Annotated in this window: 109 protein-coding genes, 1 tRNA gene and 1 pseudogene (1 of these 111 cut by a window edge); 58 read left to right on the forward strand and 53 right to left on the reverse strand. The window is 69.4% G+C overall.

Going from position 1 to position 111,664, the window contains the following annotated elements; genetic code table 11:
- From H5398_RS04775 to H5398_RS04825, 11 genes are all read left to right on the forward strand, one after another.
- Nucleotides 1-264 carry the end of an ATP-binding cassette domain-containing protein gene (locus H5398_RS04775; RefSeq protein WP_073186968.1) on the forward strand. The gene continues 408 nt to the left of window position 1, outside the view, so only the last 264 of its 672 coding nucleotides appear in the window; its start codon lies beyond the left edge, outside the window; it ends in the stop codon at nt 262-264.
- Nucleotides 261-1,805, forward strand: a complete 1,545-nt coding sequence (locus tag H5398_RS04780) for an ABC transporter permease (RefSeq protein ID WP_073186936.1) — start codon at nt 261-263, stop codon at nt 1,803-1,805. Before H5398_RS04775 ends, H5398_RS04780 begins: the two co-directional genes overlap by 4 nt.
- 86 nt (nt 1,806-1,891) lie before the next feature.
- Nucleotides 1,892-2,167 carry a heavy-metal-associated domain-containing protein gene (locus H5398_RS04785; protein WP_073186937.1) on the forward strand — a complete coding sequence of 92 codons (276 nt, stop codon included), beginning with the start codon at nt 1,892-1,894 and terminating at the stop codon, nt 2,165-2,167.
- 312 nt (nt 2,168-2,479) lie between these two features.
- Complete coding sequence (locus tag H5398_RS04790) at nt 2,480-3,535, forward strand: type II glyceraldehyde-3-phosphate dehydrogenase (protein ID WP_182799185.1); 1,056 nt, start codon at nt 2,480-2,482, stop codon at nt 3,533-3,535.
- An 81-nt stretch (nt 3,536-3,616) separates the two neighbouring features.
- Nucleotides 3,617-6,022 carry a cation-translocating P-type ATPase gene (locus H5398_RS04795; protein WP_182799186.1) on the forward strand — a complete coding sequence of 802 codons (2,406 nt, stop codon included), beginning with the start codon at nt 3,617-3,619 and terminating at the stop codon, nt 6,020-6,022.
- Nucleotides 6,023-6,113: 91 nt separating this feature from the next.
- Nucleotides 6,114-6,980 (forward strand): DMT family transporter, encoded by an 867-nt coding sequence (locus H5398_RS04800; RefSeq protein WP_182782052.1) that lies wholly within the window; start codon nt 6,114-6,116, stop codon nt 6,978-6,980.
- Nucleotides 6,981-7,157: 177 nt separating this feature from the next.
- Nucleotides 7,158-7,472 (forward strand): heavy-metal-associated domain-containing protein, encoded by a 315-nt coding sequence (locus H5398_RS04805; protein ID WP_182799187.1) that lies wholly within the window; start codon nt 7,158-7,160, stop codon nt 7,470-7,472.
- Nucleotides 7,473-7,567: 95 nt separating this feature from the next.
- Complete coding sequence (locus H5398_RS04810; RefSeq protein ID WP_182799286.1) at nt 7,568-10,366, forward strand: heavy metal translocating P-type ATPase; 2,799 nt, start codon at nt 7,568-7,570, stop codon at nt 10,364-10,366.
- Between the two features lie 28 nt (nt 10,367-10,394).
- The gene (locus H5398_RS04815; RefSeq protein ID WP_182799188.1) at nt 10,395-10,676 is read left to right on the forward strand and encodes a metal-sensitive transcriptional regulator; all 282 of its coding nucleotides are present in this window, start codon (nt 10,395-10,397) and stop codon (nt 10,674-10,676) included.
- Nucleotides 10,677-10,769: 93 nt separating this feature from the next.
- Nucleotides 10,770-11,024: a hypothetical protein gene (locus tag H5398_RS04820; protein ID WP_182799189.1), complete on the forward strand. Its 255-nt coding sequence runs from the start codon at nt 10,770-10,772 to the stop codon at nt 11,022-11,024.
- A gap of 285 nt (nt 11,025-11,309) precedes the next feature.
- On the forward strand, nt 11,310-11,627 hold the full coding sequence (locus tag H5398_RS04825) for a hypothetical protein (RefSeq protein ID WP_182799190.1): 318 nt from the start codon (nt 11,310-11,312) through the stop codon (nt 11,625-11,627).
- Here the strand turns inward: H5398_RS04825 and H5398_RS04830 are convergent.
- From H5398_RS04830 to H5398_RS04860, 8 genes are all read right to left on the reverse strand, one after another.
- Entirely contained in the window at nt 11,581-12,372 is a 792-nt protein-coding gene (locus tag H5398_RS04830) for an ABC transporter ATP-binding protein (protein ID WP_182799191.1), read from the reverse strand. The two genes, H5398_RS04825 and H5398_RS04830, sit on opposite strands and share 47 nt — an antisense overlap.
- Complete coding sequence (locus H5398_RS04835) at nt 12,369-13,169, reverse strand: ABC transporter ATP-binding protein (protein ID WP_182799192.1); 801 nt, start codon at nt 13,167-13,169, stop codon at nt 12,369-12,371. The genes H5398_RS04830 and H5398_RS04835 overlap by 4 nt, the downstream gene beginning before the upstream one ends.
- Nucleotides 13,166-14,044: an ABC transporter permease gene (locus H5398_RS04840; RefSeq protein WP_217652162.1), complete on the reverse strand. Its 879-nt coding sequence runs from the start codon at nt 14,042-14,044 to the stop codon at nt 13,166-13,168. The genes H5398_RS04835 and H5398_RS04840 overlap by 4 nt, the downstream gene beginning before the upstream one ends.
- Nucleotides 14,041-15,006 carry an ABC transporter permease gene (locus H5398_RS04845; RefSeq protein WP_182799193.1) on the reverse strand — a complete coding sequence of 322 codons (966 nt, stop codon included), beginning with the start codon at nt 15,004-15,006 and terminating at the stop codon, nt 14,041-14,043. Before H5398_RS04845 ends, H5398_RS04840 begins: the two co-directional genes overlap by 4 nt.
- 43 nt (nt 15,007-15,049) lie before the next feature.
- Nucleotides 15,050-16,594 (reverse strand): ABC transporter substrate-binding protein, encoded by a 1,545-nt coding sequence (locus tag H5398_RS04850; protein WP_220489130.1) that lies wholly within the window; start codon nt 16,592-16,594, stop codon nt 15,050-15,052.
- A 117-nt stretch (nt 16,595-16,711) separates the two neighbouring features.
- Nucleotides 16,712-17,146: an OsmC family protein gene (locus H5398_RS04855; protein WP_182799194.1), complete on the reverse strand. Its 435-nt coding sequence runs from the start codon at nt 17,144-17,146 to the stop codon at nt 16,712-16,714.
- Between the two features lie 216 nt (nt 17,147-17,362).
- Nucleotides 17,363-17,488, reverse strand: coding sequence for a hypothetical protein (locus H5398_RS17185; RefSeq protein ID WP_255443536.1), 126 nt, complete (start codon nt 17,486-17,488; stop codon nt 17,363-17,365).
- 25 nt (nt 17,489-17,513) lie between these two features.
- Entirely contained in the window at nt 17,514-18,143 is a 630-nt protein-coding gene (locus tag H5398_RS04860) for a 4a-hydroxytetrahydrobiopterin dehydratase (RefSeq protein WP_182799195.1), read from the reverse strand.
- A gap of 111 nt (nt 18,144-18,254) precedes the next feature.
- Here H5398_RS04860 and H5398_RS04865 point away from each other — a divergent pair, with 111 nt between their 5' ends.
- Complete coding sequence (locus tag H5398_RS04865; protein WP_370586058.1) at nt 18,255-18,581, forward strand: metalloregulator ArsR/SmtB family transcription factor; 327 nt, start codon at nt 18,255-18,257, stop codon at nt 18,579-18,581.
- A gap of 1 nt (nt 18,582) precedes the next feature.
- Nucleotides 18,583-19,524 (forward strand): three-helix bundle dimerization domain-containing protein, encoded by a 942-nt coding sequence (locus tag H5398_RS04870; RefSeq protein WP_182799197.1) that lies wholly within the window; start codon nt 18,583-18,585, stop codon nt 19,522-19,524.
- An 11-nt stretch (nt 19,525-19,535) separates the two neighbouring features.
- Here the strand turns inward: H5398_RS04870 and H5398_RS17700 are convergent, their stop codons facing one another.
- From H5398_RS17700 to H5398_RS04895, 5 genes are all read right to left on the reverse strand, one after another.
- Nucleotides 19,536-20,207 carry a winged helix-turn-helix domain-containing protein gene (locus H5398_RS17700; RefSeq protein ID WP_182799198.1) on the reverse strand — a complete coding sequence of 224 codons (672 nt, stop codon included), beginning with the start codon at nt 20,205-20,207 and terminating at the stop codon, nt 19,536-19,538.
- Between the two features lie 67 nt (nt 20,208-20,274).
- The gene (gene pstB, locus H5398_RS04880; RefSeq protein ID WP_220489167.1) at nt 20,275-21,084 is read right to left on the reverse strand and encodes a phosphate ABC transporter ATP-binding protein PstB; all 810 of its coding nucleotides are present in this window, start codon (nt 21,082-21,084) and stop codon (nt 20,275-20,277) included.
- A gap of 34 nt (nt 21,085-21,118) precedes the next feature.
- Nucleotides 21,119-22,075, reverse strand: a complete 957-nt coding sequence (pstA, locus tag H5398_RS04885) for a phosphate ABC transporter permease PstA (protein WP_182799200.1) — start codon at nt 22,073-22,075, stop codon at nt 21,119-21,121.
- On the reverse strand, nt 22,075-23,019 hold the full coding sequence (gene pstC, locus H5398_RS04890) for a phosphate ABC transporter permease subunit PstC (protein WP_182799201.1): 945 nt from the start codon (nt 23,017-23,019) through the stop codon (nt 22,075-22,077). Before pstC ends, pstA begins: the two co-directional genes overlap by 1 nt.
- Nucleotides 23,020-23,042: 23 nt before the next feature.
- The gene (locus H5398_RS04895) at nt 23,043-24,038 is read right to left on the reverse strand and encodes a PstS family phosphate ABC transporter substrate-binding protein (protein ID WP_182799202.1); all 996 of its coding nucleotides are present in this window, start codon (nt 24,036-24,038) and stop codon (nt 23,043-23,045) included.
- 325 nt (nt 24,039-24,363) lie between these two features.
- On the opposite strand from H5398_RS04895, the gene H5398_RS04900 reads away from it, so the two are divergent.
- Nucleotides 24,364-24,627 (forward strand): hypothetical protein, encoded by a 264-nt coding sequence (locus tag H5398_RS04900; RefSeq protein WP_182799203.1) that lies wholly within the window; start codon nt 24,364-24,366, stop codon nt 24,625-24,627.
- A gap of 167 nt (nt 24,628-24,794) precedes the next feature.
- A complete protein-coding gene (locus tag H5398_RS04905) occupies nt 24,795-25,679 on the forward strand; it encodes a serine/threonine-protein kinase (RefSeq protein ID WP_182799204.1) in 885 nt (294 codons plus the stop codon).
- Between the two features lie 69 nt (nt 25,680-25,748).
- Here H5398_RS04905 and H5398_RS04910 read toward each other — a convergent pair whose 3' ends face one another.
- Nucleotides 25,749-26,462: a TetR/AcrR family transcriptional regulator C-terminal domain-containing protein gene (locus H5398_RS04910; RefSeq protein ID WP_220489131.1), complete on the reverse strand. Its 714-nt coding sequence runs from the start codon at nt 26,460-26,462 to the stop codon at nt 25,749-25,751.
- A gap of 77 nt (nt 26,463-26,539) precedes the next feature.
- On the opposite strand from H5398_RS04910, the gene H5398_RS04915 reads away from it, so the two are divergent.
- Both H5398_RS04915 and H5398_RS04920 read left to right on the forward strand, forming a co-directional pair.
- A complete protein-coding gene (locus tag H5398_RS04915; RefSeq protein ID WP_220489132.1) occupies nt 26,540-27,256 on the forward strand; it encodes a DUF4386 domain-containing protein in 717 nt (238 codons plus the stop codon).
- A gap of 171 nt (nt 27,257-27,427) precedes the next feature.
- Nucleotides 27,428-28,120, forward strand: coding sequence for a 2'-5' RNA ligase family protein (locus tag H5398_RS04920; RefSeq protein WP_182799205.1), 693 nt, complete (start codon nt 27,428-27,430; stop codon nt 28,118-28,120).
- 4 nt (nt 28,121-28,124) lie between these two features.
- Here the strand turns inward: H5398_RS04920 and cobS are convergent, their stop codons facing one another.
- The 3 genes from cobS to cobA are packed head-to-tail and all read right to left on the reverse strand — an operon-like array spanning nt 28,125 to nt 30,278.
- Entirely contained in the window at nt 28,125-28,904 is a 780-nt protein-coding gene (cobS, locus tag H5398_RS04925; protein ID WP_220489133.1) for an adenosylcobinamide-GDP ribazoletransferase, read from the reverse strand.
- Nucleotides 28,901-29,530 carry a bifunctional adenosylcobinamide kinase/adenosylcobinamide-phosphate guanylyltransferase gene (gene cobU, locus H5398_RS04930; RefSeq protein ID WP_370586053.1) on the reverse strand — a complete coding sequence of 210 codons (630 nt, stop codon included), beginning with the start codon at nt 29,528-29,530 and terminating at the stop codon, nt 28,901-28,903. Before cobU ends, cobS begins: the two co-directional genes overlap by 4 nt.
- Nucleotide 29,531: 1 nt before the next feature.
- Nucleotides 29,532-30,278, reverse strand: a complete 747-nt coding sequence (gene cobA, locus H5398_RS04935; protein ID WP_182799206.1) for a uroporphyrinogen-III C-methyltransferase — start codon at nt 30,276-30,278, stop codon at nt 29,532-29,534.
- A gap of 85 nt (nt 30,279-30,363) precedes the next feature.
- Here cobA and H5398_RS04940 point away from each other — a divergent pair, with 85 nt between their 5' ends.
- From H5398_RS04940 to serB, 3 genes are all read left to right on the forward strand, one after another.
- On the forward strand, nt 30,364-31,356 hold the full coding sequence (locus H5398_RS04940; RefSeq protein ID WP_182782032.1) for a class I SAM-dependent methyltransferase: 993 nt from the start codon (nt 30,364-30,366) through the stop codon (nt 31,354-31,356).
- Nucleotides 31,357-31,461: 105 nt separating this feature from the next.
- Nucleotides 31,462-32,877 (forward strand): S1C family serine protease, encoded by a 1,416-nt coding sequence (locus H5398_RS04945; protein ID WP_182799207.1) that lies wholly within the window; start codon nt 31,462-31,464, stop codon nt 32,875-32,877.
- Between the two features lie 77 nt (nt 32,878-32,954).
- Nucleotides 32,955-33,830, forward strand: a complete 876-nt coding sequence (gene serB, locus H5398_RS04950; RefSeq protein WP_255443537.1) for a phosphoserine phosphatase SerB — start codon at nt 32,955-32,957, stop codon at nt 33,828-33,830.
- Between the two features lie 172 nt (nt 33,831-34,002).
- Here the strand turns inward: serB and H5398_RS04955 are convergent, their stop codons facing one another.
- Nucleotides 34,003-34,599: a histidine phosphatase family protein gene (locus tag H5398_RS04955; RefSeq protein WP_182799208.1), complete on the reverse strand. Its 597-nt coding sequence runs from the start codon at nt 34,597-34,599 to the stop codon at nt 34,003-34,005.
- Nucleotides 34,600-34,839: 240 nt separating this feature from the next.
- On the opposite strand from H5398_RS04955, the gene H5398_RS04960 reads away from it, so the two are divergent.
- From H5398_RS04960 to H5398_RS04975, 4 genes are all read left to right on the forward strand, one after another.
- Nucleotides 34,840-36,354, forward strand: coding sequence for an acetyl-CoA hydrolase/transferase family protein (locus H5398_RS04960; protein WP_182782028.1), 1,515 nt, complete (start codon nt 34,840-34,842; stop codon nt 36,352-36,354).
- Nucleotides 36,355-36,432: 78 nt separating this feature from the next.
- Complete coding sequence (locus H5398_RS04965; protein WP_182799209.1) at nt 36,433-37,026, forward strand: MarC family protein; 594 nt, start codon at nt 36,433-36,435, stop codon at nt 37,024-37,026.
- 12 nt (nt 37,027-37,038) lie between these two features.
- On the forward strand, nt 37,039-38,211 hold the full coding sequence (locus tag H5398_RS04970; protein ID WP_182799210.1) for a M20 family metallopeptidase: 1,173 nt from the start codon (nt 37,039-37,041) through the stop codon (nt 38,209-38,211).
- Nucleotides 38,212-38,343: 132 nt separating this feature from the next.
- Nucleotides 38,344-39,318, forward strand: a complete 975-nt coding sequence (locus H5398_RS04975) for a DNA ligase (protein WP_182799211.1) — start codon at nt 38,344-38,346, stop codon at nt 39,316-39,318.
- Between the two features lie 42 nt (nt 39,319-39,360).
- Here H5398_RS04975 and H5398_RS04980 read toward each other — a convergent pair whose 3' ends face one another.
- Complete coding sequence (locus H5398_RS04980) at nt 39,361-39,960, reverse strand: bifunctional 2-polyprenyl-6-hydroxyphenol methylase/3-demethylubiquinol 3-O-methyltransferase UbiG (RefSeq protein ID WP_182799212.1); 600 nt, start codon at nt 39,958-39,960, stop codon at nt 39,361-39,363.
- A 64-nt stretch (nt 39,961-40,024) separates the two neighbouring features.
- Between H5398_RS04980 and H5398_RS04985 the strand changes: the two genes are divergently transcribed.
- From H5398_RS04985 to H5398_RS05015, 7 genes are all read left to right on the forward strand, one after another.
- A complete protein-coding gene (locus H5398_RS04985) occupies nt 40,025-40,600 on the forward strand; it encodes a hypothetical protein (RefSeq protein ID WP_182782023.1) in 576 nt (191 codons plus the stop codon).
- A gap of 19 nt (nt 40,601-40,619) precedes the next feature.
- Nucleotides 40,620-41,177 (forward strand): type II toxin-antitoxin system PemK/MazF family toxin, encoded by a 558-nt coding sequence (locus H5398_RS04990; protein ID WP_182799213.1) that lies wholly within the window; start codon nt 40,620-40,622, stop codon nt 41,175-41,177.
- Nucleotides 41,178-41,293: 116 nt separating this feature from the next.
- On the forward strand, nt 41,294-42,307 hold the full coding sequence (locus H5398_RS04995; protein ID WP_182782021.1) for a methionine ABC transporter ATP-binding protein: 1,014 nt from the start codon (nt 41,294-41,296) through the stop codon (nt 42,305-42,307).
- Nucleotides 42,304-42,984 carry a methionine ABC transporter permease gene (locus tag H5398_RS05000; protein WP_182782020.1) on the forward strand — a complete coding sequence of 227 codons (681 nt, stop codon included), beginning with the start codon at nt 42,304-42,306 and terminating at the stop codon, nt 42,982-42,984. Before H5398_RS04995 ends, H5398_RS05000 begins: the two co-directional genes overlap by 4 nt.
- Nucleotides 42,985-43,077: 93 nt before the next feature.
- A complete protein-coding gene (locus H5398_RS05005) occupies nt 43,078-43,926 on the forward strand; it encodes a MetQ/NlpA family ABC transporter substrate-binding protein (RefSeq protein ID WP_182782019.1) in 849 nt (282 codons plus the stop codon).
- A 97-nt stretch (nt 43,927-44,023) separates the two neighbouring features.
- Nucleotides 44,024-44,683, forward strand: coding sequence for an HAD family hydrolase (locus H5398_RS05010; RefSeq protein WP_182799214.1), 660 nt, complete (start codon nt 44,024-44,026; stop codon nt 44,681-44,683).
- A gap of 11 nt (nt 44,684-44,694) precedes the next feature.
- Nucleotides 44,695-45,249 (forward strand): dihydrofolate reductase family protein, encoded by a 555-nt coding sequence (locus H5398_RS05015; RefSeq protein WP_182799215.1) that lies wholly within the window; start codon nt 44,695-44,697, stop codon nt 45,247-45,249.
- A 14-nt stretch (nt 45,250-45,263) separates the two neighbouring features.
- On the opposite strand, the gene H5398_RS05020 is transcribed toward H5398_RS05015, so the two are convergent.
- Nucleotides 45,264-46,340, reverse strand: a complete 1,077-nt coding sequence (locus H5398_RS05020) for a GNAT family N-acetyltransferase (RefSeq protein ID WP_182799216.1) — start codon at nt 46,338-46,340, stop codon at nt 45,264-45,266.
- Between the two features lie 226 nt (nt 46,341-46,566).
- Between H5398_RS05020 and H5398_RS05025 the strand changes: the two genes are divergently transcribed.
- Nucleotides 46,567-47,508, forward strand: a complete 942-nt coding sequence (locus tag H5398_RS05025) for a DUF368 domain-containing protein (RefSeq protein WP_182799217.1) — start codon at nt 46,567-46,569, stop codon at nt 47,506-47,508.
- Between the two features lie 16 nt (nt 47,509-47,524).
- Here H5398_RS05025 and H5398_RS05030 read toward each other — a convergent pair.
- Nucleotides 47,525-47,598 (reverse strand) — tRNA-Gly (locus tag H5398_RS05030).
- An 85-nt stretch (nt 47,599-47,683) separates the two neighbouring features.
- Here H5398_RS05030 and H5398_RS05035 point away from each other — a divergent pair.
- On the forward strand, nt 47,684-50,431 hold the full coding sequence (locus tag H5398_RS05035) for an FAD-binding and (Fe-S)-binding domain-containing protein (protein WP_220489135.1): 2,748 nt from the start codon (nt 47,684-47,686) through the stop codon (nt 50,429-50,431).
- Nucleotides 50,432-50,540: 109 nt separating this feature from the next.
- Here the strand turns inward: H5398_RS05035 and H5398_RS05040 are convergent, their stop codons facing one another.
- Nucleotides 50,541-51,668 (reverse strand): 6-phosphofructokinase, encoded by a 1,128-nt coding sequence (locus H5398_RS05040; protein ID WP_182799218.1) that lies wholly within the window; start codon nt 51,666-51,668, stop codon nt 50,541-50,543.
- 541 nt (nt 51,669-52,209) lie between these two features.
- Here H5398_RS05040 and H5398_RS05045 point away from each other — a divergent pair.
- From H5398_RS05045 to ppgK, 4 genes are read left to right on the forward strand one after another with little or no spacing between them, the layout of a single operon-like run.
- A complete protein-coding gene (locus H5398_RS05045; RefSeq protein WP_182799219.1) occupies nt 52,210-52,878 on the forward strand; it encodes a DUF1707 domain-containing protein in 669 nt (222 codons plus the stop codon).
- Nucleotides 52,875-53,366 carry a PH domain-containing protein gene (locus H5398_RS05050; RefSeq protein ID WP_182781947.1) on the forward strand — a complete coding sequence of 164 codons (492 nt, stop codon included), beginning with the start codon at nt 52,875-52,877 and terminating at the stop codon, nt 53,364-53,366. The genes H5398_RS05045 and H5398_RS05050 overlap by 4 nt, the downstream gene beginning before the upstream one ends.
- Nucleotides 53,366-54,751 carry a PH domain-containing protein gene (locus H5398_RS05055; protein WP_182799220.1) on the forward strand — a complete coding sequence of 462 codons (1,386 nt, stop codon included), beginning with the start codon at nt 53,366-53,368 and terminating at the stop codon, nt 54,749-54,751. The genes H5398_RS05050 and H5398_RS05055 overlap by 1 nt, the downstream gene beginning before the upstream one ends.
- A 49-nt stretch (nt 54,752-54,800) precedes the next feature.
- A complete protein-coding gene (gene ppgK / locus H5398_RS05060; RefSeq protein WP_182799221.1) occupies nt 54,801-55,625 on the forward strand; it encodes a polyphosphate--glucose phosphotransferase in 825 nt (274 codons plus the stop codon).
- Nucleotides 55,626-55,689: 64 nt separating this feature from the next.
- On the opposite strand, the gene argS is transcribed toward ppgK, so the two are convergent.
- A complete protein-coding gene (argS, locus tag H5398_RS05065) occupies nt 55,690-57,324 on the reverse strand; it encodes an arginine--tRNA ligase (protein ID WP_182799222.1) in 1,635 nt (544 codons plus the stop codon).
- A gap of 170 nt (nt 57,325-57,494) precedes the next feature.
- Nucleotides 57,495-59,090 carry an FGGY-family carbohydrate kinase gene (locus H5398_RS05070; RefSeq protein WP_182799223.1) on the reverse strand — a complete coding sequence of 532 codons (1,596 nt, stop codon included), beginning with the start codon at nt 59,088-59,090 and terminating at the stop codon, nt 57,495-57,497.
- Nucleotides 59,091-59,247: 157 nt separating this feature from the next.
- On the opposite strand from H5398_RS05070, the gene H5398_RS05075 reads away from it, so the two are divergent.
- Nucleotides 59,248-60,591 (forward strand): UDP-glucose/GDP-mannose dehydrogenase family protein, encoded by a 1,344-nt coding sequence (locus H5398_RS05075; protein WP_182799224.1) that lies wholly within the window; start codon nt 59,248-59,250, stop codon nt 60,589-60,591.
- 57 nt (nt 60,592-60,648) lie between these two features.
- Here H5398_RS05075 and H5398_RS05080 read toward each other — a convergent pair whose 3' ends face one another.
- From H5398_RS05080 to H5398_RS05095, 4 genes are all read right to left on the reverse strand, one after another.
- Nucleotides 60,649-61,359, reverse strand: coding sequence for an L-ribulose-5-phosphate 4-epimerase (locus tag H5398_RS05080; protein ID WP_255443571.1), 711 nt, complete (start codon nt 61,357-61,359; stop codon nt 60,649-60,651).
- A gap of 100 nt (nt 61,360-61,459) precedes the next feature.
- Nucleotides 61,460-62,092 carry a vancomycin high temperature exclusion protein gene (locus H5398_RS05085; protein ID WP_182799225.1) on the reverse strand — a complete coding sequence of 211 codons (633 nt, stop codon included), beginning with the start codon at nt 62,090-62,092 and terminating at the stop codon, nt 61,460-61,462.
- A 40-nt stretch (nt 62,093-62,132) separates the two neighbouring features.
- Nucleotides 62,133-63,806 carry a glucose-6-phosphate isomerase gene (pgi, locus tag H5398_RS05090; RefSeq protein ID WP_182783354.1) on the reverse strand — a complete coding sequence of 558 codons (1,674 nt, stop codon included), beginning with the start codon at nt 63,804-63,806 and terminating at the stop codon, nt 62,133-62,135.
- Between the two features lie 152 nt (nt 63,807-63,958).
- Nucleotides 63,959-65,041, reverse strand: a complete 1,083-nt coding sequence (locus H5398_RS05095; RefSeq protein ID WP_182799226.1) for an SH3 domain-containing protein — start codon at nt 65,039-65,041, stop codon at nt 63,959-63,961.
- A 168-nt stretch (nt 65,042-65,209) separates the two neighbouring features.
- Here H5398_RS05095 and H5398_RS05100 point away from each other — a divergent pair, with 168 nt between their 5' ends.
- Nucleotides 65,210-66,421, forward strand: a complete 1,212-nt coding sequence (locus H5398_RS05100) for a carboxypeptidase-like regulatory domain-containing protein (RefSeq protein WP_182799227.1) — start codon at nt 65,210-65,212, stop codon at nt 66,419-66,421.
- On the opposite strand, the gene H5398_RS05105 is transcribed toward H5398_RS05100, so the two are convergent.
- Complete coding sequence (locus H5398_RS05105) at nt 66,418-67,029, reverse strand: hypothetical protein (protein WP_182799228.1); 612 nt, start codon at nt 67,027-67,029, stop codon at nt 66,418-66,420. The two genes, H5398_RS05100 and H5398_RS05105, sit on opposite strands and share 4 nt — an antisense overlap.
- A gap of 87 nt (nt 67,030-67,116) precedes the next feature.
- On the opposite strand from H5398_RS05105, the gene H5398_RS05110 reads away from it, so the two are divergent.
- On the forward strand, nt 67,117-68,481 hold the full coding sequence (locus tag H5398_RS05110) for an MFS transporter (protein ID WP_182799229.1): 1,365 nt from the start codon (nt 67,117-67,119) through the stop codon (nt 68,479-68,481).
- 45 nt (nt 68,482-68,526) lie between these two features.
- Here H5398_RS05110 and H5398_RS17705 read toward each other — a convergent pair.
- Together H5398_RS17705 and H5398_RS05115 are read right to left on the reverse strand one after the other, a co-directional pair.
- Nucleotides 68,527-68,889, reverse strand: a pseudogene (locus tag H5398_RS17705) (VanZ family protein); the annotation flags it as partial.
- The gene (locus H5398_RS05115) at nt 68,886-69,974 is read right to left on the reverse strand and encodes an LCP family protein (RefSeq protein ID WP_182799230.1); all 1,089 of its coding nucleotides are present in this window, start codon (nt 69,972-69,974) and stop codon (nt 68,886-68,888) included. The pseudogene H5398_RS17705 and the gene H5398_RS05115, both read right to left, overlap by 4 nt.
- Before the next feature lie 109 nt (nt 69,975-70,083).
- Between H5398_RS05115 and H5398_RS05120 the strand changes: the two genes are divergently transcribed.
- Nucleotides 70,084-70,938: a cytochrome b5-like heme/steroid binding domain-containing protein gene (locus tag H5398_RS05120; RefSeq protein ID WP_182783348.1), complete on the forward strand. Its 855-nt coding sequence runs from the start codon at nt 70,084-70,086 to the stop codon at nt 70,936-70,938.
- A gap of 7 nt (nt 70,939-70,945) precedes the next feature.
- Here H5398_RS05120 and H5398_RS05125 read toward each other — a convergent pair whose 3' ends face one another.
- From H5398_RS05125 to H5398_RS05145, 5 genes are all read right to left on the reverse strand, one after another.
- Nucleotides 70,946-71,338 (reverse strand): DUF302 domain-containing protein, encoded by a 393-nt coding sequence (locus H5398_RS05125; RefSeq protein ID WP_182783347.1) that lies wholly within the window; start codon nt 71,336-71,338, stop codon nt 70,946-70,948.
- A 73-nt stretch (nt 71,339-71,411) separates the two neighbouring features.
- A complete protein-coding gene (trxA, locus tag H5398_RS05130; protein ID WP_182783346.1) occupies nt 71,412-71,807 on the reverse strand; it encodes a thioredoxin in 396 nt (131 codons plus the stop codon).
- Nucleotides 71,808-71,831: 24 nt separating this feature from the next.
- Entirely contained in the window at nt 71,832-72,287 is a 456-nt protein-coding gene (locus H5398_RS05135; protein WP_182783345.1) for a hypothetical protein, read from the reverse strand.
- A 162-nt stretch (nt 72,288-72,449) separates the two neighbouring features.
- On the reverse strand, nt 72,450-73,163 hold the full coding sequence (locus H5398_RS05140; RefSeq protein WP_182799231.1) for a response regulator transcription factor: 714 nt from the start codon (nt 73,161-73,163) through the stop codon (nt 72,450-72,452).
- Nucleotides 73,163-74,407: a sensor histidine kinase gene (locus tag H5398_RS05145; protein ID WP_182799232.1), complete on the reverse strand. Its 1,245-nt coding sequence runs from the start codon at nt 74,405-74,407 to the stop codon at nt 73,163-73,165. Before H5398_RS05145 ends, H5398_RS05140 begins: the two co-directional genes overlap by 1 nt.
- Nucleotides 74,408-74,682: 275 nt before the next feature.
- On the opposite strand from H5398_RS05145, the gene H5398_RS05150 reads away from it, so the two are divergent.
- Nucleotides 74,683-75,603 carry an ABC transporter ATP-binding protein gene (locus H5398_RS05150; protein WP_182799233.1) on the forward strand — a complete coding sequence of 307 codons (921 nt, stop codon included), beginning with the start codon at nt 74,683-74,685 and terminating at the stop codon, nt 75,601-75,603.
- Nucleotides 75,600-76,433 (forward strand): ABC transporter permease, encoded by an 834-nt coding sequence (locus H5398_RS05155; RefSeq protein WP_182799234.1) that lies wholly within the window; start codon nt 75,600-75,602, stop codon nt 76,431-76,433. The genes H5398_RS05150 and H5398_RS05155 overlap by 4 nt, the downstream gene beginning before the upstream one ends.
- A 15-nt stretch (nt 76,434-76,448) precedes the next feature.
- On the opposite strand, the gene H5398_RS05160 is transcribed toward H5398_RS05155, so the two are convergent.
- Nucleotides 76,449-78,323, reverse strand: coding sequence for an ABC transporter ATP-binding protein (locus tag H5398_RS05160; protein WP_182783340.1), 1,875 nt, complete (start codon nt 78,321-78,323; stop codon nt 76,449-76,451).
- Nucleotides 78,324-78,425: 102 nt separating this feature from the next.
- Between H5398_RS05160 and H5398_RS05165 the strand changes: the two genes are divergently transcribed.
- The 8 genes from H5398_RS05165 to H5398_RS05200 all read left to right on the forward strand — a co-directional run bounded on the left by H5398_RS05165 (nt 78,426) and on the right by H5398_RS05200 (nt 86,212).
- Complete coding sequence (locus H5398_RS05165; protein WP_182783339.1) at nt 78,426-78,881, forward strand: MarR family winged helix-turn-helix transcriptional regulator; 456 nt, start codon at nt 78,426-78,428, stop codon at nt 78,879-78,881.
- Nucleotides 78,859-79,689, forward strand: coding sequence for an alpha/beta hydrolase (locus H5398_RS05170; RefSeq protein ID WP_182799235.1), 831 nt, complete (start codon nt 78,859-78,861; stop codon nt 79,687-79,689). The genes H5398_RS05165 and H5398_RS05170 overlap by 23 nt, the downstream gene beginning before the upstream one ends.
- The gene (locus tag H5398_RS05175) at nt 79,647-79,958 is read left to right on the forward strand and encodes an alpha/beta hydrolase (protein ID WP_370586054.1); all 312 of its coding nucleotides are present in this window, start codon (nt 79,647-79,649) and stop codon (nt 79,956-79,958) included. The genes H5398_RS05170 and H5398_RS05175 overlap by 43 nt, the downstream gene beginning before the upstream one ends.
- A 303-nt stretch (nt 79,959-80,261) precedes the next feature.
- Nucleotides 80,262-81,287 carry a LacI family DNA-binding transcriptional regulator gene (locus H5398_RS05180; protein ID WP_182783337.1) on the forward strand — a complete coding sequence of 342 codons (1,026 nt, stop codon included), beginning with the start codon at nt 80,262-80,264 and terminating at the stop codon, nt 81,285-81,287.
- On the forward strand, nt 81,284-82,261 hold the full coding sequence (locus H5398_RS05185) for a sugar ABC transporter permease (RefSeq protein ID WP_182783336.1): 978 nt from the start codon (nt 81,284-81,286) through the stop codon (nt 82,259-82,261). The genes H5398_RS05180 and H5398_RS05185 overlap by 4 nt, the downstream gene beginning before the upstream one ends.
- A 5-nt stretch (nt 82,262-82,266) precedes the next feature.
- Complete coding sequence (locus tag H5398_RS05190) at nt 82,267-83,208, forward strand: carbohydrate ABC transporter permease (protein ID WP_182783335.1); 942 nt, start codon at nt 82,267-82,269, stop codon at nt 83,206-83,208.
- Between the two features lie 26 nt (nt 83,209-83,234).
- Nucleotides 83,235-84,824 carry an extracellular solute-binding protein gene (locus H5398_RS05195; RefSeq protein ID WP_220489137.1) on the forward strand — a complete coding sequence of 530 codons (1,590 nt, stop codon included), beginning with the start codon at nt 83,235-83,237 and terminating at the stop codon, nt 84,822-84,824.
- Between the two features lie 35 nt (nt 84,825-84,859).
- On the forward strand, nt 84,860-86,212 hold the full coding sequence (locus tag H5398_RS05200; RefSeq protein WP_182783334.1) for a glycoside hydrolase family 32 protein: 1,353 nt from the start codon (nt 84,860-84,862) through the stop codon (nt 86,210-86,212).
- Between the two features lie 108 nt (nt 86,213-86,320).
- Here the strand turns inward: H5398_RS05200 and H5398_RS05205 are convergent, their stop codons facing one another.
- The 4 genes from H5398_RS05205 to H5398_RS05220 all read right to left on the reverse strand — a co-directional run bounded on the left by H5398_RS05205 (nt 86,321) and on the right by H5398_RS05220 (nt 92,304).
- Nucleotides 86,321-88,321, reverse strand: coding sequence for a glycosyl hydrolase (locus H5398_RS05205; protein WP_182799237.1), 2,001 nt, complete (start codon nt 88,319-88,321; stop codon nt 86,321-86,323).
- The gene (locus tag H5398_RS05210) at nt 88,321-89,055 is read right to left on the reverse strand and encodes an HlyD family efflux transporter periplasmic adaptor subunit (protein ID WP_182799238.1); all 735 of its coding nucleotides are present in this window, start codon (nt 89,053-89,055) and stop codon (nt 88,321-88,323) included. The genes H5398_RS05205 and H5398_RS05210 overlap by 1 nt, the downstream gene beginning before the upstream one ends.
- Entirely contained in the window at nt 89,052-90,833 is a 1,782-nt protein-coding gene (locus H5398_RS05215) for a glycosyltransferase (RefSeq protein ID WP_182799239.1), read from the reverse strand. Before H5398_RS05215 ends, H5398_RS05210 begins: the two co-directional genes overlap by 4 nt.
- 379 nt (nt 90,834-91,212) lie before the next feature.
- Nucleotides 91,213-92,304 (reverse strand): hypothetical protein, encoded by a 1,092-nt coding sequence (locus tag H5398_RS05220; protein ID WP_182799240.1) that lies wholly within the window; start codon nt 92,302-92,304, stop codon nt 91,213-91,215.
- A 211-nt stretch (nt 92,305-92,515) separates the two neighbouring features.
- On the opposite strand from H5398_RS05220, the gene H5398_RS05225 reads away from it, so the two are divergent.
- Both H5398_RS05225 and H5398_RS05230 read left to right on the forward strand, forming a co-directional pair.
- Nucleotides 92,516-92,965 carry an HIT family protein gene (locus H5398_RS05225; RefSeq protein ID WP_182783329.1) on the forward strand — a complete coding sequence of 150 codons (450 nt, stop codon included), beginning with the start codon at nt 92,516-92,518 and terminating at the stop codon, nt 92,963-92,965.
- Nucleotides 92,966-92,975: 10 nt separating this feature from the next.
- On the forward strand, nt 92,976-93,836 hold the full coding sequence (locus tag H5398_RS05230) for an exodeoxyribonuclease III (RefSeq protein ID WP_182799241.1): 861 nt from the start codon (nt 92,976-92,978) through the stop codon (nt 93,834-93,836).
- 25 nt (nt 93,837-93,861) lie between these two features.
- On the opposite strand, the gene H5398_RS05235 is transcribed toward H5398_RS05230, so the two are convergent.
- From H5398_RS05235 to H5398_RS05255, 5 genes are all read right to left on the reverse strand, one after another.
- On the reverse strand, nt 93,862-94,464 hold the full coding sequence (locus H5398_RS05235) for a TetR/AcrR family transcriptional regulator (protein WP_182799242.1): 603 nt from the start codon (nt 94,462-94,464) through the stop codon (nt 93,862-93,864).
- Nucleotides 94,465-94,468: 4 nt separating this feature from the next.
- Nucleotides 94,469-97,147, reverse strand: a complete 2,679-nt coding sequence (locus H5398_RS05240) for an MMPL family transporter (RefSeq protein WP_182799243.1) — start codon at nt 97,145-97,147, stop codon at nt 94,469-94,471.
- Between the two features lie 118 nt (nt 97,148-97,265).
- Nucleotides 97,266-97,661 carry a PIN domain-containing protein gene (locus H5398_RS05245; protein ID WP_182799244.1) on the reverse strand — a complete coding sequence of 132 codons (396 nt, stop codon included), beginning with the start codon at nt 97,659-97,661 and terminating at the stop codon, nt 97,266-97,268.
- Nucleotides 97,658-97,918 carry a type II toxin-antitoxin system Phd/YefM family antitoxin gene (locus H5398_RS05250; RefSeq protein ID WP_182799245.1) on the reverse strand — a complete coding sequence of 87 codons (261 nt, stop codon included), beginning with the start codon at nt 97,916-97,918 and terminating at the stop codon, nt 97,658-97,660. The genes H5398_RS05245 and H5398_RS05250 overlap by 4 nt, the downstream gene beginning before the upstream one ends.
- A gap of 111 nt (nt 97,919-98,029) precedes the next feature.
- Nucleotides 98,030-99,841, reverse strand: a complete 1,812-nt coding sequence (locus H5398_RS05255; RefSeq protein WP_182799246.1) for a phosphoenolpyruvate carboxykinase (GTP) — start codon at nt 99,839-99,841, stop codon at nt 98,030-98,032.
- A gap of 132 nt (nt 99,842-99,973) precedes the next feature.
- On the opposite strand from H5398_RS05255, the gene H5398_RS05260 reads away from it, so the two are divergent.
- The gene (locus H5398_RS05260) at nt 99,974-101,404 is read left to right on the forward strand and encodes an XRE family transcriptional regulator (RefSeq protein ID WP_182799247.1); all 1,431 of its coding nucleotides are present in this window, start codon (nt 99,974-99,976) and stop codon (nt 101,402-101,404) included.
- A gap of 28 nt (nt 101,405-101,432) precedes the next feature.
- On the opposite strand, the gene H5398_RS05265 is transcribed toward H5398_RS05260, so the two are convergent.
- The 3 genes from H5398_RS05265 to H5398_RS05275 are packed head-to-tail and all read right to left on the reverse strand — an operon-like array spanning nt 101,433 to nt 103,452.
- The gene (locus H5398_RS05265; RefSeq protein WP_182799248.1) at nt 101,433-101,861 is read right to left on the reverse strand and encodes a type II toxin-antitoxin system VapC family toxin; all 429 of its coding nucleotides are present in this window, start codon (nt 101,859-101,861) and stop codon (nt 101,433-101,435) included.
- Nucleotides 101,858-102,145, reverse strand: a complete 288-nt coding sequence (locus H5398_RS05270) for a type II toxin-antitoxin system Phd/YefM family antitoxin (RefSeq protein WP_226965871.1) — start codon at nt 102,143-102,145, stop codon at nt 101,858-101,860. Before H5398_RS05270 ends, H5398_RS05265 begins: the two co-directional genes overlap by 4 nt.
- A gap of 56 nt (nt 102,146-102,201) precedes the next feature.
- Nucleotides 102,202-103,452, reverse strand: coding sequence for a DUF4143 domain-containing protein (locus H5398_RS05275; RefSeq protein WP_182799250.1), 1,251 nt, complete (start codon nt 103,450-103,452; stop codon nt 102,202-102,204).
- Nucleotides 103,453-103,582: 130 nt separating this feature from the next.
- Here H5398_RS05275 and H5398_RS05280 point away from each other — a divergent pair, with 130 nt between their 5' ends.
- Genes H5398_RS05280 through H5398_RS17710 form a run of 3 tightly spaced genes read left to right on the forward strand, consistent with a single transcriptional unit; the run spans nt 103,583 to nt 105,660 of the window.
- Nucleotides 103,583-104,074 (forward strand): DUF456 domain-containing protein, encoded by a 492-nt coding sequence (locus H5398_RS05280; protein WP_220489138.1) that lies wholly within the window; start codon nt 103,583-103,585, stop codon nt 104,072-104,074.
- A 22-nt stretch (nt 104,075-104,096) separates the two neighbouring features.
- Nucleotides 104,097-104,714, forward strand: a complete 618-nt coding sequence (locus tag H5398_RS05285) for a phosphatase PAP2-related protein (protein WP_182799251.1) — start codon at nt 104,097-104,099, stop codon at nt 104,712-104,714.
- Nucleotides 104,715-104,733: 19 nt separating this feature from the next.
- Nucleotides 104,734-105,660 (forward strand): 2-oxo acid dehydrogenase subunit E2, encoded by a 927-nt coding sequence (locus tag H5398_RS17710; protein ID WP_182799252.1) that lies wholly within the window; start codon nt 104,734-104,736, stop codon nt 105,658-105,660.
- Nucleotides 105,661-105,731: 71 nt separating this feature from the next.
- Here H5398_RS17710 and H5398_RS05295 read toward each other — a convergent pair whose 3' ends face one another.
- The 4 genes from H5398_RS05295 to H5398_RS05310 form a co-directional block, all read right to left on the reverse strand.
- A complete protein-coding gene (locus H5398_RS05295) occupies nt 105,732-106,460 on the reverse strand; it encodes a peptidoglycan-binding protein (protein WP_182799253.1) in 729 nt (242 codons plus the stop codon).
- Nucleotides 106,461-106,723: 263 nt separating this feature from the next.
- Nucleotides 106,724-109,129 (reverse strand): glycoside hydrolase family 2 TIM barrel-domain containing protein, encoded by a 2,406-nt coding sequence (locus tag H5398_RS05300; protein ID WP_182799254.1) that lies wholly within the window; start codon nt 109,127-109,129, stop codon nt 106,724-106,726.
- Between the two features lie 4 nt (nt 109,130-109,133).
- Nucleotides 109,134-109,709, reverse strand: coding sequence for a TetR/AcrR family transcriptional regulator (locus H5398_RS05305; protein ID WP_182799255.1), 576 nt, complete (start codon nt 109,707-109,709; stop codon nt 109,134-109,136).
- 36 nt (nt 109,710-109,745) lie between these two features.
- The gene (locus H5398_RS05310) at nt 109,746-111,005 is read right to left on the reverse strand and encodes an MFS transporter (protein WP_182799256.1); all 1,260 of its coding nucleotides are present in this window, start codon (nt 111,003-111,005) and stop codon (nt 109,746-109,748) included.
- A gap of 462 nt (nt 111,006-111,467) precedes the next feature.
- Here H5398_RS05310 and H5398_RS05315 point away from each other — a divergent pair.
- On the forward strand, nt 111,468-111,664 hold a 197-nt coding region (locus H5398_RS05315), incomplete at its 3' end, for a hypothetical protein (RefSeq protein ID WP_182799257.1).

Genomic DNA, 111,664 nt, shown 5'->3' on the forward strand with positions numbered 1-111,664 from the left:
GCGCACGAGCGGGCGGACCGGCTCTCCGGGGGCACCCTCGCGAAACTGAATCTTGCCCTGGCTCTGCTACCGGACCCGGCGGTCCTGCTGCTGGACGAGCCCTATGCCGGGTTCGATTGGGACACCTATCTTCGGTTCTGGGAGCTCGTCGCGCGCGGGCGCTCATCCGGGCGGGCAGTGCTGGTGATCAGTCATTTCATCGCCGACGAGGCGCGGTTCGACCGCATCATCGAACTGCGTGACGGGAAGGCGACCCCGAAATGACCGCGGTCGGGGTGCTGACCCGCCGATTCCTCCTGGACTACGGCCGCAACCCGGTGAACCTGGTGGTCCTGATTCTGATCCCGGTCGTGTTCGTGTGGGTGGCCGCGGAACCGATGGCCGATGCCGCGAAACTGCTGGGCGGCACTGGCCGGGCAGTCGAGACCGCGACCACCGGCTGGGCCGCCGCGTTCCTGGCGGCGCTGGCGATGTTCTTCCAGGTTGGCCAGGCGAGATCGGCGGACCGTCGTCTGGTCCTGGCGGGCCTCCCCGCCCCAGCCCTCGTTGTCGCCAGAATGTCGACCGGCCTGCTGATCGCTGCACTGGCCTCCACAGCGGCCCTGGCGACGCTGTTCCTGCGCACCGCAGTGGACGAGCCGCTCCGCGTCGCGGCCGGGACGATGATGTTCGCCGTCATCTACGTCGGGATCGGCGCCGCGGTCGGATCGGTCGTCACGGACCAGGTCAACGGCACGGTGGTGATCCTGCTCGTCTGGATCCTCGACGTGTTCTTCGGACCGGCGCTCACCTCGCCCGACCGGGTGCAGATCACCCGCTGGATGCCCACCCACTTCGTCACACTGTGGATGGTGGACCTGCCCTTGGGCCATGGGGGAAACCTCGGCGACCTCGCCATCGCACTGGTGTGGGTCGGCGGAGCCCTCCTGTCGAGCGGACTGCTCCTGACGCGCGCGACACGCAACGCTCGGCACCCGGACGGCTCGCATCGACCGGGCTGGGCGGGGCAAGTCGGGAAGAGCTTCCGGATGGGGATGCGACAGTACCGACGCAACCCAGCCCTCTGGGTCCTCCTCGTAACGGTGCCGGTGATCTTCATCTGGCTGTCGAAACTGATCACCGAAGAGCGGTTCTCCGTGATGCGGGTGATCGACGGCGGGCAGGAGGTCGACATGCGGTTCTGGCTGCCCGACACGCACACCGGAACCATGGCGCCGATCGCGGTGGCCTCGCTGGCCGCCGTGGCTGGGCTGTTCATCGCCCTCAACAACCGTGATGGGGATCGCCGCCTGGTCCAGGCCGGGATGCGCCGATCCGCACTGCTGGTCGGCCGCATCAAGGAGGTCGCAGCCGCGGTCCTCGTCGCAGCGGCCGCATCCCTGACAATCACGGCCATGGTGTTCACGGCCCGTCAATGGGCGGGATTCATCGCCGGCACCTTACTGATCGGAGCCGTCTACGCACTGCTGGGGATGTGCCTCGGATTCCTCCTTGGACGCGTCACGGGAGTACTGATCGCATTCGTCATCCCTTTCCTGGATCTCGGTATCACGCAGAGCCCGATGCTGCGGCTGGAACCACCCGGCGCCGCAGCGTTCCTCCCGGGCTACGGGCCCTACCGCGTCCTCATCGACACCGGCCTCACCGACACCTTCGACGAAACGGGGGGCCTCCTCATCGCCGCGGTCTGGATCCTCGGGCTCACTTCAGTCGTCGTGGTCATGTTCAGCACCCGCACAAGCACCACAAAACCGGTGCCCATAGGAAGCACGCGCGGCCCGACCCCGGTCTTGTCGGGATCTTGACCACACCCAGACCAGTCCCGGACACAGCCCGGGGCACCATCGACCTGGACACGCGAAACCGACCAGAGAAGAGAGGGTGATTCGACGTGACGACGATGACACAGACCACCTACGGGGTGCGCGGACTCAGCTGCTGGCGCTGCATGATCAGCGCCGTCGACGCAGTCCGCGCCCTACCCGGGGTGCACACCGTCGCCCTGGATCTGGAGCCGCACGGCGAGTCGCTGCTGACCCTGGCCCCGGCCGGAGCCGTGACCTGCGACCAGGTCCGAGCCACCCTCGACCGCTCCGGATTCGAGCTGACCCGACGCCTGCGCCGCCCCCGCCCCGGGGTCCGACACCGCTCCACGCCGCCTCTGTGAGCGGTGGCCCGGAAATCTTGACCGAAGCCTGACCCCCCCTGGGTCGTTTCCGAACCTTCCCGGGTCTACCCTCGACATATACCCCCCCAGGGTAATGGGTGGGAGTCGAGAAGAAGTGGAGATTGTGATGCTCTGGCTGGTCATAGGTGGGGCGGTGGGGCCTTCTCGTCCACCACCGTAGTGAGCTGGTCACCATCATCGGCAGCCAAGGAGTTGCCGATAGCGCGCCGCCTGACCCTCACCGGCCGAACCCATCGACCACGACCCAAGATTCAGAGAACACACGACACGAAACAAGCACTGGAGGCTGTTATGAATATCAAGGTTGCCGTCAACGGCTACGGAGTGATCGGCAAGCGGGTCGCCGACGCCGTCCGGGCAATGCCGGACATGGACCTCGTCGGGGTGGCGGACATCGCCACGGACTGGCACGTACGGACTGCAGCCGGGCTCGGCATAGATGTGTTCGCGGCCACCCACGACGCGCGCACCGCGATGCAGTCGGCCGGGGTGCCCCTGGCTGGGACACTGCCTGATCTGCTCGACCAAGTGGACGTGGTCGTGGATACCACCCCGAAGAAGGTCGCCGCCACCAACCTGCAGGCCTACCGGGCCGCCCAAGTCAAGGCCGTATTCCAGGGTGGGGAGTCCCATGCCACCACCGGGCATTCCTTTGTCGCCCAGGCCAACTACGCCACCGCGCTCGGCCGGGACTCCACCCGGGTGGTGTCCTGCAACACCACCAGCATCGTGCGCGTCCTCGGCGCGTTGCAGGACGCCGACCTCCTCGCCCGCGCCCGCGGGGTGCTCATCCGCCGGGCCACCGACCCGGGCGAGTCTCACCATGGCGGCATCATGAACACCATGGTCCCCGAGGGATCCATCCCGTCCCACCAGGGCCCCGACGCCCGTACAGTCCTGCCCAACCTGGATGTGGTGACCATGGCGGCGAAGGCCGCCCACACCCAGACACACAACCACTACTGGACCCTGCAGCTGAACCGACCGGCCAGCCGCGAGGAGGTCCTAGAGGCGCTGCGGGCCGCACCCCGGATTGCATTCATCCGGATGGCCGACGGTCTCACTGCCCTGAACACAACGGTCGAACTTATGCGCGACCTGGGCCGGCCGCGGGGGGACATGTGGGAGGTCGCCCTGTGGGAAGACGTCCTGACCGTCGAGGGAGACGAGGCCTACCTCACCTATCAGGTCTACAACGAGGCCATCGTCGTCCCCGAGACCATCGATGCCATACGCGCACTGGCCGGCACCGTGACCGACGGCTCCACCTCGATCAAAATGACGGACGAGGCCCTGGGGATGCGCCGGGAGTTCCTTCCCGCCCCGGTCCGGGCGACGACGGCCTGAGCCCCGACGGACGGGCAGGCATCCGCCGAGCCCGTCGGCGCACGACCTGTCGGCCAAGCGGCCTGAAAGGAAGACCCGATCATGAAGAGTCAAACCACGGTCCTGGAGGCCGGTGGCCTGCACTGGGCCACCTCGGAATCAGTGATCGAGAAGACGTTACTAGGGGTACCCGGCGTGCTGGCCGTCGAGGCCAGCGCTGTCTCCCAGACCGCGACGGTCACCTACGACCCGAACCAGACCTCGGTCGCCCAACTGGTCGGCTGGGTCAACGACTGCGGCTACCACTGCACCGGGCAGTCGGTACCTAGCCACATCTGCCACACCATGGCGGAACCGGTCTCGACCGACCCCCACATCGGCCACGAACGGCACACCGGCCACGGGGGTGGGGATGAGGCTGGCGGATCCGCGCAGGCGGTGATGGGCCACGGCGGGCATGGTGGGTCGATGGTGGACATGGTGCGAGACATGCGCAACCGTCTCCTGGTCGCCGCGGTCCTGTCGGTGGTCATCTTGTTCTGGTCGCCGATCGGGCGGGAGGTCCTGGGGTTCACCGTGCCGGCACCCTTCGGGCTACGCGACGACGTCTTCTCTCTGATCTTGTCCCTGCCGGTGGTGTTCTACTCGGCGTGGATCTTCTTCGACGGGGCCTTCCGGGCGCTCCGCGCGAGGACGCTGGACATGATGGTCCTGGTGGCGGTCGCGGTCGGGGCAGGCTGGTTGTACAGCCTGGTGGTCACGTTCACCGGCGGGGGTGAGGTCTTCTACGAAGCCGCCACGGTCCTGACCACCTTCGTCCTGCTCGGGCACTGGCTGGAGATGCGGGCCCGTGGCGGCGCGAACGACGCTGTGCGCACGCTGCTCGAACTCGCGCCCTCCCAGGCAGTCGTGCTCCGGGACGGTCAGCCCGTGGAGGTCCCGACCTCCGAAGTCGTCACCGGTGACCTGCTACTGGTACGGCCGGGGGCGAAGATCCCAGTCGATGCGGTGGTGGAGGAGGGGGAGTCCGAAGTCGACGAGTCGATGGTGACCGGAGAGTCCATGCCGGTGGAGAAGGCGCCCGGCGCGGACGTGATCGGTGCCTCGATCAACACCACCGGCACCTTGCGTGTCCGCGCCGCGAGAGTCGGCGCGGACACCGCGTTGGCGCAGATCGTCAAGATGGTTCAGGAGGCCCAGAACTCCAAGGCCCCGGGCCAGCGCCTGGCCGACCGGGCCGCGTTCTGGCTGGTGTTCGTCGCCCTCATCGGGGGCACCGTCACCTTCGCGGTATGGATGCTCGCCGGCGTCGGCGTGGCACAGGCGATGCTCTTCGCCATCACCGTCGTGGTGATCACATGCCCCGACGCTCTCGGTCTGGCGACCCCGACTGCGATCATGGTCGGTACCGGGATGGGCGCCAAGCGGGGAGTGTTGTTCAAGAACGCCACCGCCCTCGAGGGGATGGCGAGGATCGACACGGTGGTGATGGACAAGACGGGCACCCTGACCAAGGGGGAGCCTGAGGTCACCGACGTTGTCGCGGCGGGGATGGGCGAGGATGAGATGCTGGCCTTGGTCGCTGCCGTCGAACGTGAGTCTGAACACCCCCTGGCCCGCGCCATCGACCGCCGAGCCGCCGAGCGCGGCGTGCCCGTGCTCTCCGTGAGCGAGTTCCTCAACGTCCCGGGCCACGGCGCAACCGCCACCGTCGACGGCCGACGTGTCCTGGTGGGAAACCTCCGCCTGATGGTCCGGGAGAACGTCGACCTCGGCGACCTGGCCGTGAGCCGTGACGAGTTGGCCGCATCGGGGCGCACCGCGGTGCTCGTCGCGGTGGATGGGCGCGCGGTTGGTGTCATCGCATTGGCCGACGCCGCGCGGGACACTGCTGCTGCCGCTGTCGCCGCCCTGCACGAGTCCGGGATCGAGGTCGTCATGCTGACCGGCGACAACGAGGCCACCGCTCTACGTATCGCTGACCAGCTCGGCATCGACACCGTCATCGCCGAGGTTCTGCCCGGGGACAAGGCGAACAAGATCGCCGAGTTGCAGCAGTCCGGAAAGACGGTCGCGATGGTGGGTGATGGCGTCAACGACGCGCCTGCGTTGGCCCAGGCCGACATCGGTATCGCGATTGGTGCCGGGACGGACGTGGCCATCGAGACCGCGGACATCGTCCTGATGCGCTCCGATCCTTTGGACGTCTCCGTCGCACTGCGCATCGGCAAGGGAACCGTACGCAAGGAGCGTCAGAACCTGGCCTGGGCCATCGGCTACAACGTCATCGCGCTGCCGATCGCCGCCGGGGTGTTTTACCCCGCTTTCGGCCTGATGCTGCGCCCAGAGATCGCCGCCCTCTCGATGTCGGGCTCCACGGTCATCGTCACCGTCAATGCCCTCCTGCTCAAACAGCTCAGGCTGCCCGCGCAGCAGGCCCCGGCCGCGCCGCAAGGCCAGGCCCGGGAGCCGGAGCCCACCGCTCCAGTGCCGTCCGGCATCCGCTGACCGGGGGGTGGGCGTGGACGACCCTGTTGGCCTCACCGCTTCGGCGACGGGAGCGGGGACCGAAGAAACCCGGCGGCCGAAGGCGTTGCGGATGCTGTGGATCACAGCGGCCTGGGGGGCGTGCTTCGTGGCGATCGAGTGGGGGCTCCGCGACGCCCCCCTCCTGTGGTTCGCCGCGCTGCGGGCCCTCATCGCCGGGGCGGCCCTGTTGGCCCTCGGCGCCGCCTTGCACCGCCCTGTCCCCCGTGGCTGGCGCGCCTGGGGACTCATCACGGTCCTAGGCCTGGTCAACGTCACAGTGGCATTCGCCGCGATGTTCGGCGGGGTCGCCGGCGGCGCGACCGGGACCGCCGCGGTGCTGGCCAACGCCCAGCCCCTGCTGATCCTCCTCCCCGCCTGGTATTTCTACGGCGAGAGGCTCTCCCCCCGGACTTCGGCCGCCCTGGTCGTCGGCTTCGCCGGGCTGGTCGCCGTTGCGCTGCCCGGTGGCGGGGGCAGCGGGGCGGCATTGTCGCTCCTGTCAGCCGCCGCCGTGACCGCCGGCACCCTGCTCTCCCGGCGGCTGACCGGGCTGGATCTGGTCACGGCCACCGCGTGGCACCTGCTGATTGGCGCGGCTGGACTGATGATGCTCGCCGCGGCCGTGGAGGGCCCGCCGGTGATCCTATGGAGTCCCCGCTTCACCCTCTCGCTGGCGTTCCTGGCCCTTGTTGGTACCGCAGCGACGACCATGGCGTGGTTCGCCGAGGCGCGCCGCAGCCGGCTCGACACGTTGACGGCGTGGACGTTCCTGACTCCGGTCCTTGGTATCGCGTTGGCCTCCGTCGCACTGGGCGAGCGACCGGGCGGATGGACCGCCGCCGGGCTCCTCGCTGTGCTGGCGGCCATGTGGATCGCTCTTCGACCACCTCACCGGCCCCCCACGCACCCGACGGCTGTCGGCCCCGCCGACTGGTGAGCCACACGGCCGGTCACCTGAGCAACGAGTAGGACCCGGACAGGGTGCAGTGAAGATCCGACCACCTGGCCGGGTCTTGTCGGGATCTTGACCCCACCCAGACCGGTTCCCGACATCGCGGGGGGCACCATCGAACATGGACACGCGAAACCGACCAGGAAGAGAGGGTGATTCGACGTGGCGACGATGACACAGGCCACCTACGGGGTGCGCGGGCTCAGCTGCTGGCGCTGCATGATCAGCGCTGTGGACGCGGTCCGGGCCTTGCCCGGGGTGCACACCGTCGGCATGGATTTGGAGCCGCACGGCGAGTCGCTGTTGACGCTGGCGCCGGCCGGTGCAGTGACCAGCTCGCAGGTCCGAGCCACCCTCGACCGCTCCGGGTTCGAACTGACCCGACGCCGGCGCCGCCCCCGACCCGGGTCCCGCCACCGACTTGCCCTCACCACAGTCCCTGTGGACGACGGCCGGGAAATCTTGACCGAACCCTGACCCCCTCTGGGTCATTTCCGAACCTTCCTGGGTCTACCCTCGAGTTATACCCCCCCAGGGTAATGGGTGGGAGTCGAGAAGAAGTGGAGATTGTGATGCTCTGGCTGGTCATAGGTGGGGCGGTGGTCCTGACCGGGCTGCTGTTGTGGTTCTTCTTTGGCCCGAAACGGGCCGGGAAAGTCCGCATCGAGGACGGTGTTCAGGTGGTCGATGTGACCGTCGACGGGGGCTACAACCCCGGCGTGATCGAGGGGGTGCGTCCCGGGATGCCGGTGCGGATCATGTTCGACCGCCGAGAGGGCGGTGAGTGCACCTCGCGAGTTGTGATGTCGGACTTCAAGGTCAACGCGAGCCTTCCCGCGTACCGCACCACCGCCGTCGAGTTCACGCCCACGGAGGCCGGCGAGTTCCGCTTCGCATGCGGCATGAACATGGTCTCCGGTCTGATCCGCGTCACCGGCGACCCCCACACCGCACCAGCCCCCCTCACCGCACCGGAGCATCATGCGCAGACGACCGCCTCCCCGGCGGCGACGGGTCTGTCGACCGACGGCGCCGATGACGATGAGGCGGAGCGGGCCGCGGAGATCGGGGACCTGACCCGGCGGGTGACCATCGGCGCGATCCTCACAGCCCCGGCGCTGATCGCGGTGATGGCCGTCGAACTGTTCGGCGCCACCTGGGTGCCTGAGATCTTGATGAGTCCGTGGTTGCAGTTGGCGTTGATTGCGCCGGTGATGCTGTGGTCGGGGTGGCCGATCCACCGCGTCGGGTGGCGGGCCTTGTCGCACCGCACCGCGGACATGAACTCGCTGATCACGCTGGGCACTGTCGCGGCGTTCGGTTACAGCCTGGTGGTCACCTTCGCCCCCGGCCTCCTGCCTGAGGAGTTGCGGCAGGTGTACTTCGAAGCCGTCGGGGTGATCATCACGTTGATCCTGCTCGGCCGTCTCCTGGAAACCAAAGCCAAGGCCGGCACCGGTGAGGCCATCCGTAAGCTGATCGGCCTCCAGCCCCGCACCGCGCGGGTCCTGCGCGACGACACCGAACTGGAGATCCCGGTCGAGGACGTCGTCGTCGGCGATGTGATCGTGATCCGTCCCGGGGAGAAGATGCCCGTCGACGGTGAAGTGATCCACGGATCCTCCGCTGTCGACGAGTCGATGGTGACCGGCGAATCCATCCCTGCGGCCAAGACCGTCGGCGACACCATCATCGGCGCCACCATCAACGCCACCGGGGCACTGCGATATGTCGCCACCAAGGTCGGCTCCGACACCATGCTCGCCCAGATCATCAAACTGGTCCGTGAGGCCCAGGGCTCGAAGGCCCCCATCCAACGCCTGGTGGACAAGGTCTCCAGCTACTTCGTCCCGGTCGTGATCATCATCGCGGTGTGGACGCTGGCGATCTGGCTGCTGGTGGGTCCCCCGCCGGTGTTCGTGTTCGCGCTCGTCGCCGCGGTCTCGGTCCTGATCATCGCCTGCCCCTGCGCCTTGGGGCTCGCGACCCCGATGTCGATCACCGTGGGCACCGGCAAGGGAGCCGAACACGGCATCCTGATCCGCTCCGCTGAAGCACTGGAAACCGCGCACAAGCTTGACGCGATCATCCTCGATAAGACCGGCACCATCACCAAGGGTGTACCGACCCTCACCGACGTCGCCACCGTGGCAGCGTTCGATGAGAACCAGCTCCTCGGCTGGGTCGCCGCTATCGAGAACAGCTCCGAGCACCCCCTGGCGGCGGCGATCGTGACCGGCGCCACCGACCGCGGTCTCACCCTGGGCGAGGTCACCGACTTCGACTCGGTCACCGGGCAAGGCGTCCGCGGCCACGTCGACGGCCACGACGTCCTGGTCGGCAACCGGCGACTTCTCGACGAAAATGGCATCAGTACCGACACGCTGCGGCCGCTGCATGACGCGCTCGCAGCAGGGGGCAAGACGCCGATGCTGGTGGCCGTCGACGGGCTCCCCGCGGGAATCGTGGCGGTCGCCGACACCATCAAGGACGGCTCCCCCGCCGCGGTCGCGGCCCTCCAGGCACGCGGCATCGAGGTCATCATGATGACTGGCGACAACCGGGCAACCGCCGCCGCGATCGCCTCCCAGGTCGGGATCCGTCGCGTGGTCGCCGAAGTGATGCCCGCCCACAAGGCCGCCGAGGTCCGACGCCTCCAGGACGAAGGCAAGATCGTCGGAATGGTCGGCGACGGCATCAACGACGCCCCCGCCCTCGCGCAGGCAGACGTCGGCTCCGCGATCGGCACCGGCACCGACGTAGCCATCGAATCCTCCGACATCACCCTGATCTCCGGCGCCCTGTCAGGGGTGGTCACCGCCGTTGACCTGTCGCGGGCCACTATGCGCAACATCAAACAGAACCTGGTGTTCGCGTTCCTGTACAACACCCTCGGCATCCCCATCGCCGCAGGTTTGCTCTACCCGTTCTTCGGGATCCTGCTCAGCCCCATGGTCGCCGCCGCGGCCATGGCGCTGTCCTCACTGTCGGTGGTCACCAACGCCAACCGGCTCCGCCGCTGGGCACCACACCCCATCGACCAGACCCCCACCCCCGTCACCCCCGTCACCCCCGTCGTCGAAATCGGCGGCGAAACCCCCACCACCCAGCACCACACCACCGGAAAGGACACCCCCATGTTCGGCAAGAAGACCACCGCCACCGCCCAGATCGATCCCGTCTGCGGCATGAAGGTCAAGCCCGCCACCGCGGCCGCCACCCGCACCATCGGCGAGACCACGATCTACTTCTGCTCCACCCACTGCGCCGAAGCCTTCGACGCCGACCCCGCCCGCTACGGACACCCCCACGCCCCGGCCGAGCACCCCCACGAGCCCACCCACACCCCCGCCCCGCACCACCACCACTAGGCGCCGAACCAGACCAGGTCCAGGACACATGACCAGCAACCCACAGCGTCAGGAACTCATCGGCCAACTCGCGGTGATCGAAGGCCACATCCGTGGCATCGCCCGCATGGTCGACCAGGACGCCAACTGCATCGAGATCCTCACCCAGACCTCAGCAGTCACCGGCTCGCTGCGCTCAGTCGCCCTGGACCTGGTCGGCAACCACCTCCAGCACTGCCTCACCCAGGCCATCCAGTCAGCAGATCCCGCCTACCGCGACGCCAAGGTCGCCGAGGCCTCCACAGCCATCGCCCGCCTCGTCCGCAGCTGAACCGTTCTTGATCAGAGGTTGACCGGCCGCGGATCGGATCTGAATCCGGCCCCCGCACAGTGGAAGCAGCACCCGAACGAGAGGAACCGGCTCATGAGCCTCCACAGCCACCACCGCCCCACCGACACCGGCCCCGACGCCCCACCCGCGGCCACCGGACCCGCCCAGCAGCACCAAGGCCATGGTGGCCACATGTGGCACATGCTCCTGATGTGCCTACCGTTGATCGGGTTCGGCCTGTGGTCCCTGTTCAGCGGAGGCGGCGGAGGCGCGCTGATCGGCGGCCTCCTCTGCGCAGGCATGATGCTGCTCATGCACGGCCGCCCAGGCGGCGGGCACCGCCACTGAACCTTGGCCGCGGCGAAGGCTCCGACCCCACCACACAAACCAAGCGAACGCCCAAGGCAAGGGGGTACCAGTGACCAGAAGCGCCGCTCCCCACGGCATCCATCCGTCTGGTACCACGGCGCCACGGGGCCGACCGCCTCCTGGCCACCGTCCTCTTCAGCCGCACCCTCCCACTGATCCGCTACGAATTGACCGACTCGATCCGGCTGGCCACCGAACCCTGCGCGTGTGGACTGCCGTTCCGGTGCCTGGACAGTCGCCGGCCGCACCGAAGCGACCCTCCGCATGCACAGCCGAACCGGAGAACCGGAGCTGATTCAGCCTGGCCGGTTCCACGACGCCCTCGAACCGCTAGCCATCCACGGCTGGCAGGTCCAACAAACCACCGAGGGGATCACGGTACGAATCGTCGACCCTGACCAACAGGTGGACCTCGACCAGATCACCCGCAGACTCAGAGCCGCACTCACATCCGCAGAAGTCAGCGACGATATCCACTTCGAAATCACCCCGGTTCAGGAACCTGCCCGCACCCCGCTCGGCAAGGCCCCCCTCATCATCGGCCAGAAGCAGGGGAGGCCGGGAGTCGAGGGATCGCGCTGATCAGTTGTCGCGTGTACGCCTCGTGTGGGTCATTCAGGATCGACATCGTCTCTCCCGTCTCGATGACCGTGCCGTCTTTGAGGACCAGTGTGGTGTCGCACAGCGCCGCGACCACGCTCATGTCGTGGGAGACCATCACGATGCTCAACTGTCGCTCGCGGCGGAGTCGGGCCAGCAAGTCGATCACCTCGATGCGGGTGGTGACGTCCAGGGCGCTGACCGGCTCGTCGGCCACCAGGACGGCTGGGTCCGTGACCAGGGCCCGGGCGATGGCGATCCGTTGCCGTTGGCCTCCGGAGAACTCGTGGGGGTAGCGGGCGAGGGTGTCGACGTCCAGGCCCACCTCCTCGATCGCGGCCGCCACCCGGGCACGCCGATCGGCCGACGATCCGCCGATGCCCAGCGACACCAGCGGCTCGGCGACGATCCTGTCGACGCGCATCCTGGGGTCCAGTGAGGCGTAGGGGTCCTGGAACACGGGCTGAACCGTTTGGCGCAGCTCCCGCACCTGGCGGCGGTCCCGCACATTCAGCTCCGCCCCGTTGAAGAGGACGCGGCCGACGGTGGGCGGGTGGAGCGCGAGCAGCAGTTTCAGTGCGGTGGATTTGCCTGAGCCCGACTCGCCGACGATCCCGAGGCTTTCGCCGCGGGGCAGCGCGAAAGTGACGCGGTTGAGGGCGGGGTCGGTGGCGCCGTGGTAGGTGAAGCCGACGGACTCGAAGGCCAGCAGTAATGGCGTGGTCACGAGACCCTCCCCGTGGTCAGTGCCTCGTCGAGTGCGCGGGCGCTGCCGACGAGCCGGCGCGTGTACAGGTCGGTCGGTGCGTGGACGATCTGATCGATCGGACCCCGTTCAACGATCTGGCCGCCCTGCATGACCAGGGCGCGGCTGACGGTCTGTGAGACCACGGCGATGTCGTGGGAGACGAACACCAGCCCCATCCCATGATCGACACAGAGTCGACGGATGAGGTCGAGGATCTCCGCCTGGACGGTGACGTCGAGGGCGGTGGTCGGTTCGTCGGCGATCAGCATCGCCGGGCGGCAGGCCAGAGCCATCGCGATGGCGACGCGCTGCCTCTGTCCGCCAGAGATTTCGTGGGGGAACGCCCGCAACAGCCGCTCGGTGTCGGGTAGCGCTACCTCCGCCAACGCCCGCTCGACGGCGCCCTTCACAGCGTGTCCACGCAAGCCTTGGTGCCGCCTGAGGGGCTCGGCGATGAGTTCGCCGACTCGGGTGAGGGGGTCGAGCGCGGTTGAGGGGTCCTGGAAGATCTTCGCCATCCGGCGTCCCCGGATCCCCAGCAACTGCTTCTTGGAGGCTCCGACGATCTGGGTGCCGTCGACGCGAACGGATCCTGAGGCCGTCAGTGACCGGGGCAGCAGGCCGAGCAACGCCAAGGTGGTGACCGACTTCCCGGAGCCTGACTCGCCGATGATCCCGACCCGTTCGCCCGGGTCGAGGCTGAACGAGATGGCGTCGACGACGCGCTTGCCGGATCCCGCGACCGTGATGGTGAGGTCCTCGACCTCGATGCTCATCTGCGCTCCCGTCGGGTCGGATCGAAACGTTCGCGTAGGCCGTCGGCCAACGAGTTCGCCCCCAGCACGATCACCAGGATGACCACGCCCGGTGCGACGGCGCCCCACGGGGCGGTCAGCACGGTGCTCTGCGCGCCCTGCAGCAGGCGGCCCAGCGACGAGTTCGGTGGTGGGACCCCCAGTCCGAGGTACGAGAGGCTCGCTTCCGCGAGGACGGCGGTGCCGAAGATGAGCGCGGCGGTCACCACGAGCGTGGGCCACATGTTGGGCAGCAGGTGGATGAACACGATACGCAGCCAACTGGTGCCCGACGTGCGGGCAGCGGTGACGAACTGCCGCCGCAGCAGCCCTTTGGCCAGGATGCGGGTGAGTCGCGCCACCACCGCCGAGGCTGCCAATCCGATCGAGACCACCGCCGAGGTCAGGCTGGCGCCCTGCATGGCGCCGATCAACATCGCGAGCAGCAGGGTGGGAAAGGCGATCACCACGTCCAGGAGAGAGGACTGCACGTCGTCAACCCAGCCGGTGGCGAACGCGGCGATCAGGCCGACGATGACGCCGATCGCCATCGCGATCGCCATGCTGCTGAGACCGACCGTCAGTGCAATCCTCGTGCCCACCATGACGAAGCTGGCGGTGTCGCGGCCGAGCTTGTCCGTGCCCAACCAGTGATTAGGTCCGGGTGGTTCGAGGCGTCCGCCGGTGGTGTCGGCCAGGTCGTAAGGCAGCCAAAGGAGCGAGACGACGCCGATGATCCCCACTGCCGCCAGTAGCACCAGGCCGATCAGGAGGCTCACCGGCAGCCCCCGCCGTCGAGCCGGGGCCGGGGCGATCGGCTCCGGGAGTGCGCTGCGGATCTCGATCCCGGCGCTCACGCGTGCGCCCCGGAGAGGCTGGACCGCAGTCGCGGATCGACGAAGCGCTGGGCCACGTCGGCCGCGAAACCGACGATCAGCACGAAGAACGTTGTCACCAGGAGGATCCCCTGGATGCTGGGATAGTCGTGCTGGGCGATGGCTTTGGTCAGCATGCTCCCCAACCCGGGCAGCGTGAACACGCTCTCCACCACGACGGCGCCCAGCAGTGTGGACGCGAGCTCGATCCCCAGGATCGAGATGACGGGCACCGAGGCGTTGCGGACCCCGTGGCGCAGGAACGCCTCGCCGAAGCCGCTGCCCAACGCCTGCGCGTTGCGGAGGTAGTCGCTCTCCAGGACATCGAGGGTGGCCGACCGGACGTAGCGCACCAGCGAGGCGGTCATGACGATCACGATCGTGGTGGCCGGTAGGAAGAGGGAGCGCAGCGCCGCGAGCGGGTCCGCCCAGCCCTCGCGAGGGAACCCCCCGGAGGGGAACAACCGAAGCTCCAACGCGAACAGCCACACGAGCAGGATCCCGATCCAGAAGACGGGCACCGCGATGCCGAGCTGCGCCACAGCGGTCACGGCGACGCCGAGCCGCGTGTGCGACCGAGCCGCGGCGACGTACCCGATCCCGCTGGCGAGCATGACGGAGATGACGAAGGAGATCAAGGTCAGCGGCAGAGTCACCTCCAACCGGGAAACGATGTCGGGCAGCACGGGGGTGCCGGAGATGAACGAGGTGCCCAGGTCGAGTCGCATCACGTCTCCGACCCACCGCACTAGCTGTTCGTGGACGGGAAGGTTGGAGCCCACCTGCTGTTGCGCGGCCTCGATCTGCTCCGGGGTCGCGTCGACCGACAGAAGGGCGTTGGCGGGGTCGCCGGGCAAGAGCCGCAGCAGGACGAAGATCAGCAGCATCGCCAGAACCAACGACATCAGCAGGAAAGCGGCGCGCCGGGCCAGGTAACTACCCATGCTCCGGCACACCGCCCTCCCGTGTTGTGATGCCTAGAACTACTCAGGCCTTGGTGATGTTGTACACGTAGAACTGCGAGTTCAGACCGTTGACCGGGAACCCAGACACCTCGCTGCTCGCCACCACGATCTGCGGATAGAGGTAGAGCCAGTTGCTGGCCGCCTCGGTGGCGATGATGGTGTTGGCCTCCTTGAGCTTGGCGGTCTGCTCCTCGGGGGTGGCGGCCTGTTCGGCCTCGCCCACGAGTCGCTGAACGTCGGCGTTGTCGTAGCCCCAGTAGAAGTCCGGGTTGCCGTACCAGACCACGTCGCGGTCGTTGACATGCTCCTGAAGGGTCGCCTCGAACGCACGCTCCTTGAACACCACGGAGTACCACTCGTCGGCCGTGATCACCTTGATGTCGACGGTGATGCCCACCTTCGCGAGTTCCGACTTCAGGAACTCGGCCACGGCCGGGTGCGGGTCGTAGTTGGGCGTCTGCAGCGTGAACGTGAACCCGTCGGCCAGGCCCGCCTCGTCGAGCAGCTGCTTGGACAGCTCCGGGTCGTACGGGTTGAGGGAGGTCAGGTCCTCGTACCACGGGTCCGTGGGGGGCACCATGGAGCCGATGAGCTGGCCGCGGCCCGCCCAGATGGACTCCAGCAGCTTTTCGCGGTCGACGGCGGAGTACACGGCGCGACGGACGCGGGCGTCGCCGAACGGGGCCACGCGGTCGTTGAACGCCAGGAGTTCCTTGGTGGTGGAGGTGCCCTCGCTGATCTGGAAATCGTCGCTGCCCTCGAACGGGGTCAGGGCGTCGGGGCTCTGGATCGTGGTGACCAGATCGATCTCTCCGGTCAGCAGCGCGTTCGACTCCGCGCTCGCGTCGGTGAAGTAGTGGAACGTGGCGCGCGCGTTCTTCGCCGGCTCGCCCCAGTAGTCGTCGTTGCGGACGATGCTGAGGGTGCTGCCGCGCTGCCACTCGTCGAACACATAGGGACCGGTGCCGTCGGCTTCGACCTTGGCATCGGCGAGGTCAGGGTTGACGATCCACACGTAGGCCATGAGGTAGGGAAACGAGATGGAGCGGTTCTTCAGCGTGAACTCGACCGTCTGGTCGTCCGGGGTGGCCACGGACTCGACGACGGCGTAGCTGCTCTTGCGTGCCGCCTGCGACGCCTCGGAGGTGACGCGCTCGAAGCTGGCCTTCACATCGGCTGAGGTGAGCTCCCTGCCAGAGTGGAAGGTGACCCCCTCCCGGAGGGTGAAGGTGTAGGTGAGGCCGTCGTCGCTGACCTGGTAGTCCTCGGCCAACAGGTTGGTCAGCGAGCCGTCGTCGTTGAGCTTGATCAGCGACTCGTACACGTTGCCGTTGAGGGCCTCGGTGACACCCTGACCGCCCGCATCGACGTTGCTGAGGTTGCTGGGCTCGTACAGGGACCCGATCTCGATCAAAGCCTCCGCATCGAACGCGGCTGGCGCACCGTCCACGGACGACGATCCGACGCTGGGGGTCTCGTCACCGGAAGGACTGGCGCACCCCGTCAGCATGAGGCCGGCGGCCAACATCCCTGCCAGGGCTCGCACGATGTGACGTGGGTGATTCATCAAAAGGTCCTTCCGGTATGGCTCGCGAGCTTCGCCTCGCACGACTGCCAACATCCGCGGAGGCAGAATCATTCCTTGTGGGAGATCGATTTCGCCGCAGGCGGACGACATCGCGCCTCAGACGTCGGAGCCCTTCATGGTGACAGGGGTGCCGAGCTCGATGGTCCGCGACACCGTGCACAGCCGATCATGCGCCTGCTGGATACCGCGCCCCAGCAGGAGGCGTGCGCGATCCCCATTCTCGCCCTCCGGGAAGACGACCCGGAAAGTCACCTCGATGTCCTCCAGCCGGTTCCCGGTGGAGTCCTTGACCTTCGAGGCCGTGACATCGACATTGAACACGTCCGGCTCGGAGCGACGATGCGTGATCAGATCCACATCGATCGCGCCGCAGCCGGCGATCGCCGCCATCAACAGCTCCACCGGAGTGAAATCGCTGCTATCGCCGCTCCCGATAGGTAGAGTCCCCCCGCGCTCATTGCGGGCCTCGAAACTCAGATGACTCAAGCGGGACACCTGCACAGCGGCGGGGCGACGGGTCTCTTCGATCATTTAGTCCTCCTTCGTCCCGCCCAGCCTAGGTCTTCCGGCCGGAGGGTCTGAGGGGGCCTCATCAGATCCTCCGTCGAGATCGTGACCGGGGCCGAGCACGGCCCGTCCATCAAGATCACCTCGGGTCCACCGCGATCCGCAGGCGCTGCTCAGACTCAGAAAGGCCGGAGGCGGACTGCCTCAGCTTGTCCTTCACTCGAGCCGGTTGAACCCCAGCTACTGGACCGACCGGCCCTCGATCATGGTCGACACATTGGCCGCTACGGCAGCCAGGTAGTCCATCTCGGCCCGCTGGTAGCGCAAGGCCATCTTGGGTGAGGTGTGGCCAGCGATTGCCTGCACCGCTCGGAGGTTTCCTCCTGACAACCTATAGGCCAAGGTGAGGCCGGTCACCCTTGTGCCGTGGAAGACGTACCCACCGTGACTGGTTCTCGTAGGTGATCCGTCCGCCGGCGGCCCGTAGCGCAGTTGTCCTCTGTGCCACCAGGTCCCACGGGGTGCCCGCGTCGAGATGAATCCGGTTGCGCAACGGCCGGGGCGGGTCCATCCCCTGGAACCAGAGCCGCGGTTGGCGGCCCAGCGGGTCAGCCAGCCGGTCATCCGCGACGCGATCGAAGCGGAAAGCGGCCTGCCAGAACGGCGCGAGCGTCGCTGCGACGGTGGCGTCGATCGCGATCTGCATGCGCTGCACCGCTGCCGGGTCAGCGCGTAGGCCGAGGTCAGCGGCCGCGGCCGAGATCTGCCGGGCGAGGGAGACGTCGCGTTCGCTGAGCTGGCCCACGTCGTGGCTGAACAGCCGAAGGTGGACGCCCGATGCCCGCACGTCGATGTCGGGATGGTGCCCGGCGGCCTCGGCGAGATCAGCTACTCGCCGCACGAGCACGGCGCCACCGAGGTGCGAACGGGTATCGAACCACGCGTCGGCACCGGCGTTCAGGGCCCGCCAGTCCCCGGTGCCGCCGGCTTCCTGGAACTGCTGCGGGGTCATGATCGTCATAGCTCATCGTGCCACCGAGCACCCCCTTCGCCCAGAGCCAGCGAATGCAGTCACAACGTCCGCGTCGACACTCGTGGCGCTGGCGGGATACCCAGGTAGGGTGATTGCGTGGTGTCGATTCAGGGTGCAGCGAGACAGGCGAGTGGCGCTGCCCGGCGTCCGTTGACGCGGGCGGAAGCCATAGAACTGTCGCAGACGCTTCGGGTGATCGCGGATCCGACCCGCCTTCAGTTGCTGTCGATGTTGCATGGCAGCGAGTCCAAGGAGTCCTGCGTGACGGATCTGGCGGAGGCCCTCGACCTCAGTGCGGCCACCATCAGCCACCACATGTCATTGATGCACGATGGTGGTCTGCTCACCAGAGAACGACGCGGCCGCCAGGTCTGGTACTCCATCCGGGCTGAGCGCCGCGAATCAGTCTCCGATCTCCTCGGTTGACGTGACCCAGCCACCGCGCAGCCACGGGACGCCGCTGGGGCCAGCCGACGCCGAGCGCCGAGCGGCCCAACTGGCAGCACTGGTCAACCCAGACCTGGTGATGGTGCTCAGCCACATCGCCGCCAGCGAGATACCACTCGCGGTGGAGGAACTCTCGGCTGCCACCGACCTGCCGTCCAACGAAGTTGAGCGACACCTCGGCACCCTCATCGATCGCGGTCTGGCCGAGCAGTCGCGCACTCAAAGCCTCGGTTTCAACCCCACGGCCGAGGCGCTGATCCACTTCGGGCGGTTCCTGACTGTGCGCGCCGCAGACAACCACCCATCGCCCGACGACGAGACGCTGCCTCCGGCGCTGGCAAGGGTGGTGGACCGGTTGGCCTACCGGTTCGCCGCCAGCTTCTCGCGCGAGACCGTCAGCCGTCTCGTGGCCGACAGCTACACACGTCTCTCCGCCCGCGCACGAATCCGGACTCACATCCTGCCTATGACGGAGAAGTTCGCCGCCGATCGACTGTCAGCCCTCGCAGTGGTGGAAGGCCGGGTCGCCTCCGGTGTGCCCGAAGTGTTGTTCGTCTGCACCCACAACGCCGGTCGATCACAGATGGCCGCTGCCTTCCTCCGCCGTGAGGCTGCGGAGCAGGTACACGTGCGAACCGCAGGCACGAAGCCGGCCGCGCGGGTGAACCCGGCGGTGATCGCGGCGATGGCGGAGATCGGTATCGACATGCTGCAAGAGTTCCCCAAGCCGCTGACCGACGAGGTGGTGCTGGCCAGCGACGTCGTGATCACCATGGGGTGCGGCGACTCGTGCCCCGTGTACCCGGGGCGCCGCTACCTGAACTGGGACATCGACGACCCCAGCGGCCAACCTCCCGACCGTGTGCGCGCCATTCGTGACGACCTTCAGCGGCGGGTCCACGACCTGATCACGAGCCTCTGAAACAGGCTCGATCAGCCCAGCGGCGTGGGATCCACCCAGCGGTACCCGACCCCGCGCACCGACTGCACGGCGTCGTCCGCTTCCACGCCGTGAGCCAGGAGCCGACGGCGGAGGCGCCCGATCGCGACCCGCACCGCCACCACCGCGTCGACCCTGCTGGAGCCGAGCACCGCCTGCAGCGCATCAGTGGGGACGGTATGTGGCGAGTTGCGCACAAGCACTTCCAGCAGTTGGAAGTCTTTGGGGCTGAGCGTCACCATCTGATCGCCCAGTTTCAGCGCCGAGGCCTCCGGATGCAGCGCCGCTGCCGCGCCGGTGACGACCCGACCGGGGCCACTGACCCCGATGCCTCGTAGGTGATCGCACAGTTCCGACGATGAGAGGGGAAACGAGATCAGGCCCTGCGCCCCGGCGTCCAGGGCTGCCACGACCATGCCCGGATCCTGGTCACCCGAGAGGCCCACGAGAACAGGAACCCCCGCATAGCCCCTGACCGCGGAGATGAAGTGGGCGATCTCCACGCCAGGCAGGCTCAGCGGCACCACCACGACGGAGACGTCTCCCTCTCCCACCGCGATGAGCGCCGACGCCCCGTCGAAATGGATCTCCACATCGACGCCCCGCTGTGAGAACGCCCACAGCGGCTGCCCGAGCGGGGAGGGGAGGCCTTCCGGGGGAATCACCACCGCCCTCACCGGCCAGCGTGGCGGTCGGACACCCGCAGTCCGGACAGCAGATGCGCCCATCGACTCAGCCGAACCGGCCCGAGATGTAGTCCTCCGTGCGCTTATCAGACGGCCGCTCGAAGATGGTGCGCGTGTCGTCGTACTCGACCAGCCGGCCCGTGCGCTGACCGGTGATCGGATCCTGCGCGGCTGTGAAGAACGCTGTCCGGTCCGCGACACGCCCGGCCTGCTGCATGTTGTGGGTGACGATGATGATGGCGTAGTCCTCGCGGAGTTGGATCATCAGATCCTCGATGGCCCCAGTCGAGATGGGGTCCAGGGCCGAGCACGGCTCGTCCATCAGGATCACCTCGGGCTTGACGGCGATGGTCCGCGCGATGCACAGGCGCTGCTGCTGGCCGCCGGAGAGTCCGAAGGCCGACTGCTTGAGCTTGTCCTTGACCTCGTCCCAGATCGCCGCACGGCGCAGACTCTCCTCCACCAGGTCGTCCATGCTGTCGACCTTCATCTTCGTGACCCGCGGGCCGTATGCGATGTTGTCGTAGATGGACTTGGGGAACGGGTTGGGTTTCTGGAAGACCATGCCGATCCGTCGCCGGACCTCGATGGCGTCCACCTGGGGAGCGTAGATGTCCTGGCCGTGGTAGCGGACGGACCCGGTGAGCCGTGATCCCTGAACGAGGTCGTTCATGCGGTTGAGCGACCGGAGAAGGGTCGACTTGCCGCAGCCCGAGGGGCCGATCAGCGCGGTGATCTCGTGCTGGGAGAAGGACATGTTCACATCCGTGACGGCAAGGAAGTCGCCGTAGTAGATGCTCACGTCGCCGCAGCTGATGATCGTGGAGGGCGCTTTGGTGGAGTGTGCCGGGTTCATGGCGTGCACGGTCATGGTGTCCTCAGAGACTCGTTCACCAGCGACGCTGGTAGTGGTTGCGGATGAAGATGGCGAGCCCGTTCATGGCCAGCAGAAGCACCAGCAGCAGGATGCTCGCGGCTGCGGCGAGGACGTGGAACTCGGCCTGCGGTCGGCCGACCCAGTTGAAGATCTGGATCGGCATGGTGGTGTAGCCACTCAGGATCCCGTTGGGATCGAAGCTCAGGAACACCAGTCCTCCGAGGACCAGAAGAGGCGCGGCCTCGCCGAAGGCTCGCGATAGCGCGAGGATCGATCCCGTGGCAATACCTGGCACGGCGGCGGGCAAGGTCTGCAGCCAGGTCGTCTGCAGGGGCGTTGCCCCGAGCGCCAGCGAACCCTGCCGGATCTCGACCGAGACGGCGCGGAGGGCCTCACGGGTGGAGATGATGATGACGGGGAGGATGAGCAGCGCCAACGCGGTGGCGCCGACGATCACCATGTTCTTGTTTCCGACCCCGACGAAGGAGAGGAAGGCGAGCGTCAGGAGACCGTACACGACCGACGGGATCGCGGCCAGGTTCTGCACGTTGAGTTCGATGACCCGGTTGAACCATTTGGTCCGGTCGCTGAACTCCTCGAGATACACCGCGGCGGCGATACCGAGCGGAATGGCCATCACGGCGGTGGTGCCGATCACCCACAGGGAGCCGAGGATGGCGGGCTTGGCGCCCGCCCGCTCCGGATCAGAGGCCGGGTACTCCGTGAGGAGCCGCGAATCGAGCCGGGGTAGGCCCTCGATGAACGTGGTCACGATCAGGGTGAGGAGGAAGATGAGGGCGAACGCGACTGCCAGCCACATGACGACGAGGAAGGCCAGGGCCTTGGGGCTGTTCTCGCCTCCCTCGGCCCTTCCCAGGGGTCGGTGGGCGGGAGAACCGGACCCGTCGGGCCCGGAAGTGGTGGCTGGCGCCAAAGGCCTTGCGGATCGTTGGGTGGTGTTCTCGGCCATCAGTACTCCTCCCGGAAGCGTCGAACCAGAGCGATGCTGATGAAGTTGATCACCAGTGTGACGAGGAACAGCAGAAGACCGACGGCGAAGAGCGTGTCGTACTCCAGCGACCCGACCCGAGAGTCACCCAGTGCCGCGTTGGCGATGAAGCCTGTCATCGTCTGCCCTTGTTCAAGCGGGCCTGTGACCATGCGGGCCTGGTTTCCCGCGGCGATGGCGACGATCATGGTTTCGCCAACAGCGCGTGACACACCGAGAATGACGGCGGCGAGGATCCCCGACATGGCTGCGGGGAACACCACGCGAAGGGTGGTCTGCATGCGGTTGGCGCCGAGCGCGGCCGACCCCTGGCGCATGGCGTCGGGAACCGCGGTCATGGCGTCCTCACTGATAGAGGCAATGGTGGGGATGATCATCACGCCCATGACCAGTCCTGCAGCGAACACGCTGAACGCGCCGGTCTCCAGGGCCAGCCACTCCTTCAGCACCGTGGCCTGGATGAACGTCAGAGCGAAGAGTCCGTAGATCACGGTCGGCACGCCGGCCAGCACTTCAAGGATCGGCTTGAGGAATGCCCGGAGGCGGCGCGGGGCGTACTCCGCCAGATAGATGGCCGAAGCGAGGCCCAGCGGCACTGCGACCAGCAGCGCGATCGCGCTCGTCCACAGAGTGGCGGTGATCAATGGCAACACACCGAAGCTGGCGTCGGCGAACCGCGGCGCCCACCTCGTGCCGAAGAGGAAGTCCCAGACGGGTACCTCCCGGAAGAAGCCGATGGACGGTATCACCAGGGCCACGACGATGCCCACCGTGATGAGGACCGACAATGCCGCCGCCACCCTGAGCAGGGTCATGACCACGGTCTCACCGTGACGGGCGCGGTGGCCCAGGTCCAGGGCTGGGGACCTCTCGGCCCCCAGCCCCTGAGCAGTTGTGCTGGACATCAGAAGTTGTCTCGACCGCTCGATCAGCTGAGCGACGCGAGCTCTTCCAGGGCCGTGGCCTTCTGCTCTTCGGTCAGGCCGACGAACAGCGCGGATTCGGCGATCTCGGCCTCGTTCTCGACATAGAAGTCGACGAAGGACTTCACCTGCGGCTTCTCGGTGTATGCATTGTTGGCCACGTAGATGAACAGCGGACGGCTCAATGGTGCGTACTCGCCGCTCTGGACGGTCTCCTTGGACGGAGCCACACACCCGGCACCGTTGTCGACCTGGACTGCCTTGATGATGTCGGGGTTCTCCTCGACGTAGCTGAGGCCGAAGTAGCCCACCGCACCCTTGTCGCCGGAGACGCCCTGGATGGTGATGTTGTCGTCCTCGGAGGGGGCGTAGTCGGTGCGCGAGGCGCCCTCCTCGCCGTTGATGGCGTCAGTGAAGTAGTCGAACGTGCCGGAGTCGGTGCCAGCGCCGAACAGGGTCAGCGCCTGGTCGGGGAAGCTGGGATCGATCTGGTTCCAGTTCATGATCTGGCCCTCGGACTCAGGCGCCCACATGGCCTGGAGCTGCTCGACTGTCAGGCACTCGGCCCAGTCGTTCTCAGGGTTGATGACGACGGCGAGCCCGTCGTTGGCCATGATGATTTCGGTGAACTCGATCCCGGCGTCGGCGCAGGCCTGCGCCTCCTCGTCCTTGATCGCACGGGAAGCGTTGGAGATATCGGTCTCCCCCGCGCAGAACTTCTGGAAGCCGCCACCGGTACCGGAGGTGGCAACGGTCACGTTGATGCCGGCCTCCACGTCGCGGAACTTGTCAGCAGCAGCCTCGGTGAGAGGGGCAACGGTGGAGGAGCCGTCGGCGGCAACGGATCCGGAGAGGCCGGCCGAGGTGCCGTCGGAGGAGGCCGCAGACGAGGCCGCGTCCGAGCTCGGTGCCGCAGGGGAGGTCTGGCCACCGCAGGCGGTGAGCAGCAGCGCAGAGGCGCAGCCCACGGCCGCGAGGGAGAGTCGAATGCGTCGAGTCATGTCGCAATGTCCTTTCGGGTGTGCATCAGCACAGTGACGAACCGGCAGCTGAACGCCGCCGCGACCTATAGAAGCCCGTCTAAATGAACGGAAGGTGAACGCGCTCTGAACTGGCGGCACACTTCGATCCACATCAAGATGAACGCCGTTACCATCGAGCCCACACACGTCGCACGATGGTGAAGATGCCGGCGTGAACCCGCCGCGTTGCATCGGCAACTGTGCAACTCGTGGCCGGTGACCGGCGTACTGCTGGTTGAGCATTCCAGAGCGGGGATGATTGTGGGGCTGCAAGCCACGTCGACGGACAGACGAGTACTCGCTGGTGGCGCCCACAGCCGTGGCGCTGTCGGCCGGATGCGGGTCGGGGACGTTACCGGAGATCACCTCGCTGCCGTCGATCTCGATGCCCGCCAGGCCGACCGCTCTACCCTCTCTCTCCCGACCCACGGCGACGGCCACCGCCGTGGACGCCGAGACCAGCCTCCTGACGAGTGCCGCCGCGCGCCTGCGCTCCGCCCGCGCCGGCGTGGAGGAAGCCCGGCGAACGATGCTGACGCTGCTGAACGAGGGAGCCCAGGACAGCTGAGCTGTCCCCGACCAGACACCTGAGCCCAGCGGACATCTGACCTCGAGGAGTGCGATCCGAACCGCAGGTATTAGGCTGAGACTCGACCGAATCCCCGTAGGCCGCTCAGCGAACCGGTAGTGGCGGAGCCAAGCCGGCGGTCTCGATGGTCAATGGTGGAGGTTGGGATGCAGCGACTGTGTCCGGGGCTGGTGCTCTCGGAGCGTTATCGGCTGATCCGCCATGTCGCCTCCGGCGGCATGGGCCAGGTGTGGGAAGCCGTGGACGACACCCTCGAACGCAGGGTCGCGTTGAAGATCATGCACCCGCACACACAGCACGAGCTGGCTCTCGCCGATCGGTTCCGCGATGAGGCCCGGTTCGCCGCGCAACTGTCCCAGTCCAACATCGTGACGGTCTACGACTTCCTCGAACACGAGGGCCTGTCCTGCCTGGTGATGGAGTTCGTGGAAGGCCCCAACCTCGCCGCCCTTCTGGCTGGCGGCCCGTTGGGCGCGGACGAAGTCCGTGACCTCATCCGGCAGCTGGCCTCGGCCCTGGCCCTGGCACACGAGGCCGGGATCGTCCACCGAGACATGAAGCCGGCCAACGTGATGGTGACCGGGAACCACGCCCAGCTGATGGATTTCGGCATCGCTCGCTCCGTCGACGCCGACTCGCGCACGCTGACCGGCCAGGTACTCGGCACCGCGCACTACCTGAGCCCGGAGCAGGCGCTGGGGCAGACCGTCGGACCCGCCGCCGACATCTACAGCCTGGGCATCCTCGCACACGAGATGCTGACCACCACCAAGCCGTTCGATCGCCTGACACCGATCGCCACAGCGCTGGCCCATGTGCAGGATCCTCCGCCGCCCCTGCCTCCCGGCACGCCGGAGGACCTGGTGGCGCTCGTCACGGCCTGCCTCGCCAAGGATCCAGATCAGCGCCCCTCTGCGGCCCTTATCGTGCGGATGATGGAGGACCCGGCGAGCGATCCTCATCACCCCGCAGGCCTGGAGGCGGCGATGGCGCAGTCGGACCTCCCCAGGCGCGCGCTGCTCGACGACTGACCCGAGGTCCCAGGACGGAAGCGCCGGCTCGAGACTCCTGTCCAGCATGCACGTGTGCCCCGCTCAGGGTCAGCCGCCGACCGGGTGCCCTGCCGAGGCCGGATAGGCCGCCCTGGCCAGGCCGTCGAGCAGCAGGTCCAGCGTGAACTCGAACTCATTGTTGCTGTCGCACCAACCGAGGGGGTCCTCGGCGTTGTCGTGGACCTCTGAGGCCACCATCGCGGTCAGGTGAGGTAGGGCTTCGGCCATCGCAGCGAACTCCGCGTCCGAGGCCTCCTGGTCAGTCGCGCCGCCCTCCGAACTGGGGCTGAACAGCTCCTGGGTGAACCCCAGCACCATGGTCCCGAGGGCGTGGATGGCCCGATGGCCGAGGTGGTAGCTCAGGCCGCCCCGCACCATGGTGGCGAGAATCTCCTCGTAGTAGGGGTACAGGCCCGGCGGAATGCTCGCGCGTGAGCCGAGGAGGGCCGGTGCCCAGCGGTGCCGCACCATCACCTCGCGCGCGGCGAGGCAGCGGCGCCGCAGCGCCGTGCTCCAGTCGTCGTCGGCACGCTCCCGATCCGCAACCGCCACATTGATCTCGTCGATCACGGCCTCGGCCAGAGCGTCGAGGAGGCGCTCCTTGCCCGCCACGTGGTGGTAGAGGGACATCGCCTCGACGCAGAGGTCCGCCGCGAGCCGGCGCATGGTGAGAGCGGAGACTCCCTCGGCGTCCACCAAGGCCATGGCAGCCGCGAACACCCGCTGCCTACTCAGCGGTGTGCGCACGGATCCTGCGGTCACAATCTCCCCTTCCCCTCTTGCGCAACCTTACACCGTATGGGTCTCTTACAACGTAAGGCTCTTGGCAGGAGAACCTCATGTCAACCACCGCCACACCCCTCACCAGCGCTCGACCCGCCACACCCATGCCCGGGGTGATCCGCACCGCGCGCACCACCGGCCTCCTCTACCTCGGGCTCGCGGTCACCGGGATGCTCAGCTACATGGTCATCCGCAGCCAGCTCTACGTCGCGGATGACCCCTCGGCCACCCTCGCCAACCTGACCCAGCAGCCGTTTCTCGCGCGTCTCGGCATCGTGATGGAGATGGGCGTCGTGATCACCCAGGCGCTCGTCGCCGTGTGGTTCTACCGCCTCTTCCGGACCGTCAACTCGTTCGCGGCCGGCTCGATCGCCGCGTTCGGCATGGTCAACGCCGCGGCGATCCTCGTCAGCGGGGCCCTGATCGCCAGCGCGTTCAGCGTCAGCCAGGACCCCTCGCTCGCCGTCAGTGGCGGGGCGGCCGCGACCGCGCAGCTGTTGTACGTCATGAGCGGGCACCTGTGGATCATCGGCGGCATCTTCTTCGGCCTCTGGCTCATCCCGATGGGCTGGCTCGCCAGGCGGTCCGGGTGGATGCCCAGCGCGATGGGCTGGATCCTCATGGTGGGCGGGGTGGGATACGTGGCCAACGCCGTCCTCAGCTACCTGCTCCCGATGGGCGGCCCCGCCCTGGACCTGCTCACCGTGCCCGCCACCATCGGCGAGCTGTGGATCGTGGGCTATCTCTGCCTCCGCGGAGTGCGCCGGCACTGATGCCGAGCGCTCATCGTGCCGAGTTGCTGATGCCGCCGGAATGGTGTCGGTGACGACGAGGGGTCTGCAACTTGCTATCCATAGGGCGGCTTCTGCATATATGCGCAGATGCCGCTCTATGGGTAGCAAGTTGCAGACACACAAACCCGACCCTCCCGTCATGATGGGGTGGTGGAGTCTTCGTACCAACGCACCGTCGCCTGCGAGGACCGCGATTTCCCCGAATGGCACGGCGGATGCAGGCACGCGATGGTGTGGGCCGTCGATGCGGACGTCGACGCGGTCCGTGCAGGGGTCGGGGAGGCGCGCGGGCGCCTGGCCGACGTCCTCCTCCCCCGCTACGACCGGCAGCCACACGTCACCGTCGCCTACGCGGGTCTCGCACCCTCCCCCGGCGCCCGCCCCGGCGAGGAGCCGTACGGACCAGGGCGGCTGGCCTCGGATGTCGCGGCGCTGCGCCGGCTCGCCGCGGGGCCGTTCACGGTCAGGGTCGCGGGGTTGGGGTCGTTCCCGATGGTGCCGTATCTGGCCGCCGAGGCGCCCGAGCTGCACGCGGCCCATCGGGCCTTCGCCGTGGGCGGCGGCGGGTACGTGCCGCACGTCACCGTCGGGCACTACTCGGTGTCGCGGCCCCTGACCGACATCGCGGCCCGGGTCGACGGCTGGGCGCCGCCAGCCGTGGAGGTGGAGGTCCGGGAGTGGCTCCTGCTGGCCTATGAGACCCACGACATCGCGGGCCCCCTCACCACGCTCGGGCGCCTCTCGCTGGCCGATGGGACGTGGACGGTCGAGTCGGAACTGCCCGGTTTCACCCGTGACGGAGCCCTGTCCGCGCGGTCGCGGGCGGCAGGCCACACCGGCTGAGGGCCTAGACAGCCCTGTTGAGCAGGGCCACCAGAACCAGGAACGCGGCCAGAGTGACCTCGACGATGGATCCGAACACGTCGCCGGTCATCCCGCCGAGTCGCCGACGCAGGTGGCGGGCCCACAGGAACCCGACCCCGCCCGCCGCGACCGTCGCGCCCACGAACACCGCTGCGCCGCTCAAGCCAAAGGCTTGCGCACCGACCCCCGCCGCGACACCCACCACCGCGACCCCGGTGAGGACCGCCGTGGCGCGCGAGGTGGCGCCGATGAACAGCGCCCCGAATCCATGCTGCCGTGCCGACGCCCGCGACACTGTGGCCAGCGTGACCACGCCGCGGCCCACCATCGCCGCGACAGTCAAGGCCCCCGCCGCCAGCAGCCCGCCCCGCTCTGCCAGCGACGCCAGCGCTGCGCCGTCGATCAGCAGCGCCAGGGCCAGCGCGACCACGCCCATCGGCCCGATGTCGGACTGCCGCATGATCACCAACGCCTCCGCGGCGGGCTTCCGCGACCCCAAGCCGTCGGCCGTATCGGCCAGCCCGTCCAGGTGCAGCGCCCCCGTGAGGAGCGCGACGACGGCGAGCGCCAGCGCCGCGCCCAACCATCCGCCCGCCCCCAGGGCGACCACACCCCACAGCACCGCCCCGGCCAGCGCCCCCACCAGAAGCCCAACCCACGGGAACGCCGCCATGGCGCGCCCGGCCAGCCAGCGGTCGATCTCGGCCACGGGCGGCACCGGAATCACGGTGAACAGCCCTAACGCGGCCACGAATCCCCTCACTTGAGCCGCCTGGCGATCCCCGCCGTGCACAGCCACACCTCTCCGCAGACCGCCGCCAGGCGGGCATTCAGCCTGCCCAGTTCGTCACGGTAGAGCCGGCCCGACGGCGTGGCCGGGACGATGCCCGACCCCACCTCGTTGCTCACCACGATCGCGTCGCGGGCGGTACGAGCGAGCGCGTCGACCAGCCGCGACACCTCCGCCTCCACCCGATCCCGCCAGCCCGGCGCGTCGTCCCAGGCGCCGGCGTCGAAGAGGACACGGTCCAGCCAGACGGCCGCGCAGTCGATCAGCACCGCGGCGGGATCGTCGGCTTCCAGCACCGCCGCGAGGTCCTTCGTCTCGGTGGTCCGCCACGACGGGGGCCGACGCGCAACGTGGAGCGCGACGCGCTCGGCCCACTCCGCGTCGCCGTCGAGCACCTCGGAGGTCGCTACGTACTCCACGTCCGCGGCCCCCGCCAGCTGGGCTTCCGCCCACGACGACTTGCCCGACCTCGCCCCACCCAGGACCAGCGCCGTTCCCCGGCCGTGGACCATCGGCGTCACCTCGGCGCGCTGGGCGAGGCGGCCGAGCAACTCCATGGCGGTCTCATCGACGGGGTCCACTCGGAGGCTGAAGTCCACCTCAGTCCTCGAGCTCAAGAGCGGCCACTTCGCCGATCACGACGATGGCCGGCGGCCGGATCCCGGCCCTCTCCGACTCCTCGGCGATCCGCAACAGGGGCGCGCGCAGGGTCAGCTGCCCGGGCGTGGTGCCGTCGGCCACCACCGCCGACGGGGTGTCGCCGGGGAGCCCGTGGCGCTGCAGCTCGGCCGCGATATCGGGCAGGTTCTGCACCCCCATGAGGACCACAAGCGTGAGATTGGCCGCGGCGAGTGCTGCCCAGTTGACGTCGCTGCGGGGGTCCGACGGCGGCACGTGGCCGGACACCACAACGAAGCCCTGCGTGAGCCCTCGATGGGTGACGGGGATGCCGGCCAGCGCCGGGACCGACACCGCGGAGGTCACCCCCGGGATGACCCGGACCGGAACCCCGGCGGCCCGGCACGCCAGCCATTCCTCGCCGCCACGTCCGAAGACGTAGTTGTCGCCTCCCTTGAGTCTCACCACGCGAAGGCCCCGGTGCGCACGGTCAACCAGGATGGCGTTGATCTCCTCCTGCGGGGTGAAGTCGCCGCGCGGGATCTTGCCCACGTTGATGATCTCAGCCCCCGGCCTGGCCTCATCGATGCACTGGAGCGCGCCCAGGCGATCGTGGACGATGACGTCGGCCTGCCGGATCGCGGCGAGGCCGGCCACGGTCATGAGACCGGGATCCCCCGGGCCTCCGCCGACCAGGATGACGCTGCCGGGCGCGAACTCGTGATGCATGGGGGTCTCCTCGTGACGCTCAGCCCACACCCTAGCGATCGCGGGGACCGGCGCACTCCACGCGTCGCTTCCGTAGACTCACCCCATGCGTGACGCCGTTGATGACCTGATCTGGGACGAAGCCCCCAAGCAAGCCGGGGCGGTGGCGCTGCTGGACTCCCCCGCGCTCGTCGACGACGCCCTCACGCTCACCGCTGATGTGCGGGTGTGGTGCGACGACTGGCGCGACGCCGCCAAGGTCCCCGCCGACCTCCTCGTCGAGCACCCCTCGGACCTTGCCGGGGTGGACGTCGCGCTCGCCCGCCTCCCCAAGTCTTTGGGGGCACTCGACGAGATGGCCGCGCTCGTGCAGGGCGCCCAGGACGTCACCTTCGTGGGAGGCGCCCGGATCCGGCACCTCAACCGCTCCATGAACGAGGTCCTCGGCAAGCACTTCACCGCCGTCGCCGCCAGCCTCGGTCGCTCGAAGTGCCGCGTGCTCCGCGCCTGGGGACCCGAGGGGCACGAGTCGGACTGGCCGAAGGTGCGCGAGCACGCGGACCTCGGCTTCGCCGTCGCCGCCCATGGCGCCACCTTCGGGGGGACCAAGATCGACCCGGGCTCCCGCCTGCTCATCTCGGCTCTCGCGGGCGGCGGCCGCACCGCGGGCCTCGAGGCCGACGATGTCCTGGACTTCGGCTGCGGCAACGGGACGCTCTCGATGTGGCTGGCCAAGGCGGGCATGCGGGTCCTGGCCCGCGACGTCAGCTGGTCCGCGGTGGCGGCCACCGCCGTCGCCGCCGAGGTCAACCGCCTCACCGTCGACGCCACCTGGGGCGCCGGCCTGGACGGCTACGCCGATGGCAGCGTGGACGCCATCGTCACCAACCCACCGTTCCATCAGGGGGTGGCCAAGGAGTCCTCCGACACCCTGGAGATGTTCGACGACGCCCGCCGCGTGCTGCGTCCCGGCGGCCAGCTGTGGTGCGTGTTCAACTCCCACCTGCCGTGGCGAAAGGAACTCAACGAGCGCGTCGGCCCCACGAAGGTGGCCGAGCAGGATCCGCGCTACACGGTCACGGTGACCACGGCCAGGTGACCACCGATCCCCGCCATCGGGGTTATCAGGGACAACTCAGGGGTTTCACAGGCGCCTCATAGACTTGGTGGGTTACCTGAGGGCATACCCACCAGAGGAGCCGCGATGAGCAACGAGCAGAACCCGAATCCGTGGAGCCGAGACGCCTGGAAGGACGTCGACGCCCCCGGCCAGGACGAGCCCACCACACCCGTGCACCCCGCCGCGCAGTCCGGCGAGCAGCCGGTCCAGCCGCAGGGACCCTCCAGCGAGGGGCAGGGCTTCGTCGCGCAGCAGTTCTCCACGCAGGGCTCCCCCACGCAGGGCCCCCAGCGGCTCGACTTCCCACCGCCGGCCTACCCCTTCGGCCAGCCCTCCGCCTCGTTCGGCGCCTCACCCACCCCCACCGCGACCACACGACCCAAGGGGCGCTCGAGGGTCGCGGGCCTCCTCGCCGTCGCGGTGCTCGCCGCGGGCGTCGGCGGAGGTGCCGGGTTCGGGGCCGCCCGCCTCGCCAGCCAGGACGCGGCCAACGCCGCGGCGAGCGCGTCCTCCTCCACGCTCCCCACCGAGACCCAGGTGGTTCAGGCCGACCCCAACAGCCCCAACTGGACGGTCGTGGCGGACGCGGCCTCCCGCGCCGTCGTGGCCATCCAGGTCACCGGCCAGGACGGATCCGGCGGGCAGGGCTCAGGCGTTGTCATCGACGGCGAGGGTCACATCGTCACCAACAACCATGTCGTCTCCGGCAGCGGCAGCGGCGCCCGGATCGTCGTCCTGCTGGGCGACACGTCCTACGTGGCGGAGATGGTGGGCACGGACCCGTCCACGGACCTGGCTGTGATCAAGCTGGTGGATCCGCCGTCGGACCTCACCGTCATGGCCTACGCGGACGAGACGGAGCTGGCCGTGGGCGATCCCGTGATGGCCATCGGCAACCCCCTCGGGCTGGCGGACACCGTCACCACGGGCATCGTCTCGGCCCTCAACCGGCCCGTCACCACGCGCGCGGTCACCAACAGCACCGTCGGCCAGGGACAGCAGGACGTGGTGGTCACGGCGGCCATCCAGACCAACGCGGCCATCAACCCCGGCAACTCGGGCGGCGCGCTGGTCAACGCCGCGGGCGAACTGGTGGGCATCACCTCCTCGATCGCCTCCCTGGCTTCATCGAGCGACAGCGCCGGCAACATCGGCATCGGATTCGCGATCGGCGCGGACCAGGTGCAGTACGTGGCCGAGCAGCTGATCGCCAACGGTGTCGCCGAACACCCGCAGATCGGGGTCAGCGCCAGCGACATCAACACCACCGGCCGGATGGGCGCTGCCATCGCCGAGGTGGTGCCCGGGTCGCCGGCCGAGGCGGTGGGCATGCAGGTGGGTGATCTCGTCACCGCCGTCAACGGCAACCCTGTCACGTCGACGGAGTCGCTGGTGGCCCTGGTGCGCGCCGGCCGGGTGGGCCGCGACATGACGCTCAGCGTGCTGCGCGACGGCGAGGAGTTGGAGCTCGTCGTCACCCCCATCGCTGCCGCCCGGTGAGCGGCGTCGTGCGCCGTGGCGTCCCACCGTCGGCCGCCGCGCCCGTGCCGGCCGGCTCCCCCGGATAGCCTGGCCCCATGGAGATTCGCGTCACGCTGGCAGCCATGGGGCCTATCCCGGAGTCGCTCGTCGCGCTCGTGCCCACCACCGGGCACGTCATCAGCGACGAGACCCACTACGGGCAGCGGATCAGCATGTTCACCGAGCACGAGGATCCGGCGGCGCTGCGCAGGGCCCTCCGCGCGGTGGCCGGGCCGGTGGCCGTCGGGGTGGTGACCGGGCCCCTGGCCAGGGTCCCCGCCAAGCTGATGCTCATGGACGTGGACTCCACCCTCACCACCACCGAGGCCATCGATCTACTGGCCGAGCACGCCGGGGTCGGCCCGCGGGTGGCGGCGATCACCGAGCGGGCGATGCGCGGCGAGCTGGACTTCGCCCAGTCGCTCGAGGAGCGCGTCGCCACCCTCAAAGGGCTTCCCACCAGCATCTTCACCGCCGTCGGCGAGGCGATGACGCTCTCCAACGGGGCCGCCGAGCTGATCGCCGCGGCCCACGGCTGCGGCGCGAAGGTGGGCGTGACCTCGGGCGGCTTCAGCCAACTCGTCGCCCCGCTGGCCGAGCGCCTCGGGCTGGACTTCTTCAACGCCAACACCCTCGAGACCGAGCTCGTCGACGGCGAGGAGCGGCTGACCGGCCGGGTGACCGGCCCCATCGTCGATCGGGATCAGAAGGCGCGCGATCTCCTCCGCTTCGCCCACGCGGAGGGCGTGGACCCCGCCCTGACGGTCGCGGTGGGCGACGGCGCCAACGACCTGGGCATGTTCGACGCCGCGGGGCTGTCCATCGCCTACTGCGCCAAGCCTGTGACCGCCGCGCACGCCGACGTGGCCATCAACTTCCCCCGCCTCGACGCGGTGGCCGCGTTCGCCTTCAAGAGCGCACCGCTGGCCTAGGGAACCACTGACCAATCATGTCCTGGCTGCGGTGCACCGGATCGGGCGATCTGACACCCCTCCATCTGAATATGGACGTCAAGTACACACACCAGATGTAGTGGCGCCATCTCATCCCGCCCGGCACGTCCTCGCCGAGAACAGCATCGATCAGTGCTTCCCCAGTGTCTCGCTAGCTGTTCCAGCGGACGATCGCCGGCGAGTCCTTCTCCCAGCCCAGCACGCTCAGCGACCCCGTCAGCAATGGGAAGCTGGCGGCCATCTCCACGGGTGCGCCCAGCCACAGCATGGACAGCACCCGCAGCGCGTGCCCATGCCCGAAGATCAGCACCCTCTCCTCGCCGGCTGCGCGGGCCCTGTCGATCGCCCGGCCCAGCCGCTCCACCACATGCTCCTTCGTCTCCCCCTCCGGGAACCCCTCCCGCTCGATGGCAGGGGCGCCGTGGGTCCAGATTCGCCAGCCCGGGACCCGCTCCGCGATCTGCACGCTGGTGAGCCCCTCGCCGGGACCGTAGGACCACTCCACGAGGTCCGGATCGATCTCAGGCGCCGGGAAACCGGCGAGCGCGGCGGTCTCCATCGCGCGGCGACGCGGCGAGCTGAGCACCAGGCCGAAGTGTTCCCCGGCAAGGCGCTCGCCCATCCGTTCGGCGTCGTCACGCCCCTCCGGTAAAAGCCCCAGATCCGTCACGGACGTGTGCCGCCCGACCTGGGACCACTCGGTGGCGCCATGGCGCACGAGCCACAGTTGGGTGCGTGGATTGCTCATCGCTGTCCTCTCGTCGGGCCCGGCTGACCCCTGGGTCCAATCTACGTTTGCCCACCCCCATCCGGGCGGCGTGGTGCATCCTGCAAAGATGGGATGACGGCAGCCCAGCCGGGCTGACCACCCCGTCAGTGCACACCGTTGCACTGGTCTGCCCGCCGATCGGACTAAGTCCCGCGCGGCGGAAATGGCGTGCGTTCGCCGGTAGGGTGAGAGCGCACCGCAAATCTTCAAGGAGGACAGATGTCAGGTCGCATCCGCAACGAGGCATTCAAGCAGAAGGTCATGTCGGCCCACGACGCCGCCGCCCTCGTCCAGAACGGATGGAATGTCGGCTTCTCGGGCTTCACCGGATCCGGCTACCCCAAGGCGTTCCCGGAGGCCCTCGCCGCCATCATCGACGCCCGGCACGGGCACGGCGAAGAGTTCCGGATCGGCGTGTGGACCGGAGCGTCCACTGCCCCCGAGCTCGACGGCGTCCTGGCCCGCACGGGCGGCATCTCGTACCGTGCCCCGTACCAGTCGGATCCCGAGATGCGCAGCGCCATCAACGCCGGCACCTCGTACTACCAGGACATCCACCTCTCCCACATGGGACCCCAGGTGTCGCAGGGCTTCCTCGGCCACCTCAACGTCGCCGTCGTCGAGGCCACCTCCATCACGGCGGAGGGCGACATCGTCCCCTCGTCCTCGGTGGGCATGAACCGCACGTACCTGGACCACGCGGACGCCGTCATCATCGAGGTGAACTCGTGGCAGTCCGAAGAGCTCTTCGGCATGCACGACATCTACTACCCCATCGGCGCGCTGCCGCCCAACCGGGTCCCGCTCCCCATCCAGAACGCCGGGGACCGCATCGGCGGCAAGGTGCTCAAGGTTGATCCCAGCAAGGTGATCGCCATCATCGAGACCAACTCGGCAGACCGCAACACGCCGTTCAAGGGCCTCGACGACGACTCGCGCGCCATCGCAGGTAACTTCCTCGACTTCCTCGGCGCTGAGGTCAAGGCCGGGCGTCTTCCCGAGAACCTGCTTCCGCTGCAATCCGGCGTCGGCAACATCGCAAACGCGGTGCTGGCCGGCCTCCTCGAGGGACCATTCGAGAACCTCACCTCCTACACCGAGGTGATCCAGGACGGCATGGTGGATCTGCTGGACTCCGGCAAGCTGACCGTGGCGTCGGCCACCGCGTTCTCGCTCAGCCCCATCGCCGCCGAGCGGATGAACGACAAGGCTGCTGAGTACCGCAACAAGATCGTGCTCCGCCCCCAGGACGTGTCCAACCACCCCGAGGCCATCCGTCGAATGGGCGTCATCGCCTGCAACGGCATGATCGAGGCGGACATCTACGGCAACGTGAACTCCACCCACGTCATGGGCTCGCGCATGCAGAACGGCATCGGCGGCTCGGGTGACTTCACCCGCAACGGCTGGGTCTCCAGCTTCGTGACGCCGTCGACGGCGAAGGGCGGGGCCATCTCCTGCATCGTTCCGATGGTCAACCACGTGGACCACACCGAGCACGACGTGCAGGTGCTGATCACCGAGCAGGGCCTCGCGGACCTGCGCGGCCTGGCCCCCCGCCAGCGCGCGCTGAAGGTCATCGAGAACTGCGCCCACCCGGACTTCAAGGAGCCGCTGCGCGAGTACGTCAAGCTGGCGGAGAAGAAGGCCAACGGTCAGCACACCCCGCACGACCTTGCCACCGCGCTGGGCTGGCACGTGCGGTTCCTCGAGACCGGCACCATGGTCCCGTGACCTGAGCACAGGCCGCTGACGAGGGCCCCCGCCGTTCGACGGTGGGGGCCCTCCTCTGTCCGGCGATAGGATCCGGCCATGGCCTTGATGCTCTCGTCGTTCGTCACGTTTCTCCTGGTGATGGACCCGTTGGGCAACGCTCCCCTGTTCCTCACCTCCCTCCAGCGCACCAGGCCCGAGCGGCGGCAGTGGGTGATCCTGCGCGAGTGCCTGATCGCCCTGGCCGTGATGGTGGCCTTCCTGTTCCTCGGCCAGTCCATGCTGAGCGTGCTGCACATCGACCAGGCCGCGCTGCAGGCGGCCGGCGGCGTCATTCTGCTGCTCATCTCGATCCGGATGGTCTTCCCCACGTCCGAGCGCAACCTGGCCGAGCCCATGACCCACGATGAGCCGTTCATCGTTCCGTTGGCGGTGCCCTATATCGCCGGGCCGTCGCTGCTGGCGGTCATCGTGGTGCTGGTCAGCCAGGACCCCGGAAACTGGCAGTGGTTCCTCGGCGGGCTGGTCCTGGCCTGGCTGGTGACCGCGGTGACCCTGTACTTCTCCGGCTTCCTGCAGCGTGTCATCGGCACCCGGGCGCTGGTCGCGGTGGAGCGCCTGATGGGCATGATCCTGGTGATCATGGCGGTCCAGATGATGTTCGACGGCACGAAGGCCTTCTTCCTGGCCTGATATGAATTGTCCATGACGCCCGACCTCATCTCCCTGCGCCGCGAACTCCACCAGATCCCGGAGGTGGGGCTTCAACTGCCGCAGACGCAGGCCAGGGTGCTGGAGGCACTGGACGGGCTGCCGCTGGAGATCACGCTCGGGCGGCACGTCACCAGCGTCGTCGGCGTGCTGCGCGGAGGCTTACCCACTGAGGGGAAGCGCCCCGTCGTCCTGCTGAGAGCCGACATGGACGCCCTCCCGGTCGAGGAGCTCACCGGGCTGGACTACGCCTCCACCAACGGCGCCATGCACGCCTGCGGCCACGACCTCCACATGGCCATGCTGATCGGCGCGGCGCACGCGCTGTGCGCCCGCCGCGACTCCCTGGCGGGTGACGTGATCTTCATGTTCCAGCCCGGCGAGGAGGGAGTCGACGGCGCCAGGTTCATGCTGGAGGAGGGGCTGCTGGACGTGGCGGGGTCGCGGCCGGACTGGGTCTACGCCATCCACGTGTGGGCCGCGCTGGATCCGCACGGAGTGTTCTCCACCAAGCCAGGCACCGTGATGGCCAGCTCTGACGTGGCGAAGGTGCGGGTCGTGGGTCGCGGTGGCCACGGTTCGACACCGCAGCTCGCGGCAGATCCGGTGCCGGCGCTGGCGGAGATCGCCCTGGCGCTCAACACCATGGTGACAAGGCGTTTCGACGTGCAGAACCCCGTCGTCGTCACCGTCGGGCTCCTGCAGGCCGGCACCATCGCCAACGTCATCCCCGAGGAGGGCAGGCTGGAGGCCACGCTGCGGACCTTCGACACGTCGGTGCGGGACAAGCTCATCGCCACCATCCCCGAGGTGGTGTCCGGGATCGCATCGGCGCACGGGGTGCGGGGCGACTTCGAGCTGCTGGAGCAGTACCCGGTCACCGTCAACGACGATGCCGAGGCCGACGTCGTGGCGGAGGCGGTGACGGACCTGTTCGGCGAGGATCGACACCTGCGGTGGAAGAACCCGCTGGCCGGCGCCGAGGACTTCTCCCGCCTCCTGCAGGAGGCCCCGGGGTGTTTCATCGGTCTGTCCGCCTGCCCGCCGGACCTGGACCCGCTGACCGCACCGTTCAACCACTCCGCCTACGCCCGCTTCGACGACGCCGTCGTCGCCGACGGGGCGGCGCTGTTCACCGAGTTGGCGCTGCGCAAGATCGGCGCCTGACCGGCGGCCCTCCCGGGCGCGACACGCCGCCTGACCCGCCCGTCGACCACGCTGAGGGCGCTCCCCCACGATTGCAACGGCGTTTCGTGCCCAGCGGGGCGCGGCGGCAGTGTCGCGGGCATGATGGGCGGCATGCGCCCCATGCTCGCCACACCGTCGGCCACCCCCGGCCTTCCGCCGGTTGGCCCGGAGTGGGTGCACGAGATCAAGTGGGACGGGATCCGCGCCCTGGGCGAGATCCGCGACGGCCGGCTGCGGCTGACCAACCGCACCGACGGCGAGATCACGGTGGCGTACCCGGAGGTGGCCGCCGGGGCCGTCGGGCTCCCAGAGGGTGCCGTGCTCGACGGCGAGGTGGTGGCGATGGGCCCCGAGGGGACGCCGTCGTTCCATGCGATCATGCCCCGGATGAACGTCCGCGATGCCCGCCGCGCCGCCCGCTGGGCCGTGGAGCGCCCCGTCACCTTCGTCGTGTTCGACCTGCTGCACCTCGCCGGGACGGACCTCACCCCCCGGCCGCTGCACGAGCGTCGCGCCGCGCTGGACGCCCTCGACCTCAACCGACCCGCTTGGCGGCTCTCGGAGCTCTTCGACGACGGCGCTGAGCTGGCGCACTTCACCCGCGAGGCGGGCCTGGAGGGGGTGATGAGCAAGCGGCGCTCGTCGATCTACCGGCCGGGGGTGCGCAGCGACGACTGGGTCAAGACCCCGCACCGCTCCGAGCTGGTGGTGGTCATCGGCGGGTGGCTGCCGGAGGGCGGCAACGAGCACGCGCTGGGCGCGCTGTGGGTGGGGCAGCCGAGCGACGAGGCCACCTTCGAGGCGCGGCCGGTGCTGTATCCGATGGGGCGGGTGGGCTCCGGACTCGGGCACTCCGACCGGGACACGTTGCTGGCGGTCCTCCGCGACACCGAACGCCCCACTCCCCCGTTCGAGCCCGTTCCGGCGGACCCGGTGGCCCGCCAGGCCCGTTGGGTCGAACCGATGCTGTGCGTGCAGGTGCGCTACCTCAACGTGACGCCCGACGGCGCCCTCCGCCAGCCCGTCCTGCGGGCGCTGCGCCCAGACGTGTCCCCCGTCGAGGCCGCGACTGCGGATCTCCAGTAGCGCACTGGGCCAGGGACACACCGCGACGCTCGGTTCCTCAGGTCAGGGAGCGGCAGTGTCGCGGCGCGCGACGAGCACGATGTCGTCGTGGTGGTGCGCCCCAGCCCCCTCGGCCACGCTCCGTGCGCGCCGCTCGTGCACCAGCACGGTCCAGCCGTCGCCCAACCGCTCGGCCACGTCGTCGGGGTACGCCAGCGTGGCGGGGTCGACGTGCGAGTGCTTCGGGTTGAAGTCCGCGTGGTGCACCACCAGCAGCGCCCCGCCGGGAGCGACGACGGAGGCCAGCGCGTCAACGGCCGGCGAATCCTTGGGCAGGGGCACGTAGAACGCGGAGACGAGGTCGAAGTCATCGTGCGGGAGGGGCGCCTCCCCGATGCTGCCCAGCACCCATTCGACGATGAGGCCGGTGGCCTCCACCGCCCTCTGTCCCCGCTCGATCGCCACCAGCGACGGGTCCAGCGCCGTGACCTCCCAGCCGTGCGTCGCCAGCCAGATGGCGTCGGCGCCCTCCCCGCACCCCACGTCCAGCACGCGCCCGCGGCGAAGCTTCGGCGCCTCCGCGACCAGGGCGGCGTTGGGCTCCCCGCTCCACATTCTGTCGGTATCGCGGTAGGCCTGATCCCAGTCGTGCTCGTGTGGCATGCCCAAGTATCCCGCCGAGCCCGCGCCCCGGGCAACAGTGGCGGGCGCCGGTAGGCTGGAGGCGATGACCGAGCCCCAGCCCATCGCAACGCTCCCGCCCATCGAGGAGCTGCACGGCGACGTGCCCCGCAGCCCGCGCACGGGCGAGCCCACGCGCCCCGCCGTCGTGCTGGTCTCCGCGATCCTTCAGTACCTGGCCGTGGCCGCGCTCGCCGCCGCCTACGGCTGGCACTGGTGGCTGGCGGCGCACCCGGACAGCTACGTCACCTCGGCGCGGCTGATCGAATGGGTGGCGCCCGAGCCGGGAAAGTGGCTGTCACTCACGCTGGAGGGCGGGTTCGCCGCGGCGCTGGTGCTGGCCGGCGGCGCGTGCGGGGTGGTGGGCTTCCAGGCCTGGAACGGGTGGCGATGGACGCGGTGGGGCGGCCTCGTGGCCGTTGCGCTGGCCGGCGGCTTCGCCGCGATCCTCAGCGACTGGGCGTTCATCGGCCTCGGCCTCGCCGTCGTGGGGTGGGCGCTGCTGTTCCTCCCGCCGTCGACGAGGTACTTCCGCCAGTGGGAGCAGGTGCGCGCCATCCGGCCGGAGGCGTACCGCAGGCCCAGCTCCATCTTCTACGGCCGGCTGCCGCGGTTCCGGTGAGGCCCTAGGCTCACTGACCATGGCTTCGAACCCCTTCCTCGACGGCGCCCTCCGCGTGGTCCGCGACGTCGCCCTCCGCGCGATCGACAGGGCCACCGCGCCCCAGGCCCGCCGCCGCGCCACCAGGCGGCCCGCCGAACCCACCCGCTCCCCCCGCCCGCCTGCGGCCTCGGGCGGCTATCCCGGCGACTACCGGCAGGCTCCGACGATCGTGTACAACCCGCACCGCGACGGTCGCCCCGACCCGGGCGAAGTGGTGTGGACCTGGGTGCCGTACGAGGAGGATTCCAGTCAGGGCAAGGACCGGCCCGTGCTCCTGATCGGGCGCGACGGCGGCTGGCTGCTGGGCCTGCAGGTCACCTCGCAGGACCACGACGTCGACGCGGCCCAGGAAGCCGACGCCGGCCGCTACTGGACAGACATCGGCACCGGGGAGTGGGACAATCAGCGCCGCCCCAGCGAGGTGCGAGTGAACCGGATCATCCGGATCGAACCGGACGCGGTCCGCCGCGTGGGCGCCATCCTGGACGAACAGATCTTCGACGCCGTGGCGCGAGAGGTCCGCCGCCACTACTGAGCCGGGCGCCTCAGCCACCGATGACGTTGCGCTGCCGGTGAACATCACCGCCGCCGATTCGGGTCTCCGCCACGGTCCCTGATTGAATAGTGGACCAGAAGCAACGAGAGGCGCCCATGATCACCGTGACGGACCTGACCAAGGTCTACCTCCAGGGCAAGCGCGAGGTGCGCGCCCTGGACGGCGTCACGCTGACGGTCCCCGCCGGCTCCATCCACGGCATCATCGGGCACTCCGGCGCGGGCAAGTCCACGCTCGTGCGCTGCCTCACCCTCCTGGACCGACCCACCTCCGGAACAGTCGAGATCAACGGCGTGGACCTCACCGCGGCCCACGCCGACGCGCTGCGCACGGCCCGTCGTCGCATCGGTCTGGTGTTCCAGCAGGCCAACCTCTTCGATTCGCGCACCATCGCGGACAACGTGGGCTACCCGCTCGAGCTGATCGGGATGCCGAAGGCCGAGCGCGACGCGAAGGTCGCCGAACTCCTCCGCGTGGTCGGCCTCCCGGACTCCGGCCCCGCCTACCCGGCGCAGCTGTCCGGCGGCATGCGTCAGCGGGTCGGCATCGCCCGCGCGCTGGCCACGGAGCCGGACGTCCTGCTGTTCGACGAGCCCACCTCCGCCCTGGACCCGAAGACCACCGACGAGATCCTGGACCTGATTCTGAGCCTCAAGGGTCGCGACGGCCTCGCCGTGCTCGTCATCACCCACGAGATGCACGTGGTGAAGAAGATCTGTGATTCGGTGTCGCTGCTCGACGGGGGCCGCATCGTCGAGTCCGGCCCCCTCGTCGAAGTCGTCAACAGCCTTGACTCCCGGCTCGCCGAGGCGCTGCTCGGCATTCCGCCTCACGCCCCGCTGGATGCCGTGCACGGCACCTACGTCGACGTGCTCTCCTCAGGTGAGAAGGCCGCCATGCCCGTGGTGGCGCACACCTCACACGAGGTGGGCGCCGAGCTCAACATCGTGGCCGGGAGCGTGGAGCACCTCGCCGGCACCACCTTCTCCCACCTGCGGATCTCGGTCCCCCCCGGCACTGACCCGCAGCGGGTGATCGAGCTGCTGCGCGCCCAGGGCGCCGACGCGAAGCTCACCTCCCGCAGCGCGATTGAGGGGTCGGCGCAGTGATTCTCCTCGAGACCTGGTTCAACAACCCCGCCCTGCAGAAGGCGCTCCTTCCCGCCATCTGGGAGACGCTCCTCATGATGGGCATCACCAGCCTCGCCACCGTGCTGATCGGGCTGCCGCTCGGCGTGGTGTTGTACGTCACGCAGAAGGGCGCGCTCGGGGAGAACCGTGCCCTCAACTTCGTGCTCTCGAACATCGTGGTCAACATCACGAGGTCCATTCCCTACGCCATCCTGATGCTCGCGCTGATCCCCTTCACGCGCTGGATCGTCGGCACCTCCTTGGGCCCCATCGCGGCGTCGGTGTCGCTGGCGATCGCGGCGATCCCGTTCTTCGCGCGCCTCGTCGAGACCGCGCTGCGCGAGGTGCACCCCGGCAAGCTGGACGCCGCCCACGCGATGGGCTCCTCGAAGATGCAGTCCATAACGAAGGTCCTCATCCCTGAGGCCCTCCCTGGGCTGGTGGCGGGTATCACCACCACGGTGGTGACCATCATCGGCTACTCGGCGATGGCCGGACTGGTAGGCGGCGGTGGCCTGGGGCGCCTCGCCTACAACTACGGCTTCCAGCGCTTCTCGCCCGATGTCATGGTCATCACGGTGATCCTGATCGTCATCCTGGTGCAGGGCGTCCAATGGCTCGGCGACCGGATCAGCCGGGCCGTGGACCACCGCTAAGACCTTCCCACCCTGTGGGAGACCAGCTCCGCGCTGGACAGAAAGAAACTGGCCAACTTGTTGTCGGCCCCGAACAGAGAGGGACTCCTCCTGATGCACAAGATTCTCACCACGATCGCTGCCTCCGTGGCAGCCGCCATGACCCTGACGGCGTGCGGCGGAAGCGCCACCCCGTCGACCTCGGGCGAAGCGTCCTCGGCCGCCTCCGGCGAGGTGATCAGCCTCGTCGTCGGCGCCAGCCCGGTGCCCCACGCCAAGATCCTCGAGTTCGTCCGCGACAATCTCGCCGAGGAAGCCGGCCTGGAGATCGAGATCCGCGAATTCGACGACTACGTCCTCCCCAACGAGGCGCTCGCCTCAGAGGAGCTGGACGCCAACTACTTCCAGCACCTCCCGTACCTGGAGAGCCAGATCGCGGACAAGGGCTACGAGTTCACCGCCGGCGAGGGCGTCCACATCGAGCCGCTGAAGCTGTTCTCGGACAAGCACGACTCCGTCGACGCCATCCCCGACGGCGCCACCATCGCGATCACCAACGACGTCTCCAACCAGTACCGCGGCCTCAAGCTGCTCGAGAAGGCCGGGCTGCTGACCGAGGTGCCGTCGGATGCCACCGTGCTGACCCTCACCGAGGATGCGAACCCGAAGGGGTTCCAGTTCGAGGAGACCCAGCCCGAGGTCGTCGTGCAGCAGATGTCGGACCCCGCCGTCGACGCGGCCGTGATCAACGCCAACTTCATCCTCACCGCCGGCCTGGACCCCAACGAGGCCATCGAGTCCGAAGAGGTTGAGGGCAACCCGTACGCCAACATGCTCGTGTGGCGCACCGGCGACGAGAACCCCGGCATCGCGACGCTGGAGGAGCTCCTGCACTCCACCGAGGTGGCGGACTTCATCGCCGAAACCTGGCCGTCCGGCGACGTGATCCCCGGAAACGCCTGATCCCTGTGACGTTGAGGGGCCGTCGAGCACACTGCTCGGCGGCCCCTCATCACGTCCGGGCCGACGTTGGTGGGCCGGGCGGCATTAGGCTGGCGGGGTGAACAGCTCGCGCGCGGTCCTCTTCGACCTGGACGGCACCCTCGCCGACACGGTCCCCCTCATCGCCCAACACATCAGCGACACCCTGAACTCGCACGGCATCGCGTGCGTGCCGCAGGACGTGTACCCCCTCATCGGGCGGCCCATCGAGGACGCCATGGCCGAGCTGCACGAGTTCGCCGACGACGGGGTCCGCATGCGGGCGATCATCCTGGAGTACCGGGGCGCCCTGCACCAGGCGGTCAACGAGGCAGGCCCGTCGCTTGTCCTGCCGGGCGTGCGGGCCATGCTGCACGAACTGCGCGCCGGTGGCTACGCGATCGGGGTCGTCACGGCCAAGGGCGGTCCGCAGGCGGCCCACCTGCTGACCATCACCGAGCTTCGCCATCTGATCGACACGGTGGTCAGCACCGACGACGTGGACCGCGGCAAGCCGGCCCCCGATTCGGCGTTCGTGGGGCTGGAGCGTCTGGGCGCCGTCGCGGCCGAGACGTGGTACGTCGGCGACGCGACCTCCGACATGGACATGGCGCTGGCCGCGGGGATGCGTGCCATGGGCATCACGACGGGCGCCGCGACCCGCGACGAGCTGGAGTCCGCGGGGGCCGAGGTCGTCGTCGATACAGCAGCCGAGGTCAGCCGCCTGATCCTCGATTAGGCTTGCCCGGCATGGGACGCATCGTGTTCGACACTGCCACCAGCTTCAACGGTTTCATCGCCGACGAGGACAACTCCCTGGCGTGGCTCTTCGCGGTCGCGGGTGGTGACCACCCGGATGAGGGCCTCTTCCCGTCCGACGCCGCCGTGATGGTGGAGGGATCCACCACGTATGAATGGGTTCTTGCCGAGTCCGACATCCTCGCCCACCCGGAGAAGTGGGCCGAGTTCCACGGCGATCGCCCCACCTTCGTCTTCACCACCCGAAGCCTCCCGGTCCCCGCCGGGGCGGACATCCGGTTCGTGTCCGGATCCGTGTCCGAGGCGCTGCCCGCCATCAGGGAGGCCGCCGGGGACGGCGACATCTGGGTGGTCGGCGGCGGCGATCTGGCCGGCCAGTTCCTGGACGCCGGAGCGCTGGACGAGATCGCGCTGTCGGTGGCCCCGGTGGCGCTGACCGGTGGGGCGCCGCTGTTTCCCCGCCGCGTCGAGTCGAGCCGCCTGCAGCTGGTGTCAGCCACTGCCTTCGGCCAGTTCGCGCGGCTCCTCTACCGGGTGCAGAGCTGAGGGGCCGAGAGCGCTCAGGGCAGGTCTCCCCCGGATGAGAGCTGCGCCTCGAAGCCCCCGCTGATCAGGATGGGGTAGAACCCCAGCGCCTCGTTGACGTCGAGCATGTACCGGTTCTCGGCCGCGTTCCAGGTGACGATCGACGTAGCCGTCGGGACCGTCTGCCGCACCTGCAGGAGGTTGGCAGCCTTCACCAGCATCCCGAGGCGGCGGCCCCGGTGCTCGGGGAGCACGATCGTGTCGTACTGATCCACGAACGCCTCGGGATTGCTGCGGTCCAGGACCATCTCGCTGACCGCCGCGACAGTCCCGCTGGGCACGTGTCGGACGACGGCGTGGAAGAGCCGGTTGGTCAGCAGGGTCACGCGCTCGCGCTCCCGGAGCCTGGCGGCATCCCAGGTGGTCTCGACGACGGCGAGGTCACCCAGCGGCTGGTCCACGGCCATCCGCTCCTTCAGCACCGCCTGGCCGGCCAGCAGCTCCTCGGGGGACGGCCCCTCCCAGGCGAGCACCTCATACTCGTCTCCCGCCCTGGCCTGCGCCTCGGCGAGGGCCCCAGCCGGGTCCACCAGCGGGGTCGCGAAGTCGTAGCGGCTGACCCGCTCGACGATGCCGAGTCTCAGTCCGTGTTTGAGGGCGAGGCGCACACCGGGATGGTCCGGGTCTATCGCGCCGTGGCCCGACGGCGGAGACAGCGTGGCGCCGTCGCTGATGGGGGTCTCCACCCACGCCTTCACCCTGGTCAGGCCTGGCGGCGGGTCGGCCTTGAAGGACTCGATCAGTGCGGTGGCCACGCCCCGGCTGCGGTGTTCGGGGAGGACGTAGACGGCGACGGTGGCGCTGTCCGGGGAGTCGACGAGCGAGGTCCCGGCCGCGAGGAAGCCCGCCGGGGCGCCGTCGACGTAGGCCAGCCACCGCCGGTGCACAGACTCGGTGTCCTCCCGCTCGGAGGCGAGGTGGGATTCGTCGTCGACGTCCCACTGCGGGCCGCCGATGAGCTCGCGTTCGTTGGCGCGGATGAGCGTGCAGAGATCCCGCCACGACGGCTCGGTGTGGGTGTCGGGCAACGGGAGCGGCACGATGTGGAGCACGGAGTCGAGCCTAGCCCGAGGGGGCTGGGCGGGGTCGTGCACGAAACGCCGCGTGTCGCGCGCCCCGTCGTCGCAGGGGAACCCGACCGACGGTTCCGACGGCGTGTCGTGCACAGCTGATGGCGTCGGCTCGACGGTGGGGCGGGTGTGGACGCGGCGGCCGCAGATTGGCACGCGCCAAGCCGGAACGTAGGGTGGGAGCCTTGAAGACAGAGAAGAGGCGCCCATGACCGCACACACCCACCGCGAGTCGGTCGTCGACCGGCCGGACTCCCCCCGCTCGTGGCTCGCTCGGCTGCTGAAGGGGATCGCGGTCGGCGTCGGCGCCATCCTGCCCGGGCTGTCGGGCGGCGTTCTGGCGGTGATCTTCGGACTCTACGACCCGATGATCCGGTTCCTCGCCAACGTCCGTCACCACTTCGTGCGCAACGTGCTGTTCTTCATCCCCATCGGGATCGGCATGGGGATCGGCGTGCTGGGTTTCTCCGTCGTGGTGGAGGCCGCCTTCGCCTCCTACGCGGCGCAGTTCACCTGCCTGTTCATCGGGTTCGTGATCGGTACGTTCCCGTCGCTGTACCGGCAGGCCGGCCGTCACGGGCGCACGCCCACGCACCTGGCGATCATGGGCGCCGCCGCCGCCGGGATCTTCCTGCTCATGCTCGCGGGCGGCCAGATGCTGGTCCAGGTGCCGCCAAGCATCCCCGTCTGGTTCGGTTCCGGCGCACTGATCGGCCTGGGCGTCATCGTGCCGGGCATGTCGCCGTCGAACTTCCTCATCTACTTCGGCCTCTACGACAAGATGGCCACCGGCATCAAGGACTTCGACCTGGCGGTGACCATTCCCCTGTTCCTGGGAGTGGTGGCCTGCGTCCTGCTCCTCGCGAAGGGTGCCGCGTGGCTGTTCGACCGCTACTTCGGCGGCATGTACCACTTCATCCTGGGCATGGTGATCGGCTCATCCCTGGCGATCTTCCCCACGGTCGTGTTCCCCGCCTTCTCGGCGGAGGGTCTGGAATCGAGCGGGTTGAGCCTCACCACCGCGGTGCTGTTCGCGGTGGCCATGCTGGTGGTGGGCACCGTCGCGTCGTTCCTGTTCAGCAAGTTCGAGGACACGGTCAGCGACAAGCGCCACGAGATCGAGGAATCGGCCAAGGCCGTCGACGCATGAGGCCAAAATGCCGCTGTGGAGCGGGCGACGGGAATCGAACCCGCGTATCAAGCTTGGGAAGCTAGCGCTCTACCATTGAGCTACGCCCGCGTGGGCCCTAGGTTAGCAAAGAAATCGTGCCCTCCTCCAACCGGCCTCTCGGACTCGCCACCCCACCCTGGGTAGGCTGAGCGACGTGGCTAGGGCACAGACCGGAATCGAGCCGGATCAGCGCGCCATCACCCGCCTCGCCATGGCCCACGACGCCTCCCCCTTCCTCCTCATGCCCTCCGGCGTGGTTACCCCGGAGACCGTGGAGGACGTGGCGGCGCTCATGGTCCACGCCGTGGAGACCCGCCAGCCGATCACCTTCCGGGCCGGCGGCACCAGCCTCTGCGGGCAGGCCATCACGTCGGGCCTGCTCGTCGACGTGCGCCGCAACTTCCGCGACATCGAGGTCCTCGACGGCGGCGCCCGCGTCCGCGCGGGGGCCGGAGCGACGCTCCGCGCGGTCAACGCCCGGCTGGCGCGCCACGGGCGTCGCCTCGGGCCGGACCCCACCAGCGACATCGCCTGCACCATCGGGGGCATCGTCGCCAACAACTCCAGCGGCATGCTCTCCGGCGTGGCGCAGAACAGCTACCACACCCTCGAATCCATGGTCTTCGTGCTGCCCAGCGGCCGGATCGTCGACACCGCAGACCCGACGGCGGACATCACTCTCCGTCTCGAGGAGACCCCCCTGGTGGGCGGGCTGCACATGCTGCGCAAGCGGTTGCGGACCACACCGTCGTCCATCGCGGACATCAACCGGCTGTTCGCCATCAAGAACACCATGGGGTACGGCCTGAACGCGCTGCTCGAGTTCCACCGCCCCGTCGACATCATCGCGCACCTCCTCATCGGCAACGAGGGCACGCTCGGCTTCGTGGCCGAGGCCACGTTCCGCACGGTTCCCCTGGCCCCGCACACGGCGGCCGCGCTGGCGCTGTTCCCCACCCTCGACGCCGCCACCGCCGCGGTGCAGGGGCTCGTCGAGCACGGATTCGAGGCCATCGAGCTGATGGACGCCGCCTCGCTCCGCGTGGCGCGCACGCAGCCCGGGGCACCGGCGCTGCTCCGCGAACGTGAGCTGACCACCGAGGCCGCGCTGCTCGTCGAGCTGCACGAGGTGGACGAGCAGGTCCTGGCCGCGCGCCTCGACGCGGCAGCAGCCGAGCTCACCGGGCTCGACGTGGTGGGCAGCGTGGAGCTGACCACGGAGGTCCGCCACCGCAACGCACTCGTCGAGCTGCGCCGCGGGCTGTACGCGCTGGTCGCCGGAGCCCGCCCCTCAGGCTCCACCACCCTGCTCGAGGACATCTGCGTGCCCCCGAAGGAGTTCGCCGCCACCTGCCGCGACCTCGCGGACCTCCTTCAGCGCCACGGGTACGACGACGCGCCGCTGTTCGCGCACGGCCGCGACGGCAATATCCACTTCCTGCTCAGCGAGCGCTTCGACGACCCCGCCGGCCTTCTGCGCTACCGCAAGTTCACCCGCCAGTTGGTGCGCCTCACCCTCCGCCACCACGGGGTCCTCAAGGCGGAGCACGGCACCGGGCGCGCCATGGCGCCCTTCCTGCGCGACCAATACGGCGACGAGCTGTATGAGGTGATGCGCGAGATCAAGCACCTGTTCGACCCGGCCGGGGTGCTCAACCCGGGCGTCCTCATCTCCGATGACCCGGATGCGCACCTCAAGGACCTCAAGCTCATGCCCACCATCGAGCCCGAGGTCGATGCGTGCATCGAGTGCGGCTTCTGTGAGCCGGTGTGCCCGTCACGGGACCTCACCCTCACGCCCCGGCAGCGGATCGTGCTGCGCCGCGAGCTGACCGCCCGGAAGGACGACGTGGAGCTCCTGCGTCAGGTGGCCGAGGAGTACGACTATGCGGCCATCGACACGTGCGCCGTCGACGGCATGTGCGAGGTGGCGTGCCCATTAGGCATCAACACCGGTGACCTGGTCCGCCGGCAGCGCGAGGAGCGGGTGGGCGGCGTCGAGAGGCGCGCGTGGAATCAGGCAGCCCGCACGTGGGGCCTGGCCACGCGGATGGGCTCGGCCGCCCTCACCGTGGCGAAGTCGACGGGGCCCCTGGCCACCGCCGCCACCAGGCTCGGGCGCAGGGCGCTGGGCGAGGACGCCATCCCCGGGTACGACGAGGACCTCCCCCGGGGCTCCGGGCTGCGCAGGAGGCCCCGTCGCCGCGACCGTCCCCGCCCCGGCGTCGCGGCCGTGTACTTCCCGTCCTGCCTGCAGACGATGTTCGCCCCGACGGGGCAGGGCGTGTTCTCCGCCTTCAACGAGCTGTGCGTGCGGGCGGGCGTGCCGGTGTCGCTGCTCGACGCCGAGGCGCTGTGCTGCGGCTCGCCCTGGAGGGCCAAGGGCTACACCGACGGTTACGACACGATGCAGCGCCGCGTCCGCTCGGCGCTCAAATGGGGCGGCGACGCCACCGTCGTGGTGGACGCCTCCAGCTGCACGGACGCCTTGACGCGCATGACGGAGGGCTGGACGCCCACCGTCGTGGACGTGGTGACGTTCGCCGCTCAGCAGCTGCTGCCGCGCCTGGAGGTGACCCGCTCCCTGCCGTCGCTCGTGCTGCACCCCACCTGCTCGTCGACGCGGATGGACGTCAACGACGATCTGCGCCGGATCGCAGAGTTCATCAGCGACGACGAGGTGACGGTGCCGCCGTCGTGGGGCTGCTGCGGGTTCGCCGGCGACCGAGGCCTGCTGCACCCCGAGCTGACCGAGAGCGCAACCCGGGACCAGGCTGCGGAGGTCAAGGACGGGTTCTTCGCCTACGCGTCGCTCAACCGGACGTGCGAGATCGCGATGTCGCGGGCGACGGGCCGCACCTACGTGCACATCCTCGAGCTGCTGGCCGAGGCCACCCGCTGATCTACCCACTTCAGTCGGTGGCGCCGCGGCCGGGCCCTGCAGGAATCTATCCAGAGCGCGCTATCTGTGGATATACACAGAAGCCGCGCTCTGGATAGATTCCTGCAGATCAGTCCCCGAGTCCGGTGCCCACTCCCCGGGCGGCTCTGATCCAGGCGTGATCCCTGGGCACGACCTTCAGGTTTCCAGCCACCTCACCCAAGGGCACGGGGACCGCCTCGCCTGCCTGCGACGCCACCGTCACGCCGTACTCCCCCGCAGCGACGAGGTCCGCGCCCGCTGAGCCGAGCAGGGTGCCCAGCAGCCTGTCGTTGGCGTCCGGGATGCCGCCGCGCTGGACGTAGCCGAGGATGGTGACGCGGGACTCGAGGCCCGTGGCCTGCTCAAGTGCGGTGGCCACCTTGAACGCGTTGTCGCGGTGGCTTGCCTCGATGGAGGCCTTGTGGGCCGCAGCGGCCGACTTGGCCTCCGGCGAGGACGCGGCCTTCTTCAGCGCCTCGGCCGCCTGCAGGTCCGCGGTGTCCTGAATGTCGCGGGCGCCCTCGGCGATGGCGATCACGGAGAAGTTGCGGCCGGAGTCCGCGCGCTTCTTGATGGAGGCGGCCATCGAGTCGATGTCGTAGGGGATCTCGGGGATGAGGATGATGTCCGCGCCGCCGGCGATCCCCGACCCGAGCGCCAGCCAGCCGGCCTTGTGGCCCATGATCTCGGCGATGATCACGCGGTGGTGCGAGTGGGCCGTCGAATGAAGGCGGTCGATGGCCTCCGTCGCGATGCCCAGCGCCGTGGAGAAGCCGAAGCTGGTATCGGTGTGGGCGATGTCGTTGTCGATGGTCTTGGGCAAGTGGATGACGTTGAGGCCCGCCTGCATCAGCCGGTTGGCGTTCTTGGCCGTGCCGCCGCCGCCGATGCACACCAACGCGTCCAGCTTGTTCTTCTCGAAGTTCTCGATGATGGTGGGCACCATGTCGCGGACCTCGCCGTCGACCATCATCTTGTGCGGCTTGTCACGCGACGTGCCGAGCACGGTGCCCCCGATGGTGAGGATGCCGGACAGTGCGGAGGCGTCGAGAACCTGCCAGCGGTCCTCGGCGAGCCCGCGGATGCCGTCGCGGAAACCGATCAGCTCCATGCCGTGCTCGCCGATCGCGGACTTTCCGAAACCCCGGATGGCGGCGTTCAGGCCGGGCGAATCGCCGCCGGCGGTCAGGATTCCCACTCGCTTGTTCGCACCCATGACAGGCCTCCTCGTGTCTGGCCCAACCCTACCGAGCGGGAGGTCCTCGGCGGGGTGATTCCACGGCCGCGCGCTGTGCCCGCGCCCCCTCACAGACCAACTCACGTCCCCCGCCGCGGCGCTCGTAGGGCTCCCCTGCAGGTGCCGGGAGCCCTGACACGAGGCCCGTGCGGCCCTTGACCACACTCTGGCTCTTGACCGCGAGCCGGTCCCGGCTCGGGTAGTTGAGGCCGCCCGGGCCTCGTCCCACGTCTCCCCGCACTCGTTCGGCCGTGGCGTGGCCGGCCCCGGGCCTGCGCCGACAGGGCGGCCTGGGTTCGGGTCCGTCGCAGGCGGGACGCCAGCCGGGCGATCGTCGGGCTGGGCATCCCTGCGCGCAGCCGCCCTGCCGTCCCACACCCTCACGGACAACTCACGTCGAGCCTCCGGGCGCGTGCCTCTGGCCACTGAGGTGCGAGGAGCGCGAGCGACGAGACGGGACAGCAGTGCGGCGGGCGGTGGGGGCGGGGAGGGTGGAGTGAGACGGTCCTAGACTGGGGGCATGTCCGAACCCAACCGCCTCGATGTGCTGCGCTGCGCAGACCAGGACCGCGAGGTCGTCGCGACGCTGCTCAACACCGCCTACGCCGACGGGCGGCTCACCTTCGACGAGCATGCCGAGCGGATCGCCCGCGCGTACGACGCGAAGACGTTCGGCGACCTCAACTCGCTCACCACAGACCTCGTCGCGTTCGACAGGCCCGCTCCGCCCGCGCCGATGCCCCACTACGCCGCGACACCAGCGCCCCAGCCCACCCCGCACGTTCCCGCCGCCCCGGCCTACGGCGTCCTCACCGCCGGCGCCTTCACCGGCGGCAACTCCTTCATGTCCACCTACAACCCGGGCCGCGTGGCCCTGGTGGGCTCCTCCGTCCAGCTCAACGCCTGGCTGGGCGAGATCCGCCTGGATCTGATCGGGGCGGCCTTCGAACAGCGCGAGGTCACCCTGCACGTCGGCGGCGGCCTGTGCGAGGTGAAGATCCGCGTGCCTGAGGGCGTGGACGTGAACCTGTCGGGGATGAGTCTGATCATGGCCGAATCGAAGGTTCAGGGGTTGATGCCCCGCCCGGACGGCATCCGGATCAATCTGATCGGCACGGTGTTCATGGGCGAGCTGAAGGTGTACGGGCCTGGTATGGACCGCCGCCGCTACGAGCGGTTCATCCGGTGAGCGAGACCCTCTTCGCCCCGCCGGACACGCACTGGCAGCGCCTCTCCCCCAACTATCTCCGGATGAAGCTGATCCTCATCCCCGTGGTGTGGACGCTGATGTTCGTGGCCCCGGCCGTCGTCGCCTTCCTGTTCGGCCCGTCGTGGCTGGGCTGGGCGGTGGTGGCCGTCTGGGCGGCGCTGCTCTCCTGGCGGCTCATCCGCGCTCCGCGCGCCTTCCGACGGTGGGGCTACGCCGAGCGTGACACGGACGTCTACCTCACCAGCGGCCTCTTCTACCGCCGCCTGGTCTGCGTGCCCTACGGCCGGATGCAGCTGGTCCAGCTCCACTCGGGCCCGATCGACCGCCTGTTCAAGCTGGCGACGGTGGAGATGATCACCTCCTCGACGCAGGGCAGCGTGTCCATTCCCGGCCTCGCCCCAGACGATGCGGCGGCGCTGCGCAACCGTCTCATCGAGCGCGGGGAGACCCAGCAGGCCGGGATCTGATGACCGATTTCACCCCAGTGCCCGTCGTCCCGGTCCCGGATGCGCCCCCCAAGGTGGTGGAGCATCCCAGCCCGCTGACCGGTCTGGCGCACAGCGGGATCGTGCTGGCGGCGTCGCTGGTGTTCCTGGTCCGGGAGCTGGACAACGGACTGGCGGACCTGTCGAGGCAGGCGCTTCTCTTCGGCCTCATGGCGCTGGGTGCGGCCCTGGTGGCCGGGGTGTACGGCGTCTTCGCGTGGAAGACCACGGCGTTCATCGTCGACGATGAGGAGTTCCGCGTGGAGCGGGCGTTCATCTCGCGCTCGTCGTCGAGGCTGGACTACACGAAGGTGCAGTCGGTGGACATCGCCCAGCCCCTCGTCGCGCGGCTCCTCGGCCTCGCGAAGGTGCACATCGACGTGGGCGGTGCCGGCGGCCTGACGCTGGCTTTCCTCACGAAGTCGCGGGCCGAATCGCTGCGCGAGCATCTGCTGGCCCGGATGAGCCTGGCCAGGCGCGGACGCGTGCCCGTCTCGACACCCGACGGCATCGAGGCACCAGAGGCCGTTGCGTCATCGACGGCCGGCGACGAGCCGGAAGACCTGATCCACGCCGTCACCCCGGCCACGCTGATCCTGGGCACTGCGGTGTCCTCGCCCGCCGTGGCCGCCCTGCTGGTGGCCGGCCTCGTGGTGGGGATGTCGCTCTGGTCCGAGACGTCGATCACCGCCTTCGGCGCCCTGCTGGCCTTCGGCGGGTGGGCGTGGTCCAACGTGGGCCGCAACTGGGGGTTCCGGATGACGCGTCGGGGGGACACCCTGCGCATCTCCCGGGGGCTCGGGTCCACCACCGCCCAGGGGCTGCGCCCGGACCGGATCCAGGGGGTGGTCATCCACCAGGACCTGCTGCAGCGCCTCACCGGGCTGTACCGGGTGACGGTCACAGTGCTCGGCTACGGAGATCCGGCCGGCGAGGAGAGCGGCTCGTCGAACTCGATCGTGCTCCCGTTCGGGAAATGGCCCGACGTCATGACAGTGCTGCACGCCATCTGGCCGGAGATGAACCTGAACCTGATCCAGCCGACCCCGCAGCCGAACCGGGCGCGCTGGCTCACCCCCTTCTCCCACGCGCAGCACACGTGGGGGGTGGGCGAGGATGTGCTGGTGGCCCATCACGGGCTCATCGAGCACGCGATGTCGATCGTGCCGCACCGACGGATGCAGTCCCTGTCGCTGCACCAGGGCCCCGTCCAGCGGAAGCTGAGGCTCGCCACCATCGCGGTGCACACCACCGACGGGCCGGTGTCGCTGCGCCTGTACCACCTGGATGATTCGGTGGCACGGCGGCTGTTCGACGAGCAGCTGGCCCGTGGCCGGGCGGCCCGTGCCGCTGTCTCGGTAGCCTGATCCGGAAGCCGCTGCCTTCACCGGTGGCGCTCACGCTACGATTTCGCGCATGAGCATCTTCCTGGGTATCGACGTTGGCGGTTCGGGCATCAAGGGCGCGCCCGTTGATCTGGAGCGGGGAGACTTCGCGGCTGACCGCCTGCGGATCCCCACTCCCGAGAAGTCCACCCCGAAGGCCGTCGCCGCCGTGGTCGGCGAGATCATCGAGCACTTCGCGGGAGTCATCGGCGACAACCCGGTGGGCCTGACCATCCCCGCGCCGGTGCTGCACGGGCGGGTGCCGTTCATGGCCAACCTGGACCAGAAGTGGAGCGGGTTCAAGGCCGACGAGTACTTCGAGGACAAGCTGGGCCGCAAGGTGGTCCTCGTCAACGACGCCGACGCCGCGGGTCTCGCCGAGGTGCACTTCGGCGCCGCGAAGGACCACCCGGGCCTGGTCATCCTCACCACGCTGGGCACCGGCATCGGCGCGGCGATCATCTACCGCGGTGTCCTCATCCCGAATGCGGAACTCGGCCACATCGAGCTCGACGGCTACGACGCCGAGAAGCGCGCCGCGTCGTCGATCAAGGACAAGGAGGGGCTCAGCTACGAGGAGTGGGCCACCGAGCGCCTCCAGCCCTACTACAGCCACCTCGAGATGCTGTTCTCCCCGGACCTCTTCGTCACGGGCGGTGGCGTCTCGAAGGACTGGGACAAGTGGGGCCCCCTCCTGAACCTGAAGACCCCCATGGTTCCGGCGAAGCTGCGCAACCGGGCCGGCATCATCGGCGCGGCGCTTGCCGCGAAGGACGCCGTCGAGCACCCCGACGTGCTGTCGATGATCCCGGCGGTGGCAGACGCCAACCCGGCCGACGTGGCAGACACCGAGTAGCCCTCAGACCACACACCAACGCTTCGACGGCGGGCACCCATCAGGGTGGCCCGCCGTCGGGGCGTCACATGCGCTCTGGCGCGTCGATCCCCAGAAGGTGCAGGCCGCGGGCGAGCACCTGCTGCGTGGCCGCGCACAGCGCCAACCGCGAGGAGCGCACGTCGCCCTCGGACCGGAGCACGGGGCACGCCTCGTAGAAGGTGGCCAGCGCGCCGGCCAGGTCGTAGAGGTAGGCGCACAGCTTGTGGGGCTGCAGGGACTGGGCCACCTCGTCGACCACGTCACCGAAGCCGCTCAGCCTGAGGGCCAGCTGCTGCTCGGCCGGCTCGTCGAGGGTGGTCACCGAGCCCCAGCCGATGCCCTCGGCTTCGGCCTTGCGCAGGATCTGGCTGACGCGCGCATGCGCGTACTGCAGGTACGGGCCCGTGTCGCCGGTGGTCTGCACCATGCGCTCGGCGTCGAAGGTGTAGTCCTTCTGCAGGCCGTTGGAGAGGTCGGCGTACTTGATGGCGGCCAGCGCGATGTTGGGGGCGGCCACCTCCTCGGCGGCGTCCAGCAGGGAGCCGAGGGTGGCGGCCGAGCCGTCGCGGGTCTTGAACGGCTTGCCGTCGCGCCCGAGCACCATGCCGTAGCCGACGTGCTGGGCCGTCACGTCGCCGGGGAGGAAGCCGGCCTTGCGGGCGGCGGCGAACATCTGGGCGAAGTGGCCGCCCTGGCGGGCGTCGGTGACGTAGATGATGCGGTCCGCCTTCAGCTCGCGGACCCGACGGCGGATGGCCGCGAGGTCCGTGGTGGCATAGCCGTAGCCGCCGTCGCTCTTCCGGACGATGAGCGGGGCCTCGAAGCCTTCGACGAACACGCACAGCGCGCCGTCGTCGACCACCGCGACCCCGGACTCTTCGAGTTCCTTCACCAGGACCGGGAGGTCGTCGTTGTAGGTGGATTCGCCGGCGAGGTCGTCGTCGGTGAGCAGGATGCCGAGGCGGCGGTAGGCCTCGTTGAAGGCGGGCTTGGAGATCTCGACGAGTTGGCGCCAGATGGCCAGCGACTCCTCGTCGCCGCCCTGGAACACCGACACGCGGGCGCGGGCCCTGGTGGCGAACTCCTCGTCCTCGCGGAAGCGGGCCGCGGCCCGCTTGTAGAGGGCGTCGGCCTCGTCGAGGGTGAGCGCACCGGCATCGATGCCCTCGTCGAGGACCTGCTCGATCAGCATCCCGAATTGCGTGCCCCAGTCTCCGATGTGGTTCTGGGGGATGACGGTGTGGCCGAGGGCGCTGAGGACCCGGTTGAAGCAGTCCCCGATGATGGTGGTGCGCAGGTGCCCGACGTGCATCTGCTTGGCCACGTTGGGGGCCGAGTAGTCGATGACCACGCGCTGCGGGTAGGCCACCGGGTTGAGGCCCCCGTGGGGATCCTCGAGGAGGGCGGTGGCCGCGGCGGCGAGAACGTCGGAGCGCATGCGGAAGTTGATGAAGCCGGGGCCGGCGATGTCCAGCGGCTCGCACAGGTCCTCGACGTCCAGCCGGGCGACGATGTCTGCGGCGACCTCGCGGGGCGGGCGCCCCTCCTTCTTGGCGAGGCGCAGCGCGACGTTGGACTGGAAGTGCCCGAACTGGGGCTTGGTGGCCGGACGCATCTCGGGGTCGACGCCGGTGAGGTCCCGGAGGCGAGTGTCGAGGAGCGCGGGGAGGGATTGCATGGGCGACATTCTCGCATTGACGGCGCGACGGCCCCAAGCCGGCGCCGCCTCGCCGCCTCGCCGCCCACGACGTCACCCGACCCGCGTTCCGCGGGGTTGCGTGGTTGGGGGGTGAGGTCCGGGGCTCCGCACCTCACCCCTCGGCGGGCCGGAGCGGGAGCGCCCGCGCCTCAGTGCAGCGAGTCCACCGCAGCCCTCTCGATCGCGAGACCTGCGCGGTAGCGTTCCATGAAGACGTCGAAGCCCTCCACGTCGGCAGGGACAGGCTGCTCGGTCTCGATCTCGGCGCCGCCGAACACCGACGACGCCAGCCAGTCCGCCAGCGGCCCCTCGCCGGAGCGCTGGAACGCGGCGAGTAGCGCCATGCCCCAGGCGCCGCCCTCCCCCGCGACCTCGCCGACCGAGACCGGCGTGTTCATGGCGGCGGCCAGGAACCGCTGCGCCACACCCTTGGTCTTGAACAGGCCACCATGGGCGAACATCGAGTCAAGCTCCACGCCCTCATCCTTGAGCAGGATGTCCATCCCCACCCGCAGCGCCCCGAGCGCCGCGAACAGGTGGGTGCGCATGAAGTTGGCCAGCGTGAACGAGCTGTGCGGGGTCCGCACGAACATCGGCCGACCCGCCTCCAGGCCGACGACGTGCTCGCCGGCCAGGTAGTTGTAGGCCAACATGCCGCCGCCGTCGGCGTCGCCGTCCAGGGCGGCCGTGTAGAGCGTCTGGAACAGCGCGTTGGTGTCCACCTGAGCGCCGAGCGCCGCGGCGGCCTCGCCGAACAGACCCACCCACGCCTGCAGGTCGACGGCGCCGTTGTTGCAGTGCGCCATGGCGACGAGGTCGCCGGCGGGGGTCGTGACCAGGTCGATCTCCTCGTGGAGGGCCTTCAACGGCCCCTCGAGCACCACCATGGCGAAGATGCTGGTGCCCGCGGACACGTTGGCGGTGCGACGGGCGACGGAGTTGGTGGCCACCATCCCGGTGCCCGCGTCGCCCTCTGCCGGGGCGAACGGGATCCCGGCCCGGAGCCGGCCCGACGGGTCAAGCAGGCGGGCGCCCTCGTCGGTGAGCGCTCCGGCGCTCTGCCCGGCAGGCAGCACGGCGGGGAGGATGTCGGCCAGCTTCCAGCCGTAGCCCCGATCCGCCACGAGGTCGTCGAACTGGGCGAGCATGTCTGTGTCGAACTGGCCGGTGGTGGTGTCGATGGGGAACATGCCGCTCGCATCGCCGACGCCCAGGGAGCGCTCGCCCGTGAGGCGCCAGTGGACGTAGCCGGCCAGTGTGGTCAGGTAATCGATCGAGCCGACATGCTCCTCCGCGCCGAGGAATGCCTGGTAGAGGTGCGCGATGCTCCACCGCTGCGGGATGTTGTGCTGGAACAGTTGCGTGAGGGCGTGGGCCGCCTGGCCCGTGGTGGTGTTCTGCCAGGTCCGGAAGGGCACCAGCAGCTCGCCGGCCGCGTCGAAGGCCATGTAGCCGTGCATCATGGCGGAGAAGCCCATAGAGCCCACCGTCTCCAGCGCGACGCCGTGGCTGGCCTGCACATTCGCCGCCAGGTCCGCATACGCGGCCTGCAGCCCCGCCCAGACCGCGTCGACGTCGTAGGTCCAGAATCCGCCCTCGAGCTTGGACTTCCACTCGTGGCCACCGGTGGCCAGCGGCTGGTGGTCCGGGCCGATGAGGACGGCCTTGATGCGGGTCGAGCCCAGCTCGATGCCGAGCGACGTGTTGCCACTTTCGATGGTGTCGCGCGCGGTCAAGTTTTCCACGATGTAAACCTCCGTTGTTGTACCCGTACCCCATCATTGCCTGCCCAGGCCGGTTCCGCCACGGGGGGCCCCAAAAGGGGCACCCGCCAGCCGGATGGGACCATTCTTCATGGTGTCCTCGGCTGTGGTGGGGGTCCGGTCTGGCACCCTTAGGGCCATGCGAATCTCTGTCATCGGATGCGGATATCTCGGCGCTGTGCACGCGGCCTGCATGGCCGAACTCGGCCACGACGTCGTCGGGCTGGACGTCGACGAGGCGAAGGTGGCACTGCTGGCCCAGGGGAAGCCCTCGTTCCACGAGCCGGACTTCCCCGAGCTGCTTGCCAGGCATGTGGCCTCAGGGCGGCTCCGGTTCACCACCGACCCGGCCCAGATCCGCGACGCTGAGATCCACTTCATCGGCGTCGGCACCCCGCAACTTCAGGGTCGGCTGGGCGCCGACATGACCTACGTCCGGCAGGCGGTGCAGACCATCGTCGAGCACGCCGAGGCGCCCGCCGGGGGCCGGCCGGTGCTGGTGGCCGGGAAGTCGACCGTGCCCGTGGGCACCGCGCAGGAGATCGAGGTGGCGCTGGCGGAGTCCGGCAAGAACCTGCTGCTGGCGTGGAACCCGGAGTTCCTGCGTGAGGGCTACGCGGTGGCGGACACGCTCCACCCCGACCGCCTCGTCTACGGCCTGCCCGACGACCTGGCCCGGGGCGCTGTCGCCAAGGAGATCCTCGACGAGTGCTACGCCGGTCCGCTCACGGAGGGCACCCCGCTGGTGGTGGCCAACTATCCGACCGCCGAGCTGGTCAAGGTGGCGGCGAACTCCTTCCTGGCCACGAAGATCTCCTTCATCAACGCCATGGCCGAGCTGTGCGACGCCACGGGCGGAGACGTCACCAGGCTCGCCGAGGCCATTGGCCACGACGACCGGATCGGGAAGAAGTTCCTCCAGGCCGGCATCGGCTTCGGCGGCGGCTGCCTACCCAAGGACATCCGGGCGTTCATGGCGCGCGCCGGGGAGCTCGGCGTTGACGAGGCCCTCACCTTCCTGCGCGAGGTGGACGCCATCAACCGGCGCCGCCGCGACCATGCTGTCTCGCTCGCGGAGCAGGCCGTCGGCGGGCGTCTGGCCGGCAAGAAGGTGGCTGTCCTGGGCATCACGTTCAAGCCCGACACCGACGACCTGCGCGACTCGCCGGCTCTGGACATCGCGGGACGGTTGTGGTCGCGGGGTGCGGAGCTCGCCGTCGTCGACCCCGCCGCGGGAGATCTGCTCCGCGAACGGCAGCCGGAGCTCAACGTGAGCGACACCGTCGACGAGGCGGTGCGCGACGCCCACGTGGTGATGGTCCTCACCCAGTGGCGGGAGTTCGTGGAGCTTGACCCGGCGGCGCTGGTGTCGCTGCCGGCCTCCCCCAACGTGATCGACGGCCGCAATGTGCTGAACCCGCGCCGATGGAGCGACGCGGGATGGCACTACTACGGGATGGGTCGCGGCGTCTCCATCTGGTGACGCCTCGTCGGGTCGTACGAGCGACGAGGAGGTCTTCGAGGCCGCTGTGCGGGCACCTCAGCCGGCGGGGGTGGGCTGCCCGTAGACGTTCTGGTACCGGTCGAACAGCGAGTCGATCTTCTCCTGCGGAATCGGGATCAGCTCACCCAGCTGGCGGGCGATGTGCACCGTGCGCGCCACCTCTTCGACCATCACCGCCGCCTTGACGGCGTCGCGGGCGTCCTTGCCGATGGTGAACGGGCCGTGGTTCTGCATGAGGACGGCGCGGCTGCGGGAGTCCTTCAACGTCTCGACGATGCCCTGGCCGATCGAGTCGTCCCCGATCAGCGCGAACGGGCCCACGGGGATGTCTCCGCCGAACTCGTCGGCCATCATGGTCAGCACGCACGGCACGGACTCCCCGCGCGCGGCCCACGCCGTCGCATAGGTGGAGTGCGTGTGCACCACGCCGCCGATGTGCTCCAGGTTGCGGTACACGTAGGCGTGGGCGGCGGTGTCACTCGAGGGCTGCAGCTTCTCGGGCGTGCCGTCGTTGATCTTCACGCCGTCGAGCGTGCAGACCACCATCGCATCGGCGGACAGGTCGTCGTAGGACACGCCCGACGGCTTGATCACGAACAGTTCCTGGCCGATCGCGTCGGCGCAGCGGATGCGCTGGCTGACGTTGCCGGCGGTCCAGACCACGAGCTCCCAGCGGGGCAGCTCTGCGTGCAGCTTGGCGACGATCTCGCGGGTGCGCGCCACCTCCTCCTGGACGGCGGCGGGCAGGTCGGTGAGGGTGAGCGTCACGGTTTCCTCCATCGTTGTAAACAGCATGAATTCTAAGCCAGAACCACCTCGCGCGGATGGTTGGTCAAGGCTGAGCCGATCAGGCCTCGACGGCACTCCCGAGCGACGGGTCCGGCGGGTCCTGTTGGGGCCGGCGCGCAGAGAACACGTCCCACTCCATCTTGAGGTTGGCCGCCCACTCGCGGCTCACGCCCTTGAACCAGTTGAGGGGGTAGCGGCGCAGCATCGACGTGTCCCCCACACCCACCGCGTCGACGCCCACCAGCGAGCAGATCGCGATGGCCCGGCCCAGGTGGTAGTCCTGCGTGATGACGGTGAGCTCCCGCACCCCGTACACGTCGCGGGCGCGCACGCAGGAGTCGTAGGTGTCGAACCCAGCGGGGTCCTGCACGATCTTCTCGGCCGGGACGCCCCGCTCAACAAGGTAGTCGCGCATGACGTCGGTCTCGTGATTGGATCGCGCCATGCCGTCACCGCTGACCAGGATGGCCTTGATCCTGCCCTGCTCGTAGAGCCGCTGCGCAAGGTCCAGGCGTGCGGCCAGGAAGGCCGAGGGCCTGTCCCTGTCTGCCTTGGCACCCAGAACGAGACCGACGTCGCGGGCGGGCACCGTCTGGACCGTGGCGGTGCGCCCGTGGGACAGCCAGGCCACCCGCACGCCGCTGACCACCACGGGGACCAGCCCGAGGGTCAGCAGGGCGCCGAGGATCAACGCGGCACGGCGCCGTCTGCCACGCCCCCCGGCCGGCGTCTCAGAGGCGATGATCGCGGTACCAGCGCACGAGCGACTGGGTGGACGGGTCCTGCTTGGCTAGAGCCGCGGCATTGCCCAGCACCGCCGGCGCGATCTCCATGGCCAGCTTCTTGCCCAGCTCGACACCCCACTGATCGAAGGAGTCGATGCCCCACACGATGCCCTGCACGAACGTGATGTGCTCGTACAGCGCGATGAGCTGGCCCACCACAGACGGGGTGAGGGCCGGCGCCATGATGGACGTGGTGGGCTTGTTGCCGGTGAACACCCTGGCCGGCACGATTGCCTCCGGGGTGCCCTCCGCGCGGACCTCGTCGGCCGTCTTACCGAAGGCCAGCGCGGCGGTCTGCGCGAAGAAGTTGGCGAGGAAGAGGCCGTGGACGTCGGTGTCACCGTCGAGGGTGGGGTGCGCCGGGTTGGCCACGGCGATGAAGTCTGCCGGGATGAGGCGGGTGCCCTGATGGATCAGCTGGTAGAAGGCGTGCTGGCCGTTGGTGCCGGGCTCCCCCCAGAAAATCTCGCCGGTGTCGGTGGTGACGGGGGTACCGTCCCAGCGCACCGACTTGCCGTTGGACTCCATGGTGAGCTGCTGCAGGTACGCGGCGAAGCGGTGCAGGTACTGCGCGTACGGCAACACGGCGTGGCTGTGGGCGCCCCAGAAGTTGACGTACCAGACGTTCATGAGGCCCATGAGCAGCGGCACGTTGCGCTCGGGCACCTCGGTGCGGAAGTGGACGTCGACGGCATGGAAGCCCGCAAGGAAGTCGCGGAAGCCCTCCGGGCCGATGGCGATCGCCACGGGCAGGCCGACGGCGGAGTCCACCGAGTAGCGGCCGCCCACCCAGTCCCAGAACCCGAAGGCATTGGCGGGGTCGATACCGAAGGCGGCCACCTTGTCCAGCGCGGTGGAGACCGCCACGAAGTGCTTGGCGATGGCGCCGCGGCGGGCCTCGTCGGAGTCCTCGACGACGCCGGCCTCGGCGAGCCTGGACAGGAACCAGTCGCGAGCCATCCGGGCGTTGGTGAGGGTCTCGAGCGTGGTGAACGTCTTCGAGGCCACGATGAACAAGGTGGTGGTGGGGTCGAGGTCCGCGAGGGTCTCGGCGCAGTCGTTGGGGTCGATGTTGGAGACGAAGCGGCACTCGAGGCCGTCCTGCTTGTAGGGCAGGAGCGCCTCGTAGACCATGACCGGCCCGAGGTCTGAGCCGCCGATGCCGATGTTGACCACAGTTTCGATCCGCTGGCCGGTGACGCCCGTCCACTCGCCGGAGCGGACCTTGTCCGCGAACGCGTACATCCGGTCCAGGACCTCGTGGACGTCGGCCACCACGTCCTGGTCGTCGACGACCAGGCTCGCCTCGCGCGGCAGCCGCAGAGCCGTGTGGAGGACCGAGCGGTTCTCGGTGACGTTGATGCGCTCGCCGTCGAACATGGCGTCGCGGCGGTCAGCCAGGTTGACCTGCTCGGCGAGCCGCAGGAGGGCGGCGACGACGTCCTCGTTGATGAGGTTCTTGGAGAGGTCGATGTGGAGGTCCGCCATGTCGAAGGTGAGCTCGGCGGCCCTGTTGGGGTCCGCCTCGAACCAGCCGCGCAGGTCCGGGAGGAGCGCGTCGTGGAGGATGCGGAGGTCCGCCCAGGCTTCAGTGGTGGTGGCGTCAACCGGAGTGATCATGACCCCAGCCTAGGGGGCCTGCTCCGCCCGCGACCATGGGCCCGGGGTGGGCATTGAGCAAATGGGAGGGTTCAACGCGGAAACAGGGGGTCTTGATCGTTCAAGGGATAGGCGAACCGTGCCATTTGCTCAACGCCCACCCTCCCCCGGGGTCAGCGGACGCTGATGTGGACGTGGTCGTAGTGGTTGGCGCTGACGCTCCCGCGGTCGGAGAAGCTGCGCCACCCGTCGCCGGAGCGCTGTGCGGTCCAGATCTTCTGGGCGTAGAGCACCTCGATGACACCCAGCGACGATGCGTTGGCACGCGCCCACCTGGCGATCTCCCAGCCGGCCTCACCTGAGACCATGACATCGATGGCCTGCCCGGAGCTGTGGTACGAGCCGCTGTCCGCGCGGTAGCCGCCGTAGCTGGTCACTGACGGGAACTCGGCGCACACCGCCCGCAGGACCGCGCGGGTGCGGGAGGTGAGCCCGGACTCGATGCCGGAGGCCGCTGCGCACGCCTCCGTCGAGAATCCGGACGAGCTGCCGCCGGATGCGGCCGCGGTCTTCGAGGGGGCCGCGGCGACCACGGGCTTGGTCTCGGTCAGGAAGCTTTCCTTGATCCAGCCGGACTTCTCCGACCACACCACCTGGCGCCAACCGTCGACGGCCCACTCGGTGATCTGCACGGACCTGCCCTCGCTCAGCGTGGTGCGGGCGTCGTAGCCCACGCCGGGACCGACGCGGAGGTTGACGCCGGCCGTGGTGTAGCGGGTCCCCGCGCCCTCCCGCATGGCGGTGTAGTCCATGGGCTCGGGGCTGGGCGTCTCGACAGCCGCGGGCACGCTCGCGGTCGCGGTCGTCGCCGCTACCTCCGCGGCCGTCGCGCTGGGGATTGTCGAGGCGGTCGGTGTCGCGGACGGGGTCTGCGACGCGGCGGCGCTCGTGGACGCGGAGGGCGTCGGGGAAACGGGGGCGGTGAGCGACGGGCGGGCATAGTTGCGCGACACACCGAACGGGCTGGACGCCGCCAGGCTCGGGTCCGTCAGCTCGAGGCCGGCTTCGGTGCCGGGGAGGGCCATGGCCGCAGCCGCCAGGCCCACCACACCGAGGAAGGTCACCGGCGCCAGCACGCGACGCACCAGGGCACCGCGCGGAGCCGATCCGGCGGCGCGACGGGCGGGCACAGAGCCCGCGACTTCCACCACGTCGCCGTCGTCGCCTGGCATCGTGGCACGTCGCGCTCCAGCCATGCCCACCTCATTCCCTGAGAACTTTAAGAAACCTTAAGATTCATCTCAGGATACGTGTTGACCGGCGAAACGCAAGCCCGCGTTCCGGCGTCGGCCCAGTGGTCGTCCTCAGCAAATCCTCAGCAGTCGGATACGATTCCCCCACCTGATGCAGGAATGGAACCATCGATGCTCCCCACCCCCGTGCGCGCAGCCCTGGCCGCGACCCTCGTGTCGCTCTTCGCGCTCCTGGCACTGCCTGCGCACGCTGCCCCCTCCACCCTGAAGGCGAGTTTTGCGGTCGCGGGTGATGAGGTCGAGATTGCCGGCACCCTCACGTCGGAGGGAGACCCGGTGAAGCGGGCAGACCTGGTGGCCACGATGGACGGGCGTGAGATGGAGTCCGACCGCACCAACAACGACGGCGAGTTCGACATGAACTTCGACCTCCCCGACACGCTGGCCGCCGGTCAGCACGTGGTGGCCGTCGTGTTTGGCGGGTCGCGCGGCGTGGACCCAGCCCGGGCCGAGACCACCATCACAGTGGGCACGCCAGCCGACAACAACGACGATGACGGGAACAACGGCGGCGGAAACGACGGCGACGGAAACGACGGCGGCGCCACGCCGAAGCCCACGCCCACCGCGACACAACCCGGCGCCACCCAGCAGCCGGGCACCGACGGCGGCGGCGCGGCCACTCAGGAGCCCGCCAAGCCGGCCGCGCTGACCCTCACCGCCCAGGCCCCCGGCGGCGCCGTCAACGGCTCGGTGATCACCATCACGGGGCGCCTGACCGACGCCAACGGCAACGGCATCGGCTCCGCCGGCATCAGCGTCGCCGACGCCGGCGGCCAGGTCGACGAGTCCTTCACCGTCACGACCTCAACCGGCGCCTACGAGGCCCTCTATGCGATTCCCGAAGCGCAGCCCGCCGGCACACTCACCCTGACCCTGTCCTTCGCGGGCACGGCACAGCTGAGCGCGGCCAAGGCCCAAGCCGCCATCGCCATCGAGCACACCGTGGTGGCCACGGCGACCCCCACCCCCACGGGCTCACCCACCCCGTCGACCTCTGCCACGCCCACACCGTCGGCCTCGCCCTCACCCTCCGAGGATGACACCACCCCTGCCACGACCCCGACCGATGCCATCGGCCCCGTCTCCTGGTTCCTCGTGGCCTCCGTCGTGGTGGGCGGGTCCGCCCTCATCGCCACGGCGGTCATGGTCTTCCGTGGCGCGAAGGCCTCTCGACTCGGGGACGACGAGGGCACCTCCATCGACTTCCTCGACGACACGCTGAGCCAGACCGAGACGCTGCACGGGATGCTCGGCCCAGATCCGGCCGGCGAGGCGCCCCCGGGCCAGCGCCCTGCACGGGCCATGCCGGAGGATCTCTAGGCCCTACCGGCCATCGCCTTCTCGACGGTGAGGAAGGAGCCGCACCGGTCACGCAGCATGGACAGCGAGCCGCCGCTCACGGCGTCGCCCAGCAGCGCGTTGTCCACGCACGCGGCTGCCGCCCCGGCCTTCCCCCACTCCCCCGCGGCGTAGGCGCCGAGCCCGCCGAGCGGAATCACGCGACCCGCCATCCCCAACTCGGCCAATCGCGGAGCCATGGCGTGCCCGATCACGTCAGCGGGGTACAGGAGCACCCCAGTCGCCGAGGTGTCCAACGCCGCCCGCACCTCCGTCGGCGTCATCGCGCTGAGGTAGCAGGGCAGCTCCAGGGCCGACGCCGCGTCCGCGATCCGCCCTGAGGCCACGTCGCTGAAGACGAAGCGCGCGCCCGCGGCGGAGGCCGCCGTGACCTGGTCCACCGACGCCACCCTGAGCGCCCCCAGCGTGGCGCGCTCGCCGAAGATGGCCACCATGTCGTCAAAGGCGTCCGCCCCCACCGGGAGCGCGAAGAAGGAGAAGCCCTCCTCGATGAGGACCTCCACGACGCCGACGAGGTCGTCGGTTGGGGCGTCGGGCAGACAGACGATGAGGCCGCGGAGGGTGAGCATGGCCCAATTCTGCCCCACCGCCCGCCGCGCGGGATCACGCCTGGCCGCGGCCGCACACCAGGGTCCCGCGCTCCCTAGACTGCGGGCATGTCTGGTCTCCTCACGCGCACGCAACGCCTCGACGAGCTGCCCTACACCCGGAAGCACAACAAGCTCCTCTTCGGCTCCGGCGTCGGATGGGCGCTCGACGCGATGGACATCGGACTGATCTCCTTCATCATGGCCGCGCTGGCCCAGGAGTGGAGCCTCACCGGCGGGGAGCTGTCGCTGCTGGGATCGGTGGGGTTCGTCGGCATGGCGTTCGGCGCCTCGCTCGGAGGGCTGCTCGCGGACCGCATCGGCCGCAGGCAGGTGTTCGCTCTGACCCTGCTCGTCTACGGCGTGGCAACCGGCCTCTCCGCACTCTCCGGCGGGCTGGCCGCGCTGATCATCTTCCGGTTCATCGTCGGCCTCGGCCTGGGCGCCGAGCTGCCGGTGGCCTCCACCCTGGTCAGCGAGTTCGCGCCCCGCAGGATCCGAGGGCGCGTGGTGGTGGCGCTGGAGTCGTTCTGGGCAGTCGGCTGGCTCGCTGCGGCCACCATCGGATTCTTCGTGGTGCCCAACGAGAACGGCTGGCGGTGGGCGTTGGCCTTCGGCGCCGTGCCGGCCGCCTACTCCCTGGTGATCCGCTACGGCCTGCCCGAGTCCGTCCGATTCCTGGAGGGCAAGGGCCGCCACGCCGAGGCCGAGGCCGTCGTCGCGGACTTCGAGCGCGAGGCGGGCGTCACCGTCCCGGAGGACGCGAAGGCCCCCGACGTCACGCTCCAGGCGGTCGTCGTCGACAAGAGCGAGCTGTGGGGGGACAGGTTCAAGCGCCGCACCGTCGCGCTGTGGCTGACCTGGTTCGGCATCAACTTCGCCTACTACGGCGCGTTCATCTGGCTGCCCACGCTGCTCTACGACGGCGGCATGACGCTGGTGAAGTCGTTCGAGTTCACGCTGTACATGACGCTGGCCCAGCTGCCTGGCTACGCGGTCGCGGCGGTGCTGGTGGAGGTGTGGGGCCGCCGGCCCACGCTGGTGACGTTCCTCGGCGGCTCCGTGGTGGGCGCCCTCGCGTTCGGCATGGCCCCCCAGGTGGCCGAATCCGTGGCGCCCGGCTCGGAGTCCGCGGCCTTCGCCATCACGCTGGCGGCCGGCTGCATCCTGTCGTTCTTCAACCTGGGTGCCTGGGGCGCCCTCTACGCCATCACCCCCGAGGTGTACCCGACCGCGATGCGCGCCTCCGGGGCCGGGGCCGCGACGGCCTTCGGCCGGATCGCGGCGATGCTGGCTCCGCTACTGGTCCCGTGGATCGTGGCCGGCTTCGGCCGCCCCGCGCTCTTCGCCCTCTTCGGCGTGATGTTCAGCATGGCGATGGTTGCCGCCTGGTTCCTTCCGGAGTACACCGACCGGGCGCTCGACGAGACCTGACCCATCCGCCGCGGCCCTGTTCACGGCGGCGCCGGCGAGGGCGCCCAAGGCAGCGCCGAGGGTGTTGAAGGCCAGGTCGTGGCCGCTTGCGTCGCGGTCGGTGAAGTACTGAACCGTCTCGATCGCCACCGAGGCCCCCGCCCCGAGCGCCACCCAGACCCACCACCGCACGCGCGGCAGCCAAAGCGAGGCGAAGAAGGCCGACGGGAGCAGCATCAGGGTGTTGAGGACGCCGTCGGTCTGCTCCGGTGTGAGGTCCGCGCCCAACGCCACGGCCCGGCTCCAGATGTCCACCACGAGCCTGTTGATCGTCCAGCCGTCGGCCACGAACACCAGCCATCCGATGGGGACGGCGGGTGCGACGGCGAGCCCGAGGGCCCACCAGCGGCGGCGCGGCGGGCGGCTCACTCCTCTGGGTCGACCTCGGCCACCTCGCCCAACGACCCGTCGAGGTTCGCGGCGTGGTACTCGTCCATGGTGTCCTCGGCGAGGGCCCGCGACAGCTCGGCCAGGCCGTCGTCATCCACGACCACCACCGACTGGCTGCCCACCATGCCCGTGCCGGAAACAGGCGCCTGCAGCATGCCGATCGAACCCGTCCCGGTGAGCCGCATGGACAGCGCGAGATCGGTGACGAACTGGTTGGTCATGCCGTCATCGACGGTCATCGTGTCCGCCATCTGGCCCACCACGTTGGAGAAGGTGACGGGGTTGGCCAGCGTGGCAGGCGTCATGATCTCGCGGATGATGGCCTTGACGACGGTGCGCTGCCGGTAGGCGCGGTCCAGGTCGCCGTTGGGGAGCGGGTAGCGCTCGCGGACGTAGATCAGAGCGCGCTCGCCGTCGAGGTGGATCTCACCCTCCTCGAACCGGGTGCCGGGGTTCTGCTCGGTGGCCCACGGGTTGTAGACGTTGATGCCGCCGACGGAGTCGACGAGTTGGATGAAGCCCTCGAAGTCGATCAGGACCGTGTGATCCATCCGGACCCCGGTGAGTTGCTCCAGGGTGCGGACGGTCAGCTGGGGGCCGCCGAAGGAGTAGGCCCAGTTGATCTTGCCCTTGCCGTGTCCGGGGATGTCCACCCACATGTCGCGGGGGAAGGACACCAGGTAGACGGCCTGCCGGTCGCCGGTGACGTGGGCGATCATGAGGGAGTCGCTTCGGCCCTCCTCGATGTCGCCGCGTGAGTCACTGGCCATGAGGACGAAGTTGAGGGGGGCCGCGGTCTGGGCCTCGCCCGACGCGGCGGGCGCGGGGGTGGCCGCTTCCGGGCGTCCCTCGTAGTCCTGGGGCGTCAGCTGCTGGTCGCGGTCGATGGAGTCCAGGGCCGAGAGGCCCCGGACCGCGTAGTACCCGGCGACGCCCAGCGCGAGCACCAGCACCCCGATGCAGGCCATGAGAAGCGCGAACATGGGGCCGCGGCGGCGCTTGTGCCTAGGCGGGGTGCCGTCGTCCAAGACGTCGAGTCCCTGCTCGTCTGCTGCTCTCTTCATGGGGCCATTGTCCACTGTCGCGGAATGCGGACCAACACGGGCGGGTCCTCGGCCGGATCGCGGGCGGCGGGGTGTTCCTTCTCGACGTGGTCCCGACTACCCTTTCTGCATGCTGGATACCGTGCTGGGCCTGCCTCTCCATCCGCTGGTGGTGCACGCGGTGGTGGTACTCCTGCCGCTCGTCGCGCTGGGTGTGATCGCCCTGGCCGCGGTCCCGAGGTGGCGTCCACGGTTTGCACTGGTGCTGCTCGGCCTGCTGGCTGTGGGGTCGGCTTCGGCGGTGGTGGCGATGCTCGCCGGCAACGCGCTGGCCGAGCGCGTGGGCCTGCCTGCCACGCATCAGACCTGGGGCACGGCGCTGGCGTTCACCTCCGTGGCCTACCTCGTCCTCGCCGGGGGGTGGCTGTGGTGGGTCCACAGTGACGAGGAGGAGCCGACGGCGGCGCAGGGCGCACTGGGGTGGGTCGCGGCGGTGCTGTCGGTGGTGATCCTGGTGCTCACCGTGGGCGCCGGCCATTCGGGCGCGACGGCGGTGTGGGGCGGGGTCGTGGCGTCGCCGGCCGCGACTGTGTCGCCGAGCGCGTCAGCCTCTGTGCCCTCAGTGACGCCGTCAATATCCTCCGCGCCGGCGGTGACCAGCGCCTCCCCTGCGAGCACGCCAGCGCCGGAGCCCAGCTCAACGCCGTCGCGGATCGGCACGCCGCCGGCCACCAGCACGTTCGTGCCCGAGGAGGGCTACTCGATGGCGACGGTCGAGGCGAACAACACGGCGGAGTCGTGCTGGGTGGCGGTCAACGGGTTCGTCTACGACGTGACGGACTGGATCCCGCAGCACCCCGGTGGTCCGGAGCGGATCATCCCGCTCTGCGGAACCGACGCCACGACGGCCTTCGGGACCCAGCACGGCGACGCGGACCTGCCGAACCAGCGACTCAGTCAGTTCCTCCTCGGCCCCCTCGCCTGACGATGGGTCAGGACGCCGCGACCCGCTCCAACGCCGCCTTGAGGCCGGCCCGGACCTCGAGCGCCACGGCTTCCATCTCCGGGTTTCCGGTCAGGGTCACCATCGTCTCCGGGTCGATCGTCTCCACCACCGTGACGCCGGCGCTGTGCCGGACCACCACGTTGCAGGGCAACAGCAACCCGAGCGACGGCTCCACCTGAATGCCGCGGTAGGCGAAGCGCGGGTTGCAGGCGCCGAGGATCACCTGGTCCTCGATGTCGACGTCGATCTTGTTCTTCAGGGTCTTCTTCAGATCGATCTCGGTGAGGATCCCGAACCCGCTCTCGGCGAGCGACTCCTTGATCATGGCCACGGCCTCGTCGAACGGGCGCTCCAGGTCGATTCGCAGTGCATAGCTCATGGGGTGCACCTCCTGAGACAGATCATGCCCGCCCAGCCGCGAACCCGCGGCGGGCGGGCATGATTCGTGCGGGTCAGGCGCGCTGTGCCTCGTCGAGCTGGGCCTCGGCGGCCTGTGCCTCGTCGAGCTGGCGGCGGACGTCGTCCATGTCGAGCGCCTCGATGGCGTCGATGACCTCTTCGAGGGCCTTCGCCGGCAGGGCGCCGGACTGGCGGAACACGAGGATCCCGTCACGGAAGGCCATCAGGGTGGGGATGGCGGAGATCTCCGCGGCGCCGGCGAGCGAGCGCTCGGCCTCGGTGTCCACCTTGCCGAAGCGGACATCGGGGTGGGCGTCGGCGGCCTTCTCGAAGACGGGGGCGAAGGCGCGGCAGGGCATGCACCAGTCGGCCCAGAAGTCGACGAAGGTGATCCCCTCGCTGGTCACGGTGGATTCGAAGTTCTCGGAGGTCAGTTCAAGAGTGGGCATGGGGGTTCCTTTCGAGGGGATTGATCAGCAGGATGCGTGGTCGGTGATGCGCTTGGCGGCGGCCATGCCGTAGCAGGCCAGGAGCACCACCATCGGGAACAGGGTGGCCGGGGCCTGAGCGAGCATGACCGGAGCCAGCAGGGTGGCCGCGGCCGGGATGATCCCGCATGAGCCGCCCGTGAGGTGCTCGCGTGCGGCAACCCCGACAGGCGGAATGTAGGTGGCCAGCGTGACAGCGCCGATCAGCGCGGCCAGCGACAGGCCGATCAGGTCCAGTGCGCCGGGCAGGGCATCAACACCCAGCGCATTCTGACGGGCAGAGATCAAGGCCACGAACAGGGCCGTGGCCGAGGCGAGCGCCGCCACCGTGTGACGCCGCGACCAGGCCGCCCGCCAATAGGCCGGCCCGCTGGCCGCGACCGTCACGTCGCCCAGAACCTGGTGCGTCCGGGGCGCGATGTCGTGTCCTGAAGTACTCACACCACCAGTATGCCATACCCCAGGGGGTATCCAAATCGTCGGTCTGAGGTCATGGCCACCCCGGGGCTGGGACCACCTTGCAGCGTGTGGGACCAAGGACGGTCTACCCTCCCCCAATCCCCACTCAAGAAAGGGGTGCCGTGCGAGGTCCGGATCCCGGGTCTAGCTCGAGGCCACCAGCCCGGTCTCGTAGGCGATGATGACCGCCTGGACCCGGTCCCGCACTCCGAGTTTGGTCAGAATGCTGCCGACGTGGGTCTTGACCGTGGCCGGGGAGACGCCGAGGTGTGACGCAATCTCCGCGTTCGTCAGGCCCCGCGCCACGTGGGCCAGGACGTCGAACTCGCGCTCGGTGAGACTGGCCAGGCGCGGATGTCGACGTATCTGGTCCCTGTCCGCGCTGGGGAGTGGGAGCTGCTGGGCGTACTTCTCCAGGAGTCGCTTGGTGATCCGCGGCGAGAGGACGGCATCGCCGGCGGCGACGGCACGGACGGCTGAGATCATCTCTGCGGGCAGGGCGTCCTTGAGCAGGAATCCACTTGCGCCCGCCCGCAACGCCGCGTAGACGTACTCGTCCAGGTCGAACGTGGTGAGGATCAGCACTCGCGAGGCAGGGACCTGTTCGGTGATCAACGCGGTGGCCTGGATCCCGTCGCGTCCCGGCATCTGCACGTCAAGGAGGACAACGTCTGGACCGAGCTGGTGGGCGAGGGCGACCGCGGTGTCGCCGTCACCAGCTTCACCTACCACCTCGAGATCCTGCTGCGACTCCAGCACAAGACGGAAACCCATCCGGACGAGCGCCTGGTCGTCGACCAGCAGCACCCGGATGGGGTTGGGGACGGGACGTGATGCGGGGTCGGAATGGTCGTTCATCAGCTCTCCTCCTCGTAGTGCAGCGTGGTGGTGACCTGCCAGCCTGCCGACGTTGGCCCTGTGGTCACCGTCCCACGGAAGGCGGCCGCCCTCTCCCGGATCCCCGCCAGGCCGTACCCGGCACCGGTGGGCTCCGTCTCGCCGCGGCCCCGTGCATTGACGACCACGATCGTCACATGATCCTGCGCCCTGTCCAGACGAACCTGGACGCGTCCGCTGTCAGGGGCATGCCGCAGCACGTTGGTGAGGCACTCCTGGACAACCCTGAAGACCGCGTGGCGGAGGTGCGGGTCCTTCGGGAGCGCCGGACCCCGCTCCACGAGAACGACCGGCAACCCTGCCTTGTCGAACGTCTCCACCAGGGCGGGAAGAGTGTCAGCGGCCGGTCGCTCGTGGGCGGTGCCCGCCGCGTCAGCCCCCGGCGGAGCGGGCTGCTCGTCGCGCAGCAGGCCGACGATGCGCCTCATGTCGGCCAATGCCGCCCGGCCCGTGCTGCTGAGTTCGTCCAGGGCCTCGCGCGCCCGGTCCGGGCGGTTGTCGAAGGACGCGGCTGCACCGTGGGCGAGAGCCACCATCACCGCCACCGAGTGCGCGACGACGTCGTGCATCTCCCGGGCCATCCGCGTGCGCTCGGCCGCCGCGGCCAGCTGCTCGCGCTGCTCCTGCTCGAGCGCGAGTTGCCGGGCCCGCTCCTCCAGGGCAGCCACCTGTCCCCGGTGCCCCCTCACGGTGAGCCCCAGCGCGAGGGCAACGACCGTGACCAGCACCAGTCCCACCATCGTGGTCAGCAAAAGCTCCGACGAGCCTGGAGGCTCAGCGCCGACGGGTGGCCGCAGCCTCGCCAGGTAGGTCACGAATGCCGCCCCGAGGGCGGCCGCCCACGTTGCCCAGGTCACGGCAGGTGGGCGTTGCGTCGCGACGCCGTAGACCGCGAAGGCCACGCCGAGCTCCGAGGCAACCGGATCACCGGTGACGACCGCTGTCACCACGAGCACCGCGACACTCACCGCGAGCACGACCAGCGGGGCGCGACGGCGGAACAGGAGGGCCGCCGACTGGATGACGGATCCGGCCACCGCGACCGTCAACTCAGTGGCGGACAGGTCGACCCCGGGCGCGGTGCTGGTCACGGCGGCCAGCACCAGCAGCGTGCCGGCGCTCAGCAGGTCCATCCGTCGCGGGGAGGCGGTCAGCCAGGCGCGCGCCCGCGCCGTCGTCGGGCTGGACGCCGTCGATTCGGTCATGACAAGCCTTGCGGTGGGTGCGGGTCGATTCGGGAGCTGTCCCCAACCATCCTCTCAGACCCTTCCGGGGCGGGCGGGGTCCGACGGGGAACCGGCCTGGAGGGGTACCCCCGTCAAGCCCGCGTCCACCTCCAGGTGGAGACCCTGGCCCGGGAGGCGTAGGTGCGGCCGGGTGAAGCACGGCCCCCGGGGCGATGTGTGCCGCGGGCCATCGCCGTAGCGTCGAAGTACACGGTGGCCGCCCCCTGCGCCACCCGGTTCCACGAAGGAGAATGATGATCGAAGCGCGAGGGCTCACCAAACGCTACGGGGACAAGACGGCTGTCGACGGTGTGTCGTTCCAGGTGCGGCCGGGGACGGTGACCGGCTTCCTGGGCCCCAACGGCGCGGGCAAATCAACCACGATGCGCATGATCGTGGGCCTCGACCGGCCGACGGCGGGTTCAGTCACCGTCAACGGCAAGCCCTACGCCGCCCACGCGGCTCCGCTGCGGGAGGTGGGGGTGCTGCTCGACGCCAGAGCCGTGGACACCGCCCGAAGCGCCTACCACCACCTGCGCGCCATGGCCGCCACCCACGCCATCCCGTCACGTCGCGTCCGCGAGGTGATCGGGATGACCGGGCTCGACGCCGTGGCCGACAAGCGGGTGGGCGGGTTCTCCCTGGGCATGGGTCAGAGGCTGGGGATCGCCGCCGCCCTGCTGGGCGACCCGGAGACGCTCATCCTCGACGAGCCGGTCAACGGACTCGACCCCGAGGGCGTGAAGTGGGTCCGCACGATGGTGCGGCAACTGGCAGCTGAAGGACGGACGGTCTTCATCTCGTCGCACCTGATGAGCGAGATGTCCCAGACCGCCGATGAACTCCTCGTGATCGGCCGCGGGAGGATCATCGCCTCCGGCCCCATCCGCGACGTGATCGCCTCGGCAACCCAGACAGTCGTCCGGGTGGTCGCCCCTCGCGGGGCGAGCGTCGCAGAACTCCTCGCCACGAACGGGGCGACCGTCACCACACTGGGGCCCACCCAGTTGTCCGTCGAGGGGCTGAGTTGCGCGCAGATCGGCGACCTCGCCGCAGGTCAGGGACTGGCCCTGCACGAACTGACACCCCAACATCCCTCACTCGAGGACGCCTACCTCTCCCTCACCCGCGACGAGGTCGAGTACCAGACAACGACCACGAAGGAACTCCGATGAACACCGACCTCATCAGCCGCTCCGATTCCACCTCACGGGTGCCGGTCAAACCGGTCTCGTTCATCCGGGTGCTGCACTCGGAGTGGATCAAGATGTGGAGCTTGCGCTCCACCTACTGGACGGTGGCCGCCACGCTGGTGGCCATGTTGCTGATGGCCGTCCTGACGGGGTTCGCCGCCACGATGACCGAGGGCGACGGGGGCCCGGACGGGCGGATGGCGATCGGCATGGGCTACACGTTCGCCCAGGTCGTCGTCGCTGTGCTCGGAGTGTTGACGATCACCGGCGAGTACGGCACCGGCATGATCCGCTCCACGTTCGCCGCGGTCCCCACCAGGCTCTCAGCGCTCGGAGCCAAGGCGGTTCTCGTGGCCGTCGTCGGATTTCTCCTGGGGATCGCCGGCGTCACGGTGTCCTACCTGGCCAGCTACCCACTGCTCGGCGCTGACGGCGCAGCTCCCCTCACCGACCCGGAGGTCCAGAGGATCTTCTGGGGAAGCGGGCTGTACCTCGCGGGGGTGGGGCTGCTCGGGCTGGGAATCGGGGCCATCATCCGGCGCACCGCGGGCGCGTTGACGCTCACGCTCGCCGTCCTGCTGATGCTCACCAGCCTGTGGCAGCTGCTGATGATGACGTCGGACTGGTTCATTGCGAGCTACCCGTACCTGCCCGCGATCGCCGGGGAGAGGATCGTCGCGCCCGAGGTCACCGCCGTCGTCGACGGCGCGCCTCAGGCGCTGGGTCCCTGGGCTGGCTTCGGCGTCTTCATGGCCTACATCGCCGTAACGTTCGTCATCGCGGGATTCCTGCTCCGCAGACGCGACGCCTGAGGAGCCAGGCCACGCTCACGCCGCGTGGGCGAGCCCCCCGCCGGCCTCGTCCACGCTGACCTGCTCGGCCCGCTGGCGGGCGGCCAACCTGGCGAGGGCACCGCCCGCGGCGAGCAGCCCCGCGTAGGTGCCACGCTCCGCGATCCGGCCGGCCTCGAGGACCACCACCTGCTCCGCATGCTCGACGGTGGAGAGGCGGTGCGCGATCGTCAGGGTGGTGCGGCCCTCGGCCAGCCGGTCGAGGGCCTGCTGGACCTCGGCCTCGGTGGTGTTGTCCAGAGCGCTGGTGGCCTCGTCGAGCACCAGGACCCGGGGGTTGCGCAGGATGGTCCGGGCGATGGCCAGCCGCTGCTGCTCGCCGCCGGAGAAGCGGTGTCCGCGCGCGCCCACCATGGTGTCCAAACCGTCGGGCAGGCCGGCGATGAGCGCCGAGATCCGCGCCGACTCCAACACCTCCCACAGGCGGTCCTCAGCGGCAGCCGGGTCAGCAAGGAGGAGGTTCTCCCGGACCGTGGCGTGCACGAGGTAGGTCTCCTGGCTGACCACGCCGACGATGCCCGCAAGGTCCTCGGGCGCGATGTCACGTACATCAACGCCATCGATGGTGATCCGGCCGACGGAGGGGTCGTGGAGGCGCGGGATGAGGGCGCCGAGCGTCGACTTCCCGGACCCGGTGGGCCCGACGACGGCGGTGGTGGTGCCGGCGGGGATGGCCAGGTCGATGCCTCGCAGCACGGGGGCACCGTCGCCGTAGGAGAAGGCGACGCCCTCGAAGCGCACCTCCCCGCGGACCGCCGAGGGGTCCAGGCGGACGGGGCGGGCAGGCGGCTGGACCTCGGGGACAAGGTCGAGGAATTCGAAGATCCGGCTGAACAAAGCGGTCGCGGTGACCCACTGGACCCCGACATTGAGCAGGCCCATCACGGGCCGGAACACGCTCGTCTGCAGCGCGGTGAACGCCACCAGCGTGCCGATGGTCATGCCGCCCGAGACCGCGGGGAAGCCGGCGGCGAGGTAGATGGCGGCCGGGATGGCCGCGAAGATGATGCCCATCGTCGCCATCCGCCACTGACCGGCGAGCTGCGAGCGCAACTCCAAGCCGACGAGGCGGTCAGAAGACTCGGTGAACAGCTCCCCGTTGCGGCCGGTGGTGCCGAGCGTCTTGGCCAGCCGGATCCCGGAGACGGACAGCCCCTCCTCCACCTGCGTGTGCAGGGTGGCGAGCTCGCGCTGGCGCTGGCTGGTGATGTCGCGGCGCAGCAGGGCGACGCGACGGCTGAGGAAGATGGCCGGCGGGAGAACCACCAGGGAGATCAGCGACAGCCGGGGCGAGAGCGCCACCATGGCGGCGGCGGTGGCGACGGCGGTGGTGAGGTTGGAGGCCACCGACGTGGCGGTGCTGGTCACCACGGACTGCATGCCGGAGATGTCGTGGGTGAGACGGGACTGGACGTCGCCGCCGCTGGTGCGGGTGAAGAAGCCCAGCGACTGACGCTGCAGGTGGGTGAACAGCGACGTGCGCAGGCTGTGCATCACCTGCTGGCCCATCCGGGTGGCGAGCCAGGTCTGGATCACGCCGATGCTGGCCGTGACGGCCGCCACCGCGACCATCGCGCCGGTCAGGAGGCCGAGCAGGCCGAGGTCCCGGTTGGGGAGGGCGTCGTCGATGACGCCTCGGACGAGGAACGGTTGCGCGAGGCCGACGATCGAGGACGCGCTGATCAGCAGCACGACGATGAGGATCGTGAGCTTGTGGGGGGCGAAGAGGGCGGCGACGCGCCGCAGATCGACGGGGTGCTGGGCGAGCTGGCGCTTGTCAGCGGGGTTGACCCGGGCCGGACCGCGCCCGCCTTCGGACCCGCCGCCGGGTGAAGTGTGGGGTGCTGCCATGAGGCATCGACCTCCTGCGAGAAAGGCGTGGAGTGGTTCGCACGCATTACTGAGGTTACCTCACTATGAGGCTGGAGGGCAACTCTGCAGTAGGCTGGCGAGATGGACACCTCGCACCCGGCTCACGAGCCGCAGGACCTGGGCTCGCTGTTTCACGCAGCCTTCCGCGGGCTGCGGAGCTCCTGGGCTGACCAGCTCTCGCCGTGGGAGATCACGCCGTTCCAGTGGCGCGCGCTGCACACGCTGGCGCGTGCCGACGGCGGCCTGCGCCTCAAGGACCTGGCGGAGCGGCTGCGGATCGCGCCGCGCTCAGCCACCGAGGTGGTGGACCAGCTGGAGTCTGCAGGCCTCGTCGACCGCACCCCGGACCCGGGCGATCGCCGCGCGGTCATCGTCGCCCCCACCCCGACCGGCCTGGAGATCCACGACGCGGTGATGTCGCAGCGCAAGGAACGCTCCGAGGAGTACTTCGCGGTGCTGTCGCCGGCCGAGCAGGACCAGCTCGCCGCGCTCCTGACGCTGCTGGCTGGGCCTCATGGGGAGCATCTCCCGCGGTAAATCGCCGCCAGTGGGCACCTCCCTGCCCACCCCACCATCGCTCCCTGAGGAATCCCGCATCGCGCAGCGATCGTGGGATGTCTCGAAGGGTCGGATCGCAGGCCGTGAGCAGGACTGGGGCCTGCTGCCCCGCGGCTGGACGCTTCACACCTGCGCCGAGGGTCGCGGCTACGGTTGCGCAATGGTGTGGACGCGAATACTGCCGGGCGCGACTCTTGTGGTGGCGGTCGTGGCCGGCGTGCTGAAGGCCGGCGGCGCCGTCGTGGCCGGGCATTGGGCCTACCTGCTGTGGCTGGTCATCGCCGCGACCCTCGGAGCGAGCCTGCTCTGGTGGGGCGCCAGGGGCTCGACGCCGAAGCCAGGCACCGCACGGACGATCCGGCGCTGGGCCGCCGCCGCGCTGGGCGCCGGCTTCGCCGCCGCGACCTTCTGGCTGGCGCCGTATCCCGTCGATGTCGAGGACGCGGCGAGCATCGAGAACCCACCGGGAGTGGTGCTCACCTCGGACTCCACCTCGATCCGCCTCGACCCCGCCGCCGACGCGGAGCCGCAGGGCGCCGGCGTCGCGTTCATCCCCGGCGCCCTGGTGGACCCGCGCGCCTACATCCCCCTCCTCACTCCCCTGGCGCAGGCCGGCCACCCCGTCTACATCGCCAAGCCGCCGCTCGGGATCGCCTTCCTCGCGCCCGGGTGGTCACGCGTGCCGAGGCCGCATTTCCGGACGTCGCTGAATGGGTGGTGGCAGGTCACTCGCTGGGCGGAGCGGTGGGATCACAGCAGGCCGTCGACGACGGCGCCGCGGGCCTGATCCTGCTCGGGTCGTTCCCCATCGGCGACCTCTCCGGGTCGGACCTGTCCGTGCTCAGCGTGTCGGGGAGGAACGACGGCCTCGCCACTCCCGCCGACGTCGACGCGAGCAGGGCGAACCTCCCCGCCGACACCGAGTTCGTCGTGATCGACGGCGGAGTCCACGCCCACTTCGGGAACTACGGACCGCAGAGCGGCGACGGCACTGCTGAGGTCACCCGCGAGGAGGCCCAGGCCGAAACGGTTGCGGCCATCCTGGAGTTTCTCTGAGCGGATGCCGGCGTCCTTGGACCTGACCGGCCAACGATCCGAGACGGTAGATCAGCGCGCTCAAATGCAGCCGAGCCATGGACCCGGCGGAGGATTCCGCGGCCTGCGTTCCTCCAGATCGACCCTCGACCCACTGCAGAGCCAAGAGTGCGATCTAGAGGCACAACGGCCGCGCCGGCCCCTTGACCCCGCCCCCCAGGGGGCTGATTGGCTGGGGACCAACGCGGCAGAACCCAGGGGTTGACACACAAGCCGAGTGCGTCTAATGTCTCGTTATACGCATAACCCCCGAGGAGGTGTTCGATGGAGAACCAGCCCACCATGAACGATGTCGCCGCAGCCGCCGGCGTGTCGCAGGCCACGGTATCCATGGTGCTCAACGGGACCCAGTCCGGGCGTGTCTCCGCCGCCACCGCCCAGCGCGTCCTCGACGCCGCCAAGGATCTCGGCTTCCGGACCAACGTCCACGCCAAGGTCCTCCGCGAGGGCAAGTCGCGATTGATCGGCCTCATCGGAGACGAGGTGGCCACTACCCCGTTCGCCGGCGAGATGATCCTGGGCGCCCAGCAGGAGGCCTGGCGGCAGGGGTACGTGTTGCTCACCGTCGACACCACCGGTGATCCGCGCCTCGAGAGGGCGGCCATCTCCATGATGCAGTCCTACCGCGTGGCCGGCGTGATCTACGCGTCCATGTATCACCGCCGCTTCGAGCTCCCAGCCACGCTGGCCGCGACCACCACCGTCTGCGTGAACTCGCAGGACCTGACCGGCTCGGTCACCAGCATCTTCCCCGACGAGGTGGCCGGTGGCCGCGCGGCCGCCGAGGTCCTCCTCGACGCCGGCCACCGTCGCTTCGCCATGATCAACATCGGCCCCGAGGGCTCGTCGCTCCCCGCCGCCGCCGGCCGCCTTCAGGGGTTCACCGACGCCCTGGCCGACGCCGGGCTCGTACTGGACCCACGCCAGGTCCGTTACGGCAACGGCGCCTATGAGGACGGGCTCGCGTTCGGCGCGGAGCTTCTGCGCCAGGCAGACCGCCCCTCCGCCATCTTCTGCGGCAACGACCGCACGGCGCTCGGCACCTACCACGCCGCCTACCAGCTCGGCCTCTCCGTCCCCGACGATGTCAGCATCGTCGGCTTCGACAACCAGTCACTGTTGACCCCGATGTTCTCCCCGCGCCTCACGACGTTCCAGCTCCCGCTCGTGGAGATGGGGCGCCTCGCGGTCGCCGAAGTGCTGAGCCGGAGCTCAGCGCCGAAGCGGCTCGCCGTCGAATGTTCCCTTCAGACCCGCGATTCCGTCGCGCTCGCAAAGGTGCCCGCATGACAACCACCACCGCCACCCCACCAACCCTTCCGACCGGCGCAGCCGATGCGCCCCCTCCCCCGCGAAGACGCGTCTCGCGCCGCACGTCGATCCTTCGCTCGTGGCAGTTATACGTATTACTTGCTCCCGGCCTTATCTACCTGATCATCTTCAAGTACTGGCCGATGTACGGCGCGCAGATCGCGTTCCGCAACTACAACCCGGCTGACGGCTTCACAGGCAGCCCCTGGGTGGGGCTCATGCACTTCGAGCGGTTCATCAACTCGTTCCAGTTCGAGGAGCTCCTGGTCAACACCCTGACCATCAACACCGTCGGCCTGCTCGTCGCCTTCCCGGTGCCGATCGTCCTGGCGCTGATCGTCAACCAGCTCTCCTCGCCGCGGTTCAAGAAGATGGTGCAGACCGTCCTCTACGCGCCGTCCTTCATCTCCGTCGTGGTCGTGGTGGGCATGATCTTCCTGCTCTTCAGCCCGGGCGCCGGGATCGTCAACAACGTCATCGAGCTCTCCGGCGGCGAGCCCGTCTTCTTCATGGGCGACCCGGACTGGTTCCGACCCCTCTACATCGGCTCGGACGTTTGGCAGAACGCGGGCTTCTCGATGATCATCTACCTCGCGGCACTCACCGCCATCGACCCCTCCCTGCACGAGGCGGCCAAGATGGACGGCGCCAACAAGTTCCGGCGGATCTGGCACATCGACATCCCCGGCATCCTGCCCGTGGTGACGATCCTCTTCGTCCTGGCCATCGGCAGCATCTTCAACCTCGGGTTCGAGAAGGTCTACCTGATGCAGACCCCGCTCAACCTCGAGACCTCCGAGATCATCAACACCTACGTGTACAAGGCCGGCCTCCAGCAGGCGCAGTTCAGCTACTCGGCCGCCATCGGGCTGTTCAACTCGGTGCTCAATCTCATCCTTCTCGTGACGTTCAACTTCGTCGCCAAGAAGGCCAACCAATCCTCTCTCTGGTGAGCCACATGACCACGACCACTGCACCCCTGCCCCCGGCGTCGTCACTGGCGAAGCCCCGAGACGGGTTCGCCACCCGCATGGCCGATCCGCTGTTCAACATCGTCAGCATCGGCATCCTCGTGATCGCCGTCCTGATGATCATCTACCCGCTGTACTTCATCGTCATCGCATCCGTCAGCGACCCCAACCTCATCGCACAGGGCAGAGTCTGGCTCCTTCCCCAGGGATTCACCCTCGAGGGGTATGAGACGCTGTTCGCCAACGACGCGATGCTCCGCGGCTTCGGCAACTCACTGCTCTACACCGGCGTCGGCACCCTGGTCAGCGTCTCGGTGACACTGACGACGGGGTACGCGCTGTCCCGCCGCGACATGCCGGGCCGCAGCCTCTTCATGATCCTGTTCGTCATCACGATGTTCTTCGACGGCGGCCTCATCGCCCGCTACCTCGTGGTGCGCGACCTCGGGCTGCTCGACACCATGTGGGCCGTCATCCTTCCAGGCGCCGTCGGCGTCTGGAACCTCATCATCGCCCGGACCTTCTTCGAGACCAACGTCCCCCCGGAGCTGAGGGAGGCTGCCCAGATCGACGGCGCGAACGACTTCAGGTTCTTCTTCGGTATCGCCCTTCCCCTGACCAAGCCGCTCATCGCGCTGATGGCGATGACCCACATCGTGGCGTACTGGAACTCCTACTTCGACGCGATGATCTACCTCAACGACGAGACGATGTATCCCCTCCAGCTGGTGCTGCGCAACGTGCTCGTCGAGTCGCAGGCCTCGGCCTCGCTCGACACCGGATCCATCGACTCCTACGCAGCGGCACAGCGCCTGGGCGAGCTGATCAAGTACGGAATGATCGTCGTCTCCACGGTGCCGCTGCTCATCATCTTCCCCTTCCTCCAGAAGTACTTCGTCAAGGGCGCCACCCTCGGCGCCCTCAAGTGAACCCACCCTCCCGAAAGGACACATCAATGATGATCAAGCGACGCAGCATCCTCACCGGAATCGCGGCTCTGGCTGCCTCCGGCCTCGTGGCGGCCTGCTCAAACGGCTCCGACGGCGGGGGCCTGCCCGCCGACGAGTCCGACGCCTTCGGCTTCAACCAGGAGGGCCTCCCCATCACGGACAAGGCGCTCCCCCTGGTGTTCTCCGGCACCAAGTCCGCCCTCGCCCCCGAGTACGAGGAGATGGAGCTCGTCCAGCGGTGGAAGGCCGACACCAATATCGACATCTCCTGGGACAACCTCCCGGACAACGTGTTCGCCGAGAAGAAGAACCTCATGCTGGCCTCCGGTGACCTCCCGGATGCCCTGTTCAACACCGGCCTCAGCGACTTCGATGTGGTCACCAACGGCTCAAACGGCACGCTCATCGCGCTCGAGGAGCTCATCGACGCGCACGCCCCGATCCTCAAGGGCATCCTCGACGCCCGCCCCGATATCCGGGGCGCCATCACCGCGTCCGACGGACACATCTACACCCTGCCCGCCGTCGAGGAGCTCGGCATCCTCGCCTTCCCGAACTTCCTCTTCGTCAACAAGACCTGGCTCGATGAGGCAGGCCTGCCGGTGCCCACCACCATCGACGAGTACGAGGAGGCCCTCCGGGCGTACAAGGCCCGCGGCGCGATCCCGTTGTCGTTCCGCGTCGACTCGTTCTGCGCCAACGTCGCCGACCTGATCGCCGCCATCGGCGGCCTGCCGGACAACAACGACCACCGCATCGTCCAGGACGACAAGGTCATCTTCACCGCCGCGCGCGAGGAGTGGCGCACCGCCGTCAAGCGCCTCGGCGAGTGGTACAAGGAGGGCCTGATCGACCCCGAGAGCTTCTCTCAGGACGACCCCACCTACCTGGCCAAGGGCAAGGCCGACCCGATGAGCCTCGGCTCGTTCATCTGGTGGGAGATGAAGGAGGCCGTCGGCGAGGACCGCGCCGGCGACTACGCCCACGTCGGCGTCCTCAAGGGCTTCGACGGCAAGCAGCGCGCGTCGGTGTCCAACTACGCGGAGATCAACCGCGGCGCCTTCGCCATCACCAGCGCCAACAAGTACCCGGCCGCTACCATGCGGTGGGCCGACCGCCTCTACGACCCCGTCATGTCCGCTGAGACCCGCTGGGGCCCGATCGGGGTCACGCTGCAGAAGGACGCCTCCGGCATCCTCGTGCAGATCCCGGCCAAGGAGGGCGAGTCGGAGGGCGAGCGCCGGCAGAAGGTCGCCCCCGGCGGACCCTGCATCACCACCCGCGAGCACTTCGAGACCGTGGTGGCGCCCGAACCCCGCGCCAAGGAGCGCCAGGACATGTGCCGCGAGTTCTACGAGCCGCACCGCGCGAACGACGCCTACCCACCGGTCATGCTGAGCAACGAGGAGCTCCAGCAGATCGCCGACGCGCAGACCGAGATCAACACCTACGTGGGTCGGCAGTTCGCATCGTTCATCGTCGACGGCAACATCGACACCGAGTGGGACGGCTACGTTGCCCAGCTGGAGTCCATGGGCCTGTCCAAGGTGGTCGAGGTCTACCAGGGCGCCTACGACCGCTACAAGAGCGCCTGATCCCCGCCCCTCCCACTCCGACGAGGTTCCACCACATGAGCGACACTCCCCAGTACCGCCCCACGCTCCACTTCACGCCGATGTCCACCTGGATGAACGACCCCAACGGCCTCATCCGCCACAAGGGTCTGTACCACCTGTTCTTCCAGAACAACCCGGACGGCCGCACCTGGGGCAACATCGGCTGGGGGCACGCAGTGTCGTCGGATCTCGTGGAGTGGGAGGAACTACCCGTGGCCATCCCCGCCACCGCAGAGGAGATGGCCTTCTCGGGGTCCGTCGTCTGGGACCGGCACAACACCTCCGGCCTCGGCGACGGGCGCGAAGGCCCGCTGGTGGCCCTGTTCACCAGCTCCTACACCCCCGCGCATCCCGAGCGAGCGGGGCAGCAGGCGCAGTCGCTGGCCTACAGCGTCGACGACGGGCTCACCTGGACCCGCTACCACGGCAACCCGGTCCTCGACCGGGGGTCGGCGGACTTCCGCGACCCGAAGGTGTCGTGGCACGCGCCCACCCGCCGGTGGGTGATGGTGACGGTGGAGGCGGTGGACCGGCAGGTCCTGATCTTCTCCTCCCCCAACCTCATCGACTGGACCCACGAGAGCAGCGTCGGCCCGCTCGGGGAACCAGGGCTGCTGTGGGAGTGCCCTGATCTCATCGAGGTGCCTGTTGAGGGCCTAGGGGTGTCGCGGTGGGTGCTGCTGCTCAGCACCAACCCCGGCGGCTTCGCGGGTGGGTCCGGCATGCAGTACCTCGTCGGAGACTTCGACGGCGCCGCCTTCACGCCGGGAGCGCGCGGTCTGAGCTGGTTCGACCACGGCCCGGACATGTACGCCGCAGTCTCGTTCCAGGGCACGGAGCAGCCCACCGTCCTGGGCTGGATGAGCAACTGGGCCTACGCCAACGAGACGCCCACCCACCCGTGGCAGTCGGCGATGACCCTGCCTCACACGCTCACGCTGGTGCCCGCCGACGGCGGCCCCGCGCTCCGGCATGCGCCGGTGCTCCCCGCCGTGATGCCGTCGGGCACGCACAGGGTGGAGTTCGAGTTCCTCGGCGTGGGCGAGATCGCGCTGGAGACCGGCGAGGACGACGCGATCAGCCGGTTCGTGCTGCGGCGCCTGCCGGACGGCGACCTGCAGGTGGACCGGAGTGGGGCGGACCCGCACGGGGTGCACGCGGGGATCCACGTGACGCCCCCCATCCCGCTGCCTCCTGGCCCGGTGGCCGGACTTCTCGTCGAGGATCACGGGTTGATCGAGGTGTTCCTCGACGGGGGCAGGGTCGCGGTGACGTCGCAGACCTTCCCCCACGTCGGCCCCGTCAGGGTGACGAGCTCCGGCCTGGCTGAGGTGAGCTCCTCCCCCGTCGGGGCGCTTGCCCGCTGAACCAAGGCCGGCCTCGGGCGCCTCTCCGTTGAGCTACGGAGAGGCGCCCGAGATCAACCGGTGAAAGGCGGGGACGGCCCCTGACCTCAGCCGGCCGGCCGACCGTGCTCAGCTCTCCAGCGACATCAACCACGCCAACAGGTAGGTGCGCGTGTTCCCATCGTCGACGGCGTCGAGCGTCCGCGCCTCGTCCAGCGCCGCGACCCTCGCCTCCTCCCCCGCCAGGGCGGAGTACATGAGCAGGTAGTCGCCGTAGGTCTGGTTGAACCCTGCCGTCGATGTCGCCTCGGCGACGTTGCGTTCGATCCGCTCGGGATCTCCCGCCAGGTGGTCCGAGGAGGGGCTCACCGGGATCAGCAGGATGGCCAGCATGGCCGCGGGCTCGGGCGAGAACCAGGTGGCATAGTCACGCTTCCCGCCGAAGTTCAGCGGGATCACGGTGTGGCCGTAGCCCTCGTAGACCGGGTCCGACTCGTCGAAGTCCGTCCAGTACGCCCGCGCGGACTGCGCCTCGAGCGCGTGGAGCCAGGTGGCCTCCCGCTCGAGATCGTCCTGCCCGGAGGCCTTCGCCCACAGCGACAGCCCCGCCCAGGCGAGCACCGCCTCCGACGACGACTCCTGGTTGTTCCCGTCCGCGAACGGCGAGGTCCCCGAGGCCCACGAGTGCGACGCGTAGACGTCGAACGTGCGCCGGCCGGGGAAGTACTCGTTGGCCGGAGACGACGCGATGTCCGCGGCGAGCAGGTCCATCACCGGACGGATCTCCTCGACCAACTCGGGGTCGTCTGCGCCCAGCACGCCTGCGGCGTAGAGGAAGTAGCCGTAGTGGAAGTGGTGGTCGTTGAACTCGTCCGACCCGAACGACGGGGTGAGCCCGACGATCCCGCGGTTGACCTCGTCGTAGCCGAAGCAGAACGCGGCCTCCGTGGTGCAGCCCTCGGGGTTGGCCCAGCGCACCAGGGTCTCCCGGACCCGGTCGCGCACCGCCGTCGCCTCCTCCTCGGCACCCAACTGACGGGCGATCGAGTACAGCTGCGCGTCGCGGTAGAGGGCCTTGCCGCCGAAGTAGGTGTCGGCCGGGTAGTCCTTCGCGGCCGCGATGTCGGCCGTCAGGGCCTCCCGCAGCTCGTCGGCGTCGCCGTCGGAGAGTCCGGACAGGTCCAGCTCACCCCGGGCCTCGTAGGCGTTGGTCTCCCACGAGATCTCGTTGCCCTCGCACGCCTGCATGGTGCCGAAGCTGCTGGCATAGGTGCCGAGCTCGCAGGTGGCGGCGTCGTCGCTCTGGTGCGGCATCCGCGCCACGACGGTGGGCTGGTCCGCCTCGTAGGTCAGCGTGGTCCGCACCTCGGAGTCCACCTCGTAGGAGGTGCCTGTGGCCGTCACGGGGCCCGCCAGCTCGGCGATCCGTGCGGGGTCGCCGCCTTCGGGGACGGCACCCCAGGTGATCGAGGCGCCCTCGGGGAGGGTGACGTTCCCGCCGTCGATGGACCCGCCGTCGGTCACGGCCACGTACCGGTCGTCGCCGACGGTGAGCTCGGCATGCTCACCGATGGCCTCGAACGGGAGCTGCGTGCTGAGCTCGTGGTCGCGGGTCGCCGTGTAGGTGACGTAGGGCGAGCCCTGCACGACCGTGACCCTGCCCAGCGGCGAACCGTCGGCCGATGCCTCAGCCGTGACTGACAGGTCGTCATAGGCGACGACCTGCCAGGTGGGCTGCTCGCCCAGGGCCACCTGCACCACAGGGGCGTTCGTGCCCATGATGGTCTTCTCGGTGGTGGTCACCTCGGGCAGGCCGAAGGTGAGCCCGTCGTCGGTGAGCGCGAACGACAGCGGCAGCGGGTAGACCGGCTGCGGCGCGTCGCCGAAGACGAGGCCGGAGAACCAGCGGTTCGTGGGCGGGATGACCCCGTCGGCCAGACGTACGGCCTTCAGGTCCTTGCTCGGGACGGTGCCGATGCTCTCGATCGTCTCCGCCATGCCTTCGGCCGCCCAGGCGACGCCCTCTCCGGCCGCGGGTCTGACGGAACCCTCATCCGACGGCGGGCCGGTGCAGGCGGTCAGCAGAAGCGTGGCCGCGACACCCGCGGCCAGGGCACGTGCGCCCCTCATCAGCGCAGCCCGATCTTGGTGAGGAATGCCAGGGCTGCGGCGGTGGGCCCGGCGAGGATGCCGTCATCGCGCAGGGTCACCTGCGCCGTGACGGGCGTGCCGTCGCGGGTGAGGGCGGCGAGCGCGGGGTCGACGAGGGTGTCACTGGTCATCCGGATGACGGCAACCGCCTCCCCGTCCTCGGTCTCCACCTGCACGCTCTCGACGGTGGCCTCCAGCTTCTGCATGTTGGGCAACACGATGGTGGCCGGGGCCCCGTCCTCCACCCGCCCGTAGTCGACGGGGCTCAGCTTGTAGAAGCCCTCGACGGCGCGCTGCTCGCTGACCACCCGGGCCAGGACCGCGCCGTCGGGGACGTAGGAGCCGTGGGTCGCGGCGAGGTCGACGACGTACCCGTCGCTGACGGCGGTGTAGGTGATGGTGCCCGTCTCGAGGTCGAGGTCGTAGGCCACCGTCGATCCGGGCGCCGAGCCCTGGCTGACCGCCTGCTGCAGCGAGCTGCTACTCACCACGAAGAGGATGTCGCCGGCCGTCACCGGGTCTCCGTCCTCGACCAGCTGTTCGGTGACGATGCCGCCATAACCGGAGCCGACGTCGAAGGTGGGGGCAGTGACGGACGCGGACAGGCTGTGGGCCTGTGTCATCCGCTGGTTGAACAACAGGGTCAGCCCGAAGGCGAGAGCGACGACGGCGAGAATGCCGCCGAGCATCTTGAGTCTGGTGAGCCAGGTCATGAGACCGCCTCCTTGGTGTGGGCGTGGGCCGCGACGAGGGCGTCGCGGTCGAGAACGGGGGTGCGTGCGGGCTGGGCCTCAAGGGAGGCAGCCGGGTGGAGAGCGCGCGAGGCCTGCGGCCGGGACCGCAGACGGTCCTCGCGCCAGGCGGTCCAGACGAAGAGGCCGAGCACGGCGGTGTTGACCACGGACCAGAACGTCGCGATGTTCAGGGTGGACATCAGAAGGTCGCGCCAGATGCCCACCGCCGAGGTGATGAGCAGGAAGACGAAGGTGAGCACCTGCGGCATGATGAAGTTGAACGCAGACGCACGTCCACCCGTGGTGCCGGTGACCGACCACTTGACGTCGATGCCGTAGAGCGCGTTGCGGAACGCCTTGATGTAGATCGGGAACGACGCCGCCGCAAGCAACAGCACTTCAGGGCGGAACGTGCCCAGAATGAGCGCCGACAGCAGGATCTGCAGGATGTAGAAGCCCGAGTAGTACAGCGCCCACTCCAGCGGACCGACCGCGACAGCGATGGGCCGCAGGTCGAAGAAGATCTCCAAGGCCGGCACGAACAGCAGGACGCCGGTCGCGATGCCGCTGAGGTAGTGCGTGGCGGTGACGAAGTACATGAGCCGCTGATCCAGCGTCAGCCTCCGGCGCCGCGAGAACGGGTTGTGGGTCAGCAGGATCTCGAAGCCACCGGTGGCCCAGCGCAGCTGCTGCTTGCTGTAGGCCTCGATGGTCTCGGGCGCCTCACCGATGGCCAGCGTCTGCGGCAGGAACAGTGACTTCCAGCCACGCTCGTGCAGCAGCAGCGACGTCCAGACGTCCTCGGACTTCGAGCCGGTGTACATGCCGCCGATCTCCTTGACGGCTTTGCGACGGAAGAGCACGTTGGTGCCCACGCAGAAGGCGGCGTTGAACTCGTTGCGGCCCGGCTGGATGTAGCGGTAGAACATGGACTGCATGTACGCCGCGCCACGCGCGATGGTGGTGTGGAGGTTGCCGTAGACCTGTGGGGTCTGCACGAAGGCGACGGTGTCGTCTGCCATGCCGGGCATGGTCTCCTCGAGCATCTCGGGCTTGGCCACGAAGTCCGCGTCGAGGATGAGGAAGTACTCGCCGTGCGTGATCGACAGCGCGTGGTTGACGTTGCCGGCCTTGGCGCCGGAGCTGCCGAGGCGGCGGATGTAGGCGGCGCCGAGCTCAGCGGCGAGGTCGCGGACCTCGTCGGAGTCGCCGTCGTCGAGCACGTAGGTCTCGTGCCGGCCGTGCATGGCCAGCGCCGCGGTGACGGTCTGGCGGATCACGTGGAGGTCCTCGCCGAAGACGGTGATGAACACATCGACGTCCACCTGGCGGCGGTTGATGAACATCGGCCACGCCGTGGGGTCGTCGGCGATGCCGAGTTCCTCGTTCAGGCGAGGGTTGTAGAGGCGTCGCTGCGCCTCGTGGAAGGCAAAGGGGGGCTGCTTGTTGTAGCCGGCCAGCATCGTCCACATGCTCATCAGGCCGAGGAAGACCAGGATCAGCTCCGCGCCGATGACGAGCAGCCACGGGAGCAGGTCTCCGCGGTTGTCGATCTGCAGCAGGAAGACGGTGTAGGCGACCACGCCGATGGTGGCCAGGATGGTCAGGGCGAGGACTGCGGGAGAATGCCGGTTGCGGCTCGCCTCGCGTCGCAGTTCGACCGGACCGGACTCGGAGAGCTCGCTGGCGATGTTCAGGTCGGAGAGATTGGTCGGCGCTTGGCGCCGGGCACGGGGGTGGTTTCGTCTTGTCGGCACGAGGCCTCCGAACGTCAGGGACGCCGAGGTGCCGGGTACGACCGTGAGGCCTCCCGATCGGCGGCCATTGGCGGGGTACGTATCCAAAGGTGCGTCATGAAAAGTGAAATGTCAATCTCACGACATCGAGACACTTGGACCATCTGGGCTCTGCTTTCCCATCAAACAGCTCTGACGAGGCGCTCCGTGTCGACCCCTACAGGTAGCGTCACGGGGATTTCCCAGTGGAGAGCTCGCGACCCAGTGGGGTTGTCCCGGCACACCACTTGAGAACCTTGACGGATCCGTCGAGGGCGGAATCATGCCCGCTGTGCGGGTGTTTCCGCTCAGCCCTGATCGGGGAGGGTGCCGCTGGGGCACGATTCCGCGGTCACGCCGACTACTTTCGAGAGCCCCCGGCCCTCCAGGCCTCGAGCGAGGGATCCCAGGCCCACTCCACCGCGACACCGGTCTCCCGCGGCCGCGACGTCAACCAGAACGCGGCGTCGGGGTCCCACCCGGCCAGCACCGAGGCCACGCCGTCGCTCACCTCCACCGCGACACCCGCAGTCCGCAGCCATCCCGCGACACTCACATGCACGACGTCGGCCTCCACCGCGACTCCGGCCCAGTCCGGCACCACCCACTCCACGTCGCCCCGGCCTGTGGTGCGGAACCAGTCGTGGCGCCGCGACGCCGTCACCGGGAATGGGTGCCGACGGCACAGCGCGGCCCAGTCCTCGGGGCCGCAGATCTCCAGCACCCGCATCCCGGCCGGCGCCTCCACCGTCGAGGTGCGCACATCCGTCCCGGAGGCGTCCTCCACCAGCCACATGCCCACCGGCCCCCTCCCTGGGAGCGAGCGCGCGGTGCGAGGCAGCCCGTGCGGCGGGATGGACCACCACTCGCCCGAGTAGTTCGCCGTCGGGTCCGATGGCCGCTCCCTGGACGCCCGCGACTCCTGCTCGGCGGCGGCCCTGCGCCACTGCCGCAGTACGTCACCCGGCGACGTCGGACCGTGCCGCGGCCGGCCGAGCATGGTCGTGAGACTCTGGCCGGCAGCGTCGAAGGGCTCGCTCCACCATGCGCTGTCGGGCGATTCGACGACGGCGCGGGCCAGCGGCTCCAGGCTCCGCCGGACTGCGGGTGTCGCGGCGAGGACGTCCTCGCCGTCGGGCTCCTGCCAGTAGCGGGCACTGTCGATGGCGGCGCGGAGCGCCTCCCACAACTGCCCGCCCGCCAACTCCGGCAGGTCCGACCGCCCGATCGCCGACGCGACATCGTCCGCATTCACCCTCGGGTGGACGAGTTCGCCGCCGATCGCGAACATCACCCGGGAGGTGCCCGCACCCGGATCCAGGTCGTGGGCGGCATGGAGGATCGCTTCGGCCACCCCCTGCCCGAGGAGCCGGCTCGCCAACTCCAGGCACAGCCGCCTTCCCCGCGGCCCCGACAACAGGTCCGCCGCCGTCAACCCTGACGCCTTCGACATGCGACGAGGCTACCTCCGGCAGGAGTCTTCAGGCTGAGCCAGTTGTCGCCCCCGCCACCGTCGGGTCCTCTCCCCTGCAACTTGCTATCCAGAGCGCGGTTTGTGTGCATATACGCAGAAGCCGCGCTCTGGATAGCAGGTTGCAGACACTCCCGCTCGCCGAGGCGCCCTCCCGGCGATCTCGCTCGCCTTGCCGCGGCAGAATGGCGCCATGGAGAAGCATCTCGACGCCGAGGACCTGGTGTGCGGGATTGTCGCGGGCGATGTGACCGCCGAGGTGGTCTACCGCGACCGTCACGTCATCGCGTTCCTCGACCACCGGCCGGTGTTCAAGGGCCACGTCCTCGTCTGCCCCGTCCAGCACGTCGACACCTTCACCGACCTGCCGCCCGAGCTCCTCGCGCCCCTGTTCGCCGTCGTCCAGCGGGCAGCTGCCGCCGTTACGGCCGCGTACGGCGCCCAGGGATCCTTCACCGCCATCAACACTGTGGTCAGCCAGTCCGTCCCCCACCTGCACGTGCACGTGGTGCCGCGGACGAAGGGCGACGGCCTCCGCGGGTTCTTCTGGCCCCGGACCCGGTACGCCGACGGCGAGCAGGCGGCCTACGCCGCCCGGCTGCGCGAGGCCCTCGCAGCTCCCCAGGACGCGTCGGACGGGTAACCTCGCGGGCGTGAGGATCGCCACCTGGAACGTCAACTCCGCCAAGCAACGGCTGCCCCGACTGCTGCCCTGGCTGGAGGAACGCAAGCCCGACGTCGTCTGCCTGCAGGAGACCAAGCTCACCGACGCCGCCTTCGACGCGCTCCTCGCGGGCCCCCTCGCGGAGCTGGGTTACGAGGCCGCGCATCACGGGCTGGGCGGATTCAACGGCGTGGCCCTGCTGTCCCGGGTGGGCCTTGACGACGTCGAGCGTAACTTCCCCGGCCAGCCGGAGTACGCGGGCGTCACGGAGGCCCGGGCCATCAGCGCCTCCTGCGGCGGGGTGCGCATCCACAGCCTGTACGTGCCCAACGGCCGCGAGGTGGCCTCAGACCACTACGCCTACAAGCTCGACTGGTTCGACGCGCTGGCGGCGGCCGTCGCAGCGGGTCCGGCCGAGGTGGCGCTGTGCGGGGACATGAACGTAGCGCCCGCCGACGCCGACGTGTTCGATCCCGCCGCCTACGTCGGCCACACCCACGTCACGGCGCCCGAGCGCGAGCGGATCGCGGCCTTCGGGCTGGTCGACGTCGTGCGCGCCCGCTGGCCCGAGCGCGAGCGCCTGTTCTCCTACTGGGACTACCGCGCAGGCATGTTCCACCAGGACCTGGGCATGCGGATCGACCTGGTGTTGGCCTCCCAGCCGGTGGCGGACCGGGTCAAGGCGGCCTGGGTGGACCGGGCAGCAAGGAAGGGCAAGCTGCCGAGCGACCACGCGCCGGTCATCGTCGACCTCGACGAGGCCCCCGACGGCGACATCGGCCCCGTCGTGCCCCCGCCGTCGAACCCGAAGCGGGGTGGCCGGACGAGGCTGCCTCAATCGAAGGACTGACGCGACGACGGCGCCGGTTCGGGGCTCATCCCTCCGAGGCTGCGGGCCGGCCGAGGCCGGTCCCGAGCCGCGCGATCCCCCGGTGCACGGCTCCCCGGAGGTTGCCGGCCCCCGACCGGTCGCCCGAGCCGATCAGGCTGGCGCTGACAATCCCGAACAGGGCGCCGACGGCCAACCGGACCGTCTCCACGTCGTCGTCGCCCGCCCCGGGCAGCACGTCGAGGACCCTGTCCCCCACCGCCACCCAGAGCTGCCACTGAGCCTCCCGGACGAAGGGCACCAGCTGGGGATGCCCGACAGCGAGCGCCGCGACCTCGGTCAGCGACCCGAAGGCACCCACCCGGATCTGGTGGTCGACGAGGTCGCTGACCAGCGTGAGCGGATCGACTGCGGCGGGCGGCTGCCACTCGCGCAGCGCCGCCTCCACCCGGTGCACGACCACCGCCGCGACCGCCGCCTCCTTGCACGAGTAGTAGTTGGAGAACGTCCGCCGCGACACCTCCGCCTCGGCCACCACGTCGTCCACCGTCACCTCGCCGAACCCGCGCTCGCGCACCTGGTCGAAGGCGGTGGCGGCGAGCCGCTGCGCCACGGCGGTGCGCTTCGCGTCGCGTAGTCCGGGTGCCATGGGTTCAGTGTCCCACCCCGGCCCCGACGGGCGCCTCCTCGCGTGGGGCGTCCTCTACCACCGCGTCGGCCACCTCGAGACGCGTGCCCTCGACGTCGACCTCGGGAAGGATCCGGTCCAGCCACCCCGGCAGCCACCAGGCGTGGTCCCCGGCCAGGTGTAGCACCGCCGGGATGAGCGCCATGCGGATGACGAAGGCGTCGATGAGGATGCCGACGGCGAGCGCGAAGCCGAACTGCCGGATCATGGAATCCTCGCTGAGGACGAAGCCACCGAAGACGGAGACCATGATGATGGCCGCCGCGACGACGACCCGGCTCGCGTGATGGAAGCCGTCCACCACGGCCAGCCGCGCGGTCTGGCCGTGCACGTAGGCCTCGCGGATCGACGTGCCGAGGAACACCTGGTAGTCCATCGCCAGGCCGTAGAGGATGCCGGTGGCCATGATCGGCAGGAAGCTCAGTACCGGACCGGCCCGATCCACCCCCACGAGCCAGGTGAAGCTGGGATTGCCGAAGGCCGTCACGACGAGCCCCATGGTGGCGCCGATGGACAGGAGGAAGCCGGCGGTGGCGGCCAGCGGCACCACCACGGACCGGAACACCACGAGCAGCACGATCAGCGACAAAGCGGCCACCAGGGAGAGGTAGACGGGAATGGCCTCTGCCAGCGACTCGGACAGGTCGATGTTGATGGCGGTGAGACCCGTGACGCCGACCCGCTCAACCCCGTCGAGTTCGGCGGCGCGCACCGCCGTGACCAGGGTGGCCGTGCTTTCATCGGTGGGTCCGGCGTCCGGGACGACCGTGTAGAGCACGAGCGAGCGGTCCTCGGAGGTCCCCATCAGCTGGACGTTGGCCGCCGTCTCGTGCGTGGCAAGTTCGGACTGCCAGGCCTCCAGGCGGTCCTGATCCACAGCGGCCGCATCCGAGGGCGTCAGCGCGACGATGAGCGGCGCGTTCGCCCCCTCCCCAAGGGCGTGGGTCACGGAGTCGTAGGCGACCCGCTGATCCGAGCCGGGCGCGGCCACCGCCCCCGACGGCATGCCGAGCTGCATCTGCGCGGCCGGCAGCGACAGGGCGCCCAGGCCCAGGACGATGAGCACGATCGTGAGGATCGGGCGCGCGGTGACGGCCTCGACCCAGCGCTTGGCCATCCGGCCGAACCGGGAGTGCTCGTGGCCGCGGTGGGCGCGCACCGGCTGGGTGCGTGCCCGACGCCCGCGACCGAGCAGCCCCAGCAGGGCCGGGAGCGCGGTGAGCGACAGGGCGATGGCCAGGATGACGGTGACGGCTGCCGTGACCGCCATCGTGGAGACGAACCCCATGCCGAGCGTCAGCAGCCCGAGGAGCGCGATGACGACAGTGAGCCCGGCGAACAGGACGGCGCCGCCGGCGGTGGCGACAGCGCGGGCGGTGGCCTCGACCGCGTCGAGCCCGAGCCTGGCCCGCAGGGAGCTGTGCTTGTGGATGATGAAGAGGGCGTAGTCGATCCCCACGGCCAGGCCCAGCATCAGCCCGAGCGCCGGCGTGGAGGTGGTCATCTCGAAGTTCGCGGACAGCGCGTAGGCGCCGCCCACCCCGATGAACACGCCGACGAGGGCGAGCAGGATGGGCAGGCCGGCCAGCGTGAGCGAGCCGAGGGTCAGCAGCAGCACGACGGCGGCGATGGCGAGGCCGATGGCCTCACTCCCGCCGATGGGTGGCTCCATCGGCTGAAGGGCGCTGCTCGCGGCCACCGCGAGGCCCTCCCCTGCGACCTCTCCGTCGACGGCGGAGAGCAGGTCGTCGAGGCTGCCGTCGGGGAGATCGGAGATCTGCTCGGTGAGCTGGATGGAGGCGATGGCGACGGTGCCGTCGTCCGAGACGACGACCGTCCGACGCTCCCCGTCGGAGGCCACCAGTGAGGTTCCGCTCGGCGACGTGCCGTCCAGGAGTCCGTCCAGGCGGCCAAAGGCCTCATCGGTGGCGGCCATGGCCGCGTCATCGACGGCCGCGGCAGGGTCGGTCATGCCCGGCTCGGGAGCCGGGAACCCGTCGACGGGGACGCCCATGGCCTGCAGCTCGGCCCGCAGCTGCCCGACCTCGGCGAAGAACGCGCCGGACTCGGCGATGAGCTGCTGGTCAGGGGCGGCGACGAGGGCGCGGGCGGTCGTCATGACCTCGTTCAGCCGCGCGCCGAGCGCCGCCATTGATTCCTGTTGCGCCGGCGACGCGGCGGGTGCCCCGCTGGGGACTGCCCCTTCGAGGGCGGTGATCAACGACTCGAGCTGGGCACGGACCTCGTCGGCCACCTTGCCCTCGACGGTCGCGCGGACGGTGGTCTCCACCTCGGCGCGCTGCTCCTCCAGCCGGGCATCCCGGTCAAGGACGATGCCGGTGCCGACGGCCGCGTCGAGCGATCGGGAGATCGCGTCGGCGCGGTCAGGGCTGTCCACGCGCCCGCCGTCGTCGGCGGAGAAGACGAGGGTTCCCTGCGTGCCACCCGCCTCGGGGAGCGCTGCGGTGACCTCGTCCAGCACCAGCTGCGCGGGGGCGTCGTCGAGGGTGAGGCGCGAGGAGATGGACGGGGTCTGCGTGAGGAGCATGCCGACCACGGCGGCGATGACGAGCAGCCAGGCCGCGAGGAAAGCCAACGGCCGGGTGGCCGCCGTCCTGCCGAGGCGGTAGAGGAAGGCGGACATGCGGGGCCCTTCGGTCGATGACGGAGACGTCCCCACAGTAGGTGCCTTATTGCCCATTAGGCAAATTTGCCCATTGAGCATTTGGTTGCCGTTCTGCGTGCCCCGAGCCCGCTGACAGCTACACGCGGATCACCTCGAGAGCGCCCAGCTCAGCGAGCACGTCGAACCCCGAGTCCTGAGTGACCACCGGCAGTCCGTTGGCCAGCGCCACGGCCGCGATCCACAGATCATTGATCCCCATTGATCGACCGGCCTCGTGCAGCTGCACCCGCAGCGACGCCCACTGCCTGGCCACCGCCCCGTCCACCGCCAGCGACTCCAGGCCGGCGAGTCTCTCGACGGTGGCCAGCCTGGCCACGCGCGTCCGCGTGTCGGGCGCCGCCAACACGCCCGCCTGAAGCTCGGCGAGCGTCACGACGCAGACGTACGCCTCATCGGGAAGCGCGGCGGTGTCGAGTAGCCGACCCACTTCCCCAGCGATCCACACGCTGGTGTCCAGCAGACCGGCGCTCACCTGATGGGCCCGAGGTCTTCCGTGGAACCCGCGGAGATCCACCCGAGGTCCGCCTCAAGGGTGACGTCTACCCGCTGGGCGTGCACCAGGTCGATCAGGTCGGAGCGCTTCATTGCGACCGGCCTGCGCCTCGCGGGGCTCCGGATCTCCGCAACCGGCTCCCCGTTCACCGTCACGGTGACGACGTCCCCAGCAGCGACGCGGTCCAGGACTGAGCGGGTGTGGTTGCGGAGATCCCGGGAGGCGACGGTCGACATGTGCGCAACTGTAGCACTATCGCCACAGTCGCCCGGGTCAGCACAGCGGGCGCCCCTCCACGGAGGGACGCCCGTGCGTTCCGATGACCTGACCACGCGCCGGTCGCGGGGTCAGAGCCGGGAGCGGAACTCCTCGTGCTGCCGCCTCACGGCCTCGGGCACCTTGGCGCCCATCCTGGCGAGGAAGACGTCCGTGTCGTCGGCCTCGGCGCTGAGGGCCGCCGGATCGATCTCGAACAGCGCATCCCAGTCCTGGTCGGTCACGCCCGCCGCCTTGTAGTCGATCGCCCCATGCAGGGGAACCAACCCGAAGGGCGACTCCACCGCACCGGTCCGCCCCTCGATGCGCTCGGTGATCCACGCCAGGGCGCGGGAGTTCTCCGAGAACCCGGGCCACAGGAAGCGGCCGTCCTCGCCGCGGCGGAACCAGTTCACCTGGAAGATCTTCGGGGCGGCCTCGCCGAGCGTCTCGCCGACGTGCAGCCAGTGCTGCCAGTGGTCGGCCATGTGCACCCCGGAGAAGGGCAGCATCGCGAACGGGTCGCGGCGGAGTTCGCCCAGCGTCCCCTCTGCGGCGGCGGTGCGCTCGGACGCGAGCGTGGCGCCCATGTAGACGCCATGCTCCCAGTCTCTGGCCTGCGCCACGAGCGGCACGTTGGTGGCGCGACGCCCGCCGAAGATGACGGCGTCGATCGGCACGCCCGCCGGGTCGTCCCACGTGTCCGCGATCGACGGGCACAAGTGGGCGGCGACGGTGAAACGCGAGTTGGGATGCGCCGCCGGGGTTTCGGAGCCGGGAGTCCAGTCGCGGCCCTGCCAGTCGGTCAGGTGCGACGGCGCCTCGTCCGTGAGGCCCTCCCACCAGACGTCGCCGTCGTCGGTGAGTGCCACGTTGGTGAAGACGGTGTCGCCCTCGATCGTCGCGATCGCGGTGGGGTTGGTGGAGTGACCGGTGCCGGGAGCCACCCCGAAGAAGCCGGCCTCAGGGTTGATGGCCCGCAATCGGCCGTCGGGGCCCTGCGCCATCCAGGCGATGTCGTCGCCGATGGTCTCGACCGTCCAGCCGGGGATGGAGGGACGCAGCATCGCGAAGTTCGTCTTGCCGCAGGCGCTGGGGAACCCGGCGGCCACATGGAACGTGCGGCCCTCGGGGTTCGTCGCCTTGAGCAGGAGCATGTGGGCGGCCAACCACCCCTCCTCCTCGCCGATCTTCGAGGCGATACGCAGCGCGAACCCCTTCTTGGCGAGGATGGCGTTGCCCCCGTAGGCCGAACCGAAGGACCAGATCTCGCGGCTCTCCGGGTAGTGAACGATGTACTTGGTCTCGTTGCACGGCCAGACCACGTCCTCCTCGCCGGGCAGCAGAGGCGCGCCGACGGAGTGCACCGCCGGGACCCACTCCGTGCGCGGGCCGATCTGCGCAAGCGCGGCGGCGCCCATCCGGGTCATGATGCCGGTGCTGATCACGACGTAGGGCGAGTCGGTGACCTGGACCCCGAGGCGGGCGAGAGGGCTCCCCACCGGCCCCATGGAGAACGGGACGACGTACATGGTGCGCCCACGCATCGCCCCCCGGAACAGGCCGCTCAAGGTCTCGCGCATCTCCGACGGCGGGGCCCAGTTGTTGGTGGGCCCGGCGTCATCCTCGCGCTCTGAGCAGATGAAGGTCCGGGACTCCACCCGGGCCACGTCGCTCGGGTTGGAGCGGGCCAGGTAGCTGTTGGGGCGCTTGGCGGGGTTGAGCTTGATGAGGGTGCCGGCCGCCACGGACTCGTCGAGCATCCGCTGGCGCTCCTCGGCGGAGCCGTCGCACCAGAGGATGCGCTCCGGCTGGGTCAGCTCGGCGATCGAATCCACCCACTCGACGATGCGGGAGTCGGCGTTATCGGGTGCGTGGCGGGTGAACGTGGCGGTGGCGGTCATGAGATTCTCCAACCTTGTGGGTGTCGCTTCGGTGCGGGATGAGCTTGTGGCTTCACCATACGGAAGGGGACCCGGGGTTCTACTGGTCAGATTGCTGTGAACTTCGGCAGTTCTTCGCGTATGGTGAACTGCATGGCAGATCTCTCCACGCTGGGGCGGCGCATTCGGCATTTCCGCACCAAGGCCGGCCTGACGCTGGAAGAACTGGGAGAGATCACGGGGACGGCTCCCAGCCAGCTGTCCATGGTGGAGAACGGCCACCGCGAACCCCGCCTGTCGCTGCTGGAGGCCATCGCAGCAGCCCTGAGCGTGACCGCCTCGGATCTGCTGGCCGCCGAGCCCCCGTCGCCGCGGGCCGCGCTTGAGATCGAACTCGAGAAGGCCCAGGCCTCCCCTGCGTACCGGGAGCTCGGCCTGCCCCTCCTGCGCCCTTCGCGGGCGATGTCCGACGCGACGCTGAAGACGATCGTCGGCCTGCACCGCGAACTCGACAGGCGCGCCCGGATGGCCATCTCAACGCCTGAGGAGGCGCGGCGAGCCAACACCCAGCACCGGACGACGATGCGGGAGCGGAACAACCACCTGCCTGAGATCGAGCTGATCGCGGAGCAGGCAACCAAGGCAGTGCGGCACACGTCTGGCGCCCTGACCCACCGCACGGTCGCGGAGATGGCCAAGCGGGTGGGGCTGACCATCGTGCACACCGACGACCTCCCCCACTCCGCCCGCGCCGTCGTGGACCTCGAGCACGGCCGCATCTACATCCCGCCGGCCTCCATCCCCGGCGGACACGGGCTGCGATCGCTGGCGCTGCAGGCCATGGCCAACACCGTGCTCGAGCACGAAGCGCCGGCCGACTACGCCGACTTCCTCCGCCAGCGCCTCGAAGCAAGCTACTTCGCCGCGGCGTGCCTGATGCCCCGCGCCGCCTCCGTCGACTTCCTGGAGCGCGCGAAGCGGGAGCGCAACATCGCGATCGAGGACTTCCGCGACACCTTCGGGGTCACCCACGAGGGCGCGGCGCTGCGGTTCACCAACCTGGCCACCCACTACCTGGGGATCACGCTTCACTACCTGCGGGTCAACGGCGACGGCACCGTCGTGGGTGCCTATGAGAACGACGGTCTTCCGCTGCCCCAGGACGCGACCGGTTCGACGGAGGGCGAGGTGGTCTGCCGCCACTGGAGCGCGCGAAAGGCGTTCGCGCGTGCCACCCGCACCAGCGAGCACTACCAGTACACGGACACGCCTGGAGGCACCTTCTTCGAGTCGACGCAGACCGGGACCGGCGCAACGGCGGAGTTCTCCATCACCCTGGGCGTGCCCTATGCCGAGTCGAAGTGGTTCCGGGGGCGCGAATCACAGCAGCGCGAGGTATCGACGTGCCCAGACGCGCGGTGCTGCCGCAGGCCGGAGGATGGGCTCTCGGAGCGCTGGAGGGGGCAAGGGTGGGCGTCGCCCAGGGTGCGGACCCACCTGTTCGCTCCCCTGCCCCAGGGGACCTATCCGGGTGTGGACGATCGCGAACTCTACGAGTTCCTCGAGGCGCACGCGCACGACTGAGCCGTCGGCGTGGCCCACCGACGGCACCTCACGGCTGGGCGTTGGCCAGATCCTCCGGGTACACGACGTCGATCTCGTCGATCGTGGTGGCAAAGTCCCTGCGATTGTTGGTGAGGAACCGGTCAGCACCTGACGCGACGGCAGTGGCCAGATGTACCGCGTCCGCCGCCCGTAGTCTGTAGGTGACGGCCAGCGCGACGGCGAGTCGCGCCGTCGCCTCGTCCACCGGGCGAAGCTCCAGCCGACCGAGGAGGCCGGCCAGCGCCTTGACCTCGGCGGAGTCGGGGGCTTCCCTCAGTGGGTTGGTCAGCACCTCTGGCAGGAGCAGGACTGAGCCGATGCCGACGGGCCCCTCACCTTCGACGGCGAACAACGAGGCCACAGGCACCCCAAGAGGGTGACCATCGGCTGCCGCGTAGATGAGCACATCGGCGTCGAAAGCAGTGAGGAGTGTCATCGGCCGGACCGTGCGTCACGGACCGCATCAACGAGCTCCTCCGCCCGCTCGGGCGAGATGACGGGGCGCTGCATCGGCTCGCTGCGGGTCGAGTCCAGGAGGCCCGCGATCCGCTCAGCCTCATCCCATACCTTCGACGCACGGCGCGCTTTGAGCACGTCCGGACGAACCAGGACGGCGACCACCCGGCCGTGCCTGGTGATCGACACCTCCTCGCCGGCCTCGACACGGTCGAGCTGCTCCGGAAGGGTCTGGCGTGCAGTGCTCACGCTGATTCTCGACATGGCGCAATCGTACACGCTTGTACATATCTGTACCTACGGTTTCCGGTCGTGATCCGTCACGCTCCCAGAATCCCCAGGGGAATCACGGCCACCCCGTCTGGTCTGCGGTAGGCGTACTTACCGGTGGTGACGACCACCAGGTCCGCGACATCGTCGGGCATCTGGTCTCGAAGCCATAGCAGGTGGCGAACGTCGGCATCCCCCACCGTCGCAGACAGCTTGACCTCTATCGCGACGACCTGGCCGTCCGGTCCCTCGACGACAAGATCGATCTCCCTGTCCCCTCGCGATGTGCGCAGGTGCCCGATCCGGGCGCGGTGGACCTGAGCTGCAACCCGGACCGTCAGCGTCACAAGGGACTCGAACAGAGGGCCCGTCATGGACGCGCCGCGCGGGCTCAGCAGGGCGTCGCGTGAGAGATTCAATAGCCGTGCGGCCAGCGCCGGATCCGCCAACTGATGCTTGGGCGCCTGCTGCAGCTGCGTGAAGTGGCTGCGCGAATGGCTCCAGCCAGGCACGGGGTCGAGCAGCCATAGTTGGGTCAGATGGTCGCGGTAAGCGATCGTCGTGGTGTTCGCCGGCTGGGACCCGTCGCCCGCCGTCGTCATGTCGAGAATCCGTGAGTACGAAGCGGTGGTCGACGACGCGGCGGCGTAGGCGGCGAGCCATCGACGCAGCGTCTCGGGCCGGCGTACCCGCAACCCCTGTTCGGGAAGATCCCGGTCCACGACCCGCTGGAGGTAGGCATCCAACTGCGCCTCCCTGAGCAGCCCGGCCCCGGTGAGGACGCCAGGGAATCCGCTCGAGGTGACGGCGTCCAGGTAGTCGGCGAGGTCCAGATTGCACTCGCCATCGACTGCAGGTCGGTCGCCACCTAGTAGATCCCCCAGGCTAGTGGAGGGCTCTGCGAGACCCCTCTCATGCAGAGCCATGGGCCGCATACGCAGTGACAGGATCCGGCCTGCACCGCTGTGCGTGGTCACGCCCGCTGCAGGGGTGGCGCTGCCGGTGAGGAGGAATCGACCTGGGGGTGCACCGTTGTCCACCTCTCGCCGGACCATGTCCCACATCCTGGGAAGACGTTGCCACTCGTCCAGGAGCACCGTCCCCCCCTGTCGGGAAGCCAAGAGGGGATCCGAATCGAGAAGCGCGCGCTGGTCCGGGTCGTCCAGGAACCAGGCGCGTTCTGCGCGTCGGAGCGCGGTCCCCGTCTTACCGACACCCTTAGGCCCGTCCAGTGCGATGGCGGGAGCCAAAGCCATGAGCTCATCGAGCTGGAGGTCCACCGAACGACGCAAGTAGGTCACGGCGCTAAGCTACCGCTTCCCGACTCTCTACGCTACTGTTTTTCAGTCTTCTACGCTACTGTTTCTCGACACTCTAGGCTATCGTTCTTCGCCTCAGTACCGATCTCGCGGGCACCGTAGGCTGGAGCGTGTGAGCATTGAAGTCATCGCCGCCATCGCGGCCGTCGTTCTGGTCCTGGTGGGCCTCGTGGGCATCGTCTTCCCCGTGCTGCCGGGCAGCATCATGGTCGGCGCCGGGGCCCTCGTCTGGGCGATCTGGGGCGCCTCGAGCTGGGGATGGGTCGCGTTCGGCGTGGCCGCGGTGCTGCTGGTCGTCGGCGGGCTGAGCAGCTGGCTGCTCACAGGCCGGTCGCTGCAGCAGCGGCAGATCCCGAAGTGGCCGATCACGGTCGGACTCCTGCTGGGCATCGTCGGGATGTTCGTGCTGCCGGGCTTCGGTCTGCCGATCGGTTTCGTGATCGGCCTGCTGCTTGCCGAGTGGTACCGGGTGCGCAATTTCCGCCAGGCGGCCGTCACGAGCTGGGAGACGGTCAAGGCCCTGGGGCTCGGGATCCTGATCGAGCTCGGGTGCGCGATGCTGGCGACTGCGGTCGTCGCGGTGAGTGTCGCGACCGCCTGGTGACGGTGAGCGGCAGACTGGGTCCATGGAGCACCGGTCAGACCCCCCTCACCTGGCCCCTGCCTGGGCGACGGCGGTGGGACTCGGCGTGGTGGCCGCCGTCGCGACGTGGCTGGCCAACCAGGTGATCGTCGGATCCTTCGCCGACGCTCCCCGCCCCGACGACCTGCTGTTCGAGCTCCTCCCCTACGTCTCCCCAGCACGCTGGCTCACGGTGGTGGCCCTGGCCGCGGGGATAGGCGTCTACCTGTGGGCGACATGGCGCGCGGCGCCGTCGACGTTGCCCGCTGCTGCCACGGCCGTGGCGCTGATGTACCTCCTGCGGGCGGGAATGATCGTCCTGACCCCGTTGGCGCCGGCCTACGGGGAGGGCATCTTCGTCTTCCCCCAGGAGCAGTTCGGCACGTTCCCCTCCGGCCACACGGCCCTGCTCACCCTGCTCGCCCTCCGGGTTCCCGACGATCGGCCGCGACTTCGTCTCTTCCAATGGGCCATGGTCGCGCTCATGGTCGCCGGCCTGCTGTTGGCGCACGGGCACTACTCCATCGACATCATCGGAGGCCTGCTGCTCGCCTACTTCGTGGCCACCGTCTGGCGGCACGGGAGGCTGTTTTCGCCCATCACGAGAGTTACCGGCCCCTGAGCCCCGCCCCTGACCTAGGGTGAGCGGATCAACCGAAGCCGCCACGCCAACGAAGGACGCGATGATCTCCACCGGGGCACGACCCGCCAAGGGGCGGCGTGACGGCCGCCTGGTCGACGACCTTCCCGCGATGCGTCGCGTGGTGCCCCACCTGATGCCCACCCGGCTCGACGCCACGGTCTACTACCCCCAGTATCTGGAGGTGGAGCGGCTGATGTCCTGGCTGGACGACGTCAATCTCCATCGCCCGGCCGAGCAACAGATCCGCTTCTTCCACGTCTTCCTCACCGCGCTGGCCCGGCTCTTCCACCAGCGCCCGGAGCTCAACCGGTTCATCTCCGGGCGGCGCACCTACGAGCACCGCGACATCTCCTTCGCGTTCACGGTGAAGAAGGCCCTCACCGACGAGGCCGACGAGGTCCAGGCGCAGATCACGTTCACGGGACTCGAGACCGTCGACGAGGTGCGCACCATGGTCGACGAGGCGCTGACCCGGGCGCGCAACCACACCCGCAACGAGAGCGACAGGCTGGTGTCGCAGCTGGTCCGGCTCCCAGGCCCGGTGATCGCCGCCGTCGCCAGAACGGCATGGGCGCTGGACTCCATCAACCGGCTGCCGAAGATACTGCAGGATGCCATCCCCACGTACGCCAGCGCCTACCTCGTCAACATGGGCTCACTGAAGGCCGAGGCGCCGTTCCACCACCTCTATCGCCATGGCACCGCGGGCGTGTTCGTCTCCATCGGCACCATTCGTCCCGAGCCGGTGGTCGACGAGTCTGGCGCCATCGTCGCCCGGCGCCGCGTGGACGTCGTCTACACGATCGACGAGCGGGTCACCGACGGCTTCTACCTCGTGCGGTCGGCCCACATATTGCAGCAGATGGTCGACGACCCGGACGCGCTGCTCCACCCCCCGGCCGAGCGAGTGCCACCTGGTCCGTGACTGGGTGGGGGATCTGGTCGCGACTACGCCACCAGATCCGCCGGTCACCGGGCGGCGCCGCTCTCCACCACTCAGGCGAGCAGAGCCGACCAGGTGACGGGCCCGACCAGCCCGTCGACGGGGATGCCCCGCCACATCTGGAACGCCCTCACTGCGGCGTCGGTCTGAGGGCCGAAGTCACCGTCGACCACTGTCTCGTAGCCCCAGTAGTTGAGCATTCGCTGCAGCACCTTCACGCCGTCGCTGTCAGAGCCCTGGCTGAGCGTCGGCAGCAGTGAGGCCCACGTCGTGTCGTCGACCACCCCGGTGACCGCCAGCCCCTGTTGGGCCTGCCACAGGCGCACCGACCGCTCCGTCGCGGGCCCGAAGTCGCCGTCGGCCAGCGTGCGGATCCCCCTCCACGCGAGCAACTCCTGCAGTGCCGTCACCACCGTGCCCTGGTCACCCCGATAAAGCGGGTAGTAGCGCTCGAACACCTGCGGCGCCGCGGGCGGGGCATCACCCACCGGCTCCTCAACGATGGGCTCGACGGCTGCCTGGGTCGCGGCGGGCGCGGGCAGATCCGGGCTGGATGCGACGGTGGTCGCGGGCGCGGCGACCGGCTCGGGCTCTGGCTCTGACTCTGGCGACGGCTCCACGGACACGAAGACCGTCGTCACGGGGGCGGGTGTCGCGACGGCGGTGTCCGCGGCCAAGTCGGAGTCACCGCCCAGCATCATCATCACCATGCCGACCCCCGCGGCCAGGACGAGCACCACGAGACCCACGACGATGGCCGCCGTTGCCCGGCCAGTCTTCACGGGCTCCGGGGGCGGTGGCGTCGCGGCGTACGCCCACGGCTGCGGGTAGCCCTGAGGCGCCGGCGGCGGGGTCTGTGGGTAGACGAACCCGGGGCCCTGGCCGGGCGATGGCTGCTGGCCCGGCGGACCGAACCCCGCCTGGCACTGCGGGCACAGCTCGCCCCCGGTCGGATTCCCACACGATCGACAGCGCCTCATCGTCGCCCCCCCCTGCTCCCGAGCATCATGGCATACGCTCAGCCGCCCGGCGGGGCGAGAGTGATTCAGGCCACCGTCAGGGTCAGCCGCACCGGCTCCAACTCGTCGGCCGACACCGTCACGGTCACCTCTCCCGCCCCGGAAGGCCGCACCACGGCCAGTGCCCGGCCGTCGAACGTGCGCCACGTGTCGGCGTCGAAGCGCTCGGCCGTCTTCGGGTTTGCGCTGCACATCCCAGCCAGCACCCCGGCCCCCTCCACCTCGACGGTGACCGCCCGGTCCGCCGTCGTGACGAGAACGCCGTTGTCATCGCGCAGTTCGATGGCGACGAACGCGAGGTCGGCGTCGTCGTTTCGCAGGTCGGCGCGGTCTGCGGTCGCGGTCAGGCGGGCGGGCGTCGTCGCGGTGGCGATGCTGGTGCGGCCCGCCTCCTCGCCGTCCCGGTATGCGACGGCGGTCAGCTCTCCCGCCCGGTAGACGGTCTCCAGGGTGGCCATCATCGGGAGCTTCTCCCCCATCGTCGCCCGCGACACCTCCACCCCGTCGAGCAGCAGCGCCACCTCGTCGGCATCGGCATAGACCTCGACGATGATTGGCTTGCCCTCGAAGCCCGGCCACGTCCACGACGAGACCGAATCGCTCCAGCCCCACGGCGACTGCATCGTGATGGTGTGCCCGTGGTGCTCCGGCCGCTGGACGGTGAGGTAGGGCTCGGTGCGCAGGCCGAACACGATCTCGCGGTAGTAGGAGCCGGGGCGCCGCCAACCGGTGATGTCGAGATCCCCGCACCACGCCGTCAGGTACGGGTACTCGCGCTCCAGCCCCGGGACCGCATCGGGGTCTTCGGCGTACGCCGTCGCCCCGATCCCCACCTCGCCGAGATAGTCCCAGCCGGTCCAGGTGAAGTCACCGATCACGTTCGGCGCATCCTTGACCATCGGCCACAACCGGCCGATCTGGGACGGGAAGGTCTCAGACCCCACGATCACGCGGTGCGGGAACAGGTCCTTATCGATCGCGTAGCGCGACTCCGCGTAGTTGAGTCCAAGCACGTCGAGCGGGGCGCTGGACTCCGCGGTGCGCCTTCCGGCCGACTCGCTGGCGCTGACAATGGCGAACGGGCCCCCTTCCGCGGCCATCATCTCGTTCAGACCGCCGGACTCCTCGGCGATCGCGGGCACCTCGTCGATCACCGCCAGGAACGGGTTGATGCCGTTGGTGACCAGCCGCGTGGGGTCGAGGTCGCGGACGAGCTCGGCCATCCGACGCGCCCAGCGGGCGCCGTGCGGGGTTCCCACCTCGGCGATCTCGTTGCCGATGGAGTACATGATCACGGATGCATGGTTGCGGTCCTTGGCCACCATGGCCTCGAGGTCTGCGGCCCACCACTGCGGGAAGTCCGCGGCGTAGTCGTACGGGGTCTTGAACCGGGTCCACATGTCGAAGGCCTCGTCCATCACCATCATCCCAAGCCGGTCGCAGGCGTCGAGCATCGCGGGTGAGGCTGGGTTGTGGGCGGTGCGGATGGCGTTGAATCCGGCCTCCTTGAGCAGCTCGACGCGGCGCTCGTCGGCGCGCCCGATGGCGGCGGCGCCGAGGGGCCCGTTGTCCGCGTGGAGGCAGGCGCCACGCAGCAGGACGGGCTCGCCGTTGATCCGAAGGCCCTTGCGCGGGTCGACGGTGACGGTGCGGATGCCGAACCTCACCTGTGTGGGAGCGCCGTCCAGCGACACCTGGGCGGTGTAGAGCCACGGGTGGTCCGGGCTCCACAGGCGGGGCTGCTGAACGTAGAACCGTTGCCTGACTAGGGCGGTCTCCCCCGGGGCGAGCGTCGACGGCGTGGCGTCGCGCTCAACCTCCCCGCCGTCGGCGTCACGCAGCACCGTCTCAGCGACCACGGTGGCCGTGGCCATGCCGGCGTTCCGCATCGTGGTCACGACGTCGACCACCGCCTGGTCGTCCTCCACGCGCACTGTCGTCACGGCCACACCGTCTGGAACGACGTGGACGGGCTCGTCGACGTGGAGGACGACCGGCCGGTGCAGGCCAGCGCCGGAGTACCACCGCGAGTCCTGGCCGGAGCGCACCTCAAGGCGTAGCTCGTTGTCCTGGCCATAGCGGAGGTACGGGGTGAGGTCGACGAAGAAGCGGGCGTACCCGTCGGCACGGTTGCCGGCGAACTCATCATTGAGGAAGACCTGGGCGCGACGGTAGGCGCCCTGGATCTCGAGGCGCACAAGCTTCCCGCGCCACTCCTCCGGAACCTGGAAGGTCTTGAGATAGGTGAAGCCGGCCTGCGGGTAGTACGCGCCGGCACCCCTACCGGGAGCATCGGGGGTGCGTTCGGTGTCGCGGAGGGCGTCGTGCGGCAGCCGCACCGGTGTGGGCTCGACGCCCTCGCCGTTGGCCACGGCGAACGGGCCGAGCGGCAGGCGGTAGGCCCAGCCGTCATTGAAGGGGATCGCGTTCATGGTTCTACTCCTGCTCAGTGGCCGACGGCGGGTGGGGGTGTTCGGGGATCAGCGCGTGGAAGACGTGCCGCACGACGTCCTCGGTCACCTCGTCGGGCGCCAGCCAGCGCTGCAGGCCGAGGCCCTCCTGGACCGCGTCGATGGCACGGGGGCTGACCCCGTCGACGCGCTGCGCGATGGCGTCGCGGGACCGGCGCATCCACTGGCGCATCAGGTCCGCGTAGCGCTCCTGCCGGAACGCCAGCACGTAGAGCTCGGCCAGAAGGACCTTCGTCCGGACGTCTCCGTCGTCCTCGAGGACGAGCCGGGTGAGGGCGTCGACGGGTTGGGCGCCGGGGGTGGCCATGGCGCGGTCCAGGGGCGAGAAGCTCTCGTCGGCGAACCGCTCGAAGGCCGCAAAGATCAGGTCCTCCCGGGTGGGGAAGTGGTAGGTCATGGAGCCGAGGGGAATGTCGGCAGCCGCCGCGACCGTCCGGTACGTGGCGCCGGCCACTCCGTGCTCGGCGATGAGATCGAGGGTCGCGGCGATGATCCGGCCGCGACGCTCGGGGTCGTGCCGTCGGGTCGCGCTGCGCTTCATGGTGTCCCCTCGCCGTCGTCGACTGGCGCGACTCTATCAGAACGTACGTATATGACTCGCCGCGCGGGCCCAGAACAGGACGGGGACGAGCAGCAACGCCAACAGCCCGCCGGACAGCGACAGGAAGGCATAGTCGGTTGCCGCGACCACCACGCCGGACATCACCCCGCCGCCGGCGCCGGCCAGGGCGATGAGCACGTCGACGCTCCCCTGCACCCGCGCCCGGTTGCCGGGCGCCGTCGCGTCGATGACCAGAGCGGTGCCCGAGATCAGACCGAAGTTCCATCCCAGCCCCAGCAGGACGAGGGCGAGAATGAGGGGGCCGAGCGAGTCACCCGGCGCCAAAGCCGCGACCCCTCCAGCCGTCAGCAGAGTCACCCCCGCCGCGACCGCCATCGGTGTCCGCCCCAGCCTGTCCACCAGCATTCCCGTCACTGGCGAGGGGAGGAACATCGCCGCGATGTGCAGCCCGATCACCAGGCCGACGGACCCCAGCTGGTGGTCGTGCGCGCGCATGTGCACGGGGGTCATGGTCATGATCGCCGTCATCGCGACCTGCGTGAGCACCATGACGGTGGCGCCGACGTAGGCGCCCACGGCCACTGGCGGCAACGTCGACGCTGGCCCCTCGACGCTCTGGCTGGGGTTCTCGAGCACCTTGGCCAGCAGGTAGGGGTCGGGACGGAGGAAGATGAAGAGCACCAGGCCCGCCCCGAGGAAGGCCGATGCGGCCAGCAGGAACGGCCCGGCCAGGGCCGGGATACCGACGGACTCGGCGAGGACGCCCAAGGGCTGGACCAGGTTCGGGCCCGCCACCGCCCCGAGCGTCGTGGACACCATCGCGATACTCACGGCGGTCCCACGCCCGTCGGGGAGGGCCAGGTCCGCCCCGGCGTAGCGGGCCTGGAGGGTGGTCGCGGTACCGGCGCCGTAGACGAACAGGGACGCGAACAGCAGGGGCACGCTCCCGACGACCGCCGCGACCACCACGCCGATCGCTCCGAGCCCGCCCGCCCCGAATCCGAGGCTCAGGCCGGTGCGTCGACCCCACCGGTCTGTTGTGCGCCCGACCAGGAAAGCGGTCAATGCCGCGCCGAGGGTGAACAGCGCCGTCGGGATGCCGGCGAGGCCCTCGGAACCCAGCATCTCCTGGGCCAGCAGCGCCCCGACAGTGACCCCGGCAGCAAGCCCCGCTCCGCCGAGCACCTGGCTGGCGACGACGACGGTGAGCGTCCGCTTCTGGATCCGGGCGCGCTCGGCACCGTCCGGAAGGTTCAACTCTGGGGCGGTGGGCATGGGTGGCTCCAGCCGAAGGATCTTAACGATCGAGCCTACCCCCGCGGAGGTCGCTTGTAGAGGGGGCCGGCGACGGCCACTTCGCCGCCGCCTGCGACGCACGAGCCCTAGCGGTGCTGGCGGCGGCTACGAGGAGCGGGCTGAACGCGCGGTGGGCTTATCCGTGGCTCAGGACGCTGCATTGGGCTCCCCACCTCTGCAACTTGCTATCCAGAGGGCGGCAAGTGTGTATATACGCAGAAGGCGCGCTCTACGTAGCAGGATGCAGAGCCCCCGTGGCCCCCAGTTCCTCACCCACCACCGACCGCCCGCGTCCCAGCACCGGTTCATCGCGGACTGCCGTCAGACGGCAAGTTGACCAGTGCCCGACAGCCTCAAGGAAGCGTTATCGAACTGTGACCAAAGGTGGTGCCGATGGGGGCTCTTCTGGATCCGTTTCTGTCAGTGGGGGACGATGTAATAGTGCGTATGAACGACGCGGGGGTGTGGGAGCTTGAGCAGCAGTTCATGGCTGCCGCCTGGGATTCCGCCCGCGCCGCCACGGCCGCCGGCCCGGAGAGCGTGAGCGGCTTCCTCGAGGCCCTGGCCCAGACCGAAGCACACCTGGCCGGGCTCCGGCTGGCCGTCCTGGACCAGGCCCGCTTCATGCCCGAGGCCAC

The organism is Tessaracoccus sp. MC1679, from assembly GCF_014164775.1.
In the GTDB taxonomy this organism is placed as follows: domain Bacteria; phylum Actinomycetota; class Actinomycetes; order Propionibacteriales; family Propionibacteriaceae; genus Arachnia.

Excerpts from the sequence above, each read along its gene's own strand:
- H5398_RS04780 (WP_073186936.1), top strand. The coding sequence starts at position 261 with ATGACCGCGGTCGGGGTGCTGACCCGCCGATTCCTCCTGGACTACGGC.
- H5398_RS04790 (WP_182799185.1), top strand. The coding sequence starts at position 2,480 with ATGAATATCAAGGTTGCCGTCAACGGCTACGGAGTGATCGGCAAGCGG.
- H5398_RS04795 (WP_182799186.1), top strand. The coding sequence starts at position 3,617 with ATGAAGAGTCAAACCACGGTCCTGGAGGCCGGTGGCCTGCACTGGGCC.
- H5398_RS04800 (WP_182782052.1), top strand. The coding sequence starts at position 6,114 with ATGCTGTGGATCACAGCGGCCTGGGGGGCGTGCTTCGTGGCGATCGAG.
- H5398_RS04810 (WP_182799286.1), top strand. The coding sequence starts at position 7,568 with ATGCTCTGGCTGGTCATAGGTGGGGCGGTGGTCCTGACCGGGCTGCTG.
- H5398_RS04815 (WP_182799188.1), top strand. The coding sequence starts at position 10,395 with ATGACCAGCAACCCACAGCGTCAGGAACTCATCGGCCAACTCGCGGTG.
- H5398_RS04820 (WP_182799189.1), top strand. The coding sequence starts at position 10,770 with ATGAGCCTCCACAGCCACCACCGCCCCACCGACACCGGCCCCGACGCC.
- H5398_RS04825 (WP_182799190.1), top strand. The coding sequence starts at position 11,310 with ATGCACAGCCGAACCGGAGAACCGGAGCTGATTCAGCCTGGCCGGTTC.
- H5398_RS04835 (WP_182799192.1), bottom strand. The coding sequence starts at position 13,169 with ATGAGCATCGAGGTCGAGGACCTCACCATCACGGTCGCGGGATCCGGC.
- H5398_RS04845 (WP_182799193.1), bottom strand. The coding sequence starts at position 15,006 with ATGGGTAGTTACCTGGCCCGGCGCGCCGCTTTCCTGCTGATGTCGTTG.
- H5398_RS04850 (WP_220489130.1), bottom strand. The coding sequence starts at position 16,594 with ATGAATCACCCACGTCACATCGTGCGAGCCCTGGCAGGGATGTTGGCC.
- H5398_RS04855 (WP_182799194.1), bottom strand. The coding sequence starts at position 17,146 with ATGATCGAAGAGACCCGTCGCCCCGCCGCTGTGCAGGTGTCCCGCTTG.
- H5398_RS04860 (WP_182799195.1), bottom strand. The coding sequence starts at position 18,143 with ATGACGATCATGACCCCGCAGCAGTTCCAGGAAGCCGGCGGCACCGGG.
- pstB (WP_220489167.1), bottom strand. The coding sequence starts at position 21,084 with ATGAACCCGGCACACTCCACCAAAGCGCCCTCCACGATCATCAGCTGC.
- pstA (WP_182799200.1), bottom strand. The coding sequence starts at position 22,075 with ATGGCCGAGAACACCACCCAACGATCCGCAAGGCCTTTGGCGCCAGCC.
- pstC (WP_182799201.1), bottom strand. The coding sequence starts at position 23,019 with ATGTCCAGCACAACTGCTCAGGGGCTGGGGGCCGAGAGGTCCCCAGCC.
- H5398_RS04895 (WP_182799202.1), bottom strand. The coding sequence starts at position 24,038 with ATGACTCGACGCATTCGACTCTCCCTCGCGGCCGTGGGCTGCGCCTCT.
- H5398_RS04905 (WP_182799204.1), top strand. The coding sequence starts at position 24,795 with ATGCAGCGACTGTGTCCGGGGCTGGTGCTCTCGGAGCGTTATCGGCTG.
- H5398_RS04915 (WP_220489132.1), top strand. The coding sequence starts at position 26,540 with ATGTCAACCACCGCCACACCCCTCACCAGCGCTCGACCCGCCACACCC.
- cobA (WP_182799206.1), bottom strand. The coding sequence starts at position 30,278 with ATGCATCACGAGTTCGCGCCCGGCAGCGTCATCCTGGTCGGCGGAGGC.
- H5398_RS04940 (WP_182782032.1), top strand. The coding sequence starts at position 30,364 with ATGCGTGACGCCGTTGATGACCTGATCTGGGACGAAGCCCCCAAGCAA.
- H5398_RS04945 (WP_182799207.1), top strand. The coding sequence starts at position 31,462 with ATGAGCAACGAGCAGAACCCGAATCCGTGGAGCCGAGACGCCTGGAAG.
- serB (WP_255443537.1), top strand. The coding sequence starts at position 32,955 with ATGGAGATTCGCGTCACGCTGGCAGCCATGGGGCCTATCCCGGAGTCG.
- H5398_RS04955 (WP_182799208.1), bottom strand. The coding sequence starts at position 34,599 with ATGAGCAATCCACGCACCCAACTGTGGCTCGTGCGCCATGGCGCCACC.
- H5398_RS04960 (WP_182782028.1), top strand. The coding sequence starts at position 34,840 with ATGTCAGGTCGCATCCGCAACGAGGCATTCAAGCAGAAGGTCATGTCG.
- H5398_RS04965 (WP_182799209.1), top strand. The coding sequence starts at position 36,433 with ATGGCCTTGATGCTCTCGTCGTTCGTCACGTTTCTCCTGGTGATGGAC.
- H5398_RS04970 (WP_182799210.1), top strand. The coding sequence starts at position 37,039 with ATGACGCCCGACCTCATCTCCCTGCGCCGCGAACTCCACCAGATCCCG.
- H5398_RS04975 (WP_182799211.1), top strand. The coding sequence starts at position 38,344 with ATGCGCCCCATGCTCGCCACACCGTCGGCCACCCCCGGCCTTCCGCCG.
- H5398_RS04980 (WP_182799212.1), bottom strand. The coding sequence starts at position 39,960 with ATGCCACACGAGCACGACTGGGATCAGGCCTACCGCGATACCGACAGA.
- H5398_RS04985 (WP_182782023.1), top strand. The coding sequence starts at position 40,025 with ATGACCGAGCCCCAGCCCATCGCAACGCTCCCGCCCATCGAGGAGCTG.
- H5398_RS04990 (WP_182799213.1), top strand. The coding sequence starts at position 40,620 with ATGGCTTCGAACCCCTTCCTCGACGGCGCCCTCCGCGTGGTCCGCGAC.
- H5398_RS04995 (WP_182782021.1), top strand. The coding sequence starts at position 41,294 with ATGATCACCGTGACGGACCTGACCAAGGTCTACCTCCAGGGCAAGCGC.
- H5398_RS05005 (WP_182782019.1), top strand. The coding sequence starts at position 43,078 with ATGCACAAGATTCTCACCACGATCGCTGCCTCCGTGGCAGCCGCCATG.
- H5398_RS05015 (WP_182799215.1), top strand. The coding sequence starts at position 44,695 with ATGGGACGCATCGTGTTCGACACTGCCACCAGCTTCAACGGTTTCATC.
- H5398_RS05025 (WP_182799217.1), top strand. The coding sequence starts at position 46,567 with ATGACCGCACACACCCACCGCGAGTCGGTCGTCGACCGGCCGGACTCC.
- H5398_RS05040 (WP_182799218.1), bottom strand. The coding sequence starts at position 51,668 with ATGGGTGCGAACAAGCGAGTGGGAATCCTGACCGCCGGCGGCGATTCG.
- H5398_RS05045 (WP_182799219.1), top strand. The coding sequence starts at position 52,210 with ATGTCCGAACCCAACCGCCTCGATGTGCTGCGCTGCGCAGACCAGGAC.
- H5398_RS05055 (WP_182799220.1), top strand. The coding sequence starts at position 53,366 with ATGACCGATTTCACCCCAGTGCCCGTCGTCCCGGTCCCGGATGCGCCC.
- ppgK (WP_182799221.1), top strand. The coding sequence starts at position 54,801 with ATGAGCATCTTCCTGGGTATCGACGTTGGCGGTTCGGGCATCAAGGGC.
- argS (WP_182799222.1), bottom strand. The coding sequence starts at position 57,324 with ATGCAATCCCTCCCCGCGCTCCTCGACACTCGCCTCCGGGACCTCACC.
- H5398_RS05075 (WP_182799224.1), top strand. The coding sequence starts at position 59,248 with ATGCGAATCTCTGTCATCGGATGCGGATATCTCGGCGCTGTGCACGCG.
- pgi (WP_182783354.1), bottom strand. The coding sequence starts at position 63,806 with ATGATCACTCCGGTTGACGCCACCACCACTGAAGCCTGGGCGGACCTC.
- H5398_RS05095 (WP_182799226.1), bottom strand. The coding sequence starts at position 65,041 with ATGGCTGGAGCGCGACGTGCCACGATGCCAGGCGACGACGGCGACGTG.
- H5398_RS05100 (WP_182799227.1), top strand. The coding sequence starts at position 65,210 with ATGCTCCCCACCCCCGTGCGCGCAGCCCTGGCCGCGACCCTCGTGTCG.
- H5398_RS05105 (WP_182799228.1), bottom strand. The coding sequence starts at position 67,029 with ATGCTCACCCTCCGCGGCCTCATCGTCTGTCTGCCCGACGCCCCAACC.
- H5398_RS05110 (WP_182799229.1), top strand. The coding sequence starts at position 67,117 with ATGTCTGGTCTCCTCACGCGCACGCAACGCCTCGACGAGCTGCCCTAC.
- H5398_RS05115 (WP_182799230.1), bottom strand. The coding sequence starts at position 69,974 with ATGAAGAGAGCAGCAGACGAGCAGGGACTCGACGTCTTGGACGACGGC.
- H5398_RS05120 (WP_182783348.1), top strand. The coding sequence starts at position 70,084 with ATGCTGGATACCGTGCTGGGCCTGCCTCTCCATCCGCTGGTGGTGCAC.
- H5398_RS05125 (WP_182783347.1), bottom strand. The coding sequence starts at position 71,338 with ATGAGCTATGCACTGCGAATCGACCTGGAGCGCCCGTTCGACGAGGCC.
- trxA (WP_182783346.1), bottom strand. The coding sequence starts at position 71,807 with ATGCCCACTCTTGAACTGACCTCCGAGAACTTCGAATCCACCGTGACC.
- H5398_RS05140 (WP_182799231.1), bottom strand. The coding sequence starts at position 73,163 with ATGAACGACCATTCCGACCCCGCATCACGTCCCGTCCCCAACCCCATC.
- H5398_RS05145 (WP_182799232.1), bottom strand. The coding sequence starts at position 74,407 with ATGACCGAATCGACGGCGTCCAGCCCGACGACGGCGCGGGCGCGCGCC.
- H5398_RS05150 (WP_182799233.1), top strand. The coding sequence starts at position 74,683 with ATGATCGAAGCGCGAGGGCTCACCAAACGCTACGGGGACAAGACGGCT.
- H5398_RS05155 (WP_182799234.1), top strand. The coding sequence starts at position 75,600 with ATGAACACCGACCTCATCAGCCGCTCCGATTCCACCTCACGGGTGCCG.
- H5398_RS05160 (WP_182783340.1), bottom strand. The coding sequence starts at position 78,323 with ATGGCAGCACCCCACACTTCACCCGGCGGCGGGTCCGAAGGCGGGCGC.
- H5398_RS05165 (WP_182783339.1), top strand. The coding sequence starts at position 78,426 with ATGGACACCTCGCACCCGGCTCACGAGCCGCAGGACCTGGGCTCGCTG.
- H5398_RS05170 (WP_182799235.1), top strand. The coding sequence starts at position 78,859 with ATGGGGAGCATCTCCCGCGGTAAATCGCCGCCAGTGGGCACCTCCCTG.
- H5398_RS05180 (WP_182783337.1), top strand. The coding sequence starts at position 80,262 with ATGGAGAACCAGCCCACCATGAACGATGTCGCCGCAGCCGCCGGCGTG.
- H5398_RS05185 (WP_182783336.1), top strand. The coding sequence starts at position 81,284 with ATGACAACCACCACCGCCACCCCACCAACCCTTCCGACCGGCGCAGCC.
- H5398_RS05190 (WP_182783335.1), top strand. The coding sequence starts at position 82,267 with ATGACCACGACCACTGCACCCCTGCCCCCGGCGTCGTCACTGGCGAAG.
- H5398_RS05195 (WP_220489137.1), top strand. The coding sequence starts at position 83,235 with ATGATGATCAAGCGACGCAGCATCCTCACCGGAATCGCGGCTCTGGCT.
- H5398_RS05200 (WP_182783334.1), top strand. The coding sequence starts at position 84,860 with ATGAGCGACACTCCCCAGTACCGCCCCACGCTCCACTTCACGCCGATG.
- H5398_RS05205 (WP_182799237.1), bottom strand. The coding sequence starts at position 88,321 with ATGAGGGGCGCACGTGCCCTGGCCGCGGGTGTCGCGGCCACGCTTCTG.
- H5398_RS05210 (WP_182799238.1), bottom strand. The coding sequence starts at position 89,055 with ATGACCTGGCTCACCAGACTCAAGATGCTCGGCGGCATTCTCGCCGTC.
- H5398_RS05220 (WP_182799240.1), bottom strand. The coding sequence starts at position 92,304 with ATGTCGAAGGCGTCAGGGTTGACGGCGGCGGACCTGTTGTCGGGGCCG.
- H5398_RS05225 (WP_182783329.1), top strand. The coding sequence starts at position 92,516 with ATGGAGAAGCATCTCGACGCCGAGGACCTGGTGTGCGGGATTGTCGCG.
- H5398_RS05235 (WP_182799242.1), bottom strand. The coding sequence starts at position 94,464 with ATGGCACCCGGACTACGCGACGCGAAGCGCACCGCCGTGGCGCAGCGG.
- H5398_RS05240 (WP_182799243.1), bottom strand. The coding sequence starts at position 97,147 with ATGTCCGCCTTCCTCTACCGCCTCGGCAGGACGGCGGCCACCCGGCCG.
- H5398_RS05250 (WP_182799245.1), bottom strand. The coding sequence starts at position 97,918 with ATGTCGACCGTCGCCTCCCGGGATCTCCGCAACCACACCCGCTCAGTC.
- H5398_RS05255 (WP_182799246.1), bottom strand. The coding sequence starts at position 99,841 with ATGACCGCCACCGCCACGTTCACCCGCCACGCACCCGATAACGCCGAC.
- H5398_RS05260 (WP_182799247.1), top strand. The coding sequence starts at position 99,974 with ATGGCAGATCTCTCCACGCTGGGGCGGCGCATTCGGCATTTCCGCACC.
- H5398_RS05265 (WP_182799248.1), bottom strand. The coding sequence starts at position 101,861 with ATGACACTCCTCACTGCTTTCGACGCCGATGTGCTCATCTACGCGGCA.
- H5398_RS05270 (WP_226965871.1), bottom strand. The coding sequence starts at position 102,145 with ATGTCGAGAATCAGCGTGAGCACTGCACGCCAGACCCTTCCGGAGCAG.
- H5398_RS05285 (WP_182799251.1), top strand. The coding sequence starts at position 104,097 with ATGGAGCACCGGTCAGACCCCCCTCACCTGGCCCCTGCCTGGGCGACG.
- H5398_RS05300 (WP_182799254.1), bottom strand. The coding sequence starts at position 109,129 with ATGAACGCGATCCCCTTCAATGACGGCTGGGCCTACCGCCTGCCGCTC.
- H5398_RS05305 (WP_182799255.1), bottom strand. The coding sequence starts at position 109,709 with ATGAAGCGCAGCGCGACCCGACGGCACGACCCCGAGCGTCGCGGCCGG.
- H5398_RS05310 (WP_182799256.1), bottom strand. The coding sequence starts at position 111,005 with ATGCCCACCGCCCCAGAGTTGAACCTTCCGGACGGTGCCGAGCGCGCC.